The 113006-nt window shown below is 52.7% G+C and carries 121 protein-coding genes (1 of these 121 running past the window's edge); 101 read left to right on the top strand and 20 right to left on the bottom strand.

Going from position 1 to position 113006, the window contains the following annotated elements; genetic code table 11:
• The 5 genes in view from QSV34_RS00605 to QSV34_RS00585 are tightly spaced (at most 59 nt apart) and all read left to right on the top strand, a layout consistent with a single transcriptional unit that may run on beyond the window.
• Positions 1-548: the 3' portion of a beta-ketoacyl-ACP synthase gene (locus QSV34_RS00605; RefSeq protein ID WP_289151073.1), read on the top strand. The gene continues 679 nt to the left of window position 1, outside the view; the window shows 548 of its 1227 coding nt (coding positions 680-1227); its start codon lies beyond the left edge, outside the window; its stop codon occupies positions 546-548.
• 59 nt (positions 549-607) lie between these two features.
• Positions 608-1570, top strand: coding sequence for a HEAT repeat domain-containing protein (locus QSV34_RS00600; protein ID WP_289151072.1), 963 nt, complete (start codon positions 608-610; stop codon positions 1568-1570).
• Positions 1571-1608: 38 nt separating this feature from the next.
• Positions 1609-2319, top strand: coding sequence for a class I SAM-dependent methyltransferase (locus QSV34_RS00595; protein ID WP_289151071.1), 711 nt, complete (start codon positions 1609-1611; stop codon positions 2317-2319).
• Between the two features lie 56 nt (positions 2320-2375).
• The gene (locus QSV34_RS00590; RefSeq protein ID WP_289151070.1) at positions 2376-2948 is read left to right on the top strand and encodes a hypothetical protein; all 573 of its coding nucleotides are present in this window, start codon (positions 2376-2378) and stop codon (positions 2946-2948) included.
• Between the two features lie 20 nt (positions 2949-2968).
• Positions 2969-3811 (top strand): MipA/OmpV family protein, encoded by an 843-nt coding sequence (locus QSV34_RS00585; RefSeq protein WP_289151069.1) that lies wholly within the window; start codon positions 2969-2971, stop codon positions 3809-3811.
• Here QSV34_RS00585 and QSV34_RS00580 read toward each other — a convergent pair.
• Positions 3808-4119, bottom strand: a complete 312-nt coding sequence (locus QSV34_RS00580; protein ID WP_289151068.1) for a c-type cytochrome — start codon at positions 4117-4119, stop codon at positions 3808-3810. The genes QSV34_RS00585 and QSV34_RS00580 overlap by 4 nt on opposite strands.
• A gap of 122 nt (positions 4120-4241) precedes the next feature.
• Between QSV34_RS00580 and ung the strand changes: the two genes are divergently transcribed.
• A complete protein-coding gene (gene ung, locus QSV34_RS00575) occupies positions 4242-4922 on the top strand; it encodes a uracil-DNA glycosylase (RefSeq protein WP_289151454.1) in 681 nt (226 codons plus the stop codon).
• Positions 4923-4943: 21 nt separating this feature from the next.
• Here the strand turns inward: ung and QSV34_RS00570 are convergent, their stop codons facing one another.
• Both QSV34_RS00570 and ygfZ read right to left on the bottom strand, forming a co-directional pair.
• Positions 4944-5375 (bottom strand): PGPGW domain-containing protein, encoded by a 432-nt coding sequence (locus tag QSV34_RS00570; protein ID WP_289151066.1) that lies wholly within the window; start codon positions 5373-5375, stop codon positions 4944-4946.
• Between the two features lie 4 nt (positions 5376-5379).
• Positions 5380-6468: a CAF17-like 4Fe-4S cluster assembly/insertion protein YgfZ gene (ygfZ, locus tag QSV34_RS00565; RefSeq protein ID WP_289151064.1), complete on the bottom strand. Its 1089-nt coding sequence runs from the start codon at positions 6466-6468 to the stop codon at positions 5380-5382.
• 97 nt (positions 6469-6565) lie between these two features.
• Here ygfZ and QSV34_RS00560 point away from each other — a divergent pair, with 97 nt between their 5' ends.
• Positions 6566-6823: an FAD assembly factor SdhE gene (locus QSV34_RS00560; RefSeq protein WP_289151063.1), complete on the top strand. Its 258-nt coding sequence runs from the start codon at positions 6566-6568 to the stop codon at positions 6821-6823.
• Entirely contained in the window at positions 6820-7212 is a 393-nt protein-coding gene (locus QSV34_RS00555) for a protein YgfX (protein WP_353738333.1), read from the top strand. The genes QSV34_RS00560 and QSV34_RS00555 overlap by 4 nt, the downstream gene beginning before the upstream one ends.
• Here QSV34_RS00555 and nadB read toward each other — a convergent pair.
• Positions 7202-8827, bottom strand: a complete 1626-nt coding sequence (nadB, locus tag QSV34_RS00550) for an L-aspartate oxidase (RefSeq protein ID WP_289151061.1) — start codon at positions 8825-8827, stop codon at positions 7202-7204. The two genes, QSV34_RS00555 and nadB, sit on opposite strands and share 11 nt — an antisense overlap.
• A gap of 474 nt (positions 8828-9301) precedes the next feature.
• On the opposite strand from nadB, the gene rpoE reads away from it, so the two are divergent.
• The 19 genes from rpoE (at position 9302) to QSV34_RS00455 (ending at position 28090) form a co-directional block, all read left to right on the top strand.
• Positions 9302-9895: an RNA polymerase sigma factor RpoE gene (gene rpoE / locus QSV34_RS00545; RefSeq protein ID WP_289151060.1), complete on the top strand. Its 594-nt coding sequence runs from the start codon at positions 9302-9304 to the stop codon at positions 9893-9895.
• Positions 9896-10067: 172 nt separating this feature from the next.
• On the top strand, positions 10068-10685 hold the full coding sequence (locus QSV34_RS00540; protein WP_289151059.1) for a sigma-E factor negative regulatory protein: 618 nt from the start codon (positions 10068-10070) through the stop codon (positions 10683-10685).
• A gap of 28 nt (positions 10686-10713) precedes the next feature.
• Complete coding sequence (locus QSV34_RS00535) at positions 10714-11679, top strand: MucB/RseB C-terminal domain-containing protein (protein ID WP_289151057.1); 966 nt, start codon at positions 10714-10716, stop codon at positions 11677-11679.
• A 68-nt stretch (positions 11680-11747) separates the two neighbouring features.
• Positions 11748-12191, top strand: coding sequence for a SoxR reducing system RseC family protein (locus QSV34_RS00530; RefSeq protein WP_289151055.1), 444 nt, complete (start codon positions 11748-11750; stop codon positions 12189-12191).
• 26 nt (positions 12192-12217) lie between these two features.
• Complete coding sequence (locus QSV34_RS00525; RefSeq protein WP_289151053.1) at positions 12218-13570, top strand: Do family serine endopeptidase; 1353 nt, start codon at positions 12218-12220, stop codon at positions 13568-13570.
• A 175-nt stretch (positions 13571-13745) separates the two neighbouring features.
• Complete coding sequence (gene lepA, locus QSV34_RS00520; RefSeq protein WP_289151051.1) at positions 13746-15545, top strand: translation elongation factor 4; 1800 nt, start codon at positions 13746-13748, stop codon at positions 15543-15545.
• A gap of 122 nt (positions 15546-15667) precedes the next feature.
• Positions 15668-16435, top strand: coding sequence for a signal peptidase I (gene lepB, locus QSV34_RS00515; RefSeq protein WP_289151049.1), 768 nt, complete (start codon positions 15668-15670; stop codon positions 16433-16435).
• Between the two features lie 34 nt (positions 16436-16469).
• Positions 16470-16850, top strand: a complete 381-nt coding sequence (locus QSV34_RS00510) for a DUF4845 domain-containing protein (protein WP_289151047.1) — start codon at positions 16470-16472, stop codon at positions 16848-16850.
• Positions 16851-16865: 15 nt separating this feature from the next.
• Positions 16866-17552: a ribonuclease III gene (rnc, locus tag QSV34_RS00505; protein WP_289151046.1), complete on the top strand. Its 687-nt coding sequence runs from the start codon at positions 16866-16868 to the stop codon at positions 17550-17552.
• 6 nt (positions 17553-17558) lie between these two features.
• Positions 17559-18491 (top strand): GTPase Era, encoded by a 933-nt coding sequence (gene era / locus QSV34_RS00500; RefSeq protein ID WP_289151045.1) that lies wholly within the window; start codon positions 17559-17561, stop codon positions 18489-18491.
• Between the two features lie 208 nt (positions 18492-18699).
• Positions 18700-19419, top strand: a complete 720-nt coding sequence (gene recO, locus QSV34_RS00495) for a DNA repair protein RecO (RefSeq protein ID WP_289151042.1) — start codon at positions 18700-18702, stop codon at positions 19417-19419.
• The gene (gene relA, locus QSV34_RS00490) at positions 19420-21675 is read left to right on the top strand and encodes a GTP diphosphokinase (RefSeq protein ID WP_289151040.1); all 2256 of its coding nucleotides are present in this window, start codon (positions 19420-19422) and stop codon (positions 21673-21675) included.
• Positions 21672-22499: a nucleoside triphosphate pyrophosphohydrolase gene (gene mazG, locus QSV34_RS00485; protein ID WP_289151038.1), complete on the top strand. Its 828-nt coding sequence runs from the start codon at positions 21672-21674 to the stop codon at positions 22497-22499. Before relA ends, mazG begins: the two co-directional genes overlap by 4 nt.
• 156 nt (positions 22500-22655) lie before the next feature.
• Positions 22656-23309, top strand: a complete 654-nt coding sequence (gene adk / locus QSV34_RS00480) for an adenylate kinase (protein ID WP_289151036.1) — start codon at positions 22656-22658, stop codon at positions 23307-23309.
• Positions 23310-23609: 300 nt separating this feature from the next.
• On the top strand, positions 23610-24530 hold the full coding sequence (locus QSV34_RS00475; protein WP_289151035.1) for a hypothetical protein: 921 nt from the start codon (positions 23610-23612) through the stop codon (positions 24528-24530).
• Positions 24531-24627: 97 nt separating this feature from the next.
• Positions 24628-25335 carry a tRNA (adenosine(37)-N6)-threonylcarbamoyltransferase complex dimerization subunit type 1 TsaB gene (gene tsaB / locus QSV34_RS00470; RefSeq protein ID WP_289151033.1) on the top strand — a complete coding sequence of 236 codons (708 nt, stop codon included), beginning with the start codon at positions 24628-24630 and terminating at the stop codon, positions 25333-25335.
• An 18-nt stretch (positions 25336-25353) separates the two neighbouring features.
• Positions 25354-26151 carry an undecaprenyl-diphosphate phosphatase gene (locus QSV34_RS00465; protein ID WP_289151031.1) on the top strand — a complete coding sequence of 266 codons (798 nt, stop codon included), beginning with the start codon at positions 25354-25356 and terminating at the stop codon, positions 26149-26151.
• Positions 26152-26160: 9 nt separating this feature from the next.
• A complete protein-coding gene (locus tag QSV34_RS00460) occupies positions 26161-27039 on the top strand; it encodes an NAD(P)-dependent oxidoreductase (RefSeq protein ID WP_289151030.1) in 879 nt (292 codons plus the stop codon).
• A 49-nt stretch (positions 27040-27088) separates the two neighbouring features.
• Entirely contained in the window at positions 27089-28090 is a 1002-nt protein-coding gene (locus QSV34_RS00455; protein WP_289151029.1) for a tryptophan--tRNA ligase, read from the top strand.
• On the opposite strand, the gene QSV34_RS00450 is transcribed toward QSV34_RS00455, so the two are convergent.
• Positions 28082-28963 carry a DMT family transporter gene (locus tag QSV34_RS00450; protein WP_289151027.1) on the bottom strand — a complete coding sequence of 294 codons (882 nt, stop codon included), beginning with the start codon at positions 28961-28963 and terminating at the stop codon, positions 28082-28084. The genes QSV34_RS00455 and QSV34_RS00450 overlap by 9 nt on opposite strands.
• 117 nt (positions 28964-29080) lie before the next feature.
• On the bottom strand, positions 29081-30433 hold the full coding sequence (bioA, locus tag QSV34_RS00445; protein WP_289151025.1) for an adenosylmethionine--8-amino-7-oxononanoate transaminase: 1353 nt from the start codon (positions 30431-30433) through the stop codon (positions 29081-29083).
• An 86-nt stretch (positions 30434-30519) separates the two neighbouring features.
• Here bioA and QSV34_RS00440 point away from each other — a divergent pair, with 86 nt between their 5' ends.
• The 5 genes from QSV34_RS00440 to QSV34_RS00420 all read left to right on the top strand — a co-directional run bounded on the left by QSV34_RS00440 (position 30520) and on the right by QSV34_RS00420 (position 35191).
• Positions 30520-31332 carry a DUF547 domain-containing protein gene (locus tag QSV34_RS00440; protein WP_289151023.1) on the top strand — a complete coding sequence of 271 codons (813 nt, stop codon included), beginning with the start codon at positions 30520-30522 and terminating at the stop codon, positions 31330-31332.
• A gap of 134 nt (positions 31333-31466) precedes the next feature.
• Positions 31467-32345: a tRNA 2-thiocytidine(32) synthetase TtcA gene (ttcA, locus tag QSV34_RS00435; RefSeq protein ID WP_289151022.1), complete on the top strand. Its 879-nt coding sequence runs from the start codon at positions 31467-31469 to the stop codon at positions 32343-32345.
• A 17-nt stretch (positions 32346-32362) separates the two neighbouring features.
• Positions 32363-34288: an ATP-binding cassette domain-containing protein gene (locus tag QSV34_RS00430; protein ID WP_289151020.1), complete on the top strand. Its 1926-nt coding sequence runs from the start codon at positions 32363-32365 to the stop codon at positions 34286-34288.
• A gap of 107 nt (positions 34289-34395) precedes the next feature.
• The gene (locus tag QSV34_RS00425) at positions 34396-34935 is read left to right on the top strand and encodes an O-acetyl-ADP-ribose deacetylase (protein WP_289151018.1); all 540 of its coding nucleotides are present in this window, start codon (positions 34396-34398) and stop codon (positions 34933-34935) included.
• Positions 34928-35191 (top strand): DUF5062 family protein, encoded by a 264-nt coding sequence (locus QSV34_RS00420; protein ID WP_289151016.1) that lies wholly within the window; start codon positions 34928-34930, stop codon positions 35189-35191. The genes QSV34_RS00425 and QSV34_RS00420 overlap by 8 nt, the downstream gene beginning before the upstream one ends.
• Before the next feature lie 67 nt (positions 35192-35258).
• Here QSV34_RS00420 and argS read toward each other — a convergent pair whose 3' ends face one another.
• The gene (argS, locus tag QSV34_RS00415; RefSeq protein WP_289151013.1) at positions 35259-36995 is read right to left on the bottom strand and encodes an arginine--tRNA ligase; all 1737 of its coding nucleotides are present in this window, start codon (positions 36993-36995) and stop codon (positions 35259-35261) included.
• Positions 36996-37208: 213 nt separating this feature from the next.
• Here argS and QSV34_RS00410 point away from each other — a divergent pair, with 213 nt between their 5' ends.
• The 7 genes from QSV34_RS00410 (at position 37209) to QSV34_RS00380 (ending at position 44584) form a co-directional block, all read left to right on the top strand.
• The gene (locus tag QSV34_RS00410; RefSeq protein ID WP_289151011.1) at positions 37209-38942 is read left to right on the top strand and encodes a M64 family metallopeptidase; all 1734 of its coding nucleotides are present in this window, start codon (positions 37209-37211) and stop codon (positions 38940-38942) included.
• A gap of 9 nt (positions 38943-38951) precedes the next feature.
• Complete coding sequence (locus QSV34_RS00405; protein WP_289151010.1) at positions 38952-39401, top strand: hypothetical protein; 450 nt, start codon at positions 38952-38954, stop codon at positions 39399-39401.
• Positions 39402-39778: 377 nt separating this feature from the next.
• A complete protein-coding gene (locus QSV34_RS00400) occupies positions 39779-40018 on the top strand; it encodes an OadG family protein (protein ID WP_289151008.1) in 240 nt (79 codons plus the stop codon).
• A gap of 73 nt (positions 40019-40091) precedes the next feature.
• Complete coding sequence (gene oadA / locus QSV34_RS00395) at positions 40092-41897, top strand: sodium-extruding oxaloacetate decarboxylase subunit alpha (RefSeq protein WP_289151006.1); 1806 nt, start codon at positions 40092-40094, stop codon at positions 41895-41897.
• 10 nt (positions 41898-41907) lie between these two features.
• Positions 41908-43074, top strand: a complete 1167-nt coding sequence (locus QSV34_RS00390) for a sodium ion-translocating decarboxylase subunit beta (protein ID WP_289151004.1) — start codon at positions 41908-41910, stop codon at positions 43072-43074.
• Between the two features lie 100 nt (positions 43075-43174).
• Positions 43175-43552: a VOC family protein gene (locus QSV34_RS00385; protein ID WP_289151002.1), complete on the top strand. Its 378-nt coding sequence runs from the start codon at positions 43175-43177 to the stop codon at positions 43550-43552.
• 648 nt (positions 43553-44200) lie between these two features.
• Positions 44201-44584 carry a hypothetical protein gene (locus QSV34_RS00380; protein WP_289151000.1) on the top strand — a complete coding sequence of 128 codons (384 nt, stop codon included), beginning with the start codon at positions 44201-44203 and terminating at the stop codon, positions 44582-44584.
• Between the two features lie 17 nt (positions 44585-44601).
• On the opposite strand, the gene QSV34_RS00375 is transcribed toward QSV34_RS00380, so the two are convergent.
• Positions 44602-45801 (bottom strand): pyridoxal phosphate-dependent aminotransferase, encoded by a 1200-nt coding sequence (locus tag QSV34_RS00375; protein ID WP_289150999.1) that lies wholly within the window; start codon positions 45799-45801, stop codon positions 44602-44604.
• Between the two features lie 2 nt (positions 45802-45803).
• Positions 45804-47396, bottom strand: coding sequence for a 5-guanidino-2-oxopentanoate decarboxylase (locus tag QSV34_RS00370; RefSeq protein WP_289150997.1), 1593 nt, complete (start codon positions 47394-47396; stop codon positions 45804-45806).
• Positions 47397-47532: 136 nt separating this feature from the next.
• On the opposite strand from QSV34_RS00370, the gene QSV34_RS00365 reads away from it, so the two are divergent.
• Genes QSV34_RS00365 through QSV34_RS00355 form a run of 3 tightly spaced genes read left to right on the top strand, consistent with a single transcriptional unit; the run spans position 47533 to position 50135 of the window.
• Complete coding sequence (locus tag QSV34_RS00365) at positions 47533-48429, top strand: LysR substrate-binding domain-containing protein (RefSeq protein ID WP_289150995.1); 897 nt, start codon at positions 47533-47535, stop codon at positions 48427-48429.
• Between the two features lie 37 nt (positions 48430-48466).
• Positions 48467-48781: a BolA family protein gene (locus QSV34_RS00360; protein WP_289150993.1), complete on the top strand. Its 315-nt coding sequence runs from the start codon at positions 48467-48469 to the stop codon at positions 48779-48781.
• Between the two features lie 7 nt (positions 48782-48788).
• Positions 48789-50135, top strand: a complete 1347-nt coding sequence (locus tag QSV34_RS00355) for a DEAD/DEAH box helicase (protein WP_289150991.1) — start codon at positions 48789-48791, stop codon at positions 50133-50135.
• A 168-nt stretch (positions 50136-50303) separates the two neighbouring features.
• Here QSV34_RS00355 and QSV34_RS00350 read toward each other — a convergent pair whose 3' ends face one another.
• Positions 50304-51155 (bottom strand): class II glutamine amidotransferase, encoded by an 852-nt coding sequence (locus QSV34_RS00350; protein ID WP_289150989.1) that lies wholly within the window; start codon positions 51153-51155, stop codon positions 50304-50306.
• 154 nt (positions 51156-51309) lie between these two features.
• On the opposite strand from QSV34_RS00350, the gene QSV34_RS00345 reads away from it, so the two are divergent.
• Entirely contained in the window at positions 51310-51996 is a 687-nt protein-coding gene (locus tag QSV34_RS00345) for an OmpW/AlkL family protein (protein WP_289150988.1), read from the top strand.
• Positions 51997-52071: 75 nt separating this feature from the next.
• Here QSV34_RS00345 and fnr read toward each other — a convergent pair whose 3' ends face one another.
• The 3 genes from fnr to cobB form a co-directional block, all read right to left on the bottom strand.
• Positions 52072-52800, bottom strand: coding sequence for a fumarate/nitrate reduction transcriptional regulator Fnr (fnr, locus tag QSV34_RS00340; RefSeq protein ID WP_289150986.1), 729 nt, complete (start codon positions 52798-52800; stop codon positions 52072-52074).
• Between the two features lie 60 nt (positions 52801-52860).
• Complete coding sequence (locus QSV34_RS00335) at positions 52861-53919, bottom strand: hypothetical protein (RefSeq protein ID WP_289150984.1); 1059 nt, start codon at positions 53917-53919, stop codon at positions 52861-52863.
• 249 nt (positions 53920-54168) lie between these two features.
• A complete protein-coding gene (gene cobB / locus QSV34_RS00330; protein WP_289150982.1) occupies positions 54169-54894 on the bottom strand; it encodes a Sir2 family NAD+-dependent deacetylase in 726 nt (241 codons plus the stop codon).
• A 70-nt stretch (positions 54895-54964) separates the two neighbouring features.
• On the opposite strand from cobB, the gene arsS reads away from it, so the two are divergent.
• From arsS to QSV34_RS00260, 14 genes are all read left to right on the top strand, one after another.
• Positions 54965-55942, top strand: a complete 978-nt coding sequence (arsS, locus tag QSV34_RS00325; RefSeq protein WP_289150981.1) for an arsenosugar biosynthesis radical SAM (seleno)protein ArsS — start codon at positions 54965-54967, stop codon at positions 55940-55942.
• Positions 55943-56051: 109 nt separating this feature from the next.
• Positions 56052-56726 (top strand): TIGR04283 family arsenosugar biosynthesis glycosyltransferase, encoded by a 675-nt coding sequence (locus QSV34_RS00320; protein ID WP_289150979.1) that lies wholly within the window; start codon positions 56052-56054, stop codon positions 56724-56726.
• A 135-nt stretch (positions 56727-56861) separates the two neighbouring features.
• Positions 56862-57503 carry a TIGR04282 family arsenosugar biosynthesis glycosyltransferase gene (locus tag QSV34_RS00315; protein ID WP_289150978.1) on the top strand — a complete coding sequence of 214 codons (642 nt, stop codon included), beginning with the start codon at positions 56862-56864 and terminating at the stop codon, positions 57501-57503.
• Positions 57504-57614: 111 nt separating this feature from the next.
• A complete protein-coding gene (locus QSV34_RS00310; RefSeq protein WP_289150976.1) occupies positions 57615-57800 on the top strand; it encodes a PA3496 family putative envelope integrity protein in 186 nt (61 codons plus the stop codon).
• 131 nt (positions 57801-57931) lie between these two features.
• The gene (ccmA, locus tag QSV34_RS00305) at positions 57932-58579 is read left to right on the top strand and encodes a cytochrome c biogenesis heme-transporting ATPase CcmA (RefSeq protein WP_289150974.1); all 648 of its coding nucleotides are present in this window, start codon (positions 57932-57934) and stop codon (positions 58577-58579) included.
• Positions 58576-59247: a heme exporter protein CcmB gene (gene ccmB, locus QSV34_RS00300; RefSeq protein ID WP_289150972.1), complete on the top strand. Its 672-nt coding sequence runs from the start codon at positions 58576-58578 to the stop codon at positions 59245-59247. The genes ccmA and ccmB overlap by 4 nt, the downstream gene beginning before the upstream one ends.
• 112 nt (positions 59248-59359) lie before the next feature.
• A complete protein-coding gene (locus QSV34_RS00295) occupies positions 59360-60103 on the top strand; it encodes a heme ABC transporter permease (RefSeq protein WP_289150970.1) in 744 nt (247 codons plus the stop codon).
• 3 nt (positions 60104-60106) lie between these two features.
• Positions 60107-60358: a heme exporter protein CcmD gene (gene ccmD / locus QSV34_RS00290; RefSeq protein WP_289150968.1), complete on the top strand. Its 252-nt coding sequence runs from the start codon at positions 60107-60109 to the stop codon at positions 60356-60358.
• Positions 60358-60861 (top strand): cytochrome c maturation protein CcmE, encoded by a 504-nt coding sequence (gene ccmE, locus QSV34_RS00285; RefSeq protein WP_289150966.1) that lies wholly within the window; start codon positions 60358-60360, stop codon positions 60859-60861. Before ccmD ends, ccmE begins: the two co-directional genes overlap by 1 nt.
• Positions 60862-60879: 18 nt before the next feature.
• The gene (locus tag QSV34_RS00280) at positions 60880-62853 is read left to right on the top strand and encodes a heme lyase CcmF/NrfE family subunit (RefSeq protein ID WP_289151453.1); all 1974 of its coding nucleotides are present in this window, start codon (positions 60880-60882) and stop codon (positions 62851-62853) included.
• Entirely contained in the window at positions 62843-63376 is a 534-nt protein-coding gene (locus QSV34_RS00275; protein ID WP_289150964.1) for a DsbE family thiol:disulfide interchange protein, read from the top strand. Before QSV34_RS00280 ends, QSV34_RS00275 begins: the two co-directional genes overlap by 11 nt.
• A 164-nt stretch (positions 63377-63540) precedes the next feature.
• Positions 63541-65487: a trypsin-like peptidase domain-containing protein gene (locus QSV34_RS00270; RefSeq protein ID WP_289150963.1), complete on the top strand. Its 1947-nt coding sequence runs from the start codon at positions 63541-63543 to the stop codon at positions 65485-65487.
• Positions 65488-65525: 38 nt separating this feature from the next.
• The gene (locus tag QSV34_RS00265; RefSeq protein ID WP_289150961.1) at positions 65526-65927 is read left to right on the top strand and encodes a Rieske (2Fe-2S) protein; all 402 of its coding nucleotides are present in this window, start codon (positions 65526-65528) and stop codon (positions 65925-65927) included.
• Positions 65920-66234, top strand: coding sequence for a YqfO family protein (locus tag QSV34_RS00260; protein WP_289150960.1), 315 nt, complete (start codon positions 65920-65922; stop codon positions 66232-66234). Before QSV34_RS00265 ends, QSV34_RS00260 begins: the two co-directional genes overlap by 8 nt.
• 188 nt (positions 66235-66422) lie before the next feature.
• On the opposite strand, the gene QSV34_RS00255 is transcribed toward QSV34_RS00260, so the two are convergent.
• Complete coding sequence (locus QSV34_RS00255) at positions 66423-67526, bottom strand: phosphoribosylaminoimidazolesuccinocarboxamide synthase (protein WP_289150959.1); 1104 nt, start codon at positions 67524-67526, stop codon at positions 66423-66425.
• Between the two features lie 262 nt (positions 67527-67788).
• On the opposite strand from QSV34_RS00255, the gene QSV34_RS00250 reads away from it, so the two are divergent.
• The 4 genes from QSV34_RS00250 to QSV34_RS00235 all read left to right on the top strand — a co-directional run bounded on the left by QSV34_RS00250 (position 67789) and on the right by QSV34_RS00235 (position 73796).
• Complete coding sequence (locus tag QSV34_RS00250) at positions 67789-68385, top strand: RNA polymerase sigma factor (RefSeq protein WP_289151451.1); 597 nt, start codon at positions 67789-67791, stop codon at positions 68383-68385.
• Positions 68382-69437, top strand: a complete 1056-nt coding sequence (locus tag QSV34_RS00245) for a FecR family protein (protein WP_289150957.1) — start codon at positions 68382-68384, stop codon at positions 69435-69437. Before QSV34_RS00250 ends, QSV34_RS00245 begins: the two co-directional genes overlap by 4 nt.
• 102 nt (positions 69438-69539) lie before the next feature.
• Positions 69540-72449 (top strand): TonB-dependent receptor, encoded by a 2910-nt coding sequence (locus QSV34_RS00240; protein WP_289150954.1) that lies wholly within the window; start codon positions 69540-69542, stop codon positions 72447-72449.
• Between the two features lie 81 nt (positions 72450-72530).
• Positions 72531-73796, top strand: a complete 1266-nt coding sequence (locus QSV34_RS00235; protein WP_289150953.1) for a TlpA disulfide reductase family protein — start codon at positions 72531-72533, stop codon at positions 73794-73796.
• Between the two features lie 47 nt (positions 73797-73843).
• On the opposite strand, the gene cydB is transcribed toward QSV34_RS00235, so the two are convergent.
• From cydB to QSV34_RS00220, 3 genes are read right to left on the bottom strand one after another with little or no spacing between them, the layout of a single operon-like run.
• A complete protein-coding gene (gene cydB, locus QSV34_RS00230) occupies positions 73844-74851 on the bottom strand; it encodes a cytochrome d ubiquinol oxidase subunit II (RefSeq protein ID WP_289150950.1) in 1008 nt (335 codons plus the stop codon).
• On the bottom strand, positions 74848-76218 hold the full coding sequence (locus QSV34_RS00225) for a cytochrome ubiquinol oxidase subunit I (RefSeq protein ID WP_289150949.1): 1371 nt from the start codon (positions 76216-76218) through the stop codon (positions 74848-74850). The genes cydB and QSV34_RS00225 overlap by 4 nt, the downstream gene beginning before the upstream one ends.
• Positions 76219-76248: 30 nt before the next feature.
• Positions 76249-76797: a GbsR/MarR family transcriptional regulator gene (locus QSV34_RS00220; RefSeq protein WP_289150948.1), complete on the bottom strand. Its 549-nt coding sequence runs from the start codon at positions 76795-76797 to the stop codon at positions 76249-76251.
• Between the two features lie 301 nt (positions 76798-77098).
• On the opposite strand from QSV34_RS00220, the gene QSV34_RS00215 reads away from it, so the two are divergent.
• The 18 genes from QSV34_RS00215 to QSV34_RS00130 all read left to right on the top strand — a co-directional run bounded on the left by QSV34_RS00215 (position 77099) and on the right by QSV34_RS00130 (position 96920).
• On the top strand, positions 77099-78106 hold the full coding sequence (locus QSV34_RS00215; RefSeq protein ID WP_289150946.1) for a type II secretion system protein N: 1008 nt from the start codon (positions 77099-77101) through the stop codon (positions 78104-78106).
• A gap of 75 nt (positions 78107-78181) precedes the next feature.
• On the top strand, positions 78182-80146 hold the full coding sequence (gene gspD, locus QSV34_RS00210; protein ID WP_289150945.1) for a type II secretion system secretin GspD: 1965 nt from the start codon (positions 78182-78184) through the stop codon (positions 80144-80146).
• Positions 80143-81606, top strand: a complete 1464-nt coding sequence (gspE, locus tag QSV34_RS00205) for a type II secretion system ATPase GspE (RefSeq protein WP_289150944.1) — start codon at positions 80143-80145, stop codon at positions 81604-81606. The genes gspD and gspE overlap by 4 nt, the downstream gene beginning before the upstream one ends.
• Positions 81607-81739: 133 nt before the next feature.
• On the top strand, positions 81740-82960 hold the full coding sequence (gspF, locus tag QSV34_RS00200; protein WP_289150942.1) for a type II secretion system inner membrane protein GspF: 1221 nt from the start codon (positions 81740-81742) through the stop codon (positions 82958-82960).
• Positions 82961-82974: 14 nt separating this feature from the next.
• On the top strand, positions 82975-83436 hold the full coding sequence (gene gspG / locus QSV34_RS00195) for a type II secretion system major pseudopilin GspG (protein WP_289150940.1): 462 nt from the start codon (positions 82975-82977) through the stop codon (positions 83434-83436).
• Between the two features lie 38 nt (positions 83437-83474).
• The gene (gene gspH, locus QSV34_RS00190) at positions 83475-84059 is read left to right on the top strand and encodes a type II secretion system minor pseudopilin GspH (protein ID WP_289150938.1); all 585 of its coding nucleotides are present in this window, start codon (positions 83475-83477) and stop codon (positions 84057-84059) included.
• A gap of 164 nt (positions 84060-84223) precedes the next feature.
• Complete coding sequence (gene gspI / locus QSV34_RS00185) at positions 84224-84595, top strand: type II secretion system minor pseudopilin GspI (protein ID WP_289150936.1); 372 nt, start codon at positions 84224-84226, stop codon at positions 84593-84595.
• Positions 84592-85233, top strand: a complete 642-nt coding sequence (gene gspJ / locus QSV34_RS00180; protein WP_289150934.1) for a type II secretion system minor pseudopilin GspJ — start codon at positions 84592-84594, stop codon at positions 85231-85233. Before gspI ends, gspJ begins: the two co-directional genes overlap by 4 nt.
• Positions 85196-86239, top strand: a complete 1044-nt coding sequence (gspK, locus tag QSV34_RS00175) for a type II secretion system minor pseudopilin GspK (RefSeq protein ID WP_289150932.1) — start codon at positions 85196-85198, stop codon at positions 86237-86239. Before gspJ ends, gspK begins: the two co-directional genes overlap by 38 nt.
• Positions 86240-86382: 143 nt before the next feature.
• Positions 86383-87621, top strand: a complete 1239-nt coding sequence (gene gspL / locus QSV34_RS00170) for a type II secretion system protein GspL (RefSeq protein WP_289150930.1) — start codon at positions 86383-86385, stop codon at positions 87619-87621.
• Between the two features lie 2 nt (positions 87622-87623).
• Positions 87624-88094, top strand: coding sequence for a type II secretion system protein M (locus QSV34_RS00165; protein ID WP_289150928.1), 471 nt, complete (start codon positions 87624-87626; stop codon positions 88092-88094).
• On the top strand, positions 88091-88843 hold the full coding sequence (locus QSV34_RS00160; protein ID WP_289150926.1) for a type II secretion system protein N: 753 nt from the start codon (positions 88091-88093) through the stop codon (positions 88841-88843). The genes QSV34_RS00165 and QSV34_RS00160 overlap by 4 nt, the downstream gene beginning before the upstream one ends.
• Positions 88844-88858: 15 nt before the next feature.
• Positions 88859-89818 carry an FAD:protein FMN transferase gene (locus QSV34_RS00155; RefSeq protein WP_289150924.1) on the top strand — a complete coding sequence of 320 codons (960 nt, stop codon included), beginning with the start codon at positions 88859-88861 and terminating at the stop codon, positions 89816-89818.
• A 48-nt stretch (positions 89819-89866) separates the two neighbouring features.
• Positions 89867-90409, top strand: coding sequence for a glutathione peroxidase (locus QSV34_RS00150; protein WP_289150922.1), 543 nt, complete (start codon positions 89867-89869; stop codon positions 90407-90409).
• 131 nt (positions 90410-90540) lie between these two features.
• Positions 90541-91389 carry a tetratricopeptide repeat protein gene (locus QSV34_RS00145; RefSeq protein ID WP_289150920.1) on the top strand — a complete coding sequence of 283 codons (849 nt, stop codon included), beginning with the start codon at positions 90541-90543 and terminating at the stop codon, positions 91387-91389.
• Positions 91390-91790: 401 nt separating this feature from the next.
• Entirely contained in the window at positions 91791-92384 is a 594-nt protein-coding gene (locus QSV34_RS00140) for an RNA polymerase sigma factor (RefSeq protein ID WP_289150918.1), read from the top strand.
• Positions 92381-93445: a FecR family protein gene (locus QSV34_RS00135; protein ID WP_289150916.1), complete on the top strand. Its 1065-nt coding sequence runs from the start codon at positions 92381-92383 to the stop codon at positions 93443-93445. Before QSV34_RS00140 ends, QSV34_RS00135 begins: the two co-directional genes overlap by 4 nt.
• Positions 93446-93593: 148 nt before the next feature.
• On the top strand, positions 93594-96920 hold the full coding sequence (locus QSV34_RS00130) for a TonB-dependent receptor domain-containing protein (protein ID WP_289150914.1): 3327 nt from the start codon (positions 93594-93596) through the stop codon (positions 96918-96920).
• 130 nt (positions 96921-97050) lie between these two features.
• Here QSV34_RS00130 and QSV34_RS00125 read toward each other — a convergent pair whose 3' ends face one another.
• Both QSV34_RS00125 and QSV34_RS00120 read right to left on the bottom strand, forming a co-directional pair.
• On the bottom strand, positions 97051-99165 hold the full coding sequence (locus QSV34_RS00125) for an ATP-binding protein (protein ID WP_289150912.1): 2115 nt from the start codon (positions 99163-99165) through the stop codon (positions 97051-97053).
• 141 nt (positions 99166-99306) lie between these two features.
• Positions 99307-99999 carry a response regulator gene (locus QSV34_RS00120; RefSeq protein WP_289150910.1) on the bottom strand — a complete coding sequence of 231 codons (693 nt, stop codon included), beginning with the start codon at positions 99997-99999 and terminating at the stop codon, positions 99307-99309.
• A gap of 163 nt (positions 100000-100162) precedes the next feature.
• Between QSV34_RS00120 and QSV34_RS00115 the strand changes: the two genes are divergently transcribed.
• Genes QSV34_RS00115 through QSV34_RS00095 form a run of 5 tightly spaced genes read left to right on the top strand, consistent with a single transcriptional unit; the run spans position 100163 to position 102156 of the window.
• Positions 100163-100354 carry a hypothetical protein gene (locus tag QSV34_RS00115; RefSeq protein ID WP_289150909.1) on the top strand — a complete coding sequence of 64 codons (192 nt, stop codon included), beginning with the start codon at positions 100163-100165 and terminating at the stop codon, positions 100352-100354.
• Positions 100339-100875 carry an OmpA family protein gene (locus QSV34_RS00110; RefSeq protein ID WP_289150908.1) on the top strand — a complete coding sequence of 179 codons (537 nt, stop codon included), beginning with the start codon at positions 100339-100341 and terminating at the stop codon, positions 100873-100875. Before QSV34_RS00115 ends, QSV34_RS00110 begins: the two co-directional genes overlap by 16 nt.
• A gap of 19 nt (positions 100876-100894) precedes the next feature.
• A complete protein-coding gene (locus QSV34_RS00105; RefSeq protein ID WP_289150906.1) occupies positions 100895-101125 on the top strand; it encodes a hypothetical protein in 231 nt (76 codons plus the stop codon).
• A gap of 6 nt (positions 101126-101131) precedes the next feature.
• A complete protein-coding gene (locus QSV34_RS00100; protein ID WP_289150904.1) occupies positions 101132-101446 on the top strand; it encodes a DUF1244 domain-containing protein in 315 nt (104 codons plus the stop codon).
• Positions 101446-102156 carry an ABC transporter permease gene (locus QSV34_RS00095; RefSeq protein ID WP_289150902.1) on the top strand — a complete coding sequence of 237 codons (711 nt, stop codon included), beginning with the start codon at positions 101446-101448 and terminating at the stop codon, positions 102154-102156. Before QSV34_RS00100 ends, QSV34_RS00095 begins: the two co-directional genes overlap by 1 nt.
• Before the next feature lie 5 nt (positions 102157-102161).
• Here the strand turns inward: QSV34_RS00095 and QSV34_RS00090 are convergent, their stop codons facing one another.
• Positions 102162-102461, bottom strand: coding sequence for a hypothetical protein (locus QSV34_RS00090; RefSeq protein WP_289150900.1), 300 nt, complete (start codon positions 102459-102461; stop codon positions 102162-102164).
• Between the two features lie 69 nt (positions 102462-102530).
• Between QSV34_RS00090 and djlA the strand changes: the two genes are divergently transcribed.
• From djlA to QSV34_RS00005, 17 genes are all read left to right on the top strand, one after another.
• Positions 102531-103307 carry a co-chaperone DjlA gene (gene djlA, locus QSV34_RS00085; protein ID WP_289150898.1) on the top strand — a complete coding sequence of 259 codons (777 nt, stop codon included), beginning with the start codon at positions 102531-102533 and terminating at the stop codon, positions 103305-103307.
• A 28-nt stretch (positions 103308-103335) separates the two neighbouring features.
• On the top strand, positions 103336-104103 hold the full coding sequence (locus tag QSV34_RS00080; RefSeq protein WP_289150897.1) for a class I SAM-dependent methyltransferase: 768 nt from the start codon (positions 103336-103338) through the stop codon (positions 104101-104103).
• A gap of 181 nt (positions 104104-104284) precedes the next feature.
• The gene (locus QSV34_RS00075) at positions 104285-105310 is read left to right on the top strand and encodes an NAD(P)H-dependent glycerol-3-phosphate dehydrogenase (protein ID WP_289150896.1); all 1026 of its coding nucleotides are present in this window, start codon (positions 104285-104287) and stop codon (positions 105308-105310) included.
• Positions 105285-105440 carry a hypothetical protein gene (locus QSV34_RS00070; RefSeq protein ID WP_289150894.1) on the top strand — a complete coding sequence of 52 codons (156 nt, stop codon included), beginning with the start codon at positions 105285-105287 and terminating at the stop codon, positions 105438-105440. The genes QSV34_RS00075 and QSV34_RS00070 overlap by 26 nt, the downstream gene beginning before the upstream one ends.
• Before the next feature lie 3 nt (positions 105441-105443).
• On the top strand, positions 105444-105998 hold the full coding sequence (locus QSV34_RS00065) for a DUF4389 domain-containing protein (protein WP_289150892.1): 555 nt from the start codon (positions 105444-105446) through the stop codon (positions 105996-105998).
• On the top strand, positions 105998-106456 hold the full coding sequence (gene sixA / locus QSV34_RS00060) for a phosphohistidine phosphatase SixA (protein WP_289150891.1): 459 nt from the start codon (positions 105998-106000) through the stop codon (positions 106454-106456). Before QSV34_RS00065 ends, sixA begins: the two co-directional genes overlap by 1 nt.
• On the top strand, positions 106453-107334 hold the full coding sequence (locus tag QSV34_RS00055) for an alpha/beta fold hydrolase (protein WP_289150890.1): 882 nt from the start codon (positions 106453-106455) through the stop codon (positions 107332-107334). Before sixA ends, QSV34_RS00055 begins: the two co-directional genes overlap by 4 nt.
• 205 nt (positions 107335-107539) lie before the next feature.
• Positions 107540-108385, top strand: a complete 846-nt coding sequence (pabC, locus tag QSV34_RS00050) for an aminodeoxychorismate lyase (RefSeq protein ID WP_289150889.1) — start codon at positions 107540-107542, stop codon at positions 108383-108385.
• Positions 108370-109398, top strand: coding sequence for an endolytic transglycosylase MltG (gene mltG / locus QSV34_RS00045; RefSeq protein WP_289150888.1), 1029 nt, complete (start codon positions 108370-108372; stop codon positions 109396-109398). Before pabC ends, mltG begins: the two co-directional genes overlap by 16 nt.
• A 390-nt stretch (positions 109399-109788) precedes the next feature.
• The gene (locus QSV34_RS00040) at positions 109789-110163 is read left to right on the top strand and encodes a hypothetical protein (RefSeq protein WP_289150886.1); all 375 of its coding nucleotides are present in this window, start codon (positions 109789-109791) and stop codon (positions 110161-110163) included.
• Between the two features lie 36 nt (positions 110164-110199).
• Positions 110200-110559 (top strand): hypothetical protein, encoded by a 360-nt coding sequence (locus QSV34_RS00035; RefSeq protein ID WP_289150884.1) that lies wholly within the window; start codon positions 110200-110202, stop codon positions 110557-110559.
• A gap of 39 nt (positions 110560-110598) precedes the next feature.
• On the top strand, positions 110599-110913 hold the full coding sequence (locus tag QSV34_RS00030; RefSeq protein ID WP_289150883.1) for a hypothetical protein: 315 nt from the start codon (positions 110599-110601) through the stop codon (positions 110911-110913).
• Entirely contained in the window at positions 110910-111251 is a 342-nt protein-coding gene (locus QSV34_RS00025) for a hypothetical protein (protein ID WP_289150882.1), read from the top strand. The genes QSV34_RS00030 and QSV34_RS00025 overlap by 4 nt, the downstream gene beginning before the upstream one ends.
• Before the next feature lie 38 nt (positions 111252-111289).
• Entirely contained in the window at positions 111290-111640 is a 351-nt protein-coding gene (locus QSV34_RS00020; protein ID WP_289150881.1) for a response regulator receiver protein, read from the top strand.
• 33 nt (positions 111641-111673) lie between these two features.
• Positions 111674-112075: a hypothetical protein gene (locus QSV34_RS00015; RefSeq protein WP_289150880.1), complete on the top strand. Its 402-nt coding sequence runs from the start codon at positions 111674-111676 to the stop codon at positions 112073-112075.
• Positions 112076-112128: 53 nt separating this feature from the next.
• On the top strand, positions 112129-112380 hold the full coding sequence (locus QSV34_RS00010; protein ID WP_289150878.1) for a hypothetical protein: 252 nt from the start codon (positions 112129-112131) through the stop codon (positions 112378-112380).
• A gap of 49 nt (positions 112381-112429) precedes the next feature.
• Positions 112430-112783 carry a hypothetical protein gene (locus QSV34_RS00005; RefSeq protein WP_289150877.1) on the top strand — a complete coding sequence of 118 codons (354 nt, stop codon included), beginning with the start codon at positions 112430-112432 and terminating at the stop codon, positions 112781-112783.
• Positions 112784-113006 lie beyond the last annotated feature (223 nt).

The raw sequence follows: 113006 nt of genomic DNA, 5'->3' as shown, positions 1-113006 counted from the left end.
ACGGATTGGTGATCGGCGAGGGTGCTGGCACTCTGATTCTGGAAGAACTGGAACACGCCCGCGCCAGGGGTGCAAAAATTTATGCTGAGATCGTCGGCTTTGGCAGTAACTCCGATGGTGCCCACATTACCCAGCCATCACAGGACACCATGAAAGTGGCCATGGAGCTTGCCCTGCAGGATGCACAGCTCTCCCCGGCTAGCATTGGCTATATCAGCGCTCATGGCACCGCAACAGATCGCGGAGACGTAGCGGAAACCCAGGCGACGGAAAAAGTATTTGGCAGCTCTACGCCCATCAGTGCCTTGAAAAGTTTTACCGGCCACACCCTTGGCGCTTGCGGAGTACTGGAGGCCTGGACAGCTATTCATATGATGAATGAGGGGTGGTTTCACGCCACTTTGAATCTCACCGATCGCGACCCGGAGTGTGGGGATCTGGATTACATTGTCGGGGAAGAGCGCAACCTGGATTGCGAATATGTTATGAGCAATAACTTTGCCTTTGGCGGTATTAATACATCATTGATCTTTAAGAAAAATTCTTAGTTTTTATGAACAGCATTCTGTGAGTTTTTAACACTCACAGTATTTTTATGGAGAAAATAATGAAAAAAGTCAGCCTTCTATTGTGTTCTGGAATTGTACTGCTCTGTCAGGCCTGTTCGTTAACGGTGCCGTTGGATGCCCCGGCGACGTCCTCTCGCGGCTACGAGCAATCAGGGGAGCTTGTTCAGCGGCAAATGGCATTGCGCAGCGCACTGCCTACCGGTCATAACGCTTCTTCAGGTGTGGTGACAGTCCACCTGAAGTTGGATGGTAAAGCACTTGAAGCCGGTTCTTTATTTACCGAATCTCTACAAAAGGAACTTCTGGCTAGGAACCTTCCTATAGACTTTTCGGGTGATAGCGGAGTTGTTGTTGAGCTGAAAGATTTAAATATCCTGAATCATCGTTCCAACGGTTTTTCGCCTTGGGTAACTCTGTCTTCTGCCAAAGTAGATTTGTTGGATGATACAGGAGGTTCCACGCGCTTGGCGGCATTCGTCAAACGAGGCAAATTGCCAGTATGGACGATGACAGAAATTAACGAGCCCTGTTATAACCAGCCCCTGGAATTACTGGTCAAAGAAATTGCAGCAAAAATCAATAAGCAATTGTTTAGCTATTCGCTGCCTACCACTGAAGTGAACGCTATTGCCAATACCATTCGGGAAAACAGCGGTAAAGATAAACTGTCCTATCTTGATGTGTACGAGCTGGGTTTTTCGAATAACAAAGAGGCATTGCCTCATCTGTTGGAATTTGCAACGTCTAAGAGGGAATATATTCGTCTGGCGGCTATATCGGCTATAGGTATTTTGGGAAACGATGAGCAAATCGAATTTTTAAAACCAATCTATAACGGCGCAGACAGTTGGCAAGATCGGGGTATGGCTCTGAAGGCCATTGGCGATATTGGTTCCCAAAAAAGTAAGGAGTTTTTGCAGGAGCAGCGTGAGCGATGGGCTGGAGAAAGCTCTAAAGAGGCCCGTTGGAATACTCTGATTATTGACCTATTCCTGGGGTGATAATGAATGACTGTGCGTAGAGTGTTGAGGGCTGTTTTATGAGCCAGCCGACTAACAATGGTGGCTCATGGGTAAAGGAATCCCGCTTTGGTGTGTGGTTTCTAGGTACGGATACCTGGATCGTCCATGTGTTAACCCGAGCACTCAATAATCTGGAATCGCTCTATCCTTTAAAAGAGCGAGAGTTTTCGGTGATTCTTGATATTGGTTATGGCCACGGGCACTCCCTGAAACTCCTCGATGAAAGATATTCGCCGAACAGGCTGATCGGTGTGGATGTGGACCCGAAAGCGGAAGGTCGGGCAAAAGCCAATATCGGCCACTGTCGCAGCCAGGTAGAGACTCATTTGTGCGATGCGGCAGCATTGCCGTTGCCCGATCAATCCGTAGATATGCTGTTTTGCCATCAGACATTTCATCATCTGGTGGATCACGAGCGTGCCATTCAAGAGTTCTACCGCGTTTTAAAACCGGGCGGCGTCATGCTGTTTGCAGAATCCTGCAAACGCTATATCCATTCGTTGATGATTCGCCTGCTATTTCGCCACCCAATGGATGTTCAGAAAACCGATGACGAATATGTGGCGTTGATTCGCGGTGCCGGGTTTGAAGTGCCAGAGGAACAAATTTCCCGGCCGTACCTGTGGTGGAGCCGGGAAGATTTGGGGCTGTTTGAAAAATTCGGTTTTAAGGTTCCGGAAGATCGGGAAGAAACGTTGATCAATTTGGTTGCCATGCGCCCAGAGTAAACCAGTTGAGAATGACGCAATAAGAATATTTAACGCAATTTATAAGGAAATAGACTATGAAGATATCTACTTATTACCGTGCGCTTCTGGCCATTTGTTCTTTCGTTCTGTTGTCGGGCTGCGCGACAAAAATAGAGCAGCCGGCCTTGGCTATACCGGAACGATCCACCGTGCCGCTGGGCTCATACGACAACGTTTACCTCGCTGATATTTCCATGGCGGAAGAATACGCCGGGCAGTCAGCCAATGAAAAAGCCGCTAAAAGAATCGGTGAAGTTTTATTCCGCAACATGCGCCAGGTGTTTCCCAAACTGGAAAAAATATCCCATGAGGGTGCGGAAAAGATGGAGGCTAACAAAGATCACGCTCTGATCATTAAGCCACATATTCGCCAAATCAAGTTTATTGGCGGCGGCGCCCGCTTTTTTGTTGGTGCAATGGCGGGAAGCTCCGTGGTGGTTATGGAAGCGCAATTTGTTGATGTGGCTACCGGCGAATCGGTTGCCTGGCCAGAATATCAACGTATCGGTCGAGCCAATAGTGGCGCCTGGTCCATCGGTGCTACGGACAACCGGATGTTGGAAGATATCGCCAAAGACTTTTCCAGGTACGCGTCTTACAACAAATAGGCAAATCGATAGGAATTGATATGACTCACTCTGGTTTCCCTGAACGTATAAAGTGGCTGTTCTGCGGTTTGTTGACCGCTGCGCCATTTTTAGTTGTTGCCGAAGATGCAAAAAACGCCAAACCAGAATGGGAGTTGGGCATTGGTATAGGTGGGCAGGCATTGCCCGCTTATCGTGGCTCCGATGAGTATCAATTGCGTCTGGCACCCTTTCCGCTGGTTAACTACAACGGTGATTTTCTTAAAGCGGATGACGAAGGTATTCGTGGGGAATTTTTTGCGGATAACCGCTTTGAACTGAATGTCAGTGCCGAGTTGTCATTGGCTCAGGATGATGACGATGATACTTTGCGCCGCGGTATGCCAGAGTTACTACCTACGTTTGAGTTGGGGCCCGATCTGGTGGTCAACCTCAGCGGTGATACGGTGCGTGAGGGCTGGGCATTGCACCTGCCTGTACGCACAGTGGTGGCTAGCGATTTTAGTGAAATCGATTACATCGGCTGGGTGGCAAACCCTCACATCGCTTTTCGTCAGAAGGGTTATATCGGCAATTGGGATGTGGTAGCGCAAGCGGGTTTGCTGTATGGCAGCGAGCGTTACCACGATTATTTCTACGAGGTGGCTCCGGCCTTTGAAACTGCTGACCGCCAACGTTTTAATGCCAGCTCAGGCTACAGCGGTTCAGTTTTCAGAGTCGGTTTGAGACAGCGAGTGGATCGCCTTTGGATGGGAGGGTCGTTGCGCTTTGACTATCTGGGTGGCGCCACGTTCGAAGACAGTCCACTGGTCGAAAGCACATCTTCCGTGACTCTCACCTTCGGCATCGGCTGGTATTTGTCGAAGATTGGTTCAGCAGACTAGCTGCCTTTCAACCCGGAAAAATACTCCGCCAGATTCTCAATATCCTCATCGGTTAAGTTCTGCACCATAGGTTTCATCAGCGGGTCTTCCCGTTCGCCGTCGCGAAATGCTTTGATCTGTTTAACCAGATAACCCTTTTTCTGCCCCGCCAGGTTGGGCCATTGGTCGTTGGGGCTGATGCCTTGGGGGCCGTGGCAGGCGATGCAGGTAGTGGCTTTGGTTTTGCCTGCGGCGGCGTCACCGGCCAGGGCGTTGCCTGCGAGTAAGGGCAGGGCGAGAAGGGTGGCGGCAATTAGTTGTGTTTTCATCGTCTACTCCAAGTTTTCTGTCGCTATTTCAACAGCAGTAGCCAAGGTGCTTTTTGATGTGCGTCAAACAACGGCGCTTGGGTTACTATTCACTGCCTGAATTTATGACACAGCGGGGAGTTATGGCGATGGCCATTCAGTTGCACGAATCCTGGTTGCAGGTGTTGGAAGCGGATTTTCAACAGCCTTACATGGCAGCCTTAAAGGCGTTTCTGAAAACGGAAAAAGACGCTGGAAAAATTATTTACCCTAAAGGCAGCCAGTGGTTTGCTGCCTTTGACAATACGCCTTTTGATCAGGTAAAAGTGGTGATCCTCGGTCAAGACCCTTATCACGGGCCTGGACAAGCTCATGGCCTTTGTTTCTCCGTATTGCCGGGTGTACGAATTCCACCATCGCTGATAAATATCTATAAGGAAATTGAGGCGGATGTTAGTGTTCCCTTTCCTCAGCACGGTTGCTTGACGAACTGGGCTCGCCAGGGGGTGTTGTTGTTAAACGCAACCCTGACCGTCGAACAGGGCAGGGCGGGGGCTCATCAAGGCAAGGGCTGGGAGGAGTTTACCGACCGCGCTATCACCGAACTCAATCAGCAGCGCGAAGGTTTGGTATTTATGCTGTGGGGCAGCTACGCTCAGCGCAAGGGTGCCTTGATTGATGGTAACAAACACTTGGTATTGAGGGCGCCGCACCCATCGCCGTTGTCGGCGCATCGGGGCTTCTTTGGTTGTAAGCATTTCTCCAAAGCCAATGACTACTTGCAGGAACGAGGTGAACAGGCTATCGATTGGTCGGTGGGATAAATTGTCGGCCTGAAGGCCGACCTACAATTCCTTGCTTGGTGATTGCAGCGGCGGGTGTTTGGCTTTGGCCCGCAGCCAGTTCAGGCCATTAAAGATGGCTGGCATAGTGGCGATGCGCCGCTCCAGTTTGAACTTGCCTGGGTAATCCATCAGCAGTAGGCCCATGGCGATGGTGAGCAGCCCTTGGCCCGGCAGAAACAGCATCAAAAAGCCGCCTATCAACAGGATTGCCCCCAGAATATTTTTGCCAATTAATAACAGGCTGCGTACCAAAGGGCGCTGTTCTTTCCAGTCGCTGGGTTGGCGCTTTTTAGGCAGAAAGTAATCTTCCGGTATGCGCGATACCAGCCAGGGTAGGGACAGCAGGCTCACCACAAAAGTAAACAGCGAGGCCACTCCCAACCAGGTGAGCAGCTCCTGATGCTGTTGCAGATATTGCAGCAGATCTGCCATGGACTCAGGGCTCCAGAGCGTAGGGCAGTGGCAGTTGTGACACTGCCATTGGTTGCGCGTTGTCGGCGCTGGTGCCGAACGCCAACTGTTCACTGGCGGCAGCTTTTTCTGTCATTACCGCCAGCAACTCTGTCACGCCTTGATCACTACGGGCAACGTTAACCACATTGCCCTGGCTCTGGGTTTGATCCGGCAGATAGCAGTGGTCGCCAATGGCGATGTCTGTCTGTTGGGTTTGCAAGCGGTACATGCGTCGTTTTAGCTTGCCCAGATAATGCATGCGCGCCACCACTTCCTGGCCGGTGTAACAGCCTTTCTTGAAACTGATGGCGCCATTCTTGCCGTGGCTGGCCTGCATATTGAGCATTTGCGGGATAAATTCTTCGCTGGTGGCAGCACGGATGTGGCCAATGCCTGCGCGAATATTCAGCAATTCCCATAATTCTGGACCGGCGGGTGTGGCACTGTTGGATAACTGTTCCCAGATGTTTTGGCGGTGTTCCGGGGCTACCAGTAACAGCAAGTGATTGTCTTCCAGACAAATGGCTGTTCCCTGTTTGCAATGCACGGCCTGTCCAGGTGATTCAGGTGCTATCCCCAGTACGTTTTCGCACAAAGGGCGAGTTTGTTCACCTGCCAAGCCCAGCAAGCTCCAGGAGCCTGCTTCCAGAGTTGCCCGAAAAAATGGTGCGTATTTATTCAGGCTGGCGGTAGTGCTTTCCAGTTGGTCAACAGGCAGTATCAGAGTGATATGGCCCCTGTTGTTTTGCACTAAATGGAAGTTAGCGACCGCGCGCCCTTTAGGAGTGCAGTGAGCGCCGAACAGAGTGGAGTCTGACGCCAGTTTATCCAGGTCGCAGGTAAGCTGCCCCTGCAGCAGTTTGTGGCTGCCGTTTTCCAAGGCGCCATCTTGCAAGGTCAAAGTGGCCCAGTGCTGAAGAGGGAATAACAACGTGGTATTGAGCAATGCCGGATAGTCAGCCGCCTGCTCGCCAAAGCCAATCAGCTGGTCGCCATCAAATTGCGCGCCCTGCTGTTGTAAACCTTTTGGTTGCAGACCTTTTTGCTGTAGAAAGTGATGCCAAGAATCCATAAAGTCGCCAAAATCATGCAATTGTGGGGGCGTATATTACCAGCCTTACCCTATAATGCGGCTTCAAATTTTCGTTGTCAGAGTGGGTAAAACGCAGATGGATAAGAATCGCTTGTTTTGGGGCAGCCGCCGGGGCATGTTGGAACTGGATCTGATATTGCTGCCTTTTGTGGAACAGATTTACCCCACGTTGGAAACGGAAGACCAGGAGCGCTATCACCAGTTGCTGGAAGAGCAGGATCAAGACTTGTTTGCCTGGCTGATGAAGCGCAACGATCCGGAGAACGGGGAGTTGTTGAAGATTGTCCGAATTATTCGTGACACCCGCTCGCAGATTAAACGTCAGAGCTTGTGAGGCAGGAATTCCACTTAACTCCCTCTCGCAGTCTTTTGCTGTATTTATACGTGCTGCATCTGCTTGTGCTTCTGGCAAGCTGGCTGGCGCCAGTGCCTCTGTGGTTACCAATTTCACTGACGATTATTGTGCCTCTCAGTTTTTGCATTTCGCTGAAAAGCTATCGCAAAACACCGCAGATGCTGGCCAGTGGTGATTCTTGGCTACTGCAGAAGCAGGATGGTACTCAGTGTGAGTTGATGTTGTGTGCGCCTTGTTATATCAGCCGTTGGCTAACGGTCATCCCTGTCAGGGCAGAGGGGCAAAAGCGCCGTTTGGTGATTCCCTTTGATAGCTTGAGTGCCGACCAATACCGTCGCCTGGGAGTCGTGCTAAGGCTCAGCTGCTAACAATAATATCCTGCCCGGCGTAGTTGTCCGGCACCATAATGGTGTCTTTGGCCACCGGTGCCAGTTCCGGGTAGTCGAGGGTGTAGTGCAAGCCACGGCTCTCTTTGCGACGTGCTGCTGAGCGAATAATCAGCTCAGCCACCATAGTAAGGTTGCGCACTTCCAAGAGGTTCTTGCTGATCTTGTAGTTGCTGTAGTACTCGTGAATTTCCTTCTGCAATACCTGAACCCGGTGCAGGGCGCGTTCCAGGCGTTTGTCGGTACGCACAATGCCCACGTAGTCCCACATAAAACGGCGCAGCTCGTCCCAGTTGTGAGACAACACCACATCTTCATCGGAGTGGGTCACTTGCGATTCGTCCCACAGAGCGGCTTTGCTGAGTTCGGCAATTCCGGAAAATACACTCTTTATGTGCTCGGCAGCGGCGCGGGCATACACCACACATTCCAGCAGCGAATTGCTGGCCAGGCGGTTGGCGCCGTGCAGGCCGGTAAAGGCCGCTTCGCCCACAGCGTAGAGATTTTGCAAGTCCGTTCTTCCGTAGCTATCCACCATTATGCCGCCGCAGGTGTAGTGGGCAGCGGGTACCACGGGTATGGGTTCGCGAGTGATGTCGATGCCGTATTTCAGGCAGCGTTTGCGCACAGTGGGGAAGTGTTTCTCGATAAATTCAGCGGGCCTGTGGGAAATATCCAGATAGAGGCACTCGCAGCCCAGGCGTTTCATCTCGTGGTCTATAGCGCGGGCCACAATATCCCGTGGTGCCAGTTCCGCATCCGGATGAAAGCGCGGCATAAAGCGTTCGCCGTTCGGTAACAGCAGATAGGCGCCTTCGCCGCGCAGCGCTTCGGTAATCAGAAAGGTGCGCGCTTCCGGGTGGTACAGGCAGGTAGGGTGGAACTGGTTGAATTCCATATTGGCCACCCGGCAGCCGCGCCGCCAGGCCACGGCAATACCGTCGCCGCTGGCGCCATCCGGGTTGCTGGTGTACAGATAGGCCTTGCTGGCGCCGCCAGTGGCCAGTACCACCGCTTTTGCCTGCATCACTGCGCTGCTGCCAGACTTTACATCGAGCACATAGGCGCCGATACAACGCAGCTTGCGCGAGTTGGGGTCGGCGTCGGTAATCAGGTCAATCACTGCATGATGCTGGTGAATATGGATATTGGGGTGCTGGCGGGCTTTGTCTACCAAGGCGTTGGATATGGCTTTGCCCGTGGCATCGGCGCTGTGAAGAATGCGCCGGTGGCTGTGGCCACCTTCTTTGGTGAGGTGATAGCCGTTGCTGCCGGGTTCTTCACTGCGGGTAAATTCCACTTGTTGGTCGATCAGCCAATGCAGGGCAGAGGGGCCGTTTTCGGCGGTAAAACGCACGGAATCCATATGGCATAAGCCGGCACCGGCGCGGGCGGTGTCTTCTACGTGCAGGTCGACGCTGTCATTCTGGTCGAACACCCCGGCAATGCCGCCTTGAGCCCACATGGTGGAGCCACTGAGCAGCTCGCCTTTGCAGATCAGCCCTACTTGAAGGTGTTCCGCCAACTGCAGGGCGGCAGTTAAACCGGCGGCACCACTGCCTACCACCAGTACGTCAAATTGATTCCGTTTTGCCATTAAATTGAACTGCTTAGGTCGAATTTTGGCTGGCATGATAGTATAGCGCGCCATAGATATATAGCTTGTGCCACGGCACCATAAGGTAGTGGGGTTAGCAGACACGCTGTGCTTTCGTTGAAATAAGTAAGCATCCTTGTAGGCTCCTTGGCCTCTATCCCTGCTGCCAAAGGTCTGCTAACCCCACTACCTTATGGTGTAGCAAGTTGGGTGGTACCTGCTTGAAAGCTACAGAAAGTTAATATGAAGATCAGCAGTGGGCAGTATTTTGCCAGACCTTCTGCGGCATGGATGCCGCAGAGGAGCTTACAAGGATGTATTCACAGCGTGTCTGGGAAAATACTGCCCACTGCTGATCGCCACTGAGCTTGGTCAAAGTGGCCCGTTTGCCGTTGAACTTATTGAATCACCGTGAGTCCCATGACAGACTTTTTCGCCAGCTTGTAAATTGATTGATAAAAATAAGGAACATCCATGGCAGTAGAATCGGCCCAAGTGACAGACAAACAGTTGGTCAGCCGAGTCCAGAAGGGTGATAAGCGCGCCTTTGACCTGTTGGTGCTGAAATACCAGCACAAGGTGGGCGCTATCGTGAGTCGCTACATCAACGATTTCGAAGAAGTGAACGACGTATCACAGGAGGCTTTTATCAAGGCCTACCGGGCGCTGAAGAATTTCCGCGGCGACAGCCAGTTTTATACCTGGCTATATCGTATTGCCGTCAATACGGCTAAAAACCACCTGGTGGCCCGCAGCCGACGCCCCCCGGCCAGTGATGTGGATGTGGGTGATGCGGAATATTACTCTGGCAGCGACAGCCTCAAGGATATTGCCAGCCCGGAGCAAAAGCTGTTTCGTGATGAGCTAAAAGTAGTGGTGGATGAAGCCATTACCAACCTGCCGGAAGAGCTGCGCTCAGCGGTGACTTTGCGGGAGTTTGAAGGGCTCAGCTACGAAGATATTGCCAATGTGATGGATTGCCCGGTAGGTACCGTGCGTTCGCGGATTTTCCGCGCTCGGGAGGCCATTGATCAGAAGGTGAAGGCACTGATGAGTGGTGCTCTGTAGTTATTGCAAAGTTGGTGCGAAATAGCTGGTGCAAATATTTTTACAAAAAATTGCAGTCATGCTGGAACCAATTGCTACAGGGTATGTCTGATCTGCAGGAATGACGCCTTACAGGCGCTAATTAACCCATTGTGAAGTAACCGTTTTAAGATTCAACAGAGGTACAGATTTAATGAGCGACCACGACAATCGCCTGAGGGAATCACTGTCCGCATTGATGGATGACTCCGCTGACGAACTGGAGCTCCAGCGCGTACTCAAAGCCGCTGCCGACGATGACGAACTGCGTAATACCTGGGAGCGCTATCAGCTGGCTCGCAGTGCCCTGCGCAATGATGTTCCGGCACGCACCATGGATCTGTCCGCTTCTGTGGCTGCAGCCATCGATTCAGAGCCCGCCCACAAAGCCACCGGCGGAGCGATGAAAACTCTGGGCCGTGTAGCTATTGCCGCCTCAGTTACTTTGGCTATCGTGATTGGTGTACAACAGTTTAATCAACCTGGCAATCCTGCAGGCAGTGCGGAAATTGCTGCCAACAACGATGCAGTTCCTCCTGTTACCAATGAGTTCTCCCAGCCTATACCTACGGCACCGGTTGGTTATGGCGAACTGGTCGTAGAGCCACCTTCCGAGCTGGACGATACGGCCAAAAAAGAGCTGGAAGAGCGTCTTAACGAGTTGATGAATCAACACACGGACGATGCATCCCTCAATGGTGGCCAAGGGTTAATACCCCACGCCCGTTTGCCGGAAACTAAACCTGAGGAAGGTCAGAACTCAGGTAAATAAGCCCAGGTAAATAAATCCAGGCAAATAGATGCAGTTGTTTTCTTATCGATGCCCGCAGATTACCCGGTTACTTCCGGTTCTGATCTGCGGGTTTTTTACGTTTTTGTCATTGCCCGCTGTTGCGGCGGATGATTCCGCTCAAAAAGACGTTGCTGCGCAGCAAATGCTGGCGCGACTGTGGCAATCCTCCCGACAAACCAATTACCAGGGCGTGTTCACTTACCAGCAGGGTAGCCAGCTGGATTCATTCCGGGTGACCCACTGGGTTGAAGATGGCAAGGAGTTTGAATCCCTGAGCCGCCTGGATGGCAACGAGCAGGTGTTTATACGCCCCGGCAATCCACTGCATTGCAAACGGATGGGCGAAACGCTGCTGGCCCAGAGTGAGCAGATGGAAAGCCTTTATAAAGTGATCCATCAAGGTCAGGAGCGGGTAGCTGGGCGTATCGCCGATAAACTGCGTTTGCAACCCAGAGATTTTGCCCGTAACGGCTACCGTTTATGGTTAGACAGTGACACTGGCCTGGTGCTGAAAGCAGAAGTGTTCAGTCGCCACAAGGGCGGCAGCTTGCTGGAACGTTTCCAGTTTATTGACCTGTCCATTGGCTCGGATTTTTCGCCACTACCAGATAGCGAACAAAGCGGCGTTGAACGGTTACCTGTGGATTTGTTGCCCTGCGATGGTGAGCAAACGATAGATTTAGGCCGCTGGCAAATCGATCAACCGCCGAAAGGGTTTGTGTTGTCGAATGTGCGCCAGCAGGAAGGTGGTGAAAAACTGCTTTACTCTGACGGTATGGCGTCGTTTTCGGTATTTATTGAACCGGCCCAAAAAGCGACCGCAGATTGCCACGGCTTTCGGGGGGCAACGGTGCTGTGTGTCAGTTACTTGAGAGATTCGCAACAGCGCCTCTACTCGGTGTCGGTGGTGGGAGAAATTCCCATGCCGCTGGCAAAACGGTTGGTGCGTTCAGTCAGTGAAGTTGCACCTTGAATTTCAAATTCCTGCACCTATAAAACCTTGCAGAAGTTAACACTGTTTTACTTAACTACCGTGCACAGATGATTTGCGAAACCGTTACTATTGGCGCCGTTGAAAAAGACTGCATTTGGGTGGAGGCTACGCCCAAAAGTGCTTGCGGAGCCTGCGCCGCTCGCAGTGGTTGTGGGCAACGCCTGTTGGGAAAATTGATGGCCAAACCCAACCTGGTGCGAGTGCCTTTGGCTGCCGGTTTTAACCGCTCCCTGAACGTTGGGGATCAGGTGCAAGTGGGTGTGTCAGAAGCGATGTTGGTATCTGGTTCAGTCACCCTTTACCTGCTGCCGATTGTGGCCATGATGGCACTCAGCGGTGCCGCCACTGTTATCGGTTGGAGTGATTGGCTGGTGGCCGCCAGTGCCTTAACGGGTTTGTGTTTGGGGGCCTGGGGTGTACGCCGTTACGCACTGCGCCGCAGCAGAGATTACAGCCCTGTGCTGATGGCAACAGAATCTGATATTGAATAAAAACTGTTCTTTGATGGAGTAAATGTATGCTGAACAAGTTGGTAAAACTGTTTTTTATTACGCTGGTAACGGTATCTGTCAGTGCTTCTGCGGAGCTGCCGGATTTCACTCAGTTGATTGAGGAAAGTTCTCCTGCGGTGGTGAAAATTGAAGTGGAAGGCAAGGCAGCCAGCAGTTCTCAGCAAGAGCAGATGGAAGAAATGCTGCGGCGTTTCTTCGGCCAGCGCGGTGCGCCGAGGCAGCAGCAACCACGGCGTTCTTCGGGTTCTGGTTTTGTGGTGTCCGATGACGGTTATATCCTCACCAACAACCACGTGGTAGAAAACGGCGATACCATTACTGTACGTTTCAGCGACCGCGAAGAGTTTACCGCAGAGATAATCGGTACGGATCGAGAAACGGATTTGGCATTGCTGAAAATCGATGCCAAAGATTTGCCTACTCTCGAATTTGGTGACTCGGAAAATTTAAAAGTTGGTGAGTGGGTGGTAGCTATCGGCTCGCCATTTGGTTTGGACTACTCCGCCAGCGTGGGCATCGTCAGCGCTATTGGCCGCAGCTTGCCGAATGACAATTTCGTGCCTTTTATTCAGACCGATGTGGCCATAAACCCCGGCAATTCCGGCGGCCCGTTGTTTAATCTGAACGGTGACGTAGTGGGCATCAACTCGCAGATTTATACTCGCTCTGGCGGCTCCAATGGCATTTCTTTTTCCATTCCATCTCATGTGGCAACCCGTGTGATCGAGCAGTTAAAAGATAGTGGTTCGGTGGATCGCGGTTATCTGGGTGTGGGCATCGAGTCGGTCACTGCTGAATTGGCAGAGGCGTTTGGTTTGAAAAAAGCTCAAGGCGCTATTATCAACAGTGTGACCGAGGGAACCCCTGCAGAAGAGGCGGGCCTGGAAGAAGAAGACGTGATTGTTTCCATTGATGGCAAAAAAGTGATCACCGACCGGGATGTGTTCCATATCGTCAGTAATATCGCTCCTGGCAAGGAAGTGGCTGTAGTGGTTATGCGCGAGGGTAAAAGAAAATCCATTGATGTGACCGTGGGATCCCGGGCAGAGCTGGCAGGTGCCGGTGGTGCAGCGGGCAGTAATCTGGATCGCCTGGGTTTGGCGGTAACGGCCATGACGGCAGATGAGCTGGCCCAGTGGCGCATTCGTTACGGTGTCAAAGTCACCCAAGTAGGGCAGGACTCACCGGCTGCCGAGGCAGATATCAGGGCAGGTGATGTGATTGTTAAAATTGGCCGTGGTCGGGTGACCAGTGTCAGTGATTATCGCAAGCTGGCCCAGGCGATGCCCGAGGGGCGCGGTGTGGCCTTTAAGGTATATCGCAACGGTCGCCCCGGCTATATCGTAGTTACTCTGTAAACGGATATAGAAAATGTACTGTCGAAAACGCCACCTTGTGCTCAAGGTGGCGTTTTTGGTGGCGTGTAAGGCGGGTGCAGTAGATATAACAAGGCCTTTCCACTAAAATCCCCGCCTTGTTTGCCTACCCGCTATTTATCTATCCGCTATTTACCTAAACGGAAGCCTCACCCCAGTGTCAGACCTCAGCCATATTCGCAACTTCTCTATTATTGCTCATATCGATCACGGCAAATCCACCATTGCCGACCGTTTTATTCAGGTGTGCGGCGGCCTTAGTGAGCGCGAAATGGCGGCCCAGGTGCTGGATTCCATGGATATCGAGCGGGAGCGGGGCATCACCATCAAGGCCCAGAGTGTGACTCTGGATTACACCGCCCGTGACGGTAAAACCTACCAGCTCAACTTTATTGATACCCCCGGTCACGTGGATTTCACCTACGAGGTGTCTCGCTCCCTGTCCGCCTGTGAAGGGGCGCTGTTGGTGGTGGATGCGGCCCAGGGTGTTGAAGCCCAATCCGTAGCCAATTGCTACACCGCCATCAACGAAGGCCTGGAAGTGATTCCGGTACTGAACAAAATGGATCTGCCTCAAGCAGAGCCAGAGCGGGTCAGTGAGGAAATCGAAGACATTATCGGCATCGATGCAACCGATGCGGTGCGCTGCAGCGCCAAATCCGGCCTCGGCATTGAGGATGTGCTGGAAGAGCTGGTCAACAAAGTACCGCCCCCGGAAGGCAATGTGGATGCCCCATTACAGGCGTTGATTATCGATTCCTGGTTCGACAATTATTTGGGTGTTGTCTCATTGGTGCGGGTTAAGCAGGGTACCCTGCGCAAAAAAGACCGCATTATCACCAAGACCCTGGGCAAAGCTCATGTGGTGGACAGCATCGGCGTATTTACCCCCAAGCGTCACGAAACCGGTGAGCTAAAAGCCGGTGAAGTGGGCTTTGTGGTAGCGGGTATTAAAGACATTCACGGCGCTCCAGTGGGGGATACCATCACCCACCAGCAGAGCCCGGATGTGGAGGCAGTGCCTGGCTTCCAGAAGGTGAAGCCGCAAGTGTATGCGGGTATGTTCCCGGTGAGCTCCGACGATTTTGAAGACTTTCGCGAAGCCCTGGCCAAATTGACCCTCAATGACGCCTCGCTGTTCTTTGAGCCGGAGTCTTCCGACGCATTGGGGTTCGGCTTCCGCTGCGGCTTTTTGGGCATGCTCCATATGGAAATTATCCAGGAGCGCCTGGAACGGGAATACGACCTGGATTTGATTACCACGGCGCCCACAGTGGTGTACGAGGTTGTGCAAAGCGACGGCGAAGTGGTTCAGGTGTCCAGCCCGTCAGCACTGCCAGACCCCGGCCGCATTGATGAAATGCGTGAGCCCATCTGCGAGGCCAATATTCTGGTACCCAAGGATTACGTGGGCAATGTGATCTCCCTGTGCGTAGAAAAGCGCGGTGTGCAGAAAGACATGCAGTTTGTCGGTGGCCAGGTACAGATCCGCTACGACCTGCCTATGAGCGAAGTGGTAATGGACTTCTTCGACCGCCTCAAATCCGTGAGTCGCGGTTTTGCATCTCTGGATTACAGCTTTACCCACTTCCAGGCAGCGCCACTGGTGAAGATGGATGTACTCATCAATGGCGACAAGGTAGATGCCTTGGCGTTGATCGTGCACCGGGATCTGGCTCAGTCAAAGGGCAGGGTGCTCACCGAAAAAATGAAAGAGCTGATTCCCCGGCAGATGTTCGACGTGGCCATTCAGGCGGCACTGGGGGGGCATATCATCGCTCGCACCACTGTGAAGGCGTTACGCAAAAATGTCACCGCGAAATGTTATGGTGGCGACGTGTCGCGGAAGAAAAAGCTGCTTGAGAAGCAGAAAGCCGGTAAAAAACGCATGAAACAGGTAGGTAATGTGGAGATTCCACAGGATGCCTTCCTTGCTGTGTTGAAAACTGATAGTTAAACGTAACCGTCATCCTGAGCCGCGTAGCGGCGTGAGGATTTCACAGGTTGATGTTTGGATATCCTCACGTCGCTGTGCTCCTCAGGATGACGTAAACGAGACTTAAAGACGGATAAAAAGTAATGGATTTTGATTTTTCCCTAGTGCTGGTAATTGCCTTTCTTATCACCGGTATATGCTGGGTGCTTCACAAGCTGAATGTTGAAATCGCCGGTAAAACGGTAGAGTTTTTCGGCTCGCTGTTTTCCGTTGTAGCACTGGTGTTGGTGTTGCGCTCTTTCTTGTTTGAGCCTTTCCAGATTCCCTCCGGCTCCATGATTCCCACTCTAAAAGTGGGGGATTTTATCCTGGTAAACAAATACGCCTACGGTTTGCGCCTGCCAGTGAGTGGCACTAAAGTGGTGGATATCGGCGAACCGAAGCGCGGCGATGTGATGGTGTTTATTCCACCTCATAAAAAGCAGCACTATATTAAGAGGGTGGTAGGGCTCCCTGGAGATATTGTGGAAATGCGCCGTGGAGTCTTATTTGTTAATGGCCAAGAGATGAAACAATCCGCATACGCTGATATTAAAGCGGACAATGACACTTGCACCCAGATGGGTTTGAAAGACTGTATTATTCAGTTAGAAAACCTTGATGGGGTTGAACACGTTATTCAAAGGGTAAAGAATCCAACTAATCGTGCAAGTTTTTCATTTGTGGCAAAAGTCCCCAATGGACGCTATTTTATGGTCGGGGACAACAGAGATAACAGCAACGACAGTCGCAGCTGGGAAGTAAAGACCGTGCCCGAAGAAAATATCGTCGGCAAAGCGGTTGCGGTGTGGATGCACTGGGATAAATTTTTAAGCTGGCCGGATTTTACTCAAGCCCGCTCCATACAATAATAAAGCCCTGAAGATAACTGGGAAGGAGTCGAAAATGAAAAGTGTTAAATCACAACGTGGCATGTCCAGTTTAGGACTGCTACTGATTATCGGTATCGCCGCATTTTTCTTACTCTGCGCTTTTCGGGTAGGGCCACTGTATCTGGATGACTCTTTCGTAGGCAGCTCATTGGATAAGCTCAGGGATGATGACCTTGAAAATATGTCCAACAGTGAAATTCGCAGCCAGATCAGCCGTTACTTTACTGTGGATGGGGTGCGCGATATTTCCACCAAACAAATCAAGATCGACCGCAAAAGAGATACGGTGATTCTCACTCTGGATTACGAAAAGCGCGTCGAATTTCTCGGCAATCTGGATGTGGCGGTTCGCTTCAGTCACAAAATAGACAGCAGCGAAGGCAAGAAGAAGTAGTCGCTTAACCCCTTTATGGACATTGCCCGCCAACGCTTGCTCAATCGCCTCGGTCATTCCTTTACCGACCAGTCCCTTCTCGATCTGGCTCTGACCCATCGCAGCCACGGCAGCCACAATAACGAACGTCTGGAATTTCTCGGCGATTCGGTGCTGGGGGTGGTGATCAGCGACTACCTGTATCGCGCATTCCCGTTGGCGAGAGAAGGGGATATGAGCCGGGTGCGTTCCTCTCTGGTAAAAGGTACATCGCTGGCTCAGGTGGCAAAAGAGCTGGAATTGGGTGAGCATCTTCGCCTGGGTGGTGGTGAGCGCAAAAGCGGTGGCCATCGTCGCGACTCGATTCTCGCCGACGCCGTAGAAGCGATTATCGGCGCAATTTACCTGGACGCGGGCCTGGAAACCGCGAGAACCTGTATCGAGCAATGGTTGCAACCGCGCCTGCAGCAATTGCTCGACAATGGCGATCTTGAGAACAGCGCCAAAGACGCCAAGACCCGCCTGCAGGAATTTTTACAGGCCCGTGGTAAAGCACTGCCTGACTATGACGTGGAAAGCGTCAGTGGAGAGGCGCACAATCAACAGTTCACCGTGAGTTGCCGGGTGGGCATGTTACCGGAGCCGGTAACCGCCACTGGTTCCAATCGTCGCAAAGCCGAACAGCGTGCCGCCGAATTGGCTTTGAAAAAACTACAGTCCTGAAACATTATGTCTGAAACGAATACTCCCCAAAAATGTGGCTTTGTGGCCATTGTTGGCCGCCCCAATGTGGGCAAATCCACACTGCTCAATCACCTGATGGGGCAGAAGCTCAGCATCACCTCACGCAAGCCGCAAACCACTCGTCACAACCTGTTGGGCATTAAAACCGAAGGTGGAAGCCAACTGATTTTTGTGGATACCCCCGGTATGCACACCAATCAGGATAAAGCCATCAACCGCTACATGAATCGCGCTGCCAGCAGCGCTGTGCGCGATGTGGATGTGGTGGTTGTGGTATTGGATCGCACCACCTGGACGGAAGCGGATCAGGCGGTAATCGACCAGCTTCACAATGTGCGTTCGCCGATTATTCTGGCGCTGAATAAAGTGGATCGGGTAGACGACAAAAAAGCCATGTTGCCGTGGTTGCAGGAACTTGAAAAAAATCTGCAACCAGCGGCTATTGTGCCTGTCTCTGCGTTGCACGGTCACAACTTGGATGTGCTGGAAAAGGAAATCAACAAGCACATTCCCGAGGGCGATTATTATTTCCCCGAAGACCAGATTACCGACCGCACCGAACGTTTTCTGGCGGCGGAGCTGGTGCGGGAAAAAATCACCCGGCAACTGGGCGCAGAACTGCCTTATCAGGTGGCGGTGGAGGTTGAAGAATTTCGCCGTGAAACCAGTAATAAAGGAAAAAACAAAGGCAAACCGGTTATTCACATCAGCGCACTGATTCTGGTGGAGCGGGATGGCCAGAAAAAAATTATCATCGGTGACAAGGGCGACCGCATTAAAAAAATTGGCCAGCAATCGCGCACTGATATGGAAACCCTGTTCGATGAAAAAGTTATGCTCAATCTCTGGGTGAAAGTGCGCAGCGGTTGGTCTGACGACGAGCGCGCGTTGCATAGTCTTGGTTTTCGGGATGAGTAGCCTACAGGCTGGAAACTGGCCGTGGCCTTCGAGAGGCTGGATGCCGGAGGTCTGAAGTCGGACGCGGCAGCCTGCGGCTGCAAAACCCCTAAACCGGCCCGTTGGGCGTAGCCCAACTGCGTCAGACGTCTGACTTCCGACATCTGGCCTGTTGCTGCGAAGTGCCAAAGCCCGCTACTCGAAACTGTTAGCTGTTTAAAGATACCCAATGAGAATCGAAGCCGAACCCGCCTATGTGTTACACACCCGGCCTTACCGGGAGACCAGCCAACTGGTGGAGTTGTTCACCTTTAATCACGGGCGGGTTCGCGCTGTTGCCAAGGGAAGCCAGCGCCGCAAGGGCGGCACACCACTGTCTCCCTTTGTGCAGCTGAATGTTGCATGGGGCGGTCGCAGCGATTTGAAAAGTCTTTATTCCACTGAAACTGAAGGCTTGCCGACCACTCTCAAAGGCGAACAGCTGTTTACTGGCTTTTACCTGAATGAATTGCTGTTGCGCACCCTGCCGGAGCAGGACGCTCACAGCAACGTGTTTTATCACTACAGCCGCTTGCTGCCCCAATTGGCCAGTGGTTTCGACGTACAACCGCAGCTGCGCCAATTTGAAATGGCACTGTTACACTCTCTGGGTTACGAGCTGGTACTAACAACTACGGCAGACAGTGGCGAGCCCGTTGTGCCACAACAACACTATTTTTATGACCCACAATTGGGTCTGCAAAGTGATTTTGATAACCGTGTTGCCAACCCAAAACAGCTATTTGAAGGGCAGCACTTATTGGCCATATCACAGTCTGAATACAGCCAACCGGAAATAGTAAAGAGCGCCAAGCGATTGTTGCGGCTGGCACTGGCGCCCCACTTGGGCGGTAAGCCGTTGCAGAGTCGGGAACTCTTTCGCCAGTCACTACAGGAAGTTAATCAATAAATGGTTCAAATACGCGACAACCACCCACTGAATTACGCTGGTGAGATCGATCCCGGCTACTGGGTGGATTTGCTGGCAGAGAACGCGCGCCTTGAAAATGACGAGCGTGCAGAATTGCTTCGTGCCTGCGAATTTGTCCAGCAGGTGGAACTGCAAAACAGCGACGACAGCAAGGCACTGGCTCCCGGCATCAGCACACTTCCTGCGGGCTTGGAGATGGCGGTTATACTGGCGGATTTACACCTTGACTGCGCAGGCCTGAGCGCCGCGATTCTGTATCGCGCAGTGCGGGAAGACAAAGTGCCCCTGCAAGTGGTGGAAAAATACTTTGGTGCCACGGTGGCGAAGCTCATTGGCAGCGTTTTGCAGATGGCGGTTGTCAGTACCCTGCGCAACGATTCCGGTGACCGGGTATTTGGCCACGAGCGCGGTCAGCAAGCGGCCAAAGTGCGCGAAATGCTCGTATCGGTTATCGATGATGTGCGTGTGGCGCTGATTAAAATTTCCGAGCGCGCCTGCGCGATTCGCGCTGCCAAAAATGCCCCTGAAGAAAAACGTGTGCGGGTAGCGCGGGAAATCTTTGATGTGTATGCGCCCCTGGCTCATCGCCTGGGTATTGGCCACCTCAAGTGGGAACTGGAGGATATGGCATTTCGCTACCTCAACCCGGAGGAATACAAGCATATTGCCCGCTTGCTGGATGAACGTCGCATCGACCGCCAGGAATTTATCGAAGATGTACTGAATACGCTTAACCGGGAACTGGCGGAAGCGGGCATTGAGGGGGAAATTAACGGCCGCGCCAAGCACATATACAGCATTTGGCGAAAAATGCAGCGCAAGCAAATCAGCTTTTCCCAGGTTTATGACATTCGTGCGGTGCGGGTGTTGGTGTACAGCCAGGCTGAGTGCTATGGCGTGCTCGGTATCGTCCACTCCCTGTGGCGCAATGTGCCTCACGAGTTTGATGATTACATAGCCTCGCCAAAAGAAAACGGCTACCGCTCACTGCACACAGCAGTGATCGGGCCTCACAGCAAGGTGCTGGAAATACAGATTCGTACTCACGAGATGCACGAGGAGGCGGAGCTGGGGGTATGCGCTCACTGGCGCTACAAAGGCAGCGATAAAAAATCTTCCGCGGACAGCTACGAGGAAAAAGTGTCCTGGCTGCGCCAGGTGCTGGAATGGCACGAAGAAATTGAAGGTGGCCAGGAAGTGCAGGATTTGCTGCAGTCAGCGAGCCAGCCAGACCGTATTTACGTATTTACCCCCGACGGCCATGTCATCGACTTGCCGCTGGGCTCTACGCCCCTGGATTTTGCCTACCGTATCCACACCCAGGTTGGCCACAGCTGTCGCGGTGCCAAGGTCAATGGCCGTATGTTGCCGTTGAATACTCCCCTGAAAACCTCGGATCAGGTCACCATTATTACCGGCTCCCAAGAGGCCCCCAGCCGCGACTGGCTGTTGCCGTCACTGGGCTATCTGCACACCGCCAGCGCCCGCGGTAAGGTGCAGCAGTGGTTTCGCCATCAGGATCGTGACAAAAACATTCAGGCCGGGCGCGCCATTGTCAGCCGCGAATTAAAACAGCTTGGTATTGGCAACCCGGATTTCGAACCGCTGGCAAAGCGCTTTAACAAGCAGGGCGAGGAGGGCATCTACGCTGCCATTGGCGCCGGTGATATTGGTCTGGTGCAATTTCTCAATGCCGTGCAGGCGCAGCTGGGCAGTGATCGGGAATCTGAATTTCTGCCCATTAAGCGTGCTGAGGGCACCAGCCGCTACCAGCAATCCGATGTGTATATTCACGGTGTTGGCAACCTGATGTCCCATATGGCCCAGTGCTGTAATCCGGTACCTGGCGAAGCCATCAGTGGTTACATTACACAGGGGCGCGGTGTCAGTGTTCATCGCGCCGACTGCGGCAATCTGTTGCGTCTGCAAATAGAGGAACCGGAGCGAGTTATTCAGGTGCAGTGGGGCGGAGCGCCCCAGCAGGTTTACCCTGTAAATATCCGCGCCACCGCCTACGAGCGCTCCGGATTGATGCGTGATATTTCCGCGGTGCTGGATCGCCTTGGGGTGCAGATTGTCGATCTGTCAGCTCATCGTAAAACCGATGGCGGCGACTTGGTGTTCAACGTCAATATGCGTTTGGAAGTCACCGGTCTGGAACAACTCAGTGAAGTCATGGGCAAGTTGCGACAACTGGCAAACTTGATTGATATAGAAAGGGTGCACGAATCATGAGTGTTGCTTCCAGAAACTCCCCCGGTTACAGCATCGACGACATGCTCTATTTAATGGCGCGCTTGCGCGACCCTGAGGATGGTTGCCCCTGGGATTGCCAACAGAGCTACAAAACCATTGTTCCCTATACTCTGGAAGAAGCCTACGAAGTAGCGGACACCATTGAGCGAGGTGATTACGACCACCTGCGGGAAGAATTGGGTGATCTGTTGTTTCAGGTGGTTTTTTACAGCCAGCTGGGTAGGGAAGAAGGCCGCTTTGATTTCCACCAGGTGGTTTCGACGTTGGTGGAAAAACTGGTGTCTCGCCATCCCCACGTATTTCCCGATGGCACATTGTCCAGTCGTCGCGGGCAGGGGGACGAAGCGGATGAGTCGGCCATTAAGCAAACATGGGAAGACTTGAAGAAAGAGGAACGTGGCGCCAAGGGAAAGAGCAGTGTGTTGGATGATATCCCCCTGGGTCTGCCAGCAGTCACTCGCGCGCAGAAAATTCAGAAGCGCGCTTCAGGTGTCGGTTTTGACTGGCCAGATACAGCCGGCGTTGTGGCAAAAATCAATGAAGAAGCTGCGGAGTTACAATCCGCTGTTACCTCTGGAAGGGATGTGGATATCAAAGCGGAGTTTGGCGACCTGCTGTTCAGCTGTATTAATCTGGGGCGGCACTTAGGTGTGGAATGCGAATCCGCTTTGCGGGCCACAACGGCTAAATTCGAACAACGCTTTCACAGTATTGAGGAGGCAGCCACAAGTCAGGGTAAAGCGGTGGAAGAACTCAGCCTTGAGGAAATGGACAGATTGTGGGAAGAGGCGAAGACGCCCTGAAAATCGGCTACAGCCAGTGTCATTCCGAGGAGCCTAAGACCATTGTCTCGGTTGTGGTAGCGAACCATTGGGAGTAATATCGTCGCTTTTTTGCGGTCGGTGGCTTTTTGCCATGGCTTCCGGGCGGCAACAGTTTCAATTAATAGAGGTATAACTATGCGCATTATCCTGCTTGGCCCGCCGGGCGCTGGCAAGGGCACCCAGGCTAAATTTATTACCGAGCAGTACGGTATTCCGCAAATATCCACCGGTGATATGCTGCGCGCCGCCATTAAGGCGGGCACCGAACTGGGATTGCAAGTAAAGGATGTTATGGCCTCTGGTGGCCTGGTTTCTGACGACCTGATTATTGCCTTGGTGAAAGAGCGTGTATCTCAGCCGGATTGCACCAACGGTTTCCTGTTCGATGGCTTCCCGCGCACCATTCCCCAAGCTGAAGCCTTGGCGGATTCCGGTATTCCCATTGACCATGTGGTGGAAATTGCCGTGGCCGATGAAGAAATTGTCTCACGCCTCAGCGGTCGCCGAGTTCACGAAGCCTCCGGGCGTGTTTACCACATTGTTCATAATCCGCCTTCCCAGGAAGGGCTGGATAATGAAACTGGCGAGCCACTGGTTCAGCGTGAGGATGACAGGGAAGAAACCGTGCGCAATCGCCTTTCGGTTTACCACGAGCAGACCAAACCGCTGGTGGACTTTTATCAAAACCTGAAGTCAGACCAGCCGCAGAATGCTCCTGCTTACGCAAAAATCGATGGCGTCGGCAGCTTGCCAGATGTTCAGGAACGAGTGCTCAGTGCGTTGCAATAAATTGCACAGATACTTTGAAAAGGCTCCTGCGGGAGCCTTTTTTGTGCCTGGCTAAAATGATGTATTTCAAGCGAAGAAAAACTGAAAACAGAAAAAACAATCAAAATGGGCAAGCTTTTTTTAAAAAATCGTAAAAAAAGCCAGTTTTTTGTGCGCTAGAGCCGCTTTTTAGTGGAAATAAAAAAAATATTCCTTAAACTTTATCCAAACCCGAGCGGTGGTGACCAACTTTCTGTCAATCCGTTTGCTGTAGGGTTGTTTTTTTGCTGACAAATTCTATAAGTCTTGAGGAGAAAACAAATGGCAGCTGCCGCTAAAAAACCTTCCCCAAAAAAGCCGGCCGCTAAAAAGCCGGCCGCCAAGAAAGCCACTCGTAAGCCACCTGTTAAGAAAGCACCTGCGAAAAAAGCTGCTGCTAAAAAAGCGCCAGCAAAAACTGTATCTCCGGATGCCGCTGCTGCAAAAGCGTTGGCAGCTGCTCAGAAAGAACTCAAAGCACAAAGCACCAGCCTCACCCGTGCTCGCGCCAAAGTAAAAACCCTGCGTGCCCAAGTGGCTCAGAAATCTACCAAAGCTCGTGAAGCTGCTCTGGTTAAGGCCCGCGCGGATGTAAAAGCCGGTGCTGCCGCTGCTGCCGCTTTGCGTGACAAAGTCAATCAAGCAAAAGTAGACGCAAAAGTTGCCAAAGCCAAAGCCGCTGTTGCTGCGGCTGAGAAGAAAGCCGCTGCCAAAGTTGCCGCAACTGAGAAGCGCTTGGCTGCCAAGAGCAAGGCCGACCTGAAAGCTGCGGTGGAAAAATTTGCTGCTCGCTGGGAGAAAACTCGCAGCGCTGCTGATGCGAAAAAAGTAAAAGCGGCTCAGAAGAAGGCCACTGCTTCCGTTAAAGCGGCAGAGAAAAAGGCCGAGCAAACCGCCAAATCCATTGCCAAGCAGGCAGCGGCCAAGGCTAAAAAAGCGGCGGCTCCAAAGAAAGCCCCTGCCAAACGTGGTCGTCCTGCCAAGGCCAAGCCCGCTGCTGCTAAAGCCCCGGCCAAGCGTGGTCGCCCCGCTAAAGCCAAACCTGCTGCTGCCAAGGCTCCGGCCAAGCGCGGTCGCCCAGCCAAAGCCGCTGCCGTTAAAAAGGCGCCAGCGAAAAAGGCTCCCGCTAAAAAAGCAATAGCCAAAAAAGCACCTGCGAAGAAGGCTCCAGCCAAGCGCGGTCGCCCGGCAAAGAAAAAGTAAATAGCGCCTAAAGACTGATTGGCGTTCTTTTCAGAGCGCCAAACCGTTAGAATCCCCCGGTACCCTGTATCGGGGGATTTTGTATTGGGGGATTTTTTTGTCTGTTTTACTGGCTATAGATACGGCGACTCAGGCCTGTTCAGCCGCCCTGATGGTTGATGGTGAAACGCGCCAGGAAATAACCCTGGAGCCGCGCTCGCACACCCGTTTGCTGCTGCCGATGGTAGACAAGCTGCTGGCCGATGCCGATTTGTCCCCTTCGCAGTTGGACGCCATTGCTTATACCGCAGGACCGGGATCTTTTACCGGCCTGAGGATCGGCTTCGGTGTGGTTCAGGGGCTGGCGTTTGCCTGTGATTTGCCGGTAATTGCGGTGTCATCCCTGCACACACTGGCTGTGGGTGCCCAGCGCCAGTTACCTGTGTCAGAGGGCATGGTGGTGATTCCGGCATTTGATGCCCGCATGTCAGAAGTGTACTGGGGCGCATACCAGACAACGGCGGCTCAGCCGAAAACCATTGCCGAAGACTGCCTGACCTCACCGGAAGAAGTGGCTATGAACATAGCCAATATTTTCCCGGCTGAGAACCTGGTCGGAGTGGGAGAGGGCTGGCATCTGGCGCAGCAGTTTCCCCTGCAACCTGGCGCCATTCATGAGTCACTGTACCCCGAAGCTATTGATGCCCTTAGCCTGGCTGCGGCCAATATGGATGCCGCTGTTGCTGTGGAACAGGCGCAATTGTTTTATCTCAGGGATACCGTTTCCTGGAAAAAGCGCGAGCGTTTAAGGCCTGCTAAGGTTTAACCATTTAAGGAAAGCACAGTGGACCTATTTCAAGTAATCATCCTGGCTATTGTTCAGGGGTTGTCAGAATTTTTACCCATCTCCAGTTCGGCGCATTTGATTTTGCCTTCGAAAATCCTGGGCTGGCCGGATCAGGGATTGGCCTTTGATGTGGCAGTTCACGTGGGCTCTCTGGCTGCGGTGGTGATTTACTTCCGCCGGGATTTGCAGGAGCTCATTGCTGCGTTCTTTGCCAGCTTAGTACATCGCCAACACAGCCAGCAGAGTCATCTTTGCTGGTACATTGTTCTGGGTACCATTCCCGCTGGTCTTTGCGGGCTGCTGTTGGGGGATTTGATTGAAAATCATCTGCGCACTGTGCTGGTGATTGCCGCTACAACCATAGTATTTGGTGTGCTGCTGGGCCTGGCAGATCGCAAGGCCAGCGAGAACCGCGATATCAGCCAACTGAATTGGCGTTCTGTGTTGTTTATCGGCGCTGCCCAGGCACTGGCGCTGATACCGGGCACATCGCGATCAGGTATTACCATGACAGCGGCTCTGGCCTTGGGGTTTAACCGGGTGACCGCAGCGCGCTTCTCCTTTTTGCTGTCTATACCGGTCATTTTGCTGAGTGGCGGTCTGAAGACTTTGGAGCTGATAGGGCAGACCAACACCCCTTGGCTGGAAATTGGCATTGGCGCGCTATTGTCGGGAATTACCGCCTATATCTGCATCGCCTTATTCCTGCGCTGGATTGAAAAAGTCGGCATGATGCCTTTTGTTTGGTACCGACTGGCGTTAGGCGTCGTGTTGCTATATATCGCACTGGGGTAAAAATAGATTATGCGCGTTGCATTTTTGGGTTTGGGGGTTATGGGTTACCCCATGGCAGGGCACCTCAAACAGGCTGGGTTGGATGTGGTGGTGTACAACCGCACTGCATCAAAAGCTGAGCAGTGGGTAGGGCAGTATGGCGGCCGCAGCGCAGCTACCCCTGCAGAAGCAGCAGACGGGGCTGAGTTGGTTTTCGCCTGTGTGGGTAATGACGCCGATGTGCGTCAGGTTACCGTGGGTGCCGAAGGCGCTTTCCACGCAATGGCTTCTGGCTCTTTGTTTATTGACCACACCACGGCCTCGGCACAGTTGGCCAGAGAGCTTGCGGACGAAGCACAACAGCGGCAGATCGGTTTTATGGATGCACCGGTTTCTGGTGGTCAGGCAGGTGCGGAAAATGGCGTACTGACCATTATGTGTGGCGGTGAAGATCAACACTTTCAAAGAGCCCGTCCGGTTTTAGAGCACTACGCCCGTGCAACGCAACTGTTGGGCCCGGTGGGCAGTGGTCAACTGGCGAAAATGGTTAATCAGATATGCATCGCCGGCGTGGTTCAGGGCTTGTCAGAAGCGGTGCTTTTTGCAGAGCAGGCCGGACTGGATGGCAAGCAACTGTTTCCGTTGTTGGCACAGGGCGCCGCAGGCTCCTGGCAGATGGAAAACCGCCACAGCACCATGATCGACGGCGAATACGATTTTGGCTTTGCGGTAGACTGGATGCGCAAGGACTTGGGCATTGTTCTGGACGAAGCTCGTGCCAGTGGCGTAAACCTGCCTTTGACCGCACTGGTGGACCAGTTCTACAGCGAAGTACAACAGATGGGCGGCAATCGCTGGGATACATCCAGCCTGCTTGCCCGTTTACAAAAATTCCGTAGGGTGGATTAGCGCAGCGTAATCCACCAATGATCAATTTGTCATTCTAGAGCTATACAAAATGAAAACAGTTTTGACCGGCATCACCACTACCGGAACACCCCATTTGGGCAATTACGTGGGAGCTATTAAACCCGCCATCAACAGCAGCCGTCGCGGCGACGTAAAACCCTATTTTTTCCTGGCGGATTTTCACGCCCTGATTAAATCCCAGGACCCACAGGCGGTGCAGCAATCCACCCGTGAAATTGCCGCTACCTGGCTGGCGTTGGGGTTGGATACGGATAACGCGGTGTTTTATCGTCAGTCCGATATCCCGGAAATTCCCGAACTCACCTGGCTGCTCACTTGCCAGGCCGCCAAAGGTTTGATGAACCGTGCCCACGCCTACAAAGCGGCGGTGCAGGCCAATGAGGAGTCGGGGGAAGACCCGGATTACGCCATTACCATGGGGCTGTTCAGCTATCCGGTACTGATGGCGGCAGATATCCTTATGTTTAATGCCCACGAAGTGCCCGTCGGCAAAGACCAGATTCAACACGTGGAAATGGCGCGGGATATTGCCGCGCGTTTTAACCACCACTACGGTGAGCACTTTGTATTGCCGGAAGCCAAAGTGGATGACCACGTAGCCGTGCTGCAAGGTCTGGATGGCCGCAAAATGAGCAAGAGCTACGGCAATACCATCCCACTGTTCCTGCCAGAAAAACAGCTGAAGAAACACATCAACAAAATCAAAACCAATTTGTTGGAACCCGGCGAGCCGAAAGACCCGGATACCGCCACCGTGTTCCAGATTTGGCGCGCATTCGCTACTCAAGAGCAAACCGACACCATGCGCAAGGAGTTCGAAAACGGCATTGCCTGGGGTGAGGCGAAAAAGCAGTTGTTCGAGCTGGTTAACGACGAATTAAAAGACGCCCGGGAACGCTACAATGAGTTGCTGGAAAATCCCGGCTATATCGAAGAAGAGCTGAAAAAAGGCGCCGAGAAAGCCCGTGAATACAGCACGCCGTTTTTGCAGAAGCTGCGCGAAGCAGTGGGCATAAGGCCGTTAGGCTGAACGGTTTTGAATCAATAGGCCACAGACGATAAGTAACAAACCGGCGACGGTAGAAAGGTGAATAGTTTCACCGATCACCGTCGCCAACAACACCAACGAAATAAACGGTGAGATAAAAATCAGATTGCTGATACGCGACGTATTCTCCGCCTTTTTCATGGCCATCAGCCACAGCACAAATGTCACTCCCATCTCAAACAGCCCTACATAGCTAACCGCCACCAGTGCTTGCCAGTTGAGATGTGCAAAGCCATCACTAAGACCACAAACAACAGCGGAGAAGGGCAGCGACAGTAAAAAAGCCAGCAGAACGCTCACCACTGGATCGCCGCTGTTGCGAGTATTGATAATCCAGTAGCTGGCCCACAACAAAGTACTCAACAGTGCCAGCATCACACCCAGTGGGTTTTCAAATTTCAGTGCCAGCAGGTTGCCCTGGGTAGCGATTAACACAACGCCAAAATAACCAAGCCCGCAGGCCTGCCAGTCGCGATTGCGAATTTTCTGGCCCAGAAATGGGACGGACAACAGGGTTAATGCAATGGCCCAGGTGTAGTTGAGGGGCTGTGCCTGGGAGGCGGGTAGCAGATCGTAGGATTTAAACAGCACCAGGTAATAAATCAATGGGTTAAGTAAGCCCAACCCCAGATAAAACAGCGGGCGTTGCTTCAGGTGGCTGGGTAACAGGTGAAGTTTGCCTTGCACCATAGATATCACCAGCAGCGCCAATGCAGATACCGCACTGGCATAAAAAACCATTTGCACTGGCGTCAGATAGCTCAGAGTGATTTTGAAGGCGGTCGCTACCGTCGACCACAGCAACACGGCACCGATGGCAAAAAGAAACGCCTGTTTTTGGTTTTTTGTGGTCATTCTAATCAGCGGTCGTCATTGCGAGGAGCCGTAGGCGACGTGGCAATCTCATGATTTCGGAGTGGCTGGCTGGAGATCGCCGCAGTCGCTTTGCTCCTTCGCGATGACAAGTATTTCCTATGAAGTCTGGGAGGCGATGACAGTTGCCATTTTTTTTGTTAACTCTGCCAAATCCGCATCACTAATTACGTAAGGCGGCATGGTATAAATCAATTTGCCAAAGGGCCGTATCCAGATACCGGCTTCTACAAACTTTGGCACAAGGGTTTTCATGTCTACCGGCTGTTTCATTTCCACCACACCAATAGCACCCAACACGCGAACATCCGCTACTGAGGGCATCTCTCGGCAGGGAGCCAAACCGGTTTCAAGCCCATGTTGAATACGCTGGATATTTGCCTGCCAATCGCTTTCCAGCAGCAATTTCAGATTGGCATTGGCGGCAGCGCAGGCTAGGGGGTTGCCCATAAAAGTGGGGCCGTGCGTAAACACGCCGGCTTCGCCCTCGCAGATGCCTTGCGCTACTTTGTCGGTACAGAGGGTGGCGGCCAGGGTCATATAGCCACCGGTAAGGGCTTTGCCGACACAGAGAATGTCTGGCGACATTTCTTTCTCTGATGAGTCTGCCCACTCACAGGCAAACAGCTTTCCAGTGCGGCCAAAACCGGTGGCAATTTCATCGGCAATCAACAACACATTGTATTGATCGCACAGCTCTCTGACCCGCTGTAAATAGAACGGGGAATAAAAACGCATGCCGCCCGTACCTTGAACAACGGGTTCCAGAATTACCGCGGCCAACGATTGATGGTTCGCGGAAATCTGACTGGAAAAATCAGCGATGTATTTTTCATCCCAATCTTCAGAAAAACCGCATTGAGGCGCTTCGCTGAACAATTGTTGCTGCAGGCTGTTGGCAAACAGGTGGTGCATACCGGTGACCGGGTCGCACACCGACATGGCACCGAAGGTGTCACCGTGGTAACCGTTGCGCAGAGAGAGGATTTTACTTTTCTCTGGCTGGCCCTGGGATTGCCAAAACTGAATGGCCATCTTCAGGGCTACTTCCACACTCACCGAGCCGGAGTCTGCCAGAAATATTTTCTGCAATGGTTCCGGGGTGATCTCAACCAGTGTTTGCACCAACCGGGCAGCAGGTTCGTGGCACAGGCCGCCGAACATCACATGGGCCATCTTGCCCAGCTGGGTTTCAACGGCTTTGTTCAATGCAGGGTGGTTGTAGCCGTGCATGGCAGACCACCAGGAGGCCATGCCATCGATCAGCTCCCGTCCATCCGCCAGTTTCAACCGTACACCGCTGGCGCTGGCCACCGGCAGGTTGACGCTGCCCACGGTGGAGTAGGGGTGCCAGGTGTGCTGGCGGTCGATGCGTTCAATTTGTGATGAAGTTAACGATGCCATGGTGTGAAGCTGCCGGAAAAGTGGAAATGGCAATTGTAAGGTAGCCATTGACTGTTCACATTAAAAATGTGCCAAAGGCGGTGCCGGATGCGCCCGGATTTTTGGCCTAAAATAACAACAAGTGGGAGTATATTGTGAAACTATCCTCGATCATTGCTATTTTCCTTGCTACAGCGGTGTTGGCTGGCTGCAACAGCAGCTCCAAACCCAGCGGCAATTTCTCGCAGCCATTTTGGGCAACCTCCAATGAGCAAAGTGCGGCAACCATTGATCACAGCCGCTGGAACCGTTTGCTCAACAAATATGTGGTGGCCAATCACCCGTCAAAGATTAATCGCTTTCGTTATGGAGATGTAAGCGGTGCGGATAAAAAGGCATTGGGCAAGTATATTTCTCAGCTAACTGCCATCGATCCGCGCCAATACCGCAAACCAGAGCAAAAGGCGTACTGGATTAACCTGTACAACGCCTTGGTGGTGCAGCAAATTCTGGCGAATTATCCCATTGCTTCTATCGCGGATATGCAATCTGCCAGCCAGTGGGATAAAAAGCGGATTGTTGTGCAAGGCCAGAAACTCAGCCTGAACGATATTGAGCACCAGATATTGCGCCCCCTGTGGCGTGACCATCGCATTCACTTTGCGCTGGTGGATGGCTCTCTTGGAGCACCTAACCTGCAGCCTCGCGCTTATACTGGCCGTACCGTACGTGCCATGTTGAAACAGGCAGGCAGGGAGTTCCTGAACCACCCCCGTGGCCTGAAGCTGGAAAAAGGCAAAATGCAGGCTTCGCGAGTATTCGCGGACCACTCCTCCGATTTTGCCCAGAACCAGGCAGGCCTGTTGAAACTGTTCGCCTACTACGTGGATGATCGCAAGGCACTCTACCTGTTGGGCTTTCAGGGTGAGATTGAATATCAGCAGGATTTGGCCTTAAACGCGCCCTAAGACGGCAGATGAGAGACGAAAGACGAGAGATGTAAGGGCGGCTTGAGCCGCCCTTGTTGTTTCCGTCTCCCATCTCTCGTCTCCCATCTCCCGTTCCGCTACAATAGCGCCCCCTTTATCAGCCGCTAAATCCCATGCTCAGTACCGATAACCAAGCGCTCGGCCATTCACAAGATAGTCGCAAACAGCGCCTGGAATTCAACAAATTGCAAAAACGCCTGCGCCGTCATGTTGGGGAGGCCATCGCCGACTACAACATGATTGAAGACGGCGACAAGGTGATGGTGTGCCTGTCCGGCGGTAAAGATTCCTACGCCATGCTGGATATTCTGCGGGGGTTGCAGCAGAGCGCGCCGGTGCAGTTTGAGATTGTCGCGGTCAATCTGGATCAGAAGCAGCCGGGCTTCCCCGAACATATCCTGCCGGAGTATCTGGACAGCATCGGTGTGCCTTACACCATCCTGGAGAAAGACACCTACAGTGTGGTGAAGTCTGTTATTCCTGAGGGCAAAACCACCTGTGGACTGTGTTCGCGCTTAAGGCGTGGCACCTTGTATGGCTACGCTCAGGAAATCGGCGCCACCAAAATTGCTCTGGGCCACCATCGCGATGACATCATTGAGACCATGTTCCTCAACATGTTCTACAACGGCAAGCTCAAGGCGATGCCGCCCAAGTTGCTGTCTGACGACAAGCAAAATATTGTGATTCGGCCACTGGCTTACTGCAAAGAGTCGGATTTGATCCGTTACGCCGACGCCAAGGAATTCCCGATTATTCCCTGCAACCTCTGTGGCTCCCAGGAAAACCTGCAGCGCCAGGTGATTAAAGAGATGTTGCACGGCTGGGACAAACAGTTTCCGGGGCGTATCGAAACCATCTTTTCCAGCATCAAAAATGTGGCGCCGTCGCAATTGGCTGATGCTGAATTGTTTGACTTTAAAGGCCTGCAACTGGGCCGGGTAGAAGTGGACGATTCCCTGTTTCAACGCATCGACGTCGTCAACGTCTGAACGAATCCCCGAAAACCATGATCCGCCTGGAAAATATCGAACTGCGCCGCGGCGGCCGCGCCTTGCTGCAAGACAGTTCTGCCACCATTCACCCTGGCCAGCGATTCGGCCTGGTAGGTGCTAACGGCTGCGGTAAATCCACACTGTTTGCCCTGTTGCGGGGCGAATTGGAAGTGGATCAGGGCAGTGTTTCCCTGCCGGCGGAATGGCGCATTGCCGATGTGGCTCAGGAAACCCCGGCACTGGAACAGTCCGTTCTCGCCCATACTCTGGATGCAGACACTCACTATCGCCAGTTGCAACAAGCCATGGCCAGCGCCGAGGGCGAGCAACTGGCGGAGCTGATGCACCAGTTTGAAGCCATGGATGGCTATGCCATGGAAGCTCGTGCTGGCAAGCTGCTCCACGGTCTGGGCTTTTCTGACGCAGACCAAAAGCGCACGGTTGCAAGTTTTTCCGGAGGTTGGAGGATGCGCGTCAACCTTGCCAGAGCGCTGTTGGTTCCGTCCGAATTACTGTTGTTGGACGAACCCACCAACCATCTGGACCTGGATGCCATCTATTGGCTGGAAAGTTGGTTGCAAAACTACCCCGGCACATTGCTGTTGATTTCCCACGATCGGGAATTTCTTGACCGGGTGATTAACGGCATTATTCATGTCGAGCATCAGCAGCTGTTCAGCTACAGCGGCAACTATTCCAGTTTTGAACGCCAGCGCGGCAAGCGTCTGGCGCAACAGCAAGCCATCTTTGAAAAAGAGCAGCGTCAGAAGGCGCACCTGCAAAAGTACATCGACAAATTCCGCTACAAGGCCACCAAAGCCCGCCAGGCCCAGAGCCGTATCAAGGCGCTGGAAAAGCTCACCGCCACGGCACCGCTGTTGGCTGCCAGTGGCTTTGACTTTGAGTTTGCCGAACCGAAGGCGCTCAGTTCGCCGCTGTTATCCTTGGATCAAGTAACAGCGGGCTACGGCGAAAAAGTCATTCTCCAGAAAATTCATTTCAACCTGCAGCCGGGGCACCGAATAGGGTTGTTGGGGCGCAATGGTGCGGGTAAATCTACGCTGATTAAATTACTGGCCGGTGCGTTAGCGCCGCAAAGTGGCGAACTGGTGCGTGGCGCCAATTTGTCGGTAGGGTATTTTGCCCAGCATCAGCTGGAAGCCCTGGATGTCAATGGTTCGCCGTTGCTGCACTTGCAGCGCCTGGCCCCGGATGTCAGAGAACAACAGCTGCGAGATTTTCTCGGTGGCTTCGGCTTCCGCGGTGATAAAGTCAGTGATCCAGTAGGGCCATTTTCCGGCGGCGAAAAAGCGCGCCTGGCGCTGGCACTGCTGGTGTGGCAGCAACCCAACTTATTATTGCTGGATGAGCCCACCAACCACCTGGATCTGGATATGCGCGAAGCCTTGGTATTCGCCATCCAGGCATTTACCGGCGCGATAGTGGTGGTATCTCACGACCGCCATTTGCTCAGTACCGTCGTGGACGAGTTTTATCTGGTGGCTGATGGCAGTGTGGTGCCCTTTGATGGCGACCTGGAAAGCTATCACAAGTTGTTACTCAAGGCAGACAAAAGCTCCGATACAAAACAGGGCGCTGCCGGGCCATCCCTGCAACGCAAAGAGCGCAAACGTCTGGAAGCAGAATTTCGCGCCACTCTCAGCCCTATCAAAAAGGAGATCAACCAACTGGAAAAGCAGTTGGAACAGAATCAGCAGGCACTGGACAAACTGGAACAACAATTGTCTGATCCTGCGCTTTACGAATCTGAAAACGCCAACAAAATGACCGAGCTTTTAAAAGAGCAGGGCACCTTAAAGGCTGCTATGGAAGAAAGTGAAGGGCGCTGGATGGAGTTGCAAGAGTTACTGGAAAGCAAACAAATGGAGTTCAATAAATCGTCATTGCGAGGAGCCGAAGGCGACGCGGCAATCTCCTGATTCATGGGCATATGGCATGAGATCGCCGCGTCACTGCGTTCCTCGCGATGACGAGTGGGCCCAGGTCGAAAAAAACGCCTATACTCATGGCAAAAGAGGAGTTTGCCATGCACCGGATTCGGGTTTACCAGGGCGATATTACCCAGCTTGCTGTAGATGCCATCGTTAATGCCGCCAACAGTGCCTTGAACGGTGGTGGCGGCGTGGATGGCGCCATACATCGAGCTGCAGGCCCTCAATTGATGGAAGCCTGCCTGACACTGAATGGCTGCCCGACCGGGCAAGTAAAAATGACCCACGGTTTTGAATTGCCCGCCCGCTATGTGCTCCATGCGGTTGGGCCCATCTGGCAGGGTGGTGATCACGGCGAAGCCGACTTGTTGGCCAGCTGTTACCGCAATGCCATGACCATGGCCGCTGCGGAGCAATTTCAAAGCATCGCCTTTCCCGCTATCAGTTGCGGAGTGTATCGCTTCCCCCCTGACCAGGCCGTTGATATCGCCGTGCGCGAGACAGTAAAGGCACTGGCCAGCAATGAGAACCTGGAAGATGTGGTATTTTGCTGCTTTGACGAAGCCATGGCAGAACGTTACCGCCAAAAACTGCATGTGCCCCAGGGTGGCAGTGAGGGAGAAGGAAGTGCTTAAAAAAATAAAAAACGAAAACCAGCTGGTGAAAGAAGCGATTCGTGTAGGCATTATTTATGCGGAGAAACGCGGCGTCGCCAAGTTTGAAGCCACCGATTCCGCCCACGATAAAATTGAATACATCTACCGCTTGCTGGTGCACGACAAACTGCTGCAGCCTCTGCCAAAGCAACACGAAGACGAGCGCAATATGAAGCACAAGCTGGCGCTGTGGATATCCCGGCAGCTGCCAGAGGATCATGAGTTGCTGCAATAACGTCAGATGGGAGATGAAAGATGAGAGATGGAAAAGTGGCTCGTCTCTCGTCTCCCATCTCACGTATTCACATTTGCTCCATCACCTCAATACCCAGCAAATCCAGCCCTTTCGCCAGTGTTGTGGCGGTTTGCTTGCACAGCAGCAGGCGGCTGTTGCGGGTCGCTTCATCCACATCGCTGCGCAGTACCGGGCAGTGTTCGTAGAAGCTCATATACTGGCTGGCCAGTTCGTAGAGGTAGTTACAGAGTACGTGGGGATAGGCTTCAACAGCCACTTGCTCAACGGCTTCACCAAACTGCAGCAGTTTTAATGCCAGGGCTTTTTCCTGGGGAGCATTAATTCCAATAGCACCGCTTAACGTTTCAGCGTTGATGCCAGCCTTGCGGAAGATGCTGTTAATGCGAGCGTAAGCGTACTGCAAGTAGGGTGCAGTGTTACCCTCAAAACTGAGCATACTGTCCCAGCTGAAGATGTAATCATTGGTGCGGGTTTTACTGAGGTCGGCGTACTTCACCGCGCCAATACCTACCTTGCGAGCTACTTCCTCACGCAGTTCGGCAAGCATGTCTGGATTCTTTTCTACCACCAGTTTGTCGGCACGTTCTACCGCTTCTACCAACAAATCCGCTAACTTAACAGTGCCCCCAGAGCGAGTTTTAAAGGGTTTGCCATCAGCGCCCATCATGGTGCCAAAAGGGTGGTGCTCAAAACTTACCTGCTCGCTGGCAAATCCCGCTTTGCGGCCAGCGGTAATTACTTGCTTCATGTGAAGGGATTGGCGGGCGTCGATAAACAGCAAAATACGGTCGGCATTGAGCTGGTTGCAGCGGTAATCCAGCGCCGCCAGATCCGTAGTGGCGTACAGATAGCCGCCGCCGGATTTTTGCACAATCATCGGGCTGGGATTGCCGTTCTTGTCCGCCAGCTCTTCCAGAAAAACCACCTTGGCGCCGTCGTCATCCACCGCCAGGCCTTTTTCTTCCAGAGTTTCAATCACACCGGCCAAAGCGTCGTTGTAGGCACTTTCCGGTTTAATGTGGTCGTGGCTGAGGGTGACGTTCAGGGCTCGATAAATTTCTTCGCTGTGTTGCACAGAGATATCGATAAACTGCTGCCACAGAGCCAGACAGTGAGCGTCACCGCTTTGCAGCTTGACCACGTAATCACGAGCTTTCTGGGCAAAGGCTTCGTCGTCATCAAAATGTTTTTTTGACTGCTGGTAAAAACTTTCCAGGTCTTTCAGGGCCAGTTCCGCCTGTTCGCCTTCACCCAGTTGTTCTTCCAGTTCGGCAATCAACATACCAAACTGAGTGCCCCAGTCGCCCATGTGATTTTGGCGAATCACTTTGTGGCCCAAAAACTCCAGAGCGCGCACCACGGCGTCGCCAATAATGGTGCTACGCAGGTGGCCCACGTGCATCTCTTTTGCCAGGTTGGGGGCTGAGTAATCCACCACCACAGTCTGTGGCGTTTGCTCAGCGATACCCAGGCGATCGTCTCCGGACAGAGCGTTCAGCTGATTGCCCAGGAATTCATCGCTCAGATGAATATTGATAAAGCCTGGCCCAGCCAGCTCTACTTTTGACGCTATATCGCTAATGTCCAGCCCATCCAGCACTCGCTGGGCCAACTCGCGCGGGTTAGTTTTAAGGCGCTTGGCAGCAGCCAGCACACCGTTGGCTTGAAAATCGCCAAACTCCGGTTTGGTGCTGCGAGTGATGTTGGCACCGCATTCGGCGGGAATGTCACAGGCTGCCATGGCCGCCTGAATGCGCTGGGAAAGTTGCTGTTTGATGCTCATGCTGTGTGGGAAAGTCGGCCAGTTTGGTGGGTGAAAAAGGCCTGCATTGTAGGGCTTTTCGTTGGCTAAATATAGCGTTAGGAGTTGAGGGACGAGTGGGCTCAAGCGTCTATCGGTCAATGTTCAAAATCAGGAGTGGCCCAAGTCAACTAATGGGCTTGTGTGCCTTTTAAAGGGGTTGTTGTTTTCAAGGTTGAAGATATGGAATACCGAATGATAAAGCGCTGCTTTTGTATGGCTTTTTTGGCCAGTCTGCTTGTTGGCTGCGGCGGGGGCGGTTCCGACCCAGCGCCCATTACACCACCTGTTGCTCCCAACCAGGCACCTGTGGTGTCGATGCAAAGCTCCGGGCTCAGTGTCACCGCAGGGGACGAATTCACCTTAACCGCCAGCGCCAGTGACAGCGATGGGAGAGTGACGGAATATCTGTGGTCCCGCAAATCTGGCCCGGCCATTAACATGGTGTCTGTGAATCAGCCAACCATCAAGTTGACCGCACCGCAGGTCAGCAGAGAGCAAAGTTTGGTGATCCAGTTGGTGGTAAAAGATGACGACGGCGCCAGCAGTCAGGCGGCTGAAGCCACGGTAACAGTGAGGCCACGGGCAACACAGCTGCCGCCACAGGTCGGCTTCGTGCAAAACAACATTAATCTGATAACCGGCAACAGTGCGCAACTGCATCTTTCTGCCAGTGACCCGGACGGCCAAATCGCCAGTTACCAGTGGAAGCAATTGTCCGGTGCTGATCTGGGCGTGGATGAGGCAACCACAGAAAATCTTACTATTACGGCACCGAATGTACCTGTTCACCAGCAGGCGACCCTGGAAGTGACTGTGACGGACAATGATCGACTAACCGCCAGTGCCACTGTGACCATCCATTTGATGCCCCGATTTGCCACCTCTAACCTTCGCGGCCGCAGTGATGGCAAGGGTGTCGATCTGGTGCTGCTGGCAGAGGGTTTTACCGCCAGTGAGCTGGGTGATTTTCGCCGCGCCGCTACAGAGTTTATGAACCACTTTTTGCAGGAAGATACGATCAAGGTTCACGGCAAGATATGGAATGTTCATTTGATTGAATCGGTCTCCGAAGAGCCTGGCAGTGACTTTCCCAATGACGGGGTGTCGGTGAGTACGGTGTTTGATAGCCACTTCCAGTGCAATAACATTGCCCGCCTGATTTGCTTGAATACGGCCAGGGTGGTTGATGTTACTGCGCGCCTGGTGCCTCAGTACGACCAGATTGCGGTAATCGTCAATTCGCCCACCTACGGAGGCAGCGGTGGCCCGGCGGCGACGTTTTCTCTGGCTGATTCAGCCGGTGATATTGCCATTCACGAGCTGGGACATTCCTTTGCCGGGCTGGCGGATGAATATTCCTACGGCTCTACCGACACCAATGTGGTTGAGCCATCTCAGGTCAACGTCACCACCAATACGGATGTGAACACCCTCAAATGGCGCCATTGGATTGATGATCTGTCGGCGGTACCCACCCAACCGGGGCAAACCGGTGTCGGCCTGTTTGAAGGCGCCTATTACCGTGAAAAGGATTATTACCGGCCACTGGATACATCGGTCATGCGGGATCTGGGTTCACCGTTTGGGCCAGTGAATGCAGAGGCCTGGGCATTGAGTGTAAACGCCGTTGCCGCTGGTTTTATCAGTGTGACACCCGGTCAGGAAAACGTCGTTCAGGCTACCGGTAGCACAGCGAGATTCTCTATTGAGACCCTGTTCGATGGCAATTTGTCGACTATCAGCTGGTACATCAACGATCAGTTACAGCCAGATGGTGGTCAACAGATGTTGTCTCTTGATGTTGCCAATCCACCCGCTACCAGCTACACCGTCAGAGTGGTGGTGAAAGATGCCACCGGGCTGATTCGCAAAGACAGCCAAAATGTTTCTGAACACAGCCACACCTGGTCGGTAACCGTTCAATAGGAGATGACAATGAAAAATCGTTACTTGCTGGCAGTCGTGCTTGTTTTGTGTGCACCGGTTAGCCTGGCGCAGACATTGATGGTCAAGGTGGTGGTTGATGGCGAGCAGCACCAGGTAGTGGATGCCTGGCTGTTGGAACAAGACTACCCGCCGAATTTTCAGCGGCCTGGCCAGGGACGGAAAATTGATTACCACCTGATGAATTCCAATCAGCGCATTGAAATCACAGGCCAGGTAGATTACCCGGCTCTGGCCGTTAAGGCCTGCCTGCTGGCGAGTGAAGAAGAACGCCAGAACCTGGCCGAGCGAAATCTGGTGGAGACGAAGGGCACGTACTTTATTCGCATCCCAGGCTATACAGACGATCTTGTCTCACTGCAGCTTTCCTACCCGGATAGCAACAGAGCGGACGAATATGTCAACAGTGACCCCATCCCCCTCAGCCGCTTTCTACAGTGAAATCCAAACAAACCGGGCTTTTTAACAGCCCGGTTTTTGTTTGCCAGTCTGTAGTCAGAGGCCACTAGCAATTTTTAGAAGCACCCTTATTGCCGTAGGGTGGATTAGCCGCAAAGCGGCGTAATCCACCAGCCAGACGTCAATTTTGGCAATTAAATCAGAGAGCGTGGTCACCACTTGGTGGATTACGCTTTCAGCTAATCCACCCTACGGCTCTGTCAAGAACTGTGCTATCCGCAAGTCATTGAAATTTTAAAATTTAGATAAGGCGGCTCTGGACTTTAGTGGAGAGGGGATTGCCAGCGCTCCCCTGTTACCGCTATATTCAAATCCTTTTTCCGCCTATAACGACAATCTATTCCACAAAAGGGGCCACTATGACTGATTCCTTATTGCAGCAAGGAACCAACCTTATGCTGATGGGCATGGGCACGGTATTTGTGTTTCTTGCCATTCTGGTGGTGGCCACCACGGTGATGTCGCGAGTGGTAAACCGATTGTCTCCAGAAGAAGTGGCGCCGGAACCAGAGCCTGTCGTGGCACCTGCGGGGCAAGTGGACAAACGCGTCGTCCAGATTATCCAGGCGGCACTGGATAAGCATCGCGGGCGCCACTAGCCCTCACAGAATTTACCTTTTAAAAGCACTTATAAAAGCACCAACTGAATCACTTTCCGGGGAATAACACGTTATGTCCGAAGCGACTTCTGCAAACAATCCAGTTTCCATTACCGATGTGGTATTGCGTGACTCGCATCAATCCCTGTTCGCCACCCGGCTGCGTATTGACGATATGTTGCCCATTGCCGAAAAGCTGGATCAGGTGGGTTTCTGGTCACTGGAAACCTGGGGCGGAGCGACCTTTGACGCCTGCATTCGCTACTTGGGGGAAGACCCATGGGAGCGCATTCGCGAACTGAAAAAAGCCATGCCTAATACCCCGCAGCAAATGCTGTTCCGGGGGCAGAATATTCTCGGCTACCGCCACTACGCCGATGATGTGGTGGAAAAGTTTGTGGAGCGTTGCGCCGTTAACGGCGTGGATGTGTTCCGGGTGTTCGACGCCATGAACGATATGCGCAACCTGGAAACCGCCCTCAAAGCTGTGAAGAAAGTAGGTATGCACGCCCAAGGTACGCTTTCTTATACCTTGAGCCCGGTTCATACCATCGATACCTGGATGGAAATGGCCAAGCGCATTGAGGACATGGGTGCTGATTCTATTTGCATTAAAGATATGGCCGGGCTGCTGAAGCCTTATACGGGCGAGGAGTTGGTCAAGCGCTTGAAAACAGAAACGGATTTGCGAGTGCACCTGCACGCCCATGCCACCACTGGCCTTTCTACCGCCACCGCCCTGAAGTGCATCGAAGCGGGTATTGATAACGTGGATACCGCTATCTCCTCTATGTCCATGACCTACGGCCACAGCCCCACGGAATCCCTGGTGGCTATGCTGCAAGGTACCGAGCGTGATACCGGATTGGAACTGGGGCCGCTGGAAGACATCGCTGCTTACTTCCGTGAGGTACGGAAAAAATACGCCAAGTTTGAAGGCTCACTGAAAGGGGTAGACTCGCGCATCCTGGTGGCGCAAGTGCCCGGCGGCATGCTCACCAATATGGAAAACCAGCTGCGCGACCAGGGCGCGGAAGACAAGTTTGACGAAGTACTGGCGGAAATCCCCAAAGTGCGGGAAGACCTGGGCTTTATTCCCCTGGTAACTCCCACCTCGCAAATTGTCGGCACCCAGTCGGTGCTTAACGTACTGACCGGTGAGCGCTACAAATCTATCTCCAAAGAAACCCAGGGGGTTCTGAAAGGGGAGTACGGCGCTACCCCGGCGCCGGTAAACAGCGAACTGCAAGCCAAGGTGTTGGATGGCGCTGAGCCAGTGACCTGCCGTCCCGCTGACCTGTTGGAACCGGAGCTGGATAAACTCACGGAAGAAGTGGAAAAACTGACCGCCGAAAAAGGCATTGAAATGGTGGGAGGCGATAACCGTATCGACGACGTACTTACCTACGCCTTGTTCCCGCAAATCGGCCTCAAATTTCTGCAAAACCGCGGCGATGCTTCTGCTTTTGAGCCCGTTCCTACCGGTAAAGATGTACCCACCACCGACAGTGGCGAAGAAATCTACACTGTCACTGTGGAAGGTACGGACTACACGGTGACTGTTAACGCCGGTGGTGATGTCAACGGCATTGTGCCGGTTAGCGGTAGCGGTGGTGCCGATGCTGGCAGTGCGCCTGCCGTCCCAAGTGCCCCAGTAGCTACCGGTGGCGACCCGGTGCCATCGCCGTTAGCGGGCAACATCTTCAAAGTGCTGGTGTCTCCAGGGCAGCAGGTGGCAGAAGGTCAGAACATCATTATTTTGGAAGCCATGAAAATGGAGACCGCGGTATCTGCGCCCAGGGCAGGAACCATTGGCGATGTCAAAGTGGCAGAGGGCGACTCCGTCGCCGTTGGTGCCACTCTGGCCACCATAGCGTAGGGGGTAAAATATGGACTCCCTGCTGAATTTGTGGGCCGACTCCGGCCTGTCCCAACTTTCCGGCGGCCAGTTTGTGATGATTCTGGTGGGCCTGGGTCTGCTGTTTCTGGCCATCAAAAAAGGCTTTGAACCGCTGCTGTTGGTGCCCATCGGTTTTGGTACCGTACTGGTCAATATTCCCGGCGCCGGTTTTGAAGCGGCCCCGGTGTACGACGCTCTGGGTCACCTGGAAAGCCCCGGCGGCTTGATGTACTACATCTACCACGTGGGCATTGAATCCGGCATCTTCCCGCTGATTATCTTTATGGGCGTAGGTGCCATGACCGACTTTGGCCCCATGCTTGCCAACCCCAAAACCCTGTTTTTGGGGGCAGCGGCCCAGTTCGGTATTTTCACAACGGTGATTGGCGCGGTGGCGTTAAGCGCGGCGGGTATTTTTGATTTCAGTATTCAAGATGCGGCTTCCATTGGCATTATCGGCGGTGCCGACGGGCCAACAGCGATTTTTGTTACCAGTAAATTATCGCCAGATTTATTGGGAGCCATCGCGGTAGCGGCCTATTCCTATATGGCACTGGTGCCCATTATCCAGCCACCCATTATGAAAGCGCTCACCACCCCGCAAGAGCGTCAGATCAAAATGGAACAACTGCGTCACGTATCCAAAGCGGAAAAAATTGTCTTCCCGCTGACCCTGTTGGTGCTGGTGGCGTTGTTCTTGCCCAGTGCGGCGCCGTTGTTGGGCATGTTCTGCTTTGGCAACCTGATGAAAGAGTGCGGCGTGGTGGCGCGCCTGAGCGATACCACCCAAAATGCGCTAATCAATATTGTCACTATCTTCCTGGGCCTGGGCGTGGGCTCAAAAATGAGCGCCGACAAATTCCTCAACGGGGAAACCCTCGGCATTCTGGCTCTGGGTATGGTGGCCTTCTGCATCGGCACCGCCTGTGGCGTGCTGATGGCCAAAGCCATGAACAAATTTGGCAAAACCCCCATCAATCCACTGATTGGCTCTGCCGGTGTTTCCGCTGTGCCCATGGCAGCGCGGGTGTCCAACAAGGTGGGCCTGGAAGCTAACCCTCACAACTTCCTGTTGATGCATGCCATGGGGCCGAATGTGGCCGGTGTGATTGGTTCCGCGGTAGCGGCGGGGGTGATGTTGTCGATGGTGGGGTGATACGCCAAAACGCACTGTCTGAACGGGCCTTTTCAGGCCCGTTTTTTATTTGTAGCACTCTACTGTGCTATACAAAGAGTACTAAAAATAAAAGGAGCACATGATGAATCTGGGTGCGTTTTCCGTCAGCTTGGCAGTAAAAGACTTGGAAGCCTCAAAACAATTTTACGAAAAGCTGGGCTTTTCGGTGTTTTGCGGCGAGCCAGAGCAAAATTGGTTAATCCTGAAAAATGGCGATCATATTATTGGCCTGTTCCAGGGAGTGTTTGACAATAATATTCTTACCTTTAACCCCGGCTGGGATCAAGATGCGCAACCCACCGATCAATACACAGATGTGCGCCAATTGCAGCAGAGCTTAAAAGAGCAAGGTGTGGAGATTACTAATCCAGTGGATGAATCCGGTACCGGGCCCGGCAGCTTTATGGTGACAGACCCGGACGGCAATGTGGTGCTGGTTGATCAGCATGTGGGGTAACAATAATCATAAAATTATTGCCAGGATTTATTGAATCTTGTGAGGAGCTCAAATTTTTGTCCAGCTCCAACTGTTTTTGGCTGTTTTAATCTGTTGTGACTAAAAGTTTATTTTTAGTCATTTTTGTTGTTCATAAAATTCTGCAAAAACAAAAATCTTGCACTATTTTTAAAAGCGTCATTAACAAAAATGATCGGTAACAGGGGCACTTCTGCATTCAGCGGTAAGTGTCGGTTAGCCAATTGAGCATCTAAACAGGGTAAAACGGATATTCGTGAATCGGTATTATTCTACTTTTTATTCATTGTAATAGACCAATAGAAATCATCAGTCTATCTTGAAGAGATGTTCCATCTGGAGTTTTACTATATCTTGATGAATCATTTTTAAGTTTTTTGACAGACAGATGGGATTCAATTGAACGAACGCCACCTTCTACTACTATTACGGGTAACTTTACTGTCACAGACCCTTATGGAAACTATCTCACAGGCCAGATGAACGATATTGATCGGTTTGAGGGAAGAAGGGGGATTGCGGTTGCTTTTCCAAAAAGCCGCACATACAACGCCGGAGGTGTTCGAGCAACTGCGCAACAGTTAGCTAATAGAGCGAATGTTCCGACATACTACCAACATGGAGATGAAAGTGGCTGTGTTAATCCTGAATAGATTTTTAAAGTCTAGGCTTTTTAATGTTTTTCTAGGTGTAGTTATTTCCTCACTATTTTGGGGTATTGTTATAAATGAACAAAAAGTTATTAACCGTATAAAGTCTATTGTAGATCGCTTGGATTTGACTGTTTATACGCTAAGAGCATATGAAGAGAAAGAAGCGCATGAGTTTGAGCGCTGGCTTATAGAAAATATGGCTGCTGATTCAAATTTGATTTCCCTTAAAAAAGATCAGCTCGATATGATTTTTATAAATCAAGTTGCGAAAAAATATTATTCTGAAGCTGTTAATGAAAGACCGCAAAGAGTAGAAAAAATTCTTGATGAAAAACTTTCGAAAAATAGGGCCCCTCTATGAGGGGCTGCTTTCGTGCATCATAAAAGGCTGTTTATAAACCCCTCAATCCGATCAAATGCCGGTTCCAAAATCTCCACCGGTTGCGCCAGCGATATCCGCACAAAATTCCGCGTCACTTCACCAAAACCAATGCCGGGCAATACTGATACACCTTGCGCATCCAGCAACCGGTGAGCGAAGTCTTGTCCATCCTCGGCCACTTGGCTGATATCTACCATCACAAACATACCGGCGTCTGGCGTGGGGCAGCTGAGTTTTGGGATAGCGGCTACTCGCTGACAGACGTAATCGCGGCGGGACTGGTATTCGCCACGAATTTCTTCCATATAAGCGGAGTCGTTTTGCAGGGCGTAGGCGGCGGCGTCTTGCACGAACTGGCAGCAGCCAAATACGGTGCTGGCAGAAAAGTTCAGCAAGTGTTTGCTGATGCTTTCCGGTGCCACCGTCCAGCCCATACGCCACCCAGTCATGGCGTGGGACTTGGACAGGCCGTCGATAACGATGATGTTGTCCAGGTGTTCAGCGGCTTTGCGCAATGAGGTGTGGCGCTCTTTGAAGGTGATCATGGAATACACTTCGTCGCTCACCAGCCAGATGTTATTTCGGTAGCTGAAGTCGGCCAGTTCCCGCAGCTCCGCTTCGCTGAGCATATTGCCCGCCGGATTCCCCGGAGTGTTAATAAAAATCACCTTTGTTTTTTCGGTGACGGAGGCTTTGAGCTTTTCCATGTCCAGGGAAAAGTTATCGGCGGCGTTCAGTGGTATGCGCACCTGTTTGGCGCCAATACTGTCGAAAATACCGTGGTAGCCGATGTACATGGGCTCCGCCAGAATCACTTCGTCGCCTTCGTTAAGCAGGGTGCGCATTACCGCGTAAATGGCGTTGGTGGCGCCGGGGAATATCAGTACCTCATCTACGGAGCAGGGGCGTCGGGCGGAACGGTCTTCCACATCGGCGATAATGCGACGCAGGCTGTCTTCACCGCTGCTGGGGGAATAGTGGGTGCGGCCTTCACGGAGGCGATCAATTACATGATTGATAGTGTCCGGGTGGGTATCCAGATCCGGGTCGCCTACAGACAGCAGCAGTACGTCTTCGCCGTTGTCTGCCATGGCGCAGGCTTTATCGTGTACTTCCCAAACTTCACTGGCATCGCCATCCAGGCGCTTGGCGACATTGCTGATTCTTTGTGTGAAAGTGCTGCCTTGTACGCTCATGATTACTGCTCCCCAATAAAGTCTTGTTCACAAATTTCAATCAGTGTGGGCACATTTTGTTGTTGTGCGGCCTGCATCTGTTGCTGCAATTCGTCCAGGTTGTGGGCTTGTTGTGCCGGGCAACCGTAGCCTTTGGCGATGGCAACAAAATCCGGTGTGTGAATATCGCAGGCGATGGGCTCCATGCCTGCGGTTTCAAAGTTCTGGGCGATCATTTCGTAGCGCTGGTTGTTCCATACCAGTATCACTACCGGAATCTGCGCCTCTACGGCGGTGGATAAATCGTTGATGGTGAACTGCAAACCACCGTCGCCAATCAGGCACACCACAGGCAAATTCGGCTGCGCCAACTTGGCGCCAAACGCGGCGGGCAGGGCATAGCCCAGGGTGCCATAGCCGGTGGCGGCACTGGCAAAACGTCGCGTTGCTGGGGCGTCGTATTGAGCGGCGGCAAAGTAGGCGGGCTGGGTGGAATCACCCATCACAATGGCGCCGGGCAAGGCTTGCTGGATGCTGTCGAGAAACACCTGGTAACCGTTGTGATTGAGGGGCGCGAGTTGTTCTTTGACGGCAGCTGTACGGGCAGCGCCATTGCGGCTGCCTTGTTGCAAAAGCGGTAGCAGGGCGTCGATGGCGCTACGGGAGTCAGCGCAAAGTGAAACGTCCGGGCGCACGTTGCGGGTCAGCTGGGTGCTGTCGATATCGATACGCACCAGCTTGGCTTCACCCAAGTGGAATTCGCCGTTAAAGAAAAAGTCGTAATCGGTTTCGCTGAATTCGGTGCCGATGCCAAGGATCACATCCGCGCTTTGGTAAAGATCGCGTACCGGCTGGTAAGAGGGACTGGTATTAACCAGCAGCGGATGATCCGCCGGCAGCAAACCCTTGGCGTTGTGGGTCAGGGTGACCGGGGCATCCAGTGTGTCGGCCAGCTGTTGTACCGCTTCTGCGGCATCTGCGGCACCACCACCCAATGCGAGTACAGGGCGCTGGGCATTGTTTAACAGTTCTGCTGCGGCGGCCAGAGCGTCTTGCGCCGGGGCTGGGCGGCTGGGCAAAGCCCAGGTTTCTACCGCTACCTGATCGGCGTTGGCGGTGATCACATTCAGTGGCAAGGTCAGGTGTACCGGGCCGGGGCGCTGGCTATTGAATATGGCGAAAGCGCGGGCCATGACTTTTGGCAGTTCTTCCGGCCGTGCCAAAGTGTGGCTCCACACCGAGCATTCCGCCATGGCCGCTTGCAGATTGCGAGTTTCGTGCAAACGGCCTTCACCGAGGCCTTTTTCCCAACTGTTGTTGTCCGCTGAAATCACCAACATGGGCACAGAGTCCTGCAGTGCCTGACCCATGGCAGTGGCAATGTTATAGGCGCCGGGGCCGGACACAGTAATGCAGGCTGCTGGCTTGCCGGTTACGCGGGCGTAACCATCGGCCATAAATCCGGCTCCCTGCTCGTGGCGCGGGGTAACGTGGCGGATGCTGGTTTGCGGCAGCCCTCGGTACAGCTCGATGGTGTGAGTGCCGGGAATGCCAAAAGCGGTGTCGATGCCATAAGCCTCAAGATATTTTGCCAATACTTCGCCGCAGGTTGCCATGGGTGCCTCTGTTCGCTGTTCTTTGATGGCGAATACTTTAGCGAAGCGGTGATAGCGGGCAAGCGATTGTTTGTGTTAGGGTCATTCCAAAATATCATGACCAAGCCCACCTTAGCCCAGCCGCAGGAGAGCCTTTATGAGGCGACGTATCCCCAGCCTGATTTCCCTGGAGTGTTTCGAATCCGCTGCTCGCCACCTCAGCTTTACCCAGGCTGGTGTCGAGCTGTGCCTGACCCAAAGTGCGGTAAGTCGCCAGATAAAAAATCTGGAGCAATTTCTAGGTATGCAATTGTTTGTGCGCAGCAAACAGGGTGTGACCCTGAGCGCCGAAGGAGCAAGCTACGCTGTGGCTTTGAAGCCGCTGCTGGATCAGCTGGAAGCCACCACCGCAGATGCCGCTAGTGGCTGCGTTCGCCCATTGTTGCTGGCGGCGGAACCGGCGCTGGTCAGCCGCTGGTTGCTGCCGCGCATGGGGCAGGGCAGGGACAAAGGCGGTGTGCCGCCGGTGGAATTCGAGTTGGATACGGATATGGGCCGCATCTACGGTGCAGCGCGAGATTACGATCTGGCCATTTTATTTGGCAGTGGCAATTGGCCCGGCCTGGAATGTCAGTTGTTGATGGCGGAGACTTTGCTGGCGGTATGTAGCCCGGATTTGCTTGTCAAAAACGGTGGCGAGCCATTGGTCAAGCGGGAAGGTATCGCTCAAATGCCACTGCTGCATCAAACCGGTGAACTGTCATCATCTCACCTTTGGCTGCAGCATGCCGGCATAAGTGCCGCTCAGATTGGGCAGTTGCCGGGCCCGCGGCTGGAGTATTTCCAGCTGCTGTTGGAAGCGGCACTGCAGGGTTTGGGTGTGGCTATCATGCCTTGGTATTTTGTTCGCGATGAGCTGGCGGATGGGCGTCTGGTTCGGGCTTGCGAACAGGATTTGCAATGTGACCAGGCATATTATCTGGCGGTACCAGAAGGAAAATCCGGACGACAATCCATACAACAGTTACGCCAATGGCTGACAGCACCGGTATAATGGCGGCCTTTTTACAGCCGTCGACGTTATTTTATTTATGTCCATTCAGCAACAGATCGAAGAAAAATTGCAGCGGGAATTCAGCCCCAGCCACCTGCAGGTGATTAACGAGAGTCATATGCACTCGGTGCCCGCCAATTCGGAAACCCATTTTAAAGTGGTGATGGCCACAGAGAACTTTACCGGCAAACGCCAGGTGCAGCGCCATCAGGCGGTATACCGGACTCTCAGTGAAGAACTGGCCGGGGAGGTGCACGCTCTGGCATTGCATACCTATAGCCCGGAAGAGTGGGGGGAAGTCAGTGAGGCGCCGGCATCTCCCAATTGTATGGGAGGCAGTAAAGGTGGTTGATGAAACGGTGAGTGATAATAAAGGTAAAGCCCAGCCTCAGTTCGAAGATTTTGGCCTTCACGGGCGCCTGCTTGAGACAGTTGGCAAAGAGGGCTTCAGCGAACCCACAGCGGTACAGGCTCAAGTGATTCCTGCAGCCTTACAAGGGCAGGATCTGTTGGTAACCGCAGAAACCGGCAGTGGCAAAAGTGCGGCTTTTTTGCTGCCCATGTTGCAGCGTTTTCTGCAAGCTGATGCCCCCAAAAGCGGCACCCGGGCACTGGTGCTGGCCCCCACTCGCGAGTTGGCGCGACAGGTGTTGGCGCACTGTATCAAGCTAAAAAAAATGACCCACCTGAAAGCGGATGTGATTACCGGCGGTCAGGAGTTTCGCTTTCAAAAAGCCATGCTGCGCAAAAACCCGGAGATTATTGTCGCCACGCCTGGGCGCATTTTGGAACATTTGGAAAAAGGCTCAGCAGACTTTTCCGATCTGGAAGTGCTGGTGTTGGACGAAGCCGACCGCATGCTGGATATGGGTTTTAGTGAAGACGTGCTGACCATTGCCAAGGCTTGCAACCTGCAGCGCCAAACGCTGTTGCTGTCGGCCACCTTGAAACATCGCGGTATTCGCAAGGTGGCAGATGCGGTGCTCAACAACCCGCAAACCATTGCAGTGAACAGTGTTCGCTCCCGTCACAGCAGTATTCAGCAGCAAATTGTGTTGGCGGACGATGTTGAGCACAAACAAAAGCTGTTGCTCAAACTGCTGCAGCAAGAAAGCGCGCAAAAAACCGTAGTGTTTACCAACACCATAGCTGGGGCGGAAAAACTGGTTGGCTGGCTTTACAACAGTGAATTGCGCGCCGGTATTTTGCACGGAGATTTATTGCAGGACGAACGCAATCACGTGATGCAACAGATGCGCCGCGGCCAACTGGATGTACTGGTGGCCACCGATGTAGCGGCTCGCGGCCTGGACGTACAGGGTGTTGGCCTGGTGATTAACTTTGATATGGCCCGCAGCGGTGACGACTATGTGCACCGCATTGGTCGTACCGGTCGTGCCGGCGAGCAGGGCACCGCCATTTCGTTTATTACCTCAACCGAATGGAACCTGATGGCGTCTATCGAACGCTACCTGAAAACTCGCTTTGAACGACTTGTGGTGGCGGGGCTGGAAGGCAAATACAAAGGACCGAAAAAACTCAAGGCTTCCGGCAAGGCCGCTGGCACGAAAAAGAAAAAGCTGGCAAAGAAAACCGCCAAAAACGCCACTCCTAAAAAAGCGGCCAATAAGCGGCGGCCTGGTAAAAAGCCGATTCATGATAGTGGTAAGGAAGAGGGGTTTGCGCCGTTGCGGAGGAAAAAATAAGGTTGCGAGTTACGGGTTTCGCGTTGCGGGCAGATCGAGTCAATTTTTCATCCTGAGCGTAAGTGAAGGATATTGAGGGATACGAAGTAAGAGATTCTTCGCTGCGCTCAGAATGACAAAGTCTGCGAAACCCGAAACCCGAAACCCGAAACCCGAAACCCGAAACTGCTAAATTTCTGTTATCCCCACTTCCAACTCAACATCAACCGTCACAAAATGATTCACTGGCACCCGCTGCCAACGCGGGTCGTCATTTAGCCCTTCCGACGTAATAATCACCGAGCGGTGGTTGTTGTCTTGTGTTTCCATACTGCAATGGCCATCGTCGCAGCAATAACTGCCACCACTTTGCACATAGAGAGAGTTGGCTTCTTCCGGGGTGCCATCGGTATAGCGGCTGGCAACGGCGCGGCTGCCATCGGCCACCACCAAGTTGAGTGTGCTGGTGCCATAACTCTTTTGGTCACACAGTGATGCTACCTGTTCGATTGTGGCGGATAAGCCTTGCTGCATACGCTGTAGCGGTTCTTCGATATTGGCCAGTTTCCAGTAGTTATCCAGAAAAAGTGCAAACAAAAATTCCGAGTCGGTAGTGCCTTTGATAATTCCGTAAGCGCGATCCGAGAGCATGGCTAAACACTGGCGCCGCTTGTGGGTAAAGCAGCTCAGTTCGCCGTTGTGCATAAAACTTAAGTGGCCTTCTTCGAAAGGGTGACAGTTGGTATAGGTGACCGGTAATCCGGCGGTGGCTGCACGCACGTGGGCGAGGATGCAACGACTGCGGGTGACTCGCGCCAGGTGACGCAGATTGGCGTTGCTCCAGGCGGGGGATATGTCTTTAAAGAGTGCGGGTTCCGGGTCTGCATCGGCGTACCAGGCAATGCCAAAGCCATCGCCATTCAGCGGTTCGCTGCGTTCACGGCTTTTATAGCTTTGATGAATCAGGGAATGCTCTGGCTCTGTGACCAGGGCGCTGACAGGGATGGCCTGATTACCCAGATAAAGCGCAAAACGGCACATAAGGTTCTCCTTTTAACAATTCCTGGCTTTTTGACCACAGGCAGCTGCAAATATTTTGTACCTCTTTATGCTTAATTAATCCAGATCAATTACCGCAACCGCTCAGAGCAGTTTAATGGCGCCAGAATTTTTACTACCTTCTGGAGAGCATCTCATGAAAAATCGCAATGCCCTGTCATTGGCTATCAGTGCAGCCCTGTTGCTGGGGGCTACCACAGCTACTGCTCACGAAGCGGGTGACCTTATTGTTCGCGCCGGTGTGGCCTCTGTACAACCTGGTAGCGGCAGCGGCCCGTTAAACTTGAATAACAGTGCCATCGCCAACTCTTCTGCTTTTGCTGAAGACGACGAGTCTCTGGGTATTACAGCCACTTACATGCTCACCGATAACTGGGGCATTGAACTGCTGGCTGCCACGCCGTTCGAGCACGACATTACCGCCAATACCGGCGCCTTGGGCTTCGGCACCATCAATGCCGGTAGCACCAAACACTTGCCGCCCACCTTGAGCGTGCAGTATTTCCCCATGGACAACAGCAGTGTTGTGCAGCCCTATGTTGGTCTCGGCGTAAATTACACCTTGTTCTTCTCCGAGGAGGCCTCCAGCACGTTGCAAGGCGCTGTAGCTCCTGCCACTCTGGATATCGATGACTCCATTGGCCTGGCTGCAGAAGTTGGTGTGGATTACAGCATCGATGACAACTGGCTGGTAAATGCCAGTGTCTGGTACGCCGATATCGATGCAGACGCCACCTTTACCTTCAGCAATGGCGCCACCCTGAGCAAGAAAGTGGAAATCGATCCGGTGGTATTTATGTTGTCTGTGGGCTACAAGTTTTAAGAGTTATTGCTGGCCTTAAAAAAAGCGCCGACGGTTTTTACCGGTCGGCGCTTTTTTGTGGAAGGTTACTTTAAATCAGTTGTTCGACAATTCCCGCAGCCCATCCACATCCAGAATTTCAATTTCTTTTTTATCCACTGCCAGCAGTCCCTGTTTTTGAAAACGACTGAATACCCGGCTAACGGTTTCCACCGTTAATCCCAGGTAATTGCCAATATCCGCCCGTGACATAGGCAGACGAATCTGGGTGCTGGACAGCTTGCGGCGGGCGTTGCGGCTGGAAATGCTGAGGATTAGTGTGGCAATGCGCTCCTCGGCACTGTTTTTGCTGAGCTGGGTGATCAGCTGTTGGTCGCTGGTGATTTCTTTACTCATTAATTGGAAAAAGTGCCGCTGCAAAGAGGGGATTTCCACACTGAGTTCTTCCAGGCGGGAAAAGGGGATTTCACAGATGGCGGAAGTTTCCAAAGCGATGGCAGAATTCACATAGCGATTGTGGCCGATGCCATCGATGCCGAATATTTCCCCTGGCAGGTGAAAGCCGGTGACCTGTTCCTGACCATCGTCGTTGATGTAGTAGGACTTGATGCAACCGCTGCGCACCGCGTACACGGACTTGAACTCGACACCCGCATTGTAGACGTGATCTTCCTTGTGGAAGGGGCGACCTCGTTGCACGATATCGTCCAGGCGATCAATTTCCTCGTTTTGCAACGCCAGTGGCAGGCACAGAGCATTCATTCGGCAATCGCCACAGCTCACTTGGCTGTGAGGACATTTACGGTCTACAGCTGGGTTATTCATTGCGAATCCACAAAACTTGTCAGGCAGGAATTATAGGGCTTTCCCTGAGAGAAGCACAGATCAGTGGTGTACTTGTTGCAAGCCAGAGAGCAATTGCCGTAGTTCGATACGCCCGCTGGTAGTGAGTTGCCAGCACTTTTGGTTGGGCTCCAGCCAAAGGCGATCGCAGGCGTGGTTAATAAGGGCTGATATTTGTTTGCGGTTATGTTCTGGCAGCTGTGCCAGTTGTTGGTTGTTCAACTCTCCGTAGCACAACAGGGATTGCACGATGTTTTCTGTACCCGCTTGTTGTTCCGGCAGCTGGCCGTGCCAGTGGTGAGGGTATACGCCTTCGCCCAGGCGATTGCGATAGCAATCCAGCTTGCTGCAGTTGCGGTAGAACAGATCGCCAGTACTGCCTTCTGCTGCCAGACCCAAGGCCAGCCAGCGTTTGAGCTGGCTGGAGCTGTACCCCCAGGGTGCAAAGTGCAGTTGATGGTGCTGTTGCAGTTGCTGCAGTCGGCTACCAGGGGCTACCAATACCTGATTGCCCAGCACTTGATAGCCTCTCTGCTGAGCCCGCTTGAGCAGGTTGAGGTAAATTTTTCGGATATCAGGCGGGGTGCTCTCTGTGGATGTTTTGCCGATGCCGGCGATTTCAATGTGCTGGGGATTGTATAGCTGCAGACTCAGTAGCAGGCGGTTGAGGGCATCGGGGCATGCAAATTCCGCTACATTTACTTGGCAAATAAGGTCGCTGAAACCGGCGTTGTCCAACAGGGAGATGGTCTGATCTACCTGTTGCATCCAGCCGCCTTCATCCAGTGCCGGACTGTGACCAAAACGAATTTTAAGACGCCGAAAATGCAGCCCGTGAAGTAATGCCAAACCGTCGGCGCTGATGTACTTGTGGTCTATTTCAAAACCGTATATGGCATCTTTGGCGTTGTCGTGTAACTGGCTGCCCACCTGATAACAAAACCAGGTGAGGTCAGCGGGGATAATATTGTGCAGTTGGTCGCCCAACAGCCAAACCTGTTCTACGGCCTGATCTTTCAATTCTTTGTTGTAGAGAGCCAGTTCCTGGGGCAGCAGTTCCAGCTGCGACCGGTAATCACTGCCGCGGATGGCGAATGACAACCCAATTGTTCCCGACTGCGAATCGAAATTTATCGGATATGTGGGAGCACTTTCTGTGGGTGAACTTTCTATGCGTGAACTACAGCGCTCGGGGCTGTGGGGCAAGTTGGAGTTGACGGGTATCGCAGCCAGCGATGGGGCAGTCTCTTGAGGCATGGTGGTCAATCGGTGTGGACATCAGTGTGTTGACCATAGAGCCTATCCCGCAGCCGTCACATGATATGCGTCAACAGCGGCAGTTTCTCTGAGCTAGCTATCGAGCAATTCCTGAAAAAAGGCGGGAACCTGTTCACTGGCCGGGCCATAGTGCTGTTCATCGAACTGAGAGCCGGAAGCGCTGGGCTCCAGATTTAATTCCACCGTATGCGCGCCCGCCTGGCTTGCCACCTGAAAGAAGCCAGCGGCAGGGTAGACATTGCCGGAGGTGCCGATGGAAACAAACAGGTCGCAGCTTTCCAGTGCGCGGTAGATATCGTCCATCTGCAAGGGCATTTCACCAAACCACACCACATGAGGCCGCAGGCTGCCGTCAGTTTTGCAGTTGTCACAGGTGGATTCCGGGCTACTGTCTTGATGCCAGGGGTGGATAACATTGCAACTTTCGCAGCGCAGTTTCAGCAACTCGCCGTGCATATGAATCAGGCTCTGGCTGCCGCTGCGCTCGTGCAGGTCGTCGATATTCTGGGTAACCAGCAGGAAATCCCCTTGCCACTCCTTTTCAAAACTTGCCAGGGCTTTGTGGGCGGGATTGGGCTGTATCTCCGGGCCTAGCAATTGCTGGCGGCGCTGGTTGTAAAAGCGGTGTACCAGGTGGGGATTGCGGGCAAAACCCTCGGGAGAGGCAACATCCTCAATACGATGCTCCTCCCACAGGCCGTCGCTGGCGCGAAAAGTGCGAATGCCTGATTCGGCGGAGATGCCAGCCCCGGTTAAAACCACCACCGAGTGAAATTCATTCCTTTCACGGTTATTCATATGAGTGTTCCTTTGCTGGATAATACGCCCGTTCTTGTTGTCTTAGGCGCAGCCAAACAGAGAATAACAAATGCTCGATACCCGACCATTATTACTGGATACCGATTTCCCTTCACTGAACCGAGGCGCGCTGACTACCTTGCAGGTGAACCTCGGTTACCTGTGCAACCTCAGCTGCACCCATTGCCATGTGAACGCCGGCCCCAAACGCACGGAATTGATGGATCGCGACAACGTGGAGCTGGTGTTGCAGGTGTTGCAGCGGCATCGCTTGCAGGTGTTGGATCTTACCGGCGGTGCGCCGGAGATGAACCCCCACTTTCGTTACCTGGTGGAAGAGGCGGTCAAGCTGGGCGTGGAGGTGATCGATCGCTGCAATCTCACCATTTTGCAGGAGCCCGGATACGAAGACCTGGCGGAGTTTCTGGCCCGTCACAAAGTCACCGTGGTGGCGTCGCTGCCTTGCTATTCCGAACAAAACGTCAATGAACAGCGGGGCAAGGGCGTGTTTGGCGACAGCATCGATGCACTGATTAAACTCAATAGTCTGGGTTACGGCATCGATCCGCAGTTGCCTCTCAACCTGGTGTACAACCCCAATGGTGCCTTTTTGCCACCGCCGCAAATGCAGCTGGAAAATGACTACAAGCAACAGCTGCGGGAGCAGTACGGTATTGAATTCAATAGCTTGTTCACCATCACCAATATGCCCATCAGCCGCTTTGGCGGCATGCTGTTGGCCAAGGGCAAATATCACGACTACATGGAGTTGCTGAAGGGCAGTTACAGCGACAGCAACCTGGAAACCGTGATGTGCCATTCATTGATCAGCGTGGATTGGCAGGGAAATTTGTACGATTGTGACTTTAATCAGATGTTGGAATTGCCGTTGCGAGACACACAGCAGATAATTGGCAGTGACCGCCAGCGCCATCTGCGGCAATTGCTGGAAACGGATTTTCAGGGAAACCCCATTGTGATTGGTGAACATTGCTATGGTTGTACTGCGGGGCAGGGCAGCAGTTGTGGTGGGGCGTTGGAAGACTGACAAATCGTCATCCTGAGCGGCGCAGCCGCGTGAGGATCTCACAACTTTCAGACTCTGAGATCCTCACGTCGCTACGCTCCTCAGGATGACAGAGGCGAAAACAATAACAATGCACAAACTCTCAATTATTGTCCCGGCGCTCAATGAAGCCGAATTACTGGACTCTACTCTGCAACCCCTGCAGCCATTACGCGAGCAGGGGGTGGAAGTCATTCTGGTGGATGGCGGCAGCGCTGATGGCACGCCACAGCAGGCACAATCGCTGGTGGATATGGTGTGGCTCAGCGATCCCGGTAGGGCCCGTCAGATGAACGCCGGCGCCATGATTGCCTCTGGCGACTATCTGCTGTTTCTGCACGCCGATACCCAGCTGCCTAAAGACTTTGAGAAGTGCTGGCAACGTATTCAGCAATACCAGCCCCTGTGGGGTTTCTTCCCTGTGCGCCTTAGCGGCTCCCGCCAGGTGTTGAAACTGGTGTCTTTCTTTATGAATTTACGCTCCCGGCTCACCTCTATTGCCACCGGTGATCAGTGCATTTATGTGCAGCGGCAGCTGTTTGATGAGCTGGGGGGCTATGGGGATATTCCCCTGATGGAGGATGTCGAATTTACCAGCCGCTTGCGTCAGCGCAAACGGGCGCGCCTGGTTGCATCCCCGGTGACTACGTCCAGCCGTCGCTGGGAGCGGGATGGCGTCTGGCGCACCATCTGGCTGATGTGGCGCTTGCGTTGGCGCTATTTCTGCGGCGCCGACCCGCAACAACTGGTGAAACAGTATTATTGAATTGAAAGTCTTTGTCTTACTGTCATTGCGAGGAGCCGAAGGCGACACGGCAATCTCCTGGAATCGAAGTACCTTGCTGGAGATCGCCGCAGTCGCTTCGCTCCTTCGCGATGACGATCTAAAGTTATGACATCCATGTCAAAAGCTCAGTACCGCTACCCAGACTACCGGATTATTCAATACGCCAAAGCGCCACAGCGGGGCCAGGTGAAAACCCGCTTGCGCCCGGCGCTGGGTGATGACGGCTGCCTGCAGCTGCACCGCCGCCTGGTGGAGCACTGCTTTCGCCAACTGAGCGGCGCCCATACTGCCCCTTACAGCTTTTCCATCAGTGGCGATTCAAACGGTTATTTTGAACGCCTGGTTGCGGGCACAGATGTCACCATTCAACAGCAGCAGGGCGCCGACTTGGGGCAGCGCATGCAGCACAGCGCCAAACAGGCTTTGGCGGCTGCCGAAGCCGTAGTAATTGTTGGCAGCGACTGCCCGTTTATGGATGGTGATTACCTGCAGCAGGCGTGTAAGGCGCTGCAACAGGGACACGACTGTGTATTGGGCCCGGCTACTGACGGTGGCTATGTGCTGATTGGTTTGCAGCGGGTGGATCGCCAGCTGTTTGAAGGTATTGCCTGGGGCAGTGACCAGGTATTGGCGCAGACAAGACAGCGCCTCGACGACCTTGGCTGGCGCTATTGCGAACTGCCGGAGTTGGCGGATATCGATCGCCCGCAAGACCTGGTGCAATTGGATTCTATCTGGCCTGGATTCCGCCTCTAAAATTGACTTGATTCTGACATAATTTCGTACTAATTTTCGCTCCAAGAATCCTTGCATTAGCTGGTTTTTTTTACACACACGTGTGGTGAACGTCATAGAGGTGAAAGCCTTATGAGTACTCAAGAACTGGATGATACTGACTTTGAGGATATGGAAATGGACGACAGCGAAACCGAGTTGGAAAACAACCATAATAATTCATCGTCGCAGGATGCCCGTCGCCGCCTGGAAGCACGTTTGGAGGAAGAACGCCTCAAGCGTCAGCTCAGTGATTACGACTTTGATTTTGATGACTGACAGGTAGGGGGTGTTAACAACTAATTGTTAACACCCCCTTGTTCTTTTGCCTTGTTAGTTGACCGGCGTCACGGCTCACAGTGGGCCGTTTATCTGTATAATGCGCGCACCTGATTGCCGGTGTCGAACCCTTGACTTCAACCCCTCTGCTACAGCTTTCTGATATCTCCTTTGAGCGGGACGACCGCCTGCTGTTTTCTGCTGTAAATGCCAGTGTGGCAGCGGGGGATATTTTGCAGGTGAGTGGCGATAACGGTAGTGGTAAAACCACCTTGCTAAAGGTGATTATTGGCACTCTGGCGCCTCAGTCTGGCGACTGCCTGTGGCGCGGCACACCGGTGCATCAGTGCGCACTGGAATACGCCAGCGAGCTGCTCTATATCGGCCACCAGCCGGGCATTAAAAGTACCCTGACCCCGGAAGAAAATTTGTGTTGGTTGCAACGACTGTCTCTGGCTGAAAAAAGCAGTCATACAATTGCTGACGCCTTGGGAAAAGTGGGCCTGGTGGGCTACGAAGATGTGCCTTGTCACAGCTTGTCTGCCGGGCAGCAGAGGCGAGTGGCACTGGCCAGGCTATACCTGAGTACGGTGAAACTGTGGATACTGGACGAGCCTTTTACCGCCATTGACCGTCAGGGAGTGACGCAGCTGGAACAGTGCATGCAACAACACGTCAGTGAAGGTGGGGCGGTGATTTTGACTACCCATCAGCCATTGTCTATTGACGGTGTAAAAACCCTGCACTTGGGAGCCGGGCACTCCAAGGGGGAGCAATGAGCGGCGGCTTTACTACCATTCTGCGCCGGGATTTGTTGCTGGCCATGCGTCGCCGTGGTGAGCTGGCCAACCCACTGGTGTTTTTCCTCATTGTGCTGACCCTGGTGCCCCTGGCTGTGTCGCCATCGCCGGAACAGCTGGCAAAAATTGCCCCCGGTATTATCTGGATTATGGCGCTGTTGGCGACGCTGCTATCCATCGACGGGCTTTTTCAAAGCGACTATCGCGATGGCAGCCTGGAACAAATGATTATCAGCCCGCAACCGCTGTGGCTGATTGTGCTCGCTAAAGTGCTGGCCCACTGGCTGGTCACTGGCCTGCCGTTGACACTACTTTCACCTTTGCTGGGTATTATGTTGTCGCTGCCGGAAGCGGGCTATTGGCCCATGGTTATCAGCCTGCTGGTGGGTACTGCGGCACTGAGTTTGATCGGCGCCATTGGTGCGGCACTCACCGTTGCCTTGCGCCGTGGTGGTTTGCTGCTGTCGCTGGTAGTAACGCCCCTGTATATGCCGGTACTGGTGTTCGGCGCCGGTTCAGTGCAGCGAGCGGTTGATGGCTTTTCTCCGGACGGGCCGCTGTTGGTGGTGGGTGCCTTGATGGCGCTGTCACTGTTGCTGGCGCCTTTTGCCTGTTCCGGGGCACTGAAAATTAGTATGCATGGTTAACATTTACCGTCATCGCGAGCGCAGCGCGGCGATCCAGTGTCTCTGGCTAGGAGTAAGTCACTGGATTGCCGCGTCGCTTCGCTCCTCGCAATGACAAGAGTTAAGGTTGTTTATGGCAAATTGGACCTGGTTTCACCGTTTGGGATCGCCCAAGTGGTTTTATGAAAAAAGCGGCCGCTGGCTCAGGTGGTTGGTGCCGCTGACGGTGTTGGTGTTGATCACCGGCCTGGTATGGGGTTTGGCCATTGCGCCGCCGGATGCCAAGCAGGGCCACAGCGTGCGAATTTTTTACATCCATGTACCCTCTGCCATGTTGTCCCTGGCGGCGTTTTATTTGATGGCCAGTGCCGGGGCTGTTGGTTTGATCTGGCGCATGAAGCTGGCGTTTGTGGCCATGAAGTGCAGCGCGCCCATCGGCGCGGCGCTCACCGCACTGGCGCTGATTACCGGCTCTATCTGGGGCAAGCCTACCTGGGGTACATACTGGGAGTGGGACGCCAAACTGACCTCCATGTTGATTCTGTTTTTTCTGTATCTGGGGGTAATGGCGTTACAAGAGGCTTACAGCGACAAGCAGGCAGGTGCCAAGGCCAGCGCGGTTTTGGCGCTGGTGGGTACGGTAAATATTCCCATTATTTACAAGGCCGCTGACTGGTGGAATACCCTGCATCAACCCGCCACCTTCAAATTTACCGAAGAATCTTCCATCGACCCGTCTCTGGCCTGGCCATTCTGGATCATGATTGTGGGTTTTTACGGTTTTTTTGCCGTGGTTCTGTTTTTGCGCATGCGCAATGAAATACTCTACAGCGAGCGTCGCACCCAGTGGGTTCGGGCTTTGGTAAAAGGGGAATAGGGCGTGTTTTATTTTGAGAGTGTCGCCGATTTTATCGCCATGTGTTACGTCAAAAAAGACGGTACCGAGATGTGTCATGGCGCCTATGTGTGGTCTGCTTATGGCATAGCACTGGTGGTTTTAATCACGGCGGCCTTGGCGCCCCTGCAGCGCAATAGAGGCGTGCGTAAAGCTATTTTGCGGCAGATGCGTCGTGAGGCTGCCGCTCAAAGCCAAACCCAAACTCCAGAAAAGTCACAAGCAGAGGATTTTTGATGCATCCGGTTCGTCGTCAACGCCTGTTTCTGGTGCTGTTTATCGTGATTGCCGCCTCCATCGTTGTGGGGCTGGGGGTAACGGCGCTGGGCACCAATATGAATCTGTTTTACACCCCCACACAAATCGCCAATGGCGAAGTGCCGGAAGGCGCCCGCATTCGCGCGGGTGGCATGGTGGTAAAGGGCAGCCTTGAGGAAGCGAGTGATTCGCTGTTTGCCCGCTTTCAGGTAACCGATGGCCCCCATCAACTGGAAGTGCACTACACCGGTATTCGCCCGGATTTGTTTGCCGAGGGAGAAGCTGCGCTGGCTGTGGGTGTAATTGATGCCAACGGGGTGTTGCAGGCGGACGAGGTGCTGGCCAAGCACGATGAGAAATACACGCCGCCGGAAATTGAGCATGCCATGGAGGAGGGCCATCGCTGGCAACAGGAACAGCAGCAAAAATCCCAAAGTTTAAATTCAGACGCATACAACGATACTTCCGGACAGGAGCAGTAGTCTGTGGCAACTCTGTCGATGATTCCCGAGCTGGGGCAGTTTTCCATGATACTGGCACTGTGCCTGGCACTGGTGCTGGCGGTAATTCCCATGTGGGGGGCAGCCAATGGCAATCAGCGCTGGATGGGCATGGCGCGCTCACTGGCAGCGGGGCAGTTTGTGTTGGTGGCGCTGGCGTTTTACTGCCTGGTGAAGTCGTTTCTCGACAGTGATTTTTCCGTGGCCTATGTGGCTGCCAACTCCAATACCCAGTTGCCTGACCACTACAAGGTGACCGCTGTATGGGGCGCTCACGAGGGCTCGTTCCTGTTGTGGGAACTGGTGCAGGCGGGTTGGACGCTGGCCGTGGCATTGCTCAGCCGTAATTTACCGCAAGCGCTTTCTGCCCGTGTATTGGCAGTAATGGGCGCCATCAGCGCTTGTTTTTTGCTGTACCTGATCATTGCTTCCAACCCCTTTGAGCGCATACTGCCGGCCTTTCCTGCGGAAGGCCGCGATCTGAACCCTCTGCTGCAAGACTTCGGCATGATCGTCCACCCCCCGGTGCTTTATATGGGTTATGTGGGTTTCTCTGTGGCCTTTGCCTTTGCCATGGCGGCGTTGATTGGTGGCCGCTTGGATACCGCCTGGACTCGCTGGGTGCGCCCCTGGACCAGTACCGCCTGGGCGTTTCTCACCATGGGTATTGCCCTGGGCAGCTGGTGGGCTTACTACGAACTGGGCTGGGGCGGCTGGTGGTTCTGGGACCCAGTTGAAAACGCTTCCTTTATGCCCTGGCTGGCGGGGGCGGGTTTGGTGCATAGCCTGGCGGTGGCGGAAAAGCGCGGCATGTTCCGTACCTGGACGTTGCTGTTGGCAATTCTGACATTCTCCCTCAGCCTGTTGGGTACCTTCCTGGTGCGCTCCGGCATCATTAATTCTGTACACGCCTTTGCGGTGGACAGTGCCCGCGGCGTGTTTATTCTCTCTATTCTCGGCGTGGTGATCGGAGGCTCGTTGCTGCTATTTGCATTGCGCAGTGGTGTGGTGCGCAAAGTGTCGCAGTTTGAGCCGCTGTCACGAGAAACCTTCCTGTTGCTCAACAATATTTTGTTGATGTTGGGGCTGGGCGTGGTGTTTGTGGGTACGCTTTATCCGCTCTACTACGAGTGGGTGGAAGGGGGGCGTCTGTCTATTGGCCCGCCCTGGTTTAACCTGCTGTTTAACCCGGTATTTGCGTTGTTAGTGGTATTGATCCCAGTGGGCGCGCTGCTCAATTGGAAGCGCCACCGAGTGGCCAACCTGCTGGCCGCCATTCGCTGGCCGATCCTGTTGGCGTTGCTGGCCGGTGCTTTGCTGCCACTGCTGTTGCCTCACTATTCATTGATTGCGGCCGGGGCTATTGCCATCGGCGCCTGGGTGTTTGCAGTGACCTGGCAAGACCTGTGGCGCAAGAGTCAGCACAAAACCTCACTCTGGCAGGGTATGCGGCGCCTGAAAGGCAGCTACTACGGCATGGTATTGGCTCATGTGGGAATTGTGGTGGCCTTGCTGGGCGTGGCATTGACGTCAGTTTATGAAGAGCGCAAAGACGTGAAAATGGCCCCCGGTGAAACCGTAACGCTGGCGGGTTACGAATTTCGTTTTGATCGAATTGAACAGTATCGGGGGCCAAACTACGAAGCCTACCGAGCGCATTTTTTCGCCAGCCAAGGTGGTGGCAAGGCGGTGTCGGTAGCGCCGGAAAAACGCTATTACCCGGTGCGTGAGCAACCCATGACGGAAGCAGGCATCGACGCTGGTTTCTGGCGCGACCTGATGGTTACTCTGTCCCGGCCAATGGAAGGGCAAGCCTGGGCGGTGAGTGTGCAGGTGAAGCCCTTTGTGCGCTGGATTTGGTTGGGGGCCATTCTGGTTGCCCTGGGTTCTTTGCTGGCAGCGCTGGACAAACGTTACCGACGCTACGTGGAAAAGCGTCAGACAGCCGATGGGGCCGCATTAAATGCAAGTTAAGCGCTTTATTCCGTTATTAGCATTTGCGGTGTTTGCCTTGCTGCTGTGGTGGGGTTTGAATTCCAACCGGGATATTCATGCCATTAATTCCCCATTGATCGATAAACCCGTTCCTCAATTTCAGTTACCACTGTTGTTCAATCCGCAACAATCGGCAGATAAAAGTGAGTTGACGGGTGAGGTGACGCTGCTCAACTTCTGGGGCAGCTGGTGCTATGTGTGCATTCAAGAGCACCCGTTTTTGACGGAGTTGGCCAGCCAGGGAGTCAATCTGGTGGGCGTCAATTACCGGGATCAACGGGCCGACGCTCTGGAGTGGCTTGGGGAGCACGGCAACCCCTTCAGCCAAGTGTGGGCAGACAGCGATGGCCGTTTTGCCATTGATATGGGCGTCTACGCTGCCCCGGAAACCTATCTGGTGGATAAGCAGGGAGTCATTCGCTACAAGCGCATAGGGCTGATTAACCAGCTGGTGTGGCAGCAGGAAATGGAACCCCTGTATCGCCAACTCATGGCTGAGTGAAACTATTTAAGGAGTTTTCTGGGGTTTTGTGTAAACGTTTTTTGCTAAAACGAGTCCAAAGCGTATAAGAATGTAAAACTGGCTGAATGGAATCAGGGGTTTTGCTAGCTTTGCAAACCGGTGTTGGGGGCACCGCTCGTTTCACTCGATTTAGGGTAATTAGCATGAAACCAACGCACCTGGCACTTTCTGCCACTCTTTTGTTGTCTACTTTTTCATTTGCCGCGACCGCCGATCAACAACTCAATCCCCGACAATTGCAACAGTCCATCGACAAGGTGGTGGCCAAGGTGTCACCTGCCACGGTGGAAGTGCGCACATTGGGTCGAGGTGGCAACGGCACTTTCAGTGCTGTGATTGTCAGCCCCGAGGGCTATGTGATGAGCGCTGGCCACGCGGTGCGCCCAAACGCTCGCTATGAGATTTTGCTGGCAGACGGTCGCAGTTTTACCGCTACCGGTCTGGGTACCGAGCCTCACGTGGACATGGGGGTTATCAAGATTGATAAACCTGGTGACCTGCCGGTGGCGGAGCTGGGTTGGTCGTCTGCCCTGGAACGCAATCAACCCTGCATCAGCCTGGGCTTTCCCGGTGAGCACAGCGAACAACGCGGTGTAGTGGTGCGCTTTGGTTATATCGCCGACCCGGTCACTGACGACGGTTATATCCAATCCACCTGCCTGATGGAGCCCGGCGATTCCGGTGGCCCACTGTACGATATGGAAGGGCGCCTGATCGGCATTCACAGCAATATCAGCCAATCCCTGGATCGCAACCACGAAGTACCTGTGGATCAGTTTCGCCGCTACTGGGACTATCTGATTCGCGCCGAGGAATTTCACGATCACAATGTGTCAGTGGGGCCAGACTTTGGCTTTGAACTGGCCGAGGGCAATGAACACCGGCGCAGAAGCTCCCGTACTGACTACGCCAAAGTTGCCGCAGTGACTCCTGACAGTCTGGCCCAGAAATCCGGTTTGCAAGCCGGTGACCGTTTGCTGGCTGTAGATGGAGAAGAAGCAAGACAGCGCCGGGAGGCGCACCTGCTGCTGCAACGGGCATACACTCTGAAGAAAGATCAGGTGTCCCTGCGTGTCAAAAGGGATGGCAGTGAAGTGGAATTGACCTTCAAGCTGCCGGAAAACAAACGCTCTTACCACGCCTGGAGCGGCACTCTTGCGGTTAATGAGCAGGCGCCCACCGTCAAGCCAGTTGCTCCACAGACGCAACTGGTGGATCTGGAGCAACAATTTTCCGGGCAGGAACAGCGTTTGCAATCGGCCTCTCTTCAGGTGGTCAGCGAAAAAAATGGCGAACAAGTGGAGGCACTGGCAACCCTGTTTCGGCCAGGCAACTTGTTGGTAAGCAAAAGCTCCAGAGTGGGTGACTCCATCAGTGTCACACAAGGTGGTGAAAGCTACGATGCGACCGTGGTGGCTCGCGACAGTGAGCGTGACCTGGTGTTGCTGAAACTGGCCACTCGTCTCAAGGGTGGTTTGAAACTGTCCGCCAGAGGCAGCGACAAAATTGATCGCGGCCAATTGCTGTTGTCACCCCACCCCAAAGGCGATGGCTTGGTGAGCGTTAAAAGCACCGAACAGTTCGCTATCGATAAACGCCACAGCGCCGGTTATCTGGGGGTGTCTCCCAGTACAGTGAATGGCAAAGTGCGTTTTGACCGGGTGTTTGACGACACACCGGCAGCAAAGCAATTTCGAGATGGTGATTTCTTGCTGGAAGTGGACGGTAAGCAGATTGCCAGTGCGCAACAACTGATTGAAACCCTGCGCGGTTATGAGCCTGGTGACAGTGTCAGCCTTGTAGCTCTGCGCAATGATGAACCGTTGTCGGTAGAGTTGGTTCTGGGTAATCGCCCGCAGCAGCAAGGGCGCCATGTGGCGGAGTATTTTGACGGTGGCAAGAGCATCCGTCGGGATGGTTTTGAAAATGTTTTCTCCCACGACGCGCCACTGCACCCGGACGACTGCGGCGGCCCGCTGTTCTCTGTAGACGGCATTTTTGCCGGGGTTAATATTGCCCGCTACAGCCGCACCCGCAGCTACGCCATACCGGCGGCAGATATTGTCGAGTTTGTAAAAGACAATCGGTAGAATCATTGCCTGAAAAATAAACCTTTGATGGTAATGCTTTGAGTCACAACGTTATCCGTTCTGAACCTTTTACCCGCCTTCGGGCGGGTTACACGCTGTGCGAATTGGATGAACTCAACAACCCCGGTAGCAAAGAATTTCTGTTTGAGGGTAAGGAAGGGGAGGTGGTATCCATTTTTGCGGTGCGCCAGGGAGAGCTGGTGCGTGCCTATGTGAACCGCTGCCCCCACGCCGGTGCCCGCCTCAATGGTGCGCCGGACGATTTTCTTAGCAATGACGGCTCATTAATTTTATGCAGTCATCACGGCGCAGTGTTTAACTTGGACAGTGGCGTTTGTACGGCGGGCCCCTGTGTGAACTACGGGCTGCAGCAGGTGCCTGTGATCGTGGAAAATGGCGCGATTGTGACTGCGGACAGCTCGGTGCTCAACGATGTATAAACTGGCGTTCTTTGTGCCTGAATCCCATTTGGAAACGGTAAAACAGGCGGTTTTTGCCGCCGGCGCCGGGCGCATTGGTGATTACGACAGCTGCTGCTGGCAGGTGTTGGGGCAGGGACAGTTCCGCCCACTCGACGGCAGCGCGCCGTTTATTGGTCAACAGGGTAAGGTGGAGGTTGTCGAGGAATATCGAGTCGAAATGGTCTGTGATGACGAGCGGATTGGGGATGCGGTAAAGGCGTTGGTAGCGGCGCATCCTTATGAAGAACCGGCTTATGATGTTTGGGAATTGGCGACGGGCTTCTAGCCGCGGGCTGCGAGCAGATTGAGCGTAATTGTCATTCTGAGCGCAGCGAAGAGTCTCTTTGTTTATTTGTAGTATGAGATCCTTCGCTGCGCTCAGGATGACGGAGTTTTTACACTGGCTGCCGCAACCCAAAAACAAAAAAAGGCGCCAACCGTTTCCGGTGACGCCTTTTTTGTTTGCGGTTTGGGTTAATCCACCAACCCAAATTCATCCCGCAGAATAGCAACAATATCTGCTTTCGGGTTTTCCGACAGTTCAATAGCCTGTCCGGTAATTTTCTCGGCAATATCTGTGTAGGTTTTGGAAACCTGCATTAATACGGCTTCCGGAAGTACATTGTCCCGTGCCAGAGCAGTGCGCTCTTCCATGCGATCTTTATTGATCAGAATATCCGGGTCGGGAAAGTGGTTGAGCAGCAGCTGGCGGAATTCTTCCTTGGATTTTTCCACTACTTTGCCGTTGCGGTATTCGCCGCCATCCCAGATGCGGGAGGAATCTGGCGTACCCACTTCATCCATGTAGATCAGCTTTTCGTTGCCGCCTTTGTCGGTGACGTAGCCGAACTCAAATTTGGTATCCACGAAAATCTGATCCAGCTTGGTCAGCTCGTTGCTGATGACATCAAAGCCCTCTTTCAGGAGCTTTTCATACAGGTCGATGTCCGCCGGGCTTTGGAATTTAAACGCCTCGTGGTTGTTGTCGATATCGCTACGGGTGATATTGACGTCGTCCTGGGCCGGTACGCCAGGAATGCCTTCCAAAATGCCTTTGGTGGACGGGGTAATCAGCAGCTCCGGCAGTTTGCTGTCCTTCTCCAGATTATCGGCGATTTCAATACCACAGAATTCTCTTTCACCTTTCGCGTAAGAACGCCACATGGAGCCAGTGATGTATTGGCGGGCGATGGCTTCGATCATCACCGGGCGCGCCTTTTGCACAATCCATACCAGCGGATGGGGAATTTCCAGAATATGGCTGTCTGCCAGGCCCTGCTCGCGAAACAGTTTGAACCAGTGGTTGGAGATGGCGTTTAGTGCGGCACCTTTACCGGGGACACCGTCCATACCACCTTCGCCACGCCAGATGCATTCAAAGGCGGAGATGCGGTCACTGATGACCATAATGGCCAGCGGTGCATCGGCGGCCACATCGTAGCCACGCTCTGCAATCAGGCGACGGCTGTCGGCTTCGGTGAGCCAGTAAACAGAGCGAACCTTGCCGCTGTGAACCGGCTGGTCGGTGCGAATGGGCAGGTCGTTGTTCACGGCCAGAACTTTATTGGCGAGACTCATAAAAAACACCTCTCTGCCCGAAAATCTGGGTTCCGGGCAATAACGCGATATCAAGTGGAAAGTGACGATCTAGAAAGGCTATACCCGCAAGAATTGTAGGGATATAGGGCGTTGGCCGACCTTCTAGAGGCGCGATAATACCAGATTTGCTTACCACTGCCAGTTGCGGCTGAAGAATTTTCATGCCGAGGGTAGGGAGATAGCCAGCCTGAGTCGTGGTCTATATAGGGATACTTTATCTACACGCAGAGCCTATACCTTGATGGTGACAAATAACAACAAAGTGGTGCCTCTCAAAAAGAGGACCAGTGAAACCAGGGATGAAGTGCTTGAGCGCCTGTTTATAGACCACGGGGATGCCTTGCGTGGCTTTCTGATGGTACGCCTGGATACTCAGGATGATATTGATGACGTGATGCAGGAGGTTTTTATCCGGCTTGCGCGTATGCAGGATCTGGAAAACAGAATGGCACCTGAACGTCTGAATAATCGCTCTTTCATGGTAGCCATTGCCAACAATCTAGTTCTGGATTTGGAAAAAAGCAGGCAGGTACGCCACCGCTACGCTGAGAAAGAGCAGATGTGGGCTCAGGATGACCGTTCCAGCCATACCCAGACCCCTGAAATCATCAGTCAGAGTCGCGAAGAGTTGGAACGAATACGTGAAGCCATTATGAATCTGCGCCCAAAGTGGCGAACGGCATTCATTTTAAACCGTTTTAAATTCAAGAGTTACCAGCAGATAGCCTTGGAGATGGGTGTGTCTGTCAAGCAAGTAGAGAAATACATGAAGGGTGCCTTGGTACAAATCAGAAAAGTGGCAGCTGAATTTAAGGGAAATGGGGAACATCAAAAATGAATTGGTTAAATGTAACCACAGAAGAAAGTCGCGCAGCGGAAGATACGGTTCGGCTTTTTTCTGGCGAGCGCTCAACAAAGGACCTGGACGACCTCTCTGGTTGGAGTGAAAGGCAGTGTCAGCACAGTCAGTGCCTGTACGACACCTGGCGACTGTTGGCAGAGATGGACGGCCTGAAAGATGACCAGGAGCTGTTGTCACTGGCGACTAAGCCGCGCAGCTGGTTGGGAAGTAACGGCATTCGCAATGGATTGACCGCTGTGGCGGCTACAGTGTTGCTGGCGGTGGCGGTTATTTTTGGCACAGAGTGGCTCAACCCCGTGGAAACCCAAAGTAACAAGGTGCTGCGCTATGTTACCCAGGTTGGCGAGCAGAAAACCGTTGATTTGCCAGATGGCAGCGCGGTTACCTTGAATACCTCCAGTGTGGTGTTGGTGGATTATTCGGATACCGCAAGACGCCTGGTTCTGGATCGGGGCGAGGCGTTTTTTACCGTCGCCAAGGATGCAGCCCGCCCCTTTACGGTAGAGCTGGGTAGCCGTTCTGTCACCGCGTTGGGTACCGCATTTAACATCTATCTGCTGCCGGAAAAATTCACTTTGGCGGTAACCGAGGGTGTTGTTTCTCTGCATCGAAAGGAAGAAACAGTCTCACAGACTTCACCACAGCTGGATGCAAACAAAGACAAGCCACTGACAGTTAAACAGCCCAACCAGCTTCGTATCTCCGCCGGGACGATTGCCGAATATGAATTGGAGAGCCAACAATTAACCGCTCGTTACAGTGACGATATTGACAATTTCCAGAGTTGGCGCAGTCGAATCATTCGTTTTGATGCTGAGCCGCTGTTTAAAGTGGTAAAAGAATTGAATCGATATTCTGCCAAGAAAATTCTGATCGAAGACGACTCAGTGATGAATTTACCCCTTTATTCAACGGTTCATCTTGATCATATGAATGAAGCACTGGGGGTTTTTGAACGCGCGCTTCCCATCAAGGTAATGCATCGCTTTGATCGCATCGTTATCGTTGGGAACCACAAAAAAAAATAATGACAAACAGTAGGGTGTTTGAGTCCCACAGTCGTGATCTTTGTAGGTTTTGTAAAAAACCAGATAACAGAGAGATTTTTTGACAAAAGAGGTGGGTTAATAATGGCAAATAAAAAGCCGTTCACAAAAAAAATTATTGTTAAAGCCGTACAAACAGTGCTGGCCGTGTCTATTTACCAGGGTGCTTACGCTGGTGAAAAAGACATGCTGGATGTGGATATCCCCAACCAGAAAGTAGGTTCCGCTCTAATGGCGCTGGGGCAAAATGCCGGCGTTCAAATTGTTCTTGGCAAAGGCGCCAGGAACTATAACCACGTATCTTCCATAAAGGGCCAATACACACTTGATCAGGCGCTGGGCTTGCTGCTGGAAGACTCCGGGTTAAAGTATGAATTCGTTTCCGAAAACACAGTTTTTGTGGAAGCGGAGGACAACTCTGATTCGGAAGAACAAGACAGCGAAGCAAGCCTTGAGGCGGATGAGGAGGTAGTGATTACCGGCAGCCGCTTGCGGCATGTGGAACCTTATTCACCAGTTCAGGTTATTACCCGAGAAGATATCCAACGGCGGGGTTTTACCACCACCGAAGACCTGTTTCGCAGCCTGTCTGCAAACCAGTCTGACCTCAACTCCGCCAGCTCCCTCGATGGCACTCGTTTGCCGACTAACTTTCAAGGCAATGTAACCATTAATCTGCGCGGTCTGGGCCAGGAAAGTACGCTGGTTCTGGTCAATGGTCGCCGTGTGGCATCAGGTGCCGGCTTGGGGTCGAACAATGGTTTTAATGTGGGTGGAATTCCCATCAGCACCATTGAGAGGATTGAAATATCCACTGATGGTGGTTCTTCGATCTATGGTTCCGACGCCGTTGGTGGGACAGTGAGTATTTTTACCCGCAAAGACTTTGTTGGCAGTGAAACCACCGTCAGCTATGAAGATTCCTTTTCGGATGCCAATACAGAGTCCTTCAGTCAGTATCTGGGTGTCGGCTGGGGCAGTGGTAACGCCTCATTCAACTACTCAAAGGTCAAGCGAGACCCGGCACGAGCAAACAGGGTCGGTTTTACTACGGAAGATATTGGCACCTTGATAGGTCTTCCCCCTAACCCAAATGTAGGAACAGCACCCGTAAGGATTCTTCCTTTTGCTCCTCCCTTTCAGTTTGGGGCATTGCCAGAAGGCACGGATCCTACGAATTTCACACTTGCCGATATCCGGCCTGAAAATATTCAAGCTATTGACCGGGTTCGCCCGTTTTTATCCAGTACTGTTGAGACCGACAGCTATACATTAGATGTTAATCAGGAGTTTGGTGATTCATTTGAGGCAAACCTGAATGTCAGGTACAGCGAAACAGAAAGTGTCGGCCCGCTGGATTCCCAAGGCTATTTCCAGGTTTTGCCTCCATCTTCTCCGATAAACCCCACAGGAGCCACCCTGGTTGTTTTTGGTGACTTGTTTGAGTTGGTTGATAGCCTGCAGCTGAAACCACAGACCATTGTTGGCGAGCCCAGCTCACTGAATATTTCCGGCGGCTTTCTCTGGGATGTTCCCTACAAGGATTGGGATTTCAGATTTGATGCCACTGTCAGTAGCAGTGAATCCACTCTTTTCAGGGGCAATGCGCTGTTAGTGCCAGAATTGCTGGAGGCGGCAAATAACGGCACTATTAACCTGTTTGATCCTCTTTCTAATTCAGTGGAAGCGCTGTCTGCATTGATCGCTGATCAAACCTCCCAAACACCAAAAAATACTGCCCGCTCTTTCATTGCAAACCTGGATGGGCAATTGGCAAGCTTGCCTGCCGGAGATTTACGATTTTCTCTTGGAACTGAGTTTCGCCCTGAAATAGCCTCAGGGTTTAGTGAGCAATTCCCTGAGCCACCAACACGAGATGTTTTAGCGGTTTTTACTGAACTTAACTTTCCGCTGGTTTCGGGAAAAAACGCTCTGCCTGGGGTAAACAGTTTGTCGGTACGTCTTGCTGCCCGATGGGAGGAGTACGATCTACAAGGACAGCGTGAAGACGTATTTTTAGATAGACTTTTGGACTTAAGCGAAAAATTTACCAATACATCACCTACATTGTCAGTATCCTGGGGCATAACTGACACCTTGAATGTAAGACTTAACTGGGGCGAATCTTTTGTGGCTCCTACCCCAACAGCACTATTTTCAGATGTTACTCTCACCACAGCACAGCAACCAGTCTTGGATCCAAGGGCTCTAGGTGGTGAGCGTCAGGTGGTTGTTGACTTTTTCTCTGGAGGCAGTGAAACGCTACAACCAGAAACTTCCGATACCACAAGTGTTGTGATTGATTGGACACCGAAGTTTCTTGAAGGCTTTTCTGCCAGTGTTGCCTACAACGAAATCGACTTTTCGAATCGTATAGCTTTTTTGCAAGTTAATTCACCACAGGCAGTGCGTGAATTGTTGAACAGTCCAGAGCTGGAAGCAGATTTTGCACCCAGAGATGAGGCTGGCAACTTGTTAGCGATTATTTCTCGTCCCTTTAACCAGTCTTTTGCGTTTAGTAAAAACGTTGATGTCAATCTTTCTTACGCTTTTGACAACGACTGGGGATCCTTTCAGGCTACTTTGAATGCAAGTTACATTAAAGATAATGTGGCAATTGATCAGGTTGGGGAAGACATAACGGATTTTGTTGCAAGCAGTGACTTTTTTAGCGACAGGGTTCGGGGTAACGCTGTGCTGTATTGGGACAGAGACAATTACGGGGCTACGGTTACTTACAATCACACCAGCTCACATCGCGCAGATTTTGAGGGGCCGTTCTCCATTCTGGATCGAATCGAAGGTGAGTCTTCCTGGGATATCAGCGCTCACTACATATTGCCTGAAAGTGGCTGGAGATTTCAGCTGGGTATAGATAATGCCCTGAATGAGAGAGCCCCATTTTCGCCAATTGTCGGGCCTTTCGACCCCAGACGTTTCGATACCAGAGGCAGGGTGATTTCAGGCAGTGTGGTGAAGAGCCTTTCCTGGTAAACAAACTTTAATTTTGATTAAGCAACGCTTGGCCCACAGGTAGGTTTTTGTGGGCCTTTTCTTTTTTTGGAGGGAATGAGCATGAAAAATAATCTTTTGAGTTTGATGTTTTTGCTATCGGTTTGTGGCTTTCCGGGTTCAGTGGAATCCGCGAAGGCGGAAGCAAAGAAAGATATCGGAGAGCAGTGGTGGTTCAATCCGGACGGGCAAGAACAGCCTCAGTCTATGGTGGTAACCGGAACATTCAGGTTTGTTGAACAACTGAGGGAGTTGGGCGCAGACCCTTCTGATTTGCAAGCGACGCTTTGGTGCTTTGCTGACCCGGACAATAAATCTGGCGAGTTTGTTACCAACCTGCAAAGCGTGCCGGTTATAGATGGCAAATTCAAACTGGAGGTACCTGTCAAAGAGGTTCACTCCGTAGGGCTGGCGATTAATGGCAAAAATGGTCGCCTGACGCTGGCCAAAGTAGATGGCCTGATTTTAGAGCCTGGGCATGTACAGGTGGACGTGAACGCCAAGTCTGTTTCAGGTGGCTACTTCTACAGCAAGATATACACCTCCTGGAAGAATGCCCCGGAGTTGGTTGAGGCGAAGCAAGAACAGCAGGAGCTGGTATCCCGGCATCAAGCGGGCGTATCTGCCAGCCAACAGCAAGAGCTATATGCCAGATATGCTGTGCTTTCCAAAGTGATTGAAGATAAAACCCGCAACACAATTATGTCCGTTGCCAATACCGATCCGAATCCGGTAGCGCGCTATCTGGCCATTGGCGCATTTGAAAATGGTTTGTCCGCACTGGAAAGGTTATCGCGCCTGAGCCATTTGAAAAACGAGATACCGACTTATCGGCCACTCCTTAGCGACATCAAACGCATTCAGGCCAGGCTGGCTTCTGAAAAACGGGCAAACAGTATCAAAGTAGGCACCCTGATAAAGGACTTTAGCGCACACACACTGGCTGGCGAGCCGTTTCAACTGAAGGATGCACTTGTTGATGGCAATTTGGTGCTGGTGGAATTCTGGGCTTCCTGGTGTGGCCCGTGTCGGGACGAAATACCCCATATGAAAACCGCTTATCAACGTTTTAACCACAAAGGCTTTGAAATTGTTTCTTTCAGTCTGGATGACGACAAAGAAAACTGGCAAGAGGCTTCTGAAGAAGAAGCCATGCCATGGCTGGATGTAAGCGATTTGAAGGCCTTTTCCAGCCCGGTTGCCGAGATGTATGGCATTCAGGGGATACCGGCAAACTACCTGGTAGAGGGCAAAACCGGGCGAATTGTGGCAAAGGATTTGCGCCAGAAAGCACTGGATTACAAATTGTCGGAACTGTTGGGCGACTAACTAGGTAATCCACATGGCACGATATTTCAGTGTTTTGGGGTGACCTCTCAGTAAGTTAACTGTTTCGATTTCCCCCAAAAAATCCGATAGGAATAAATCGTGTAGCCAATAATGGCCGGTACAGTGATCACTACGCCCACCAACATAAATTTCAATGAGGCGGTGGCGCTGGCGGCCTCCCAAATGGTGAGTTGCTCTGGAACAATGTAAGGGAAGAAACTGTAAGCCAGACCGTGGAAGCTGAGTATAAAAATAACCACGGCGCTGGCGAATGGCACCCAGCAAAAACGGTCGCTACTGTATGGGAAGCCTTTCAAAAATTGGTTGGTCACCAACACCAGCGCAAATGTCATTACAGGAATAGGTGCCAGCAACAGCAGGTTAGGCAGGGCGAACCATTTATTGTAAATGCGCTCGCTGATCAACGGATTGACGATACAAACAGCGACAATTCCGGCTGCCATAATCCACAGGCTGCGCCGGGCCCACTTCGTTGCTCTGGCTTGCAAGTCGCCATCGGTTTTCATAATCAGCCAGCAAGCACCGATAAAGTGGTAGCCAGCGGTGACGCAAATGGCACTGAGAACGGCAAATCCATAAGCGCTGAGGCTGGTATCAAAACCGTGCACGTAGCGACCAAACATATAGCCCTGAGCCAAGGTGGCCATAACAGAGCCAATACGGAAACTATGGTCCCACAGGCGTTTGTGAGAAACCGCCGCCTTGGCTCGAAAATCAAAGGACACCCCGCGCAAAATCAACCCCACCAACAATAGTGCTGCAGGCAAATAGAGCTCGCCAAGAATAATGCCGTGAGCCTGAGGAAAGGCCACCAGCAAAATGCCCACCGCCAGAACCAGCCAGGTTTCGTTGGCGTCCCAGAAAGGGCCGATGGAGGCGATCATGCGATCTCTCTGTTGATCATTGCTGGCGTTTTTACTGAAAGGCAGCAGAATGCCTACTCCCAAATCGTAGCCATCCAGTATGGCGTAAACCAACATGGCCAAGCCCATCAGCCCGGCAAAAATAGCTGGGTATACACTGGCTTCGGTCATGCTCCGCTCTCCTTAACAGTAAGTTCCATGGCGGGGGTTGTGGGTGCCTGCTGTGATTCTGGTGCGCCCGCCTTACGGGCAATCAGGAACAGGGTGTGCACATAGGCCACCAGCAATACGGCATACAGTGACAGGTAAAGCGCCAGGGTAAAACCGATATTGCTCGGTGGAATGGCGGCTGCGGCATCGGCAGTGCGCAAAATACCGTGCACCAGCCAGGGCTGGCGGCCTATTTCCGTGACATACCAGCCGGCGAGGGTGGCCACCCAGCCGGAAAAGGTCATTGCCACCAGCGCCCTGGTTAGCCAAACCGGCAGCTCGCGGCGCTTGCGCCCCAGCCAGGTGGCTAACCAGGAACAGGCAAGCATCAGCAGGCCCACACCCACCATGATGCGGAAACCCCAGAACAGAGGTGCCACTGGCGGGTGATCGGCAAAATCCTTGAGGCCGGTGATTTCGCCATCGGCGTCGTGAGTCAGAATAAAACTGGCCAGCTTTGGTACGCCCAGAGCGTAGTCGTTTTGTTCGGTAGTTTCGTTGGGCAGGGCGAACAGCAGTAACGGCGCGCCACGCTGAGTTTCCCAAACCCCTTCAATGGCAGCGACCTTGGCCGGTTGGTATTTGAAGCTGTTAAGGCCGTGCAAGTCCCCGACAAATATCTGTATGGGAATCAGTATGGCCGCCAGCACAACACCGGTGCGCAGGGATTTTTCAACGGCGGGCTTTTGGTCACCGCGCAATTTCCGGTAGGCGGAAATGCCTGCCACCAGAAACGAGCCGGTGAGACCGCAGGCGAGCAACATATGGGTTAACCGATAGGGCAGTGAGGGGTTAAAAATAATCTGCCACCAGTCCACAGGGTGAGCGACACCATCGATCATTTCGTGGCCCGTAGGGGTTTGCATCCAGGAGTTCAGAGACAGTATCCAGAACGCCGACAGGGATGTGCCAACAGCCACCAGCAGAGTGGCCAGTGTGTGAGTGCGCTCCGATACGCGCCCCCGGCCAAACAGCATAATGCCCAGAAAAGTGGCTTCCAGAAAGAACGCCGTTAGCACTTCATAGGCCAGAAGTGGGCCCGCGATGTTGCCGACGGTTTCCATAAAGCCTGGCCAGTTGGTGCCGAACTGGAATGACATGGTGATGCCGCTTACTACTCCCAGCGCAAAGGTGAGGGCGAATATTTTTACCCAGAATGTGTAGGCATCCATCCAGCTGGCGTCACCGGTTGCCCGATAGCGCAGTTTAAAAAACAGCAGTATCCAGCACAGGGCGATGGTGATGGTGGGGAACAGAATGTGAAAACTGATGTTGGCGGCAAACTGGATGCGCGCCAGCATCAAAACACCTTCGGTGGCTTCGGGCATGGTGGCTATTCCTCGGGGTTAGGCGTATGGCTAGCTGCGTTTGCCAGCGATTTTGTCCTTGATATCGAGTACTTTGCTGACGCCGGCCCCCAACTTCATCAATTGTGCCAGGCTGTCGGAGTTCAGGCGCTGCATGTCGTTGCTCCAGGCGGTGACCATCTCGATCATGTTGTGAATGTCCTCGAAGCGCTGGTGAGCGTATTGCTCCGAGGCATTGGCAGGCTCTTTCATCAACAGGTTGCGCAGCATCGACAGGGTAGGGTCGATCTCCCGCTTGCGGCGTTCTTCAATCAGGGTACGGGTGATTTCCCAGATATCGTCCGGGGTGCCGTAGTAATCCTTACGATCGCCCGCAATGTTGTGTTGCCTCAACAGGTTCCAGGATTGCAGCTCTTTCAAACCCATGCTGACGTTAGAGCGGGAAATTCCCAGAGTTTCAACAATCTGATCCGCATTGAGCGGCTGCTCCGAGGTCATTAGCAACGCATAAATTTGGCTGACGGTGCGATTCATGCCCCAGCGGCTACCCATTTCGCCAAAGTGCATAACGAAACTCTGAATGGAAGGTGTTAAATCCATAATGCTCACTGTTTGAATTTTCAGAAATTATTGAAATTTTAATAATTCATATGATGCGGGTCAATGCGTATTTGCAAAATCCTCTTGAATGGTTGTGTGACTGGTCGCAATGACACTCTTGCAGGGCATTTATTGAATAGGTCTTATTGGCAGATTTTGGTATGCTGTTCAGTCGCATAGGTGAAAAAGATAAGAAAATACCTGCAGTTTGGTCATTTAGTGCGCAAATACCATTTTTTGTCATTTGATTGAGATAAATTTGCGCTCTAAATGAGGCCCCCTCGCGAAGGGGGATTGTCAGATGGCGGAGAGCGAGTTGCTAACAGGAATCGACCCCAATTCAACGGTCATGCGAGCGGTATCCAATGTTGTTGCCGCCGTTAAGCGTGTGCCGATGCTGTGGTGGCAGGGAGTGGTGGTTGTGTTGCTGTTGCTGGTGTTGGCCAGCAGTGCGGCCAAACTGTTTTGGGCGCTGTGGCCCGAGCAGAAACAAGAGCAGGTTGTAAAAGCCACTCTGTCTTTGCCGCAAAGTGACGGTAACAGCGGTGCGGCCGGTGTGGATGTTGGCAAGCTACTGCAGCTTAATGTTTATGGGGTCGCCGGTGAGTTGGCGGCGGAGCAGCCGGTGGATTTTGTGCTGCCGGATGAAAATATTGAAGCAGAAGATACCAAGCTGGCACTGAAACTGACCGGCGTGCTGAACAGCAGTGATCCAAAACTGGCCAGTGCCATGATTGCTCACAACAACAAGCACAAGAGTTATAAGGTTGGCGATAAGTTACCGGCGGGCCGCAATGTCACTTTGGATAGGGTATTGGATCGGCGTGTGATTCTTAACAATGCCGGGCGATACGAATCGCTCTGGTTGTTTGAAGGAATGAACGGCGAAGGGTTGTTGGTGGAAACCCCACAGCAGCAGAATACTGTGGTCAATAATAGCAGCACTGCACAGCCACAGACTCAGGCCCGGACCCAGACAGTGAGTCAGCCTACTGCGGAGCGCAGCGTTGTGGTTGAACTGCCAACGCCGGAAACCTTGGCACAGGTGGTGCGGGTAACCCCCCATAAAAAAGGCTTTGAAGTGAAGCCGCTAAAAAACCTGGCGCAGTTTGAACAGCTCGGTTTTAAATCCGGCGATGTAGTGACAGAGGTCAACGGCACTCCGGTCAGCCTGAACCCGGAGCAGATGCGCCAGCTCTACCTGGAAGTACTGCAATCGCCAACCGCGCAGATGCAGGTGCTGCGGGGCAACCGTCAGGTAAATTTGAATATCGACTTGGCCAACTTGGCCAAGGCAATTAACGAGTAAGCACGAGTGGATCGAGGAGCAGTAGTGAAGTCACTTTTGCACACAACAATTTTTCACGCAACGATAAGAAACGGGTTGCGGACGCTACTGCTAGCGGTCGTTTGCACGGGTGCGTTTGCTCAACAGGCCACTACAGAGAAAACCTGGACGCCCAATTTTCGCGATGCGGATATTCGCGAAGTAATCCACTTTGTCAGCGCCACTCTGGGGGCAGAGTCAGTGATTATCGACCCGCTGGTAAAAGGCAAGGTCGACGTTATTTCACGAGTGCCACTGAACCAGGAAAAACTCTACGACCTGTTTGTTAATGTGCTGGATGTGCACGGTTTTGCCGCCATTAACAGCAATGGCGTATTGCGGGTAATCCCCGCCAAAAAAGCCCGCACAGCACCTGCCAGTGCAAATACCCAGCCCGCCAGTGAAAACGGCTTTGTCACCCGCATTATCGAACTCAACCACGTGTCAGCCGCCAAAGTGCTGCCTATATTGCGCCCTATGGTGCCTCAGCATGCTCACCTGGCGGCGTCCACCAATGGCACTTTGGTTATTTCCGACACCGCTGCCAATGTTAGGCGCATTGAGCGATTGATTCGCCAGCTGGATAAAGCCTCCAAAACGGAAACCGAATTGGTGGAGCTGCACCACGCCCACGCGGAAGAACTGGTTACCCTGCTGGAAAAACTGAACAAGGGTGAAGGCAATGCCAATAATCAGCAGAAACAGCTGATTATGGTGGCCGAAAGCCGCACCAATTCTATTTTGTTGAAAGGCGATCAACTCTCCCGTGAGGAAGCGAAAAACCTGATTCGCCAGCTCGATCGCCCCGGCGAGCAAACCGGCAACATACGCACTTTTTACCTGCAACACGCTAACGCAGAATCACTGGCAGAAGTGCTTTCCGGTGTGATTTCCAATCTGGAGCAGGGCCAGCAAACACAGCAGCAAACTCGTTCTGCGGTGGTGGCGGATGTGGATACCAACTCCTTGATTATCACTGCCCAGGGAGACACTCTGGATTCACTGCTGCATGTTGTAAAGCGCCTGGATATTCGCCGTTCCAATGTGATTATCGAAGCGGTGATTGCCGAGGTGAACGATACTGTCGATCGCAATCTGGGTATTGAATGGGTCTATACGGATGAGGACAGAGGCACCTTTGGCAGCTCCGCCAACAACGGCGGTGGCTTGGGGGCACTGGCAGGCGCAATTGCAAATAACAACAACAGCAGCAGTTCCAACGATGACGATAACCTGTCAATTACCGGCGCTTTGGCGGGTATTCCCGGTCAGACCATTGGAGTGGGTCGTGTGGGCAGCACAGTGGATTTTGCGGTTGTGCTCAATGCCCTGCACAACGATGATGATTCCACTATTCTGGCAAAACCGCACTTGATTACCCTGGATAACAGCGAGGCGATCTTTAATAACGGTCAGCAGGTGCCTTTTCTTACCGGTTCGTTTACCAATAATGGCGGTAATAATAACAGCACCAATCCATTCCAGACCATTCAACGGGAAGACGTGGGTATTCGCCTGGAAGTCACCCCTCATATCAACAACGGCGGCAGCATGGAACTGGAAATCTATCAGGAGGTTTCCAGTATCAGCAATAGTAGTGCGGCCTCTGATCTGATTACTAACAAACGGGATATCACAGCAACCGTCAGAGTAGACGATGGTGAGATGATTGTGCTCAGTGGTCTGATCAGGGACGACCTTACCGATAACGAAAGAAAGGTGCCGTTGTTGGGTGATATTCCACTGCTGGGCCGCTTGTTCCGTTCCACAACTACGCAGTTGCGCCAGACCAACCTGATGGTGTTTATCCGCGCTCGTATTCTCCACGACGAGCAGGACACCTACGACTTTACCGCCGAGAAATACGATTTTATTCGCCAACGCCAGTTGGAAATGCAACGCGGCAGCAGCGGTTGGTTGGACAAGCAGAGAATCCCGGTGCTGCCAGAATGGCAAGAGCCGCGCCCGCAAGCCCCTCAGTCTCAATCTGAAAGTCAGCAGCCGGAACACCCTGACGAATGAACGCCGACTCCAATAGCCTGCCGTTTGCCTTTGCCAAAGCCCACGGGGTGCTGCTGGATGAGGGCAGGGTGGTGCATCGGGAAGGTCTTTCCTTGCCCACATTGCTGGAATTGCGTCGCTTTCTCGGCGCGCCCTTTGACTTGCAACAAGTGGATGACAGCGAATTTGCCCGCTTGCTGAGCACCAGTTACCAGCGCGGTGAAAGCGGCGAAGCCCAACGGGTCGCCGAAGACATGAGCGACGACATTGACCTGTCGCGACTGGCGGATGAAATCCCCGAAGACAGCGATTTGATGGAAGGGGAAAACGACGCCCCGGTGATTCGCCTGATCAACGCCATTCTTTCCCAGGCGGTGCGGGAAAAAGCCTCCGATATTCACATTGAACCCTTTGAAGACCGCCTGGCGGTGCGTTTTCGCATCGACGGTGTACTCAGCGAAGTGCTATCGCCAAAACCGCTATTGGCGCCGCTGTTGGTCTCTCGTTTAAAGGTGATGGCGCGGTTGGATATCGCCGAAAAACGCCTGCCCCAGGATGGCCGCATATCCGTGCGCCTGGCTGGCCATGGAGTGGATATTCGCCTCTCAACCATACCTGCCACCCATGGTGAACGGGTGGTGCTGCGGCTGCTGGACAAGCAGGCGGGGCAGCTGCAGGTGGATCAGCAGGATATGCCAGCGGCCATGCTGGATACCTTCAAAAGCGTTCTTACCCGGCCTCACGGCATTATCCTGGTGACCGGCCCCACCGGTTCCGGTAAAACCACCAGCTTGTACGCCGGGCTCAGTTACCTCAATAACAGCAGCCGCAATATCCTCACCATCGAAGATCCGGTGGAATATATGCTGCCCGGCGTTGGCCAGACCCAGGTCAATACCAAGGTGGATATGACCTTTGCCCGTGGTCTGCGGGCCATTTTGCGGCAAGACCCGGATGTGGTGATGGTGGGGGAAATTCGCGATGGCGAAACCGCTTCCATCGCGGTGCAGGCCAGTTTGACCGGCCACCTGGTGCTCAGCACGTTGCACACCAATACCGCTGTAGGTGCTATCACCCGTTTGCAGGATATGGGTGTGGAGCCATTCCTGTTGGCTTCCAGCTTGTTGGCAGTGATGGCGCAGCGTCTGGTGCGGGTACTCTGTGTGGACTGCAAGCAAGAATACGAACCAGACGAGGCGGAATGTGAGCGCCTTGGCCTGGAAGACCCAGCACCCATTTACAAAGCCGTGGGTTGCGAAAGCTGTAACCACACCGGCTACCGGGGGCGCAGCGCGGTATTTGAAATGATTGAGATCGACGACAAAATCAGCCGTTTGATCCACGATGGCGCTGGTGAACAGGAAATTCTGGATATCGCTCGCAAGCGCAACCCTTCTCTGAGCGAATCCGCCCGCGATCGCATCATGGCCGGGGATACCAGTTTGGCGGAAGTGTTGCGGGTAACGGCTACGTCAAATTGACAGCAACGCTGTCATCCTGAGGAGTCTTTCCATAAAGAAAGGCGACGTGAGGATCTCACAATTACCAGACTCTGAGATTCTCACGTCGCTGCGCTCCTCAGAATGACAAGGTTTAAAGAATGGTAAGTAATTCATGGGCGCCTACAGCTATCGCGCGTTAACAGAATCCGGCTCTGTCACCAAAGGGGTGATGGAAGGGGATTCCGAGCGCCAGATTCGCAGCCAGCTGCGCGCCCAATCCCTGCGCCCGTTAGAAGTAAAAGCCGCCAAGGCGATGCGCACCGACAAGGCACCGTCGCGCTTACAGCGCAGCAGCCATGGCCGCTTGAAAGCACCGGAGCTGTCGCTGTTCACCCGCCAGCTGGCGACACTCGTGGAATCCGGTCTGCCACTCACTGATGCCCTCAAGGCCTGCGCCAAACAGAACAACAAACCCCGCACACAGGAATTGATCCTGCAAATTCGCAGCCGGGTTCAGGAAGGCCACAGCCTGGCCTACGCCCTTGGCGAACACCCACGCAGTTTTGACGAACTCTACCGCGCCACGGTGGAGGCCGGGGAGAGCGCGGGTTATCTGGGGCCGGTACTGACACGTCTCGCCGAATACTGCGAAGCGGGCCAGAACACCGTGCAAAAACTGCGCAGTGCAATGACCTACCCACTGATACTGATGCTGGTGTCCGTCGGCGTGGTTGCCTTTTTGATGACCAAAGTAGTTCCCCAGCTCTTGGGCACCTTCACCCGCCGGGGCCAGGAGCTGCCATTTGTGACAGTTGTGCTGATCGATATCAGTAACTTTTTTGTTAACTACGGCCTGCATCTGTTGGCGCTTATGGCTTTAATGGTTGTGGCCATCAAGCTGTGGCTGCGCAATGAGAAGAATCGCAAACGTTGGCACCGCATGCAGCTGAAAATTCCGGTTATTGGTGAATGGAAGCGCGCACTGGATTGCTCTCGTTTCTCTGCCACCTTGTCTATTTTGGTGGCCAGCGGTGTGCCACTGCTCAATGCACTTCAGATCGCCCGCCAGGTAATGTTTAACCTGGAATTGCGGGAGCGCTGCGAGACGGTGGTGACCATGGTGTCTGAAGGCAGCTCCCTCAACGTGGCCATGGATCGTGCCGAGGTATTCCCGCCACTGCTGGTGCAGATGGTAGCCAGTGGCGAACTCAGCGGTGAGTTGGGGGATATGCTTGCCAGGGCGGCGGACAATCAGGAACGGGAACTGGACTACAAGCTGGCTGCCATGATGTCCATACTGCCCCCGGCCATGGTGGTGTTTATGGGCGTGATTGTGATTTTTATTGTGGCAGCAGTGCTGTTGCCTATATCGGAACAAATCAATTTAATCTAGAGAGCTTTGCTGCAATGAACACTGTAATAAAAGACCGGAAAAAACCCACCAAAAGCGCAGGCTTTACTCTGGTGGAAATCATGGTGGTGCTGGTGATTGTAGCGCTGCTGGCGGGCATGATTGTGCCCAATATTCTCGATAGTGCCGACAAGGCTCGCGTGCAAAAAGTGCAGGCGGATTTTGCCGCCATCAAAACTGCATTGTCTGCGTATCGCCTGGACAATTACACCTACCCCACCACAGAGCAAGGTTTGGAAGCGCTGGTAGATAAACCGGAACTGCCACCGGAGCCGCGCCACTGGAAAAACGGTGGCTACCTGCCGGAGCTGCCTCTGGACCCCTGGGAACGTCCCTACTACTACCAGAGCCCCGGTGAGAATGGCCCCTTTGATATCTATACTCTGGGTGCCGATGGCATTGCCGGTGGCGAGGAAGTGAACGCAGATATTGGCAACTGGCGCGAAGAAGAGCAGTAAACGCTCTACCGTCATTGCGAGCGTAGCGAAGCAATCTCGTGATTTTTCTACCAAAACACAAACCTCAAGGCTTCACCATGGTGGAGCTGTTGGTGGTGGTCACTATCCTTGGTCTGCTTGCCACCATTGCCACGGTAACCATTTTTTCCGATTCCACTCACCAGCGATTGCAGCGCCAAGTGAAAGAACTTCAAGGGCAAGTGGAGTTGATGGCGGAAGAAGCCCAGCTTCACGGCGCTACCTTTGGCCTGTTGTTGAGCCGCGATGAAAACGATATTTGGACCTATCGCTGGCGCCAGGAAATGGAGCTGGCACTGAGAGAAGATAATCAGACCGAAGCGGATTGGTGGTTGCCGCTAAGGGGAGAAGGGCGGGCGTTGTTCCCGCCGGTTAGCTTTCCTGCGGGTGTTGAAGTGGAATTACGCTTTGCCGGTAACGACAGTTTGCCACCGGTGGATATCAATGAGGATGAGCCGGTACCGCAGGTGTTTTTCTACCGCCACGGCGAAATCACCCCGTTTCAACTGCAACTGATCAGCGAAGCTGGTGACAGTCATTTTCAGTTGGAGGCGGATTTGCTGGGGCGTGCGCAAGTGGTGGATAAAATGGATGATTCCTTGTGATGATTTCAGTTTTTAGGGTGCTTCTAAAAATCGTGATATTTTCGCGAGAGCAAGGCGGCGGCGCACGGAGACCCGCAGTGTATAAGGCATACATGAGACTTCCTTTTTCAAAACAGGGAGTACGACGCCAACGCAGCTATCGCGGAAATAGTGCATTTTTAGAGGTGCCCTTAAAGAGCCGTTCAAGCGGCCTGGCTCTGGTAGAGGTGATGGTGGCCCTGGCGGTTGTCGCTATCGCCTTGCCGGCCCTGCTCAGCTCTGTGGAAGCGGGGAGCAACACAGCCGCTCACGTGCGCGATAAAGCCATGGCTCAGTGGATAGCCGGCGATCGCATCACTGAACGGCGCATTCTCCGCCGTCTGGGTCAGACCCAGAAAGACGAAAGCAGTGGCGAAGTAGAAATGGCTGGTCAGCGTTGGCAGTGGCGCACTATTGCCTTGCGAAATACAAATGAAGACTTCCGCACCATGGAGACAACGGTATTCCGTGAGGGCGAAGACCCGCTTGTTACGCTGACGGCGGTAGAAAAACAATGATCATCCAAAGGGGCTTCACTCTGGTGGAAGTACTGGTGGCCATGGCCATCACCGCTTTTATTGGCACAGTTGCCTATGTGTCTTTTGATACCGCCATGGAAGGGGGCGAGCAAAATCAACAAAAGCTGCGCCAGCTCAACACCCTGGATCGGGCCATGAACCTCCTGGAGCGTGATCTGCAACAGGCCATTCGCCGCAGTGTGGTTGTCAATTTGGGCGAACAGCAGTCCGCCTTTGAAGGCATCCCTCAGGCAGACTTGAGTGGCTTTGATGTGTACCTGATGCGCTTTAGCCGGGCTGGCTGGCACAACCCGCAGCAACAACTGCGCAGTGAGCTGCAACGGGTAGGGTACAGACTCGCCGATGAACAGCTGTGGCGTGATCACTGGCCTCACCTGGATATGACGGATGAGGTGCCACCGGTGCAGTTGCCGCTGCTGCAGGGGGTCAAACAGATCAGATTGCGTTATTTGCGCCCGCAAGCGCCACTGTCCTGGGTGCAGGAATGGCCTGTGGGGTTGGCTTCTGGCAATAGCGCAAACGGAGCCAGCGAAGCGCTGCCCCTGGCAGTAGAAATTACCTTGGAGCTGGAGGAATGGGGTGAAATCACACGCCTGTTTATGCTGCCAGCGGCCTGATCGTCAGAAAGGGGTATCGCTGATATTGGCTCTGCTAATCGTGGCGGCAGTGGGCGCTATGGCGGTTTATATGAACAGGGATGTGGAGCGGGGCTTGCGTTTTGCGGAGAATCGCCAGTTTGGTGCTCAGGGCATGCAACTTTTTGATGGTGGCGAAGAGGCCGCCAGCTTTTACCTGAATGAAGACTTGAAAGATAACCAGGTGGATAATCTGGGCGAACCCTGGGCGCAGCCATACAGCTTTCCTCTGGAAATTGCTGTGGTTCAGCTGGCCATGGAAGATATGCAGGGCCGACTGAATATCAACAACCTGCAAGGCAAGGTGGCTGACAGCAATGGCAAGCCACTTCACGAGCGTTTTACTGTGCCCCAGCGCCGTTTTATCCGTTTATTGCAGAGCTTTGAAGAGCTACCAGTGGATCAGAACGAAGCGGTGGAAATTACCGAGGCGGTGATTGACTGGCTCGACCCGGACGACGAAGCCACCGGTTTTGGCGGTGCCGAATCCAGCTATTATCAATCCGCTGCCACACCGGGTTACCGCCCGGCTAACCGGGAAATGCTCAGCGTCAGTGAATTGCGCTTGGTGAAAGGAGTGACTGCGGAATTGTTCCAGTTGGTTGCCCCCCATCTCTGTGCACTGCCTGCGGGTACTCCACTTAACGTCAACACCGCGAATGCCCATGTGCTGAGAACCTTGAATATCAGTGACCAGCTGGCGCCACTTTCACAAGAGGATGGCGATGAAATGGTATCGAAGCGAGGACAAAGCGGCTATGACGATATGGATGCCTTTCTCGATACAGCGTTGTTGTCCGATCTGCTGGATCGGGCCACAAGAGCAGGGCAATTTTTGAGCACTGATGAGTTGAGCGTCTCCACCGGCTACTTTATGCTCAGAACAGAAGCCGTGGTGGCCCAGCGACGCAGCTACGGCCAGAGTTTGTTACACCGCACCGCCGATGGTGTGCGAGTGGTTAATCGCCAGCTGGGTAGCTGGCAGTAATTGAAAACACCGTCATTGCGAGCGTAGCGAAGCAATCCAGCGACTTTTCAATTGCTGATTGCCTTTATGTTAGAAGAACTGGATCGCCGCGCTTCGCTCGCGATGACAGATACCTAAATTTTGCGGATTTTGGAAAATCAGATATGGCAAAACCCCTATATATCCGCCTGACCCGCAACGGTGACTATCAATGGTTTGCCGACGGCGATGTGTTAGGGCGGGGTTCGCTGCAACAGTTGCAGGCTGAACGGGAACTGCTCAGCGGTGCCCGGTTGTGGTTTTTGCTGCCCGGCGACAAAGTGGCGTTGAATCAGTTGCCCTGCAGCACTAAAGAGCGCCGCCACCTGCGTAAGGCGGCCCCTTACGAGCTGGAAGAACAGCTAATCAGCGATGTGGAGCAACTGCATTTTGCGTTTACATCGCCACAGGATGATCAGGTAACTGCCGCTTGTTGCGATCAGGATTGGTTGCAACAACAGCTCGACGCCTTTCAGGAAGCCGGCCTTGAAGTAAACCATATGGTACCGGAACCGCTGATGCTGCCGCAGGTAGAAAATGGCTGGAGCCTGGGGGTCAGTGGTCGCTCCGTTGTGGTTCGTTGCGGTGCCAGCCAGGGGTTTGCCCTGGAATCCCCGTTGATGCCCACGGCGTTGCAGCAACTCAGTGAGCAGCACGAGCCGGAATCCGTATTGCTGCTGGCCGCCAACGATCAACAGTTGGGTCAGCTGCAACGCCTGTTGCCAGAGTCTTTGAGAGAGCGCTGTCAGAGCCGCCTGGAAACCTGGCCGCAGACAGTGTTAGCCGCCGCGGAGCAAAGCCCGGTACTGGATATGCGCCAGGGAAAGTTTTCCAATCACCTGCCGGTGGCGCGTTGGTGGCAGCAGTGGCAGCGGGTGGCGATTTTTGCCGCAGCGGTGTTGCTGGTGTTCGTGGTCGCCCAGGTGGTGCAATACAACCAGGCGAAAACTCAGGGACAGAAAATCGAACAACAAATTGCCCAGACAGTTTCCGAATCTCTGTCGCGACGTATCTCGGGTAGAACTGCAGAACGCCTGCTTAATTCTCTGCGCAGTGAATTGCGCAAGCGCCGCGGCAACAACGGCGGTGGGTACCAATCTCCCACCGCGATTCTGGCAGAAATCATGCCCGTGTTTGCCGCTACTCAGGGCGTCGTGCCGGGCAATATCACTTTTACTGGCCGCAGTGGTGAGGTACGTATTAACTGTTGGGCACCCAACTTTGACGCCTTGCAAAAAATACAGATGGCGCTGGAAAAACAGCGTTATCAGGTACGCTTTACCTCCAGTGCCGATGGCGATGGCCAACAGGGCAACTTCCGTATTCAGCGCGCTGACCGCGCCAACGCAGTGGCGGGGAGGTAAGGATGGCTAACTGGCAACAGTTCGATCGTCGCGAACAGAAAATACTGCTGGCCGGTGGCCTGATAGTGGCGTTGATACTGATTTGGTGGCTACTGGTTAAACCTTTAAACGCTATGGTAGATAACCAGCAAGGCGTCAATGTCAGGTTGGGTAGCCAGCTGCAGGAAGCGCACAATCTGGCGGCGGAATTGAAAACCCTGAAAGCTACTGGCAGTGCGAACATCGACAGTAACAGCCTGATGCGCTTGGTGAGCAACAGTGCCCGCAGCCACAGTTTGGCGATGAGCAATTTCACTCCCAACAGCGACAACAGTGTGTCTTTGCGTTTTGAGCGCGCGGCATTTAACAACTTCGTAGAATGGCTTAATCAGATGGAAGGCGGCCACAATGCGGTGGTGGACAACCTCAGTATTACTCCCACCGGCGACAGCGGGGTCGTCAAGGTGTCGGTGCGCTTGCGGGGCAATGGATGAGTAAACTGAAGTATGCGATCACGCTGGGCGCAGCACTGTTTTTACTCCATGTGATTGCCAACGCACCGGCACATTTGATTCAGTGGTTTATCCCTCAGCAATTGACCTTTCAGGCGGCTCATTACCAAGGCAGCCTGTGGAACGGCAGTGCGCGGCAACTGGTGATGGGTAGCCAGGGAGCTACAGTGGCACTGGATGCTATGAAATGGCGTTTAAAGCCACTTTCTTTACTGACTTTTTCGCCTGCTGCGGAAGTAAATGTCAAACTCGCTGGCAGTGATATTGTCACCGGCGAATTGCAATGGTTGGGTGGGCAGCGCTGGGGCGGCGAAAACCTGGAAGTTAACCTCCCTGCCAACTGGGTTGGGCGCTACGGGGTGGGCTACCCACTGGCCGGCGATCTGTCATTGCAGTTGACGGAAGTGCAAGCGGATGGGCAGCGTATCGCCAGTATTGCAGGCAATGGCAGTTGGCAGCGGGCGCGCCTGGAGTTGGGTGGCCAATGGCTGGGCTTGGGCACTCTTGCTGGTGATCTGGCCATGCAAGGTGAAAAAATCAAACTCAATTTTTTTGACCTTTCCGGCCCCTGGGATTTGGATGGTCAAGTGCTATTGAACCCGGATGGCAAAATGGAAATTAATGGCCTGGTGTCACCGCCGCCGCAAACCGCGGAAAGTATTATTCAAGGCTTAAGCCTGTTTGGAGAGCGCCAGCAGAACGGCAGCTATCGCATTGAGTTCACTTATTAATAGGAAGAGAGTTTAATGCCACGATTTTTACTGATTCTGTTGCTGTTTTCTCCCGCTGCCTGGTGCCAGTGGCACAGTGACACCCAAGCCATTATGGGCACCGAAGTGCGAGTGATGCTGTGGCACGCTGAGGATAAACAGGGCAGGGCGGCAGTGGACGCGGTAATGGCGGAAATGCAGCGCATTGACGCCGCTTATAACCCCTGGGATAAACAGAGCGAACTCTACCGGGTTAACCTGCATGGTGCCAAAGGTCTGGTGTCTGTATCGGCGGAGATGATCAAACTGCTGGATAAAGGGCTTTACTATGGCCGTTTGACTGATGGCGCTTTCGATATCACTTTTGCTTCTGTGGGTCACGGCTACGACTATCGCACGGGCAAAAAAGCCACCCAACAGCAACACAATGAGGCGGTGATTGACTATCGCCTGGTTACCCTGGATCGTCAGAAGAAAGCGGTCAGATTTGGGCACCCCAATATCAAGGTTGATCTGGGCGGCATAGCCAAAGGTTACGCTATCGACCGGGCCGTGGAATTACTTGGGGAGCAGGGCATTGAGCACGCCAGCATCAGTGCTGGTGGTGATACCCGGTTGCTGGGTGATCGCCGTGGCCGCCCCTGGGTAGCGGGCATTAAAAATCCCCGCGGCACAAAAAATGAGATTGCCATCAAACTGCCACTGCAGGATGAGGCACTGTCCACATCCGGTGACTACGAGCGCTTTTTTATCGACGAAAACGGCGAGCGAATTCACCATATTCTCAACCCCAAAACCGGTTATTCCGCCAACGGCATTACCAGTGTTAGCGTGATTGGCCCCAACGGTTTTGACACCGATCCACTGTCTACCTCAGTGTTTGTTATGGGTGTGGAAAAAGGTTTGCAGTTGATCAACTCGCTGGCGGATTTTGAAGCCATTATTATTGATGAATACGGTATGACCTTTTATTCGCAAGGCTTGGGTGAGCCTTAACATAGGCTTTTCAAATTGTGGCCAATTAACTTATTTCAGGAGATGAAAATGCTAAACCGTTTATTGATAATGCTGCTGTTGTCTGTTTCTGCTGTTGCAGCCTTTGCAGAACCCAAGCTGCTTGACATTGATGTTCGCACCCTGGCAGGAGATAAGACAGTCAATCTGGCGGAGACCTACAACGGCAATGTTGTTCTGGTGGTCAATGTAGCCAGCAAATGCGGTTATACCTACCAGTACGAACAGCTTGAAGCGACGTACCAGAAATACCGCGATCAGGGTTTGGTTATTCTCGGTTTTCCCAGTAACGACTTTAAAGGCCAGGAGCCCGGCAGCGAAGAAGAAATTGCCCAGTTTTGTCGTTTGACCTATGGGGTGCAATTTCCCATGTTTGAGAAAATGTCAGTGAAAGAGGGCGGCGATGTGCACCCCTTGTACCAACGCCTTGCGGATCAGAAAGGTTACCCAAAATGGAACTTCTTTAAATACCTGATTGGTCGCGATGGAAAGCTGATAGAAATGTACAACAGCAAGGTTGAACCAAATTCAGAAGAGTTGGTGGTTGCCATTAAAAAAGCGCTTGCTTCGTAGTTTTGTTTGAACAAAGCATAAATACCCGGAGCAATTGATGCGCTTGCTGAATAACTGATGCAAGTTGCTGGAAGTCTCTTTGAATTCATCTTCCGAGTTGAAAGGCGAGGTTTCGGCCAGAGAATAATCATATGAGAAAATATTGCGCCCTGTGTACATTCCTCTTGTTTTTCACCATGGCGCCGTGCCTGTCCGCACATAATTCTGCGCAAGAAAATTCCCCTCTTGACCGCGCCCAGGCTTATTTTGATAGCGGCGATTGGGTAAAAAGCGAGCAAATCATGAGGGATTTGCTAAGCAAAGGTAGCGATGTAAAAGCAGAGCTTGCCTATGGTGCCATGTTGAGGCATAGAGGGCGGTTTACTGAATCTCTTATACAATTTCAGCGCAGCTTTGAACGCTATCCTGACGTGCAGCTGGCTCATGGATACCTGCTTAACGCCTACGTCATACTTGGCCGGTTTTCAGAAGCAAGGGAATTATTTGAAAGGGTAATTGCTGAAAAAGGCTTTGATTTTATGTTCGGCACCGAAGCGTATTTTATCGCTCTGGCTGCCGATGGCCGTATGCAGGAAGCGCGCAATTTTGCAGCCCGACAGGGCTTTGCTCCACTGGTAAGAATGCGTTTCGATTTTTACTTGAATCGCATAGATAAAGACCCTGATGCTGGCAAAAAACTGATTGTGGCCACCCTCGCAGAAATCAAGGAAAGTGGAAAAGTGCGTTATGCTCAAGTAGAGAATTTGCTCATGGCTGGCGATTTGGAAAAGGCGCGTTACTACGCCAGTAACATCCCAAAAACCTTAAACCTGAAAATGATGTTGTACCTCAGTGATGAAGTTGATCAAAGATGTTTGGCTTTTTATCCCGATATGTTGCCGTTACTGAATGACCTTCCCAAAGTGCGTGAGAACTTTCTCAAAAATGGGCGTAATCTGGAGGTTGACGCGATGCAAAAGGAGGTTGGAGGGGAACTTTGACACTGTCGTTATCTTCAACGGAGGAGTTTCTATTTAACATTTGAGCAAATAGTGGGTTGCTACAAGTTACTTAAGTGAGGGATTCCAAATCGCTAACTCAATGGCAGTTTAACGCTAAAGCACGGTCCTGAATTATCCTCCAAATTAAACACTTTAATTGACCCGCCGTGATGTTCAGCAATCACCCTGGCCACATACAGCCCCCAGTCTGCGGGCATTTCGAAGTATGTTCAAAAAATAGATAGCTGCCTGGTAATTCTCTATCGTAATCACAGCTGCCGAATCTTCACCAGAAAATTATTTACCCTCTAGTGAGGGGGTGGATGGTTTCAAACGTGTTATCGGTATGGGTTGTTGAATGTTGTTACTAGTCAAGCTAGAGATAAAAGTGGAGATAGGCATTGCCAAAGCAGGCTGTCACTAACATCGTTGATTTTGCCAACCGGCGCGCTGAATCACAGGAACAGGTGCTCGATAGGCTGTTTCGTGAGCACGGTGGGGCGTTGCGTGGGTTTTTGAGGGCGCGCCTCGGTGTCGGAGAGGATTTGGAGGATGTGGTGCAAGAGGTGTTTATCCGCCTGGCGCGCCTGGATGATCTGGCTTCCCGGCTCCCCATCAATGGCTCCAGCAATCGTTCGTTTATCTATACGGTTGCCAACAACCTGGTGGTGGATATGGAACGTCGCAAAGCCCACCAGCGGCGCTATGCGGAAACCCAGAAGTCCCAGAAGCAGGATGAGGATAGCCATTGCCTGGCTACCCCGGAATCCATCGCTTTGGCCCACGACGAGCTGGAGCAGCTTAAACGGGTTATTTTGGGCCTCAAGCCTACATGGCGCGACGCCTTTATTCTGACCCGAATTCAATCTCTGAGTTACAAGGAAGCGGCGCAACGGATGAATGTTACCGTAAAGCAGGTGGAAAGATTTTTGAAAAGCGCGCTGATTCAAGTGCGCAAGGCGTCCATTGGTGTATCGGATGGAGAGGGAAAATGATTAACAAGTTCAAGAAAATGCTGGCTCTTGAAAAGTCCTCTGAAGATATCGTCAAGCTGTACGCCGACGAGGTTACCCCTGAGGAAAAGCAGCGAATTAGCAACTGGAAAAACGAATCGCCGGAATACGCAGATCATTTTTTAGCCACTAATCACCTGATTTCTGATCTGGAAATTCTGGCTTCCGATGCCGATATACAGGCGGCTGTATCGAGCAGTGATAAATCTGTGCCGGTGAGCCAAGGCAGCCGCAAAGGCTGGCAGTTTATGGCGGTTGCGGCCTCCTTGCTTTTGGCCGTTGTTGTGGTTTTCCAACTTTGGCCTGAGCCAAAAAGCATTGAGGCTCAGGTGGACCGCTATGTCACCAGAGTCGGCGAGCAGAAGTCGATTACCCTTGAAGATGGTACCAGCATTAATCTGAATACAGCGACCGAGCTTCTGGTGATGTATACAGCCAATAGCCGAGAGGTGACATTGCGCCGTGGTGAGGCTTATTTTGATGTGGTCAGTGATCCAGGCAAACCTTTTACTGTGGCTGCCGGAGCGCGCTCTGTTACCGTCTTGGGCACTGAATTTAATCTCTACCGGGCGCCGGACAAACTGAAACTGGCGGTGACGGAGGGGTTGGTGTCTATCCACGACTCCGAAATTCAGGGGTTCACGGGAGAGGCTCTTACGCTACCCAAAGATGGCAGTGAGCAGTTGTTGCCCAGTGCAAGTCAGTACCATGTGGGCGTGGGTGGCGTTGTGGAATTAGATGTGAAGTCAAATGCGATGACAGCCAATTACAGCGAAAATTTGAGCCGGTTAACCAGCTGGAAAAAAGGCGTTGTTCGTTTTGATGCGGCACCATTGTCAGACGTGGTGAAAGAGCTTAACCGCTATTCGGGTAAGAAGATTCTTATCGAAGATGCCGACGCCATGGCTTTGCGACTGTTCGCGACCATTCACCTGGACCGCATTGATGATGCCATAGACGTTATCGAAATGAGCTTGCCTATTCGTGTTGTCAGGCACTTTGACCGAGTGGTTATTTCAAAAGATCCAAATTCTTCCAATTAATTTTCTCCAAAACGAGGGGCGCGCTTCTTTGAAGCGTGTTCTCTGTGTCTGCTTTTGCAACAAAGTATTAAACGCTGGCAGGCAATAAGGTTGAGCTTGATTTGATAGGGCTTAAACCGGAATAACTATTATCAAGGGTGGAGAAATAATGAAGAACAGCAAAGCAACTTTTAAAGCCAAGCGGCTGGCTGTCGGCATCAGTGCCGCGCTTGCATTGACGCTGGCCTGTGGTGCTCAGGCATCAGAAAAGACAATCTCGCTGGAAATTAAAAGCCAAAAAATTGGCAGTGCTTTAATGGAATTTGGTGAGCGTGCCGGGGTGCAGGTTATCCTGCCACAGGAGTTGGGCTTGAGCGTCAATTCCCGGGGAATCAACGGCGATTACTCTATTAATTCCGCCCTGGATGCGCTCTTGCAAGGGTCGGGTTTAACTTATGAATTCGTTTCAAACGATTCGGTTCTTATTAAGGCAGCTGCCTCTAAAGATGAGGGCAGCAGTGATGCTACGGAATTGAACGAAGAGAGCTTCGAGCAGGTGGTGGTTACTGGTTCTCGTATTGCCCAGGATCAATCACTGGAAGCCGCCAGTCCGGTGATGAGTATTGGCAGTGCAGAGATCAAAACGTCAGGTCAAATTGATTTAGGCCTGTTATTGCGTGAAGCTCCTCAGCTGCAGAGCTCTCAGCCGGCTTCGTTCTCAGCTTTTAACGGCACTCCGCTGGGCGCCAGCCTTTTGGACTTGCGCAACCTGGGTGCCGAACGCACCTTGGTGGTTGAGAACGGCCGGCGTCATGTCTCCGCCATCGAGGGTGAGGCTTCCGTGGATGTTAATACCATCTCAACCGCTTTGCTTCGTAATGTTGAAGTGCTTACCGGCGGTGCCTCGGCGGTCTACGGCGCCGATGCGGTCACCGGTGTGGTTAACTTTAATATGCGCAAAGGCAGTTCGTTTGACGGCGTTGAAATCCGTACCCAAACAGGCATTTCTGCCGATGGTGATGCCAATGAATTTTTTCTCTCTCTGGCCAATGGTTTCTCGTCGGACAGAGGTGACATGGTATTTGCCATAGAGTATCAGCAGGCCAGTTCGATTGCCGCTGGCGACCGCGACTTCGCGGGGTCCGGCATATACAGTTTTGTGACCAATACTGCATTTGACGAAAGCGACCCCAACAGCGCTAGAAATATATGGCTTCAAGATGTGCGGTTGCCAATCTCAAGCGGTGCCGGGATTATTTCGCTCAGTGGCAGCGCCTTTGATGATGTTGTTTTTTCTGATGGTGTTCCCGGCTGTGATTTCCCAATTGGTGTCAGCACACTATTTCCCGCCTGCCAGGTGGTGGGCAGCGATGGTCAACTGCGTCTCTACAACCCCGGCGATGTATTTCTCGATGGTTTTAATGGCAGTGGTGGTGACGGCTCAACCATTGCCCCCGACAGCGAACTGTTGTTGCCTGAAAGCGATCGGATATTGTTCCAAACCGCCGGCAGTTATGTGGTCAATGATTATGTGAATTTTTTTGGCGATGCCAAATTGGTGTTTAGCAAAACCAGTGAAAGCGATCAGGTGAATGGCTTTAACGATAATATTCCCATTGCTTTGGATAACCCGTTTATTCCCGACGAGTTGCGCAGCCAACTTGATACCCTGCAAGCGGAAGGGGCGGTGCCAGACGTGGATTTCGCCCTGGTTATGTCACGGGATATGCTGGATGAGACCGTCAGGCCTGAACCGGTCGCCGAGCGCAGCACCTTTCGCTTGGTAGTCGGTGTCGATGGCTCTATCCCAAATACCGATATCAGTTATGAAGTGGCTTACAACTATGGCCGTACAGATTCTGATATCACCGTCAGGTCGCGTCTGGAAGATCGCTTTTTCGCCGCGATTGATGCGGTCAGGGATCCTGCAAGCGGCGAGATCGTTTGTCGCTCAGAACTGGACCCCACTGCCGTACCGCCCACGTCGTCGTTCCCTGCGGTCAATGATAACTTTGGCTTTAATACCTTTGTGCCCGGTCAAGGCAACTGTGTGCCGGTAAACCTGTTTGGCGCCAATTCTGTCAGCCAGGCAGCGGCCGACTGGATTTACCAACCAGAAACAGCGCAAAACCAGATCGAGCAAGAGAATATCCTTGCGGTTATGTCTGGCACCACCACCGATTTGTTCGAGCTGCCCGCCGGGCCGGTCGGTTTTGCCCTTGGATATGAGTGGCGCCGGGAAAGCAGTCAGTTTACCCCGAGCGGTTTTTCCGCACTGGGTGTAACCTCCAGCACACAGGATTCACAGGGCGGTGCAACTTTGCCGTCTAATGGTGAGTATGATGTTTCCGAGTTCTTTGTCGAGGCGCAACTGCCACTGTTAACGGGCAAGCGCTTTGCCGAGCGCCTGGAGCTGCGTACCGCCTACCGGGCATCTGACTACGAGCCCTATGGTGATACCGACGCCTGGACTCTGGGTGGGGTGTGGTCACCGATCGAGGAGCTGACGTTTAGAACAACGCTGTCGGAAGCGGTTCGGGTGCCCAATATTGGCGAAGCATTCTCGCCGAGAACCTTAGACACTATTGAAGCGTTCCAGGATCCATGTAATCAGGCCTTTATTCGGGCTGGTTCTGATTTCCGCGAAGCCAACTGTATCGCCCTGATTGGTGACTCGGTGGCGGACGGCACTTACAATTCAAGTGATTTCTTGTCTGCTTTTGTCGCCGGTAGTGCCAGTGGCAACCCCAATCTGGATCCAGAAGAGGCGGAAACCTTAACAGTCGGTGCGGTGTGGAATCCAACCGATGGTTTGTTTAATGGTTTGGTGGTTACTCTCGATTACTACAACATTGAAATTGATAATTTGATTACCACCCTGTCTGGTTTTGAAGTGGCTCAAAATTGTGTCGATGCGGTAGATATCAATAACCCGTTCTGTGCCGCCGTGCAACGGGATGCTACTGATGGATTTATTACCAACTTCCAGACGGGTTTTATCAATTTCTCGTCCGTAGAGAGTTCAGGTGTCGATTTCCGCCTGGATTATGGCCTTGATGTTGCCAATGGTTACCTGGATCTAACCGTCAATGGCACCCGCTTTATCAAGCACGAGGAAGCTCGTGATCAGTCACAGCCGGATGAAGTAACTGATGTACTTGGCATCTTTGGTCGTCCGGAATTGATCGTCAATATGAATGCGGATTATGCAATTGGTGATTTTGTGATTGGCTGGAGCGGTCGCTTTGAAGATGAGCAGTTGCTGCCGGGTATTGAAAATCAGGACATTGCCAATGACCCCCGATTTGTATCCATCAGCTCGGCAGGGTCATCTCTGGTGCATGATTTCTCTCTGTCATATGACTTTAATAACACAATTCAGGTGTTTGGGGGCGTTAACAATGCGTTTGCAAAAGATCCACACTTTGCCTCGCTTTCCCGTCCAGCGGGCCCTCGCGGTCGTTTCTTCTTCCTAGGGGTTAATATGAGTATTTAGTAGAAAGTCAGGTATTTGACTAATACTTAATGACCCCCAATTAAAAACCGCCTTCCTGGAAGGCGGTTTTTTTGAGTCGGAATTTTGCTTGGGTTTTTTACTGAGTGTTGCCAGAAGTGTTTCAATGAGTTTATCCCAGCGGCAAACGCACACTAAAACAAGGCCCGGAGCCATCTTCCAAATTAAACGCTTTAATTGACCCGCCGTGATGTTCAGCAATTACCCTGGCTACATACAGCCCTAAACCAAAGTGCCCCGGTGTTTTGTCCCGCCTTTTTGAGTGCATCATCTGGAACAGGTTGGGGATTTGTTTTTCGTCAATGGCTGGCCCCTGGTTGATAACCTGAAGTTCGCACAGCTCACGATTAACAAACAGGTTGATGGTGATTGGGGCATCCTTTTCACTAAAATCTCTGGCGTTGTCCAGCAGTTTGTCCAACAGTTGTTCTATGTGCATATCCGAGCCCTGGAAGGGCACAGAGTCGCTGTCCATATTCAACAACAGCTTGTGATCCGGGCTCAGCTTTTGCTGGTTTTCCACATAGGCACTGAGCATGGCGGCCAGGTCGAATTCAAAAATATCTTCGGCATTGAGCGCTTCTTCCAGGTTGGCGGCGTCCGCCAGTTTGCCGATTAACACGCTGATGCGCATCAGGCCACGGCGGGCACTGTCCAGATAGGTACTGTCTTTATCGGTAAGTTGTTCCCGCTCCAAATTGTCCAGTGACGTACTGATGGTGTTCAGCGGGTTGTTGATCTCGTGCCTCAGGGTGCGGGGAATATTGGCGAGAAATCCCTGGTGCTGGTTGAGCTTTTCCAGCGCCAGGTTGATGTTGCGGGCCAGGTCGCCAATTTCGTCGCCAGCGCGCAGGTCTTTGGAAATACTGATGCCTTGCAGGCGCCCGTAGTCATCGATTGAGGTATTGGTTTCCCGCCCCAGGCGGCGAATGCGCCAGGCCAGGCGGGCGGCGAACAACAGCATGGCCACGACAATGGCGATCAGGCTGAGCAGGGTGCGCTCTGTCACTCTTTCCAGAGATTTACTCTGCTGCTGCAGCACCTGGTGGGTGCTTTGTTCCAGCAGCACCACACCGATGACCTGATTGTCTTCGCTTCGGATGGGCGAAGCGGCGCTGATAATGCGGGTTTTCTCATCCAGTGAGTCGCGGTTGTGGGTAGTTGCCCGGTTATCGAGAGCGTCCACCAATATGTTATCGCTGCGGCTGCTGGTCAGGCTGGGGTCGTAGTCTTCAATATCCCCTCTGGGAATGCCGATCAGGCGGTCAGTGGCGCGGGAGATAATGCTGTCCCACAGGTTACCAGCGCTTATGGGCAGGTCGTCCGTGGTCATGTAGGGGTTGTCATCCGCGAGTTCACCGCTATTGGCGCGTACTCGCAACTCGCTGTCGAGAATCCAGATGCGGGATGAGGTTTGTGCGATGCTGTCGAGAATGGTCTGCAGCTGCGCCGAGCGCAGTACCATGGGGCTGTAAGGGTTGCCATCGATGGTGTCGAAGGTGCCACTCAAAGTGTTGATTTCCTTGCGGCCTTCTACCTCCCAGGCATCCGCCACCGCAACCCCTAGGTGACCGTCGCTGATCATGTTCAGGGGGATGCGAAATTCCAGTCGGTAGTCGTTGTCACCGCGGCGTATAAAACCCTGTATGCGATAGTCCGGCAGCCCCCGATCGGTGGCATTGACCCACTGGTTGTCCATAAAGTAGGTGGTGGTTTTGCCGTTGCCTTCCCAGACGATTTGGGCGCGTTGCTCAACTCCTTCCCGGTCGCGGAAATACAGGCGTACATGATCCGCATGGTTGAGGCGGTTGTAGCTGGGATCGCGATTGACAGAGGTACTGTCGTTTGCTTCCAGCAGTCCGTAAAGGTTGCCGTCCCGTTCGCCCAGTACAAGATGAAAATTACTGTAAGGCTCCGATTTCAATGTCAGGCCGTGAGTGCTCCATTCGTCGTCATCCGCATCCAGCCGAATATCTGACTGCAACGGATAAATGGGCAGGGTGGCGTAGCCTTCGAGGGTAGGTGGCGTGTCGTTAAACAGTTCATCGCGGCCGTAGAGTAGGGTGGCGATGCCTTGGGCTGTCATTAACTGCGCTTGCTGCTGACCACCTACCAGAAAGTTTTTCATGGCGCGCAAGGTCTGGGTTCCCAAGTAGGGAATTACCAGTAGTACCAAGCCCAATAAAATCAGCTTGGTACTGAGACGTGGGCCGCGCAGTTTGCTCACAGCAGAAATTCCAATGGTGGTAACGCGGTAACGGCGTTATTTTCTGTGACACGCTGTGAATACATCCATGTAAGCTCGTCGCCAGCATCCATGCTGGCGGCGGTCACAGAAAACAACTCCATTACCGCGTCAGCAGATTCTTCACTTCGCCCAACGATACCCAAACCCATACTCGTTTTTAATACAGTCAAACTGATCGTCCAGCTGGCGGAATTTTTTGCGGATATTGCGCATATGAGTATTGATGGTGTTGCTGGTCACATAGCTCTGAATGGTGGACTTCATCAGGCTATCGTAGGTCACCGCTTCACCGGGTACACGCAGCAAGTGGGCCAGCAGGCGGAATTCGGTGAGCGTCAGATCTACTCGCTCGCCACGCCAGGCGGCCTGCATCGAGCTTTCGTTAATGCTGAGGTCGCCGAGGTTTTTGGCGCTGCCCTGACTTTCCGGGGCTGAGCGCACTTCTTTCAAACGCAGCAGGGAGGCGACCCGTTCGGCGAGAAAAGTAGCGCTGATGGGCTTGGGTTGATAATCCCAGGCGCCCAGACGCAGGCCGGAAATTTTGTCGATTTCATCCACTCGCTCGGTGAGAAAAATAATCGGTAAATCCGGGTTTTGCGCCAGCAAGTCGCGGCACAACATAAAGCCGCCATCCACTTCGCTTTCGAGAATAATATCCAGTACCGCCAAATCAGGCTGGCGCTCCTGAATACCTTTCAGGGCGTCGCTGCGATTGGCGTAGGCGGTGGTTTCAAACCCTTTGTTTTCAATGGCGGCGCAATAGTTGCGGCGCTGGTCGGCATCGTCTTCAACAATGGCAATGGAGTAGCTCATAGGTATCCCTAACACTTTGTATCAGCCTGTTTGCGGCCATCCTATCACAATCGCCAAGCACTCTTTTCAACTCCACGATTTGTCCACAGTCTGTTGTTCACTGGTTCATTTTCCTCAGCTTTAATGGCAATCACACAAGCATGCCCCGAATAAGGAATGAACCATGAAACAATTTGTACCCATCACAGATGAAATGTTCTACAACAACCCACAACTGTTCGAGCAACTGGTGCCGTTCAGTCATAGCATCGACTGCCGACACCTGCTGCAACAGCCTTTGGCTGAGCCTTTTCAGGCGGACAATAGAATCGACACTGATGAAGCCATCGGGGAAGCGTCATGTCACTCCCACTGAAAAAGGCCGCTTGGCTAGCCAGCCTGATAGCGCCATTGGTATTGATGGGTTGTGGCAGTACGCAACTGACACAGACCGCCCCCGAAGCTCAACTGTCTAGTCATTTGGCTAACTTGCAGGCCGATAAGCCCGTACTCTATCCAGCGCACTTTTCACTTCGCCTGCAAACCGGCCTCAGTGGTGCGTTGCTGCCGGAAAATCTGGATGCTTCACTGCAACCTCTGTTGGATCAGGTGGCCAGCTGGCAGCAGGTCAGCCGTATTGTGGTGGTTGGCCATACCGACGGGGAGGGCTCAGAAAAGAGCAATCTGCTGTTGAGCCTGCGCCGTGCCAATGCAGTGGCGGACAAGTTGGCAGACTTTGGCGTACCGATGGGTGTGCTGGAAGTGGATGGCCGCGGTGAGTCAGTACCCATTGCCGACAATAACAGTATCAGCGGCCGCAAACTCAACCGTCGTATCGAAATTGTGGCTAATGGTTGGGTTGATGGCCAACAGAAAAAACTGCTGAGCCAGCGTTGAAGCTGTGATGATGGGCCGGATGATTGAATTACGGGTTTTGGCGGGTACTTGTGTGCTGGAATTGAAGTATTCCGCCGAAAAGCTGTTTCTTGGCGAAGGGGCCGTTGTGCAGCTTGAAGCGGATGAAGAGCTGCGTGTTATCCAGCAACAACAACAGCTACCACAGCAACCAGAAAGGCTTTGCCATCAGGAGATGCGTCGTAGATGGTGTGATAAAGTGAGCGACTTATTATCCTCACAAAAGTATTAAAACTACATGGATACACAAACCCAAACCGAGATTGAGGCGGCGACCTTTCGCCGTTTGTTGAAGCACCTGGACGATCACAAAGAGGTGCAAAACATTGAATTGATGGTGTTGGCGGATTTCTGCCGCAACTGCCTGGCCAAGTGGTACATGGCTGCCGCTGAGGAACGCGGCGAAACGGTGGATTACGACAGTGCCCGGCAAGTGGTCTACGGTATGCCCTACAGCGAGTGGAAGGACAAATACCAGACGCCTGCCACCGCGGAACAGATGGCTGCTTTTGAGGCCCGTCAGGCGGCCAAGGCCAACGCCAAAAAATCCTGATGGAACAATCCCTGCGCGCGCTCAGCCTGCTGGATCTGGCGGTTGCCCTGATTCCGGTTGTTGTTGTCGCCATTATCGCCGCTCGCTGGCTGGCCAACAGCCGCCAGGTAGCCTGGGCCGCTGCCCGCATGCTGCTGCAGTTGCTGTTGGTGGGTTACGCGCTGCAGTACATCTTTGCCCAGGATTCACATTCCCTGTCACTGGGTATTCTTGCCTTGATGATCACCATTTCCGCGGCCATTGCCTTGCGCCCGGTGCCTCACAAGCAGGCACACCACTGGCAGGGTGCGCTGTTGGGGATTGGTGTTGGTGGCAGTCTCAATCTGGCGCTGGTGATTGCGCTTTTCAGTGGCGGCAGCAATTGGCACAATCCTCATACTCTGATACCCATGGCGGGGATGGTGTATGCCAATTGCCTGAATGCGGTGAGCTTGGCGGCGGAGCGTTTTGGCTCGGAGTTGGAGCGAGGGCAGGGGTATGTGTCCTCTCGCAATCAGGGTTTTGGGGCGGCGATGTTGCCGCAGATCAATTCTTTGCTGGCGGTGGGGCTGGTGTCGTTGCCAGGCATGATGACCGGGCAAATTCTCAGCGGGGTTTCGCCGTTAATCGCCGCCCGTTACCAGATTGTGGTGATGTGTATGATATTTGGCAGCGCTGGGATCAGCGCCGCCATTTATTTATGGTGGCTGAGAGAGCCGCAAAGTAAATAGACTGCCTATTTGTTTTTGCCTTTTCCCTTGGCCTTACCTTTTTTCTCCTGGGTGTGTTTGCTGTCTTTCTTTTCGCGGGCTTTGCGCAGTGCTTCAGCGGCCTTTGGTGATACCTCTACCTCTTTGCCTTCAGCGCCGACCACCACAATTTCTTTGGGCTTCTTTTTGCCCTTGGCGGCTTTGCCTTCGTGATCCTTTTGCTCTTTGTTGACGTGTGGTTTGGTGCGTTCAAAATTTTCTTTGGCTGCATAACTGGCAGTAGGCAGCGCAACAGCAAAAGCCAGTAATAGTAGATGAAATTTCATTGTGACTCCCCATGGTCAATGGCAATGTTATGATGCTCGCCCCCAAAGTTTAGCCTGTCAGGACTTGTTTTGATTAAAATTATTGGCGCTGTAATCGGATTTTTACTTTTCAATATCCCTGGAGCGATCCTCGGTTTCCTGTTTGCCGGTAGCTTTGAGCGTTTTCAGAACTACGGCAGTGGCGGTTTTAACCCCTTCACCCAGGGCAATCGTCAGGCGGTGTTTTTGCGCACTGTGTTTCTGCTGAAGGGCAAGCTGGCAAAGGCGGATGGCCATATTTCCCAGGCTGAGGTGGATCACACCGAAAACTTTATTCGTCAGTTGGGCATGTCGGCAGAGCATCGTCAGCAGGCCATTGAGTGGTTCAAACAGGGGTCGGCAGCGGATTTTCATATCGAACAGACGTTACAGGAGTTTATGGCCGCCTGTGGGCAGACCCGTAACCTGCCGCAGGTGCTGCTGGTTTACCTGATTGTGATGGCCATGGCCGACGGGGTGATGGACAGTGCCGAAGAAGCACTGTTGCGTTTTATCGGTTCTCACTTGGGTTACAGCGAAGCGCAGTTCCGGCAGTTGCTGGAAATGACCCTCAATCAATCTCACTTTTCCGGTGGTGGTGGCGCGGCGTCGCCGTCTGCTCTTGATGAGGCCTACAAAGCACTGGGGGTCGAAAGTAGCTGCACGGATCAGGAATTGAAACGTGCCTATCGCAAACTGATGAGCCAGTATCACCCGGATAAATTGATGGGGCAGGGGGTGCCGGAGGATATGCTTAAAGTGGCTACGGAACAGGCCAAGGAAATTCAGGCTGCCTATGACTTAATAAAGAAAAACAGAGGCTTGTAGCCATTAGTTAATACTTTTTGGAGGTTTTGTGAAGGAGACTATTTTATCTCTGCTGGTAGCCCTGTCTGCGTTAATTGAACAGTCTGTGCTGGCCGAAGAGTTGACGTTGACGGTGGCAGACAATCAGGCGTTACAGGCGGCGTTGCAACACCCCAGCCGCCCCGCAGAAGACAAAGCCGCTGATGGCAATCGCAAACCGGCGCAATTGTTGGCGTTTTATGGCATTAAACCGGGTATGCAGGTGGCGGACATGATGTCCGGGCGGGGCTACTACGCGGAGATTTTGTCTCGCTATCTGGGGCCGGATGCCACGGTTTACGCACAAAACAACTCCATTGCCCTGGGACGCTTTGCCAGCAAGGCCATGGACAAGCGCCTTAATGGTCGCGATCTGGATAATGTGGTGCGTCTGGATCGGGAGTTGGAGGAGCCGGGCTTCCCGGTGGGCAAGCTCGATGCCGTGTTGCTGGGTCTGTTTTACCACGACAGCTACTGGATGAAAGCGGATCGCCACAAGATGAACCGGGCGATTTACGCTTCCCTGAAGCCGGGAGGAGTGTTTGCCCTGTGGGATCACCACGCCGAAATGGGCAGTGGCGACCGGGATGTGCAAACTTTGCATCGGGTGGATGAAACCATGGTCATCGAAGAAGTGATGGCTGCTGGCTTCGTGCTGGAAGCTACCACAGACCTGCTTACCAACCCAGAAGATGACCGCACCATCAACGTGTTTGACCCACGTATACGGGGCAAAACCGATCGTTTTGTGCTGCGCTTTCGCAAGCCACTGGATTAGCAGCCTGTCACCGCGAAGGAGCGTAGCGACTGCGGCGATCTCCCTCTAAAAAGCCCATTTCTGCGATATCGTCTCCCAAGTGGTCCATTACTGTTTGACCCAACAGGGTCATGGCGATGGCCCCACTTACCCCCTATAATCGGGCTCTTTTACCATTACCAGACGCTCAGAGTCACACTCTATGACAGATAACAACAACCATAAGGTCACCGTGTTGGGGGGAGGCAGTTTTGGCACCGCAGTGGCCAACATGATTGCCTGCAACAACGTCAATGTTACCCAGTGGATGCGGGATGAGGAAAACGCCAAGGCGAGCCGTGAAAAGCGCGAAAACAGCCGCTACCTGCCCGGATACAGGCTACACGACGGCCTGCAAGTCACCACCGATCTGGCGCACGCCCTCAAAGACAGCGATGTGGTGTTCTTTTCCATTCCCAGCAAGGCATTTCGTCAGGTAGCCGCCATGGCGGCACCTTATATGAATGCTCAAACCATGGCGGTCAGTACCACCAAAGGCATAGAAGCCAACAGCTTTGAGCTGATGAGTCAGACATTGGAGGAGGAGCTGCCCACCGAACGCATCGGCGTGATCAGCGGCCCCAACCTGGCCAAGGAAATCGTTGCCCAGGAAATTACCGCTACCGTCATTGCCAGTGATGACAACGAGCTCTGTGAGGTAGTGCAGCAGCTGTTGGGCTCCCGTTATTTCCGCGTCTACGCCAATGCCGATCGCTTTGGCGTTGAGTTGGGTGGTGCCCTGAAAAATATTTATGCCTTGGCGGCAGGCCTGGCGGCGGCCCTTGAAGTAGGTCAGAACACCACCAGCGTTCTGATTACCCGCAGCCTGGCGGAAATGAGCCGCTTTGCGGTGCAGCTGGGTGCCAACCCCATGACCTTTTTGGGACTCAGTGGGGTGGGGGATCTGTTTGTTACCTGCACCTCGCCGTTGAGCCGCAACTATCAGGTGGGCTACGCGTTGGGCAAAGGCAAATCCCTGGAGCAAGCCATTGAAGACATTGGCCAGGTGGCGGAAGGGGTTAATACCACTCGCCTGGTTAAGGAAAAGTCGGATGAATTGGGTATTTACATGCCCCTCGCCAACGCCATGTACGAGTGCATGTTTAATGGTGGCGATATCAGACAATTGATGGGCAATATGATGCTGGCCGAACAGGCCAACGATGTGGAATTTTCTGCGCTGCCGTAACGTGGCCTATAAAAAGTACGTCATCCCCGCGCAGGCGGGGATCCATATTGGCTATGGCGCTGAAGCATTGAAATATGGCGGTTTATGGATTCCCGCCTGCGCGGGGATGACGGAACAACTATTGGAGTAAACCATGAGTAACGAAAACCAAAACCAGTGGCAGACCAATCTGCTGAACGTCAATGTGTGGCTGCGTCTGGTGTTTATGCTGTTTGCATTTATCTGTCTATGGATTGCCCGTATTATTCTTGGAGTAGTAGTGATACTCCAGTTTTTGCTGGTGCTGATTGCTGGTCATGACAACGACAACCTGCGCAATTTTGGCCAAGGCCTCAGCAAGTGGGTTCATCAGTGCCTGCTGTTTGTCACCTTTAACAGTGAGGAAAAGCCCTTTCCATTCAACGAGTGGCCCACCGTAGAACCCACCGAGCCTTACCAAGCGCCAGAGGTTGAAAGCAAGCCTGAGCCACAGAGTCAGCCTGAGCCTGCACCAGCAGACCCGGAGCCGACTTATGAGGGAGGCGAAGCGGAAGTGGAACTGGACGACGAGCCCGTTGCTGCCGCCGGAGATGTGCCTTCTTTTACAGAAGACAAACCTGCAAAGCCAAGCCCTGAACAACAAAGTCCTGAGCAAGAAGGTTCCGAACAACAGGGCTCTAATCAGGAGGGAAGTACCGAGAAACGGTGATGAAACTCTATCTGCTGCGCCATGGTGATGCTGCCTACGATATAACTACAGAGGGCGAGCGCCCTCTGACGCCGCTGGGCATTAGCCAAACCCGGCAGGTTATCGGACAGGCACGCGATGCCATGGCTGGCGTGGATTCCATCTACTGCAGCCCCAAACTGCGTGCCCGGCAAACCGCAGATATTGCCTGTGAGGCGCTTGGTACCAGCCTAGCCCCCGAAATCATCAAGCCGTTACTGCCCGAAGGGAATATTCATGAGCTGGAGGCGCTTATCGAACAGTCTTCCTGCCAACAGATTCTGCTGGTGACTCATCAGCCATTGGTGGGGGAGTGGATCAACCGCCTTACCGATCGCAACGATTTGGCTTATCAAATGTCCACCAGTTGCCTGGCTTGCCTGGACTTACTAGGCCTTTGCCGAGGTGGCGCCACACTGGATTGGCTGAAGAGACCTTGAATCGAACCGTTGAAGAAAAGCAATTTACCGTAGCAGGCCGCACGCTGGCGGCTCGTTATTGGCCAGCAACCGAAGGCAGTGGCCAGCCGGTGATCGCACTGCATGGCTGGCTGGATAACGCCAACTCCTTTCAGCCCCTGGCGCAGCTGTTACCCAAAGCGAACATACTCTCTCTCGACCTGGCAGGTCACGGCCACAGCCAGGGGCGTTCCGCCGATTCCGGCTACAACCTGTGGCAGGATGTGTGGGAAATCCTTGAGGTAGCACAGCAGATGGGCTGGCAACGTTTTCATCTACTTGGCCATTCCCGAGGCGCCATGATTGCGGTGTTGCTGTCTGCCAGCGCAGCGGAAAAGGTAAGCAAGCTGGCCCTGATCGATGGCTTGGTGCCATTGCCTATTGCCGAAGCAGAGGCTCCGCTGCAGCTGGCGCAAGCCATTGCCGATCGCTATAAATATCGGGATTATCGCCGCCGCCGATACTCAACAGAGCAAGACGCACTGACAGTACGCATGAAAGGCAGCTTCCCGCTAACCCAACAAGCCGCCGAGCTGTTTGCCGAGCGCGGTTTGGGGCAAGATGAAGAAGGTTACTACTGGATCGCCGATCCACGCCTGCAAGCGGCCTCGGATGTAAAGTACAGTGATGGTCAATTGCGCGCTTTTATCCATCAGGTAAAAGCCCCAGTGATGTTGTTTCTGGGTAACGAACAACTGGATATCAAGGAGCGCCTGTTTGCCAGTTATTGGCAACAGATCAAAAGCTGTCAAAAAGTGGTATTGGATGGCGGTCATCATCTGCATATGGAAGGTGCCGAACAATCCATCGCCCGGCAGCTGTCAGATTTTTTCGACCCAACCCCGTCATTGCGAGCGTAGCGACAAATTTTTGATTTGGGCAGCCCTTGGGCTGAGCGGAGCGTACAACCAATCTAGTGACTTTTAAGTATACGACTCGCAAGGCAAAGACACTGGATCGCAGTCTTTGCTCGCGATGGTAAATATTTGGTTCTTTCGGTAATTGAAAGTCGCGGAGCCTTGAGTAACATGGTCTCCCGTGAAGCAGCAATAATAGGGATAAGCAATGACTGAACAACCGACCTGCTGGATCAACGGCGAGCCGTCTTCTCAACTGGAAACCAGCGACCGCGGCCTGGCTTATGGCCACGGCTTGTTTGAAACCATGCGAGTGTGTGACGGCGCGGCGCCGCTGCTGCACTATCATTTGGAGCGCCTGCACATTGGTGCGCAGGTGCTAGGGATTCCTGTGGAGCAGGATGCGCTTGAAAAACAGCTGGCAACTTTTCTTAAAAAACACCCAGAGGCCGGGATAATAAAAATTCTGGTGACTGCCGGCTGCGGTGGCCGTGGTTACCAGATGCCGGAACCACTGACTCCCAATATTGTGTTGCAGTGGCATCCTTTGGCTGTGCAGACAAGCCAGGAACTTCGTTTGCGCCTGTGTCAGCACCGCCTGCCCAACAATCCGCCCTTGGCCGGCATCAAACACCTTAACCGTCTCGACCAGATCATTGCCCGCCAGGAGTGGAGTGGCAGTGGTGAGAGTAGCGATTGGCACGAAGGTATTCTGCTGGATACCCAGGGGCGGCCAGTGGAGGCGGTGGCCAGTAACCTGTTTGTCTGGTTACGGGGCGCGTGGGTAACACCGAAATTGCATCGCTGCGGCGTTGCCGGAGTCATGCGCCGGGTGATTATGGATCAGCTCTGCCCCGCACTGGGAATAGATGTTGTCGAGAGAGATATGCACAAGGATGAACTGGCGAAAGCCAGCGAGATGATTCTTTGCAACTCCGTGCAGGGCATACGCTCGGTGGCCTCAGTGAATCAGCTGGTGGATTACCAAGAAAACACCCAAGGGCAACAATTGCGCCGGACTCTGGGAGAACAGTACGCATGTTTTCGCTGCTAAAGCGTTGTTTTATTGTTCTTGCTCTGTTGGTGGTAATGCTGTCACTGGCGAGCTACTGGTGGTTGCAGCGCTATGTGCAGCAGCCACTGCCATTACAACAGTCGGTAGAACTGCGTGTGGAATCCGGCAGTAACCTGACGCGAGTGTTGCAAAAGCTGGAAGCAGAAAATGCCCTATTTGGTGGCAAGCCACAATTGGCAGGTGTGCGGGTTTACGCGCGACTGTCAGGGCTCACGGATATTCAGGCAGGGGATTACCGCCTGCAACCGGGAGTTACACCCACACAGCTGTTGCAACAACTCAACAGCGGCCAAGTGGTTTATCACCAAGTAACACTGCCGGAAGGGCTGACCGTTAAACAATGGCTGCAACGGCTACGTCAGCAACCTCATTTAAGCAGTGAGTTGAGCGATAGTGAGCTTTTGGCGTTTATTAACGGCAACCCTGAAGGCTGGCTGTTCCCGGACAGCTACCGCTACCAGCGTGGCGACTCCATAGAGCAGATTTTGCAGCAATCTCACCAGGCCATGAAAGAAACGCTGGAAAAATTGTGGCAGCAGCGGGATGTTGGCTTGCCATACCAAACACCCTACGAAGCGCTGATTATGGCGTCCATAATCGAAAAAGAAACCGGCGTCGACTGGGAGCGTCCGCAAATCGCCGGCGTATTTGTGCGCCGCCTGCAAAAAGGCATGCGCCTGCAAACTGATCCAACGGTTATATACGGCCTTGGCGATCGCTACCAGGGCAACCTGACTCGCTCTCACTTGCGTGAAAAAACCGCCTACAACACCTACGTGATTAAAGGCCTGCCACCAACCCCCATCGCCAACCCCGGCGCTGACGCCATCTACGCCGCTCTGCACCCGGCAGAAGGGGAAGCGCTGTACTTTGTCGCCAAGGGTGATGGCAGCCACTACTTTTCCGCCACGCTGGCGGAACATGAAAAAGCAGTGGATAAATACCAGCGGAAACAGCGGCGCAGTGATTATCGTTCGGCGCCGGTTAACTGACCTCCAGCAGGTGGTTAATTACTTAAATTTATCCTTTCCCAGCTTGCCTTCTGAAAATACTCAAGACGATTTACACCGAGCCTGCATTTTTTGTTAATGAACCTCTTGATATTGGAAAGTAGCTGTGATTTTATACCGCGCAAATGTCCCATAGATGGGGCGTAAGGATACAAACACACCAAATAGGGCAACGGTTAAATTGGAACTTTACAGAGCTGGCAGCTGAAATATAACGCCCCAGCTCGTGGCATACATCCATTAAGTTTTCCCCCAAAAATCCTCAGTTACTGCCCTTGGCAGTCAATTTGGTTGTCGTGTATCAATCGTGGCTTGTCGCTTTGTCTGCAAAGCGATGATCAATGTTATATAACTTTTTTTGCCAATAAAATCATGATGATATTGCTAAAGCGACTGCTGTTCACAATCTTTATCGTATTCCCTACAGCTGCCATGGCCGATGCTAATAAATATTCCTGCAAAGGGACAGTGCAGGGGGTGACTATTGATCCCCAAGATGGGCGTGTCTTTCTTGAAAAATTTGGCGATCACTTCGCTTGGCCGGTGCTGTGTAGTGTGCAAACGGAAGACAATGGCATACCACCAGAGAGCTGTAAGGCGATCTATTCAATGTTGCTTACCGCTCAATCTACAAAGAAACAGGTTCGTTTCTGGTTTAATGATGGCAAAGACTGCACACCTGAAAGCCACCCAGCTTGGCGGCAGTTAACAGGTTGGTACTTTGGCCCGAATTTAGCTGTCGATTGATCAAGAACAATAACCCGACTTTAAAGAGAAGCTTCTATGAAAAAAGGAATTCTGGCTGTACTACTGACTCTCGTGTCGTTTGCTGTGCTGGCCGGCGGCTGGACACACTACAGCGCCTCAGACAGCAAAGGGACTATCGAAAACATCGAAGTGATCCGCGCTCAGGGTTTTATGATCTTTGGCGATCTGGGTGACCCTGCAGATTGCGGGCGTGATGGCTACTTATGGGTTGCTTTTGATCATCCACAGTATGAACAGCTTTATTCCATGGCTCTCACAGCATTCACGGCAGGCAAGAAAATACAAGCCTATGCCCATTCTTGCACCGATGTAGGTTGGCACGGCGGCTCGTTCAGCACTCTGACGGGTGCCGGCGGTATGTATATTCGCCATTAAAGGCTCGACTAATAATATTTTTAATTTCAAGGAACCGAAATGATTTCCAAGACCTTGCTTCCCAGACTAATAGCCTTTTTCTTGGCAATGGCTTTGTCGCTCGTTTGCTTGGCTGACAAAGTCGATGTCTCTGACGTTGAAATCACAGAGGTGTACATCAACAGCGGCGGTCTAATGCTGATGAAGATAGAGGGCGTAACGGGTTGGCTGGAAATCGGTCACGTTGGCAATGCCAACGCCGAAGCAATCTACAGCACCGTGCTGGCAGCAAAGATGGCCAAGCAAAACATATGGATTCGATATTGGACTCAAGGTGATGACTACCCGACCGTGGGGATTATCAGTATCAAATGAATACCATTAAATTTATCGCTATTTGCCTCCTTCTGATTCCTGCGCTATCTCAGGCAGCTGATGGCATCGTAAACGCCGGTGTTATCACCAAAGTAAGAGCCTATGAAACTTCGGATGGCTCTACAGTGGTCTATCTACAAATCAATGGCCAAAACCGCGTTGGTCCCAACCCGGATATTCCCTCGGTGAATTGCGAGTTGTGGACTTACACCAAAGAAGTGTTCTCTATTGCGCTTGCCGCAAAGTCGTCAGGCAAAAAGGTCAATATTCGATATATTCCTCGCGGCAATGGTGACGACGCATTTTGCAAAGTCCGCTACTTGGAAATCATTGACTAAGCAATCAACTCAAAAATTAGATGAAGAGATTTTAAGGAATGAAATATTGGAAAGTATCTGCTGTGCTGGCAATCGTAATGCTATCCATAACCGCCATTGCAGCCACGCCCACTTGGCATAATTCAAAAATCAGAACTATCTACCCTCTGGCAGATGGACGTGTCGTGCTGACACTCGAAAATGATTCGGCTGCTTGCCAAAATAACAGTAGCCCTAAGTACTATTACATAGCCGTAGGTGAAAATGGTGTTACTCAAGAAGGACTGAACAACATGCTAAGTGTAGCCCTAACGGCAGCTACTACAGGTCGTGAAATCTCGTTCAACTTCGATGCAGATTCTAGCGGCTGCCAAATCAATAGGCTGTCATTGAATTTTCAATCTCAATAATAGTTTATGACCAGTAGGAACGAGGGAGAGTCAATGAAGACCGTTTCACAATTCTTTCTATGCGTTTGCGCATCTTTTGCTTTTTACTCAAACACTGCCTTAGCAGATAAGCCAACCTGCCATTCGTCCAGTGGCGGCTACTGTTCATATAACGGATATGTGAAAGACCTATATATCAATTCCGGCGGTCTAATACTTCTCTATTTTGATACTCCTTTTGAGTCTGACCAAGATGCAAATACAGCCGGTTTCACATTGGCCGGAAATGGGCTCTATGCCACTGCGATACAAATGTCGGACAACCCAGAATTCGCCAAACTTTTTTATTCGACAGCACTGTCTGCGCAAGCGACTAAGCGCAAGATTCGCATACAGATGCGAAATAACCTTGGGGGTTACCTAAAGACAGACCGCATCTGGATAGCTCAAGAATAGTGTCGCAATCAGAATACTCTTTATTTCTAATAAATTTAATCAAGGTATAGACAATGTTAAAAGTTTTGAAAATGAGCGCTGTGGTCGCCTTTTTTCCTGTCTTGGCATTTGCGAATGAAGTCAAATCTCCTGAGCAACAAGCGATTGATGATTTTAAGGCTTGTGTTGAACAGGTAATTTCTAATGGTGGTTCGGAATCTACTGTGGTTGACCAGTGCTCAGCTGCCAAAGCTGTGCTGGATTCAAAAATACCAGGTATCTCGGATTCAATCATTCATCAGCTATTACACGGCGATGACATCTGATAAAAGCAGACATTACTTAACACTCAGTAATAGAGATAAGGAATTGAAAATGTTAAAGCGATTAGTAGGGATTTTTACAGCAGTTATGTTTCTTTCACCCACCGTGCTACAAGCAGAACCGCAATGGTGCAACGGTAAGATTAAGCATGTGTTCGTGTACAGAACCGGTGAGGTAGTTGTTTTAGGCTCGTGGATGAATCAATGGACTACCATTTGTAACTTGAATGAAGAATGGAAAGAAGTTAGCGCTGAGCAGTGTAAAAATTGGTATTCGTTGATACAAACTGCCGTTGTCACTAAATCGCCAGCAATTGTCTATTACACTGATGCACCAGAATGTTCCGCATTGCCTACATATGGTAATGCTCCGGCGCCATATTACGTAATGCTGAGAGAGAATTAGGTTCTCAAATTAGCTTTCTTTGAAATATAGATTTTTCAGAGAAAGTAATGAATAAAAAGAAACGCAAGTGGAATTAAATAACACAATCGGGAAACGATCATGATGGGGATCAAACGCGCTATTGGCTTGGGGTTGCTGGCAACCACTTTTTTTGCTGGCAGTGCCAGTGCGGTGGAATTTGGCAGCAACGACTACGAGGTGTATAGCGGTAACCTCAATAATG

Origin of the sequence: Porticoccus sp. W117 (assembly GCF_030341905.1) — a bacterium.
Lineage (GTDB): Bacteria > Pseudomonadota > Gammaproteobacteria > Pseudomonadales > Porticoccaceae > SCSIO-12696.
This window is presented reverse-complemented; position numbering and strand designations above follow the sequence as displayed.

Coding starts and splice junctions, on each gene's coding strand:
- cydB (WP_289150950.1), bottom strand. CDS start 74,851: ATGACCGAAGCCAGTGTATACCCAGCTATTTTTGCCGGGCTGATGGGC.
- QSV34_RS00090 (WP_289150900.1), bottom strand. CDS start 102,461: ATGAAATTTCATCTACTATTACTGGCTTTTGCTGTTGCGCTGCCTACT.
- QSV34_RS00410 (WP_289151011.1), top strand. CDS start 37,209: ATGATAAAGCGCTGCTTTTGTATGGCTTTTTTGGCCAGTCTGCTTGTT.
- sixA (WP_289150891.1), top strand. CDS start 105,998: ATGAAACTCTATCTGCTGCGCCATGGTGATGCTGCCTACGATATAACT.
- QSV34_RS00585 (WP_289151069.1), top strand. CDS start 2,969: ATGACTCACTCTGGTTTCCCTGAACGTATAAAGTGGCTGTTCTGCGGT.
- QSV34_RS00030 (WP_289150883.1), top strand. CDS start 110,599: ATGATTTCCAAGACCTTGCTTCCCAGACTAATAGCCTTTTTCTTGGCA.
- QSV34_RS00460 (WP_289151030.1), top strand. CDS start 26,161: ATGCGCGTTGCATTTTTGGGTTTGGGGGTTATGGGTTACCCCATGGCA.
- QSV34_RS00035 (WP_289150884.1), top strand. CDS start 110,200: ATGAAAAAAGGAATTCTGGCTGTACTACTGACTCTCGTGTCGTTTGCT.
- QSV34_RS00510 (WP_289151047.1), top strand. CDS start 16,470: ATGAAAAGTGTTAAATCACAACGTGGCATGTCCAGTTTAGGACTGCTA.
- nadB (WP_289151061.1), bottom strand. CDS start 8,827: ATGGCAAAACGGAATCAATTTGACGTACTGGTGGTAGGCAGTGGTGCC.
- QSV34_RS00275 (WP_289150964.1), top strand. CDS start 62,843: ATGCAAGTTAAGCGCTTTATTCCGTTATTAGCATTTGCGGTGTTTGCC.
- QSV34_RS00270 (WP_289150963.1), top strand. CDS start 63,541: ATGAAACCAACGCACCTGGCACTTTCTGCCACTCTTTTGTTGTCTACT.
- arsS (WP_289150981.1), top strand. CDS start 54,965: ATGCTCGATACCCGACCATTATTACTGGATACCGATTTCCCTTCACTG.
- QSV34_RS00430 (WP_289151020.1), top strand. CDS start 32,363: ATGATCCGCCTGGAAAATATCGAACTGCGCCGCGGCGGCCGCGCCTTG.
- QSV34_RS00100 (WP_289150904.1), top strand. CDS start 101,132: ATGGATACACAAACCCAAACCGAGATTGAGGCGGCGACCTTTCGCCGT.
- QSV34_RS00350 (WP_289150989.1), bottom strand. CDS start 51,155: ATGTGCCGTTTTGCGCTTTATCTGGGTAATCAGGCCATCCCTGTCAGC.
- QSV34_RS00260 (WP_289150960.1), top strand. CDS start 65,920: ATGTATAAACTGGCGTTCTTTGTGCCTGAATCCCATTTGGAAACGGTA.
- QSV34_RS00295 (WP_289150970.1), top strand. CDS start 59,360: ATGGCAAATTGGACCTGGTTTCACCGTTTGGGATCGCCCAAGTGGTTT.
- QSV34_RS00095 (WP_289150902.1), top strand. CDS start 101,446: ATGGAACAATCCCTGCGCGCGCTCAGCCTGCTGGATCTGGCGGTTGCC.
- relA (WP_289151040.1), top strand. CDS start 19,420: ATGGTTCAAATACGCGACAACCACCCACTGAATTACGCTGGTGAGATC.
- QSV34_RS00040 (WP_289150886.1), top strand. CDS start 109,789: ATGATGATATTGCTAAAGCGACTGCTGTTCACAATCTTTATCGTATTC.
- QSV34_RS00455 (WP_289151029.1), top strand. CDS start 27,089: ATGAAAACAGTTTTGACCGGCATCACCACTACCGGAACACCCCATTTG.
- QSV34_RS00525 (WP_289151053.1), top strand. CDS start 12,218: ATGCTGAACAAGTTGGTAAAACTGTTTTTTATTACGCTGGTAACGGTA.
- QSV34_RS00360 (WP_289150993.1), top strand. CDS start 48,467: ATGTCCATTCAGCAACAGATCGAAGAAAAATTGCAGCGGGAATTCAGC.
- QSV34_RS00220 (WP_289150948.1), bottom strand. CDS start 76,797: ATGGATTTAACACCTTCCATTCAGAGTTTCGTTATGCACTTTGGCGAA.
- QSV34_RS00255 (WP_289150959.1), bottom strand. CDS start 67,526: ATGAGTCTCGCCAATAAAGTTCTGGCCGTGAACAACGACCTGCCCATT.
- oadA (WP_289151006.1), top strand. CDS start 40,092: ATGTCCGAAGCGACTTCTGCAAACAATCCAGTTTCCATTACCGATGTG.
- mltG (WP_289150888.1), top strand. CDS start 108,370: ATGTTTTCGCTGCTAAAGCGTTGTTTTATTGTTCTTGCTCTGTTGGTG.
- QSV34_RS00225 (WP_289150949.1), bottom strand. CDS start 76,218: ATGCCCGAAGCCACCGAAGGTGTTTTGATGCTGGCGCGCATCCAGTTT.
- QSV34_RS00385 (WP_289151002.1), top strand. CDS start 43,175: ATGATGAATCTGGGTGCGTTTTCCGTCAGCTTGGCAGTAAAAGACTTG.
- QSV34_RS00145 (WP_289150920.1), top strand. CDS start 90,541: ATGAGAAAATATTGCGCCCTGTGTACATTCCTCTTGTTTTTCACCATG.
- QSV34_RS00560 (WP_289151063.1), top strand. CDS start 6,566: ATGGATAAGAATCGCTTGTTTTGGGGCAGCCGCCGGGGCATGTTGGAA.
- rpoE (WP_289151060.1), top strand. CDS start 9,302: ATGGCAGTAGAATCGGCCCAAGTGACAGACAAACAGTTGGTCAGCCGA.
- era (WP_289151045.1), top strand. CDS start 17,559: ATGTCTGAAACGAATACTCCCCAAAAATGTGGCTTTGTGGCCATTGTT.
- gspG (WP_289150940.1), top strand. CDS start 82,975: ATGAACACTGTAATAAAAGACCGGAAAAAACCCACCAAAAGCGCAGGC.
- QSV34_RS00105 (WP_289150906.1), top strand. CDS start 100,895: ATGATTGAATTACGGGTTTTGGCGGGTACTTGTGTGCTGGAATTGAAG.
- lepB (WP_289151049.1), top strand. CDS start 15,668: ATGGATTTTGATTTTTCCCTAGTGCTGGTAATTGCCTTTCTTATCACC.
- QSV34_RS00365 (WP_289150995.1), top strand. CDS start 47,533: ATGAGGCGACGTATCCCCAGCCTGATTTCCCTGGAGTGTTTCGAATCC.
- bioA (WP_289151025.1), bottom strand. CDS start 30,433: ATGGCTACCTTACAATTGCCATTTCCACTTTTCCGGCAGCTTCACACC.
- gspF (WP_289150942.1), top strand. CDS start 81,740: ATGGGCGCCTACAGCTATCGCGCGTTAACAGAATCCGGCTCTGTCACC.
- QSV34_RS00535 (WP_289151057.1), top strand. CDS start 10,714: ATGCAGTTGTTTTCTTATCGATGCCCGCAGATTACCCGGTTACTTCCG.
- fnr (WP_289150986.1), bottom strand. CDS start 52,800: ATGAATAACCCAGCTGTAGACCGTAAATGTCCTCACAGCCAAGTGAGC.
- QSV34_RS00250 (WP_289151451.1), top strand. CDS start 67,789: ATGGTGACAAATAACAACAAAGTGGTGCCTCTCAAAAAGAGGACCAGT.
- QSV34_RS00595 (WP_289151071.1), top strand. CDS start 1,609: ATGAGCCAGCCGACTAACAATGGTGGCTCATGGGTAAAGGAATCCCGC.
- QSV34_RS00135 (WP_289150916.1), top strand. CDS start 92,381: ATGATTAACAAGTTCAAGAAAATGCTGGCTCTTGAAAAGTCCTCTGAA.
- recO (WP_289151042.1), top strand. CDS start 18,700: ATGAGAATCGAAGCCGAACCCGCCTATGTGTTACACACCCGGCCTTAC.
- QSV34_RS00370 (WP_289150997.1), bottom strand. CDS start 47,396: ATGGCAACCTGCGGCGAAGTATTGGCAAAATATCTTGAGGCTTATGGC.
- rnc (WP_289151046.1), top strand. CDS start 16,866: ATGGACATTGCCCGCCAACGCTTGCTCAATCGCCTCGGTCATTCCTTT.
- QSV34_RS00475 (WP_289151035.1), top strand. CDS start 23,610: ATGGCAGCTGCCGCTAAAAAACCTTCCCCAAAAAAGCCGGCCGCTAAA.
- QSV34_RS00245 (WP_289150957.1), top strand. CDS start 68,382: ATGAATTGGTTAAATGTAACCACAGAAGAAAGTCGCGCAGCGGAAGAT.
- QSV34_RS00065 (WP_289150892.1), top strand. CDS start 105,444: ATGAGTAACGAAAACCAAAACCAGTGGCAGACCAATCTGCTGAACGTC.
- QSV34_RS00400 (WP_289151008.1), top strand. CDS start 39,779: ATGACTGATTCCTTATTGCAGCAAGGAACCAACCTTATGCTGATGGGC.
- QSV34_RS00425 (WP_289151018.1), top strand. CDS start 34,396: ATGCACCGGATTCGGGTTTACCAGGGCGATATTACCCAGCTTGCTGTA.
- QSV34_RS00025 (WP_289150882.1), top strand. CDS start 110,910: ATGAATACCATTAAATTTATCGCTATTTGCCTCCTTCTGATTCCTGCG.
- ccmE (WP_289150966.1), top strand. CDS start 60,358: ATGCATCCGGTTCGTCGTCAACGCCTGTTTCTGGTGCTGTTTATCGTG.
- QSV34_RS00390 (WP_289151004.1), top strand. CDS start 41,908: ATGGACTCCCTGCTGAATTTGTGGGCCGACTCCGGCCTGTCCCAACTT.
- QSV34_RS00165 (WP_289150928.1), top strand. CDS start 87,624: ATGGCTAACTGGCAACAGTTCGATCGTCGCGAACAGAAAATACTGCTG.
- QSV34_RS00540 (WP_289151059.1), top strand. CDS start 10,068: ATGAGCGACCACGACAATCGCCTGAGGGAATCACTGTCCGCATTGATG.
- QSV34_RS00115 (WP_289150909.1), top strand. CDS start 100,163: ATGAAACAATTTGTACCCATCACAGATGAAATGTTCTACAACAACCCA.
- cobB (WP_289150982.1), bottom strand. CDS start 54,894: ATGAATAACCGTGAAAGGAATGAATTTCACTCGGTGGTGGTTTTAACC.
- QSV34_RS00160 (WP_289150926.1), top strand. CDS start 88,091: ATGAGTAAACTGAAGTATGCGATCACGCTGGGCGCAGCACTGTTTTTA.
- adk (WP_289151036.1), top strand. CDS start 22,656: ATGCGCATTATCCTGCTTGGCCCGCCGGGCGCTGGCAAGGGCACCCAG.
- QSV34_RS00120 (WP_289150910.1), bottom strand. CDS start 99,999: ATGAGCTACTCCATTGCCATTGTTGAAGACGATGCCGACCAGCGCCGC.
- gspE (WP_289150944.1), top strand. CDS start 80,143: ATGAACGCCGACTCCAATAGCCTGCCGTTTGCCTTTGCCAAAGCCCAC.
- QSV34_RS00020 (WP_289150881.1), top strand. CDS start 111,290: ATGAAATATTGGAAAGTATCTGCTGTGCTGGCAATCGTAATGCTATCC.
- QSV34_RS00405 (WP_289151010.1), top strand. CDS start 38,952: ATGAAAAATCGTTACTTGCTGGCAGTCGTGCTTGTTTTGTGTGCACCG.
- QSV34_RS00005 (WP_289150877.1), top strand. CDS start 112,430: ATGTTAAAGCGATTAGTAGGGATTTTTACAGCAGTTATGTTTCTTTCA.
- QSV34_RS00070 (WP_289150894.1), top strand. CDS start 105,285: ATGTGGAATTTTCTGCGCTGCCGTAACGTGGCCTATAAAAAGTACGTC.
- QSV34_RS00075 (WP_289150896.1), top strand. CDS start 104,285: ATGACAGATAACAACAACCATAAGGTCACCGTGTTGGGGGGAGGCAGT.
- ung (WP_289151454.1), top strand. CDS start 4,242: ATGGCGATGGCCATTCAGTTGCACGAATCCTGGTTGCAGGTGTTGGAA.
- QSV34_RS00530 (WP_289151055.1), top strand. CDS start 11,748: ATGATTTGCGAAACCGTTACTATTGGCGCCGTTGAAAAAGACTGCATT.
- QSV34_RS00600 (WP_289151072.1), top strand. CDS start 608: ATGAAAAAAGTCAGCCTTCTATTGTGTTCTGGAATTGTACTGCTCTGT.
- QSV34_RS00570 (WP_289151066.1), bottom strand. CDS start 5,375: ATGGCAGATCTGCTGCAATATCTGCAACAGCATCAGGAGCTGCTCACC.
- QSV34_RS00215 (WP_289150946.1), top strand. CDS start 77,099: ATGGCGGAGAGCGAGTTGCTAACAGGAATCGACCCCAATTCAACGGTC.
- QSV34_RS00280 (WP_289151453.1), top strand. CDS start 60,880: ATGATTCCCGAGCTGGGGCAGTTTTCCATGATACTGGCACTGTGCCTG.
- QSV34_RS00235 (WP_289150953.1), top strand. CDS start 72,531: ATGAAAAATAATCTTTTGAGTTTGATGTTTTTGCTATCGGTTTGTGGC.
- QSV34_RS00130 (WP_289150914.1), top strand. CDS start 93,594: ATGAAGAACAGCAAAGCAACTTTTAAAGCCAAGCGGCTGGCTGTCGGC.
- QSV34_RS00450 (WP_289151027.1), bottom strand. CDS start 28,963: ATGACCACAAAAAACCAAAAACAGGCGTTTCTTTTTGCCATCGGTGCC.
- gspJ (WP_289150934.1), top strand. CDS start 84,592: ATGATCATCCAAAGGGGCTTCACTCTGGTGGAAGTACTGGTGGCCATG.
- QSV34_RS00110 (WP_289150908.1), top strand. CDS start 100,339: ATGTCACTCCCACTGAAAAAGGCCGCTTGGCTAGCCAGCCTGATAGCG.
- mazG (WP_289151038.1), top strand. CDS start 21,672: ATGAGTGTTGCTTCCAGAAACTCCCCCGGTTACAGCATCGACGACATG.
- QSV34_RS00580 (WP_289151068.1), bottom strand. CDS start 4,119: ATGAAAACACAACTAATTGCCGCCACCCTTCTCGCCCTGCCCTTACTC.
- QSV34_RS00010 (WP_289150878.1), top strand. CDS start 112,129: ATGTTAAAAGTTTTGAAAATGAGCGCTGTGGTCGCCTTTTTTCCTGTC.
- QSV34_RS00345 (WP_289150988.1), top strand. CDS start 51,310: ATGAAAAATCGCAATGCCCTGTCATTGGCTATCAGTGCAGCCCTGTTG.
- argS (WP_289151013.1), bottom strand. CDS start 36,995: ATGAGCATCAAACAGCAACTTTCCCAGCGCATTCAGGCGGCCATGGCA.
- QSV34_RS00155 (WP_289150924.1), top strand. CDS start 88,859: ATGCCACGATTTTTACTGATTCTGTTGCTGTTTTCTCCCGCTGCCTGG.
- pabC (WP_289150889.1), top strand. CDS start 107,540: ATGACTGAACAACCGACCTGCTGGATCAACGGCGAGCCGTCTTCTCAA.
- QSV34_RS00375 (WP_289150999.1), bottom strand. CDS start 45,801: ATGAGCGTACAAGGCAGCACTTTCACACAAAGAATCAGCAATGTCGCC.
- QSV34_RS00240 (WP_289150954.1), top strand. CDS start 69,540: ATGGCAAATAAAAAGCCGTTCACAAAAAAAATTATTGTTAAAGCCGTA.
- ttcA (WP_289151022.1), top strand. CDS start 31,467: ATGCTCAGTACCGATAACCAAGCGCTCGGCCATTCACAAGATAGTCGC.
- ygfZ (WP_289151064.1), bottom strand. CDS start 6,468: ATGGATTCTTGGCATCACTTTCTACAGCAAAAAGGTCTGCAACCAAAA.
- ccmB (WP_289150972.1), top strand. CDS start 58,576: ATGAGCGGCGGCTTTACTACCATTCTGCGCCGGGATTTGTTGCTGGCC.
- QSV34_RS00310 (WP_289150976.1), top strand. CDS start 57,615: ATGAGTACTCAAGAACTGGATGATACTGACTTTGAGGATATGGAAATG.
- gspL (WP_289150930.1), top strand. CDS start 86,383: ATGGCAAAACCCCTATATATCCGCCTGACCCGCAACGGTGACTATCAA.
- QSV34_RS00015 (WP_289150880.1), top strand. CDS start 111,674: ATGAAGACCGTTTCACAATTCTTTCTATGCGTTTGCGCATCTTTTGCT.
- QSV34_RS00590 (WP_289151070.1), top strand. CDS start 2,376: ATGAAGATATCTACTTATTACCGTGCGCTTCTGGCCATTTGTTCTTTC.
- QSV34_RS00150 (WP_289150922.1), top strand. CDS start 89,867: ATGCTAAACCGTTTATTGATAATGCTGCTGTTGTCTGTTTCTGCTGTT.
- QSV34_RS00320 (WP_289150979.1), top strand. CDS start 56,052: ATGCACAAACTCTCAATTATTGTCCCGGCGCTCAATGAAGCCGAATTA.
- QSV34_RS00315 (WP_289150978.1), top strand. CDS start 56,862: ATGTCAAAAGCTCAGTACCGCTACCCAGACTACCGGATTATTCAATAC.